General features: G+C 48.6%; 100 protein-coding genes, 3 tRNA genes and 3 pseudogenes (2 of these 106 cut by a window edge). 66 read left to right on the plus strand and 40 right to left on the minus strand.

The genetic code is table 11. From position 1 onward, the window contains the following. Positions 1 to 1,330, plus strand: the 3' portion of a protein-coding gene (locus BTA35_RS10785; protein WP_160055174.1) for a PAS domain-containing hybrid sensor histidine kinase/response regulator. Its footprint begins 2,459 nt before the window's first position; only the last 1,330 of its 3,789 coding nucleotides appear in the window; its start codon lies off the left edge, out of view; its stop codon occupies positions 1,328 to 1,330. Positions 1,331 to 1,357: 27 nt separating this feature from the next. Here the strand turns inward: BTA35_RS10785 and BTA35_RS10790 are convergent, their stop codons facing one another. Then, positions 1,358 to 1,603 carry a hypothetical protein gene (locus tag BTA35_RS10790; protein WP_078319835.1) on the minus strand — a complete coding sequence of 82 codons (246 nt, stop codon included), beginning with the start codon at positions 1,601 to 1,603 and terminating at the stop codon, positions 1,358 to 1,360. Positions 1,604 to 1,871: 268 nt separating this feature from the next. Between BTA35_RS10790 and BTA35_RS10795 the strand changes: the two genes are divergently transcribed. The 3 genes from BTA35_RS10795 (at position 1,872) to BTA35_RS10805 (ending at position 3,970) form a co-directional block, all read left to right on the plus strand. Beyond that, complete coding sequence (locus BTA35_RS10795; RefSeq protein WP_078319836.1) at positions 1,872 to 2,144, plus strand: PAS domain-containing protein; 273 nt, start codon at positions 1,872 to 1,874, stop codon at positions 2,142 to 2,144. Between the two features lie 256 nt (positions 2,145 to 2,400). Continuing rightward, entirely contained in the window at positions 2,401 to 3,438 is a 1,038-nt protein-coding gene (locus BTA35_RS10800; protein WP_139363651.1) for a methyl-accepting chemotaxis protein, read from the plus strand. A gap of 178 nt (positions 3,439 to 3,616) precedes the next feature. Beyond that, the gene (locus BTA35_RS10805) at positions 3,617 to 3,970 is read left to right on the plus strand and encodes a hypothetical protein (protein ID WP_078319838.1); all 354 of its coding nucleotides are present in this window, start codon (positions 3,617 to 3,619) and stop codon (positions 3,968 to 3,970) included. Positions 3,971 to 4,111: 141 nt separating this feature from the next. On the opposite strand, the gene BTA35_RS18845 is transcribed toward BTA35_RS10805, so the two are convergent. Continuing rightward, the gene (locus tag BTA35_RS18845; protein ID WP_202931241.1) at positions 4,112 to 4,225 is read right to left on the minus strand and encodes an SEC-C metal-binding domain-containing protein; all 114 of its coding nucleotides are present in this window, start codon (positions 4,223 to 4,225) and stop codon (positions 4,112 to 4,114) included. Beyond that, the gene (locus BTA35_RS10810) at positions 4,189 to 4,608 is read right to left on the minus strand and encodes a YchJ family protein (protein WP_202931242.1); all 420 of its coding nucleotides are present in this window, start codon (positions 4,606 to 4,608) and stop codon (positions 4,189 to 4,191) included. Before BTA35_RS10810 ends, BTA35_RS18845 begins: the two co-directional genes overlap by 37 nt. Positions 4,609 to 4,682: 74 nt before the next feature. Between BTA35_RS10810 and msrA the strand changes: the two genes are divergently transcribed. The 8 genes from msrA (at position 4,683) to BTA35_RS10850 (ending at position 10,569) form a co-directional block, all read left to right on the plus strand. Continuing rightward, the gene (gene msrA / locus BTA35_RS10815; protein ID WP_078319839.1) at positions 4,683 to 5,339 is read left to right on the plus strand and encodes a peptide-methionine (S)-S-oxide reductase MsrA; all 657 of its coding nucleotides are present in this window, start codon (positions 4,683 to 4,685) and stop codon (positions 5,337 to 5,339) included. A gap of 90 nt (positions 5,340 to 5,429) precedes the next feature. Next, complete coding sequence (locus BTA35_RS10820; RefSeq protein WP_078319840.1) at positions 5,430 to 6,983, plus strand: sigma-54-dependent transcriptional regulator; 1,554 nt, start codon at positions 5,430 to 5,432, stop codon at positions 6,981 to 6,983. A gap of 161 nt (positions 6,984 to 7,144) precedes the next feature. After that, positions 7,145 to 7,789, plus strand: a complete 645-nt coding sequence (gene uvrY / locus BTA35_RS10825; RefSeq protein WP_078319841.1) for a UvrY/SirA/GacA family response regulator transcription factor — start codon at positions 7,145 to 7,147, stop codon at positions 7,787 to 7,789. A gap of 4 nt (positions 7,790 to 7,793) precedes the next feature. Further along, positions 7,794 to 9,617, plus strand: coding sequence for an excinuclease ABC subunit UvrC (uvrC, locus tag BTA35_RS10830; protein WP_078319842.1), 1,824 nt, complete (start codon positions 7,794 to 7,796; stop codon positions 9,615 to 9,617). Positions 9,618 to 9,625: 8 nt separating this feature from the next. Beyond that, entirely contained in the window at positions 9,626 to 10,174 is a 549-nt protein-coding gene (gene pgsA / locus BTA35_RS10835) for a CDP-diacylglycerol--glycerol-3-phosphate 3-phosphatidyltransferase (RefSeq protein ID WP_078319843.1), read from the plus strand. Positions 10,175 to 10,287: 113 nt separating this feature from the next. Further along, positions 10,288 to 10,363 (plus strand) — tRNA-Gly (locus BTA35_RS10840). Positions 10,364 to 10,376: 13 nt separating this feature from the next. After that, positions 10,377 to 10,450 (plus strand) — tRNA-Cys (locus BTA35_RS10845). A gap of 32 nt (positions 10,451 to 10,482) precedes the next feature. Continuing rightward, a tRNA-Leu gene (locus tag BTA35_RS10850) sits at positions 10,483 to 10,569 on the plus strand. A 392-nt stretch (positions 10,570 to 10,961) separates the two neighbouring features. Here BTA35_RS10850 and BTA35_RS10855 read toward each other — a convergent pair. From BTA35_RS10855 to BTA35_RS10890, 8 genes are all read right to left on the minus strand, one after another. Continuing rightward, positions 10,962 to 12,086, minus strand: coding sequence for a beta-ketoacyl-ACP synthase III (locus BTA35_RS10855; RefSeq protein WP_078319844.1), 1,125 nt, complete (start codon positions 12,084 to 12,086; stop codon positions 10,962 to 10,964). 277 nt (positions 12,087 to 12,363) lie between these two features. Further along, on the minus strand, positions 12,364 to 12,756 hold the full coding sequence (locus BTA35_RS10860; RefSeq protein ID WP_078319845.1) for a Na+/H+ antiporter subunit G: 393 nt from the start codon (positions 12,754 to 12,756) through the stop codon (positions 12,364 to 12,366). 71 nt (positions 12,757 to 12,827) lie between these two features. Beyond that, positions 12,828 to 13,097 carry a K+/H+ antiporter subunit F gene (locus BTA35_RS10865; protein WP_078319846.1) on the minus strand — a complete coding sequence of 90 codons (270 nt, stop codon included), beginning with the start codon at positions 13,095 to 13,097 and terminating at the stop codon, positions 12,828 to 12,830. Further along, complete coding sequence (locus tag BTA35_RS10870; RefSeq protein ID WP_078319847.1) at positions 13,091 to 13,594, minus strand: Na+/H+ antiporter subunit E; 504 nt, start codon at positions 13,592 to 13,594, stop codon at positions 13,091 to 13,093. The genes BTA35_RS10865 and BTA35_RS10870 overlap by 7 nt, the downstream gene beginning before the upstream one ends. Beyond that, the gene (locus BTA35_RS10875; RefSeq protein WP_078319848.1) at positions 13,594 to 15,120 is read right to left on the minus strand and encodes a monovalent cation/H+ antiporter subunit D; all 1,527 of its coding nucleotides are present in this window, start codon (positions 15,118 to 15,120) and stop codon (positions 13,594 to 13,596) included. Before BTA35_RS10875 ends, BTA35_RS10870 begins: the two co-directional genes overlap by 1 nt. After that, positions 15,120 to 15,485, minus strand: a complete 366-nt coding sequence (locus BTA35_RS10880; RefSeq protein ID WP_078319849.1) for a Na+/H+ antiporter subunit C — start codon at positions 15,483 to 15,485, stop codon at positions 15,120 to 15,122. Before BTA35_RS10880 ends, BTA35_RS10875 begins: the two co-directional genes overlap by 1 nt. 2 nt (positions 15,486 to 15,487) lie before the next feature. Further along, a complete protein-coding gene (locus tag BTA35_RS10885) occupies positions 15,488 to 18,286 on the minus strand; it encodes a monovalent cation/H+ antiporter subunit A (protein WP_078320001.1) in 2,799 nt (932 codons plus the stop codon). Positions 18,287 to 18,543: 257 nt separating this feature from the next. Continuing rightward, positions 18,544 to 20,454 (minus strand): PhoX family protein, encoded by a 1,911-nt coding sequence (locus tag BTA35_RS10890; RefSeq protein WP_078319850.1) that lies wholly within the window; start codon positions 20,452 to 20,454, stop codon positions 18,544 to 18,546. 303 nt (positions 20,455 to 20,757) lie between these two features. Between BTA35_RS10890 and BTA35_RS10895 the strand changes: the two genes are divergently transcribed. The 15 genes and pseudogenes from BTA35_RS10895 to BTA35_RS10960 all read left to right on the plus strand — a co-directional run bounded on the left by BTA35_RS10895 (position 20,758) and on the right by BTA35_RS10960 (position 41,396). Continuing rightward, positions 20,758 to 21,240 carry a hypothetical protein gene (locus BTA35_RS10895; RefSeq protein WP_078319851.1) on the plus strand — a complete coding sequence of 161 codons (483 nt, stop codon included), beginning with the start codon at positions 20,758 to 20,760 and terminating at the stop codon, positions 21,238 to 21,240. Next, positions 21,216 to 24,704 carry a PAS domain S-box protein gene (locus tag BTA35_RS10900; RefSeq protein ID WP_078319852.1) on the plus strand — a complete coding sequence of 1,163 codons (3,489 nt, stop codon included), beginning with the start codon at positions 21,216 to 21,218 and terminating at the stop codon, positions 24,702 to 24,704. Before BTA35_RS10895 ends, BTA35_RS10900 begins: the two co-directional genes overlap by 25 nt. Before the next feature lie 113 nt (positions 24,705 to 24,817). Continuing rightward, positions 24,818 to 28,477 carry an EAL domain-containing protein gene (locus BTA35_RS10905; RefSeq protein WP_078319853.1) on the plus strand — a complete coding sequence of 1,220 codons (3,660 nt, stop codon included), beginning with the start codon at positions 24,818 to 24,820 and terminating at the stop codon, positions 28,475 to 28,477. 235 nt (positions 28,478 to 28,712) lie between these two features. Continuing rightward, entirely contained in the window at positions 28,713 to 29,789 is a 1,077-nt protein-coding gene (locus BTA35_RS10910) for a methyl-accepting chemotaxis protein (RefSeq protein ID WP_078319854.1), read from the plus strand. A 27-nt stretch (positions 29,790 to 29,816) separates the two neighbouring features. Next, positions 29,817 to 30,182 (plus strand): response regulator, encoded by a 366-nt coding sequence (locus BTA35_RS10915; protein ID WP_078319855.1) that lies wholly within the window; start codon positions 29,817 to 29,819, stop codon positions 30,180 to 30,182. 33 nt (positions 30,183 to 30,215) lie between these two features. Beyond that, a complete protein-coding gene (locus BTA35_RS10920) occupies positions 30,216 to 32,588 on the plus strand; it encodes a chemotaxis protein CheA (RefSeq protein ID WP_078319856.1) in 2,373 nt (790 codons plus the stop codon). A gap of 10 nt (positions 32,589 to 32,598) precedes the next feature. Beyond that, positions 32,599 to 33,111, plus strand: coding sequence for a chemotaxis protein CheW (locus BTA35_RS10925; protein WP_078319857.1), 513 nt, complete (start codon positions 32,599 to 32,601; stop codon positions 33,109 to 33,111). 264 nt (positions 33,112 to 33,375) lie between these two features. Beyond that, positions 33,376 to 34,959: pseudogene (locus BTA35_RS18935) on the plus strand (PAS domain-containing protein); the annotation flags it as partial. 63 nt (positions 34,960 to 35,022) lie between these two features. Then, positions 35,023 to 35,736 (plus strand): annotated as a pseudogene (locus tag BTA35_RS18940) (methyl-accepting chemotaxis protein); the annotation flags it as partial. 231 nt (positions 35,737 to 35,967) lie between these two features. After that, positions 35,968 to 36,801 (plus strand): CheR family methyltransferase, encoded by an 834-nt coding sequence (locus BTA35_RS10935; protein WP_078319859.1) that lies wholly within the window; start codon positions 35,968 to 35,970, stop codon positions 36,799 to 36,801. 20 nt (positions 36,802 to 36,821) lie between these two features. Further along, positions 36,822 to 37,430 carry a chemoreceptor glutamine deamidase CheD gene (gene cheD / locus BTA35_RS10940; RefSeq protein ID WP_078320002.1) on the plus strand — a complete coding sequence of 203 codons (609 nt, stop codon included), beginning with the start codon at positions 36,822 to 36,824 and terminating at the stop codon, positions 37,428 to 37,430. A gap of 25 nt (positions 37,431 to 37,455) precedes the next feature. Then, complete coding sequence (locus BTA35_RS10945; RefSeq protein ID WP_078319860.1) at positions 37,456 to 38,496, plus strand: protein-glutamate methylesterase/protein-glutamine glutaminase; 1,041 nt, start codon at positions 37,456 to 37,458, stop codon at positions 38,494 to 38,496. Positions 38,497 to 38,539: 43 nt separating this feature from the next. Then, positions 38,540 to 38,842: an STAS domain-containing protein gene (locus BTA35_RS10950; protein WP_078319861.1), complete on the plus strand. Its 303-nt coding sequence runs from the start codon at positions 38,540 to 38,542 to the stop codon at positions 38,840 to 38,842. 14 nt (positions 38,843 to 38,856) lie between these two features. Continuing rightward, positions 38,857 to 40,572, plus strand: a complete 1,716-nt coding sequence (locus BTA35_RS10955) for an ATP-binding SpoIIE family protein phosphatase (protein ID WP_078319862.1) — start codon at positions 38,857 to 38,859, stop codon at positions 40,570 to 40,572. Positions 40,573 to 40,616: 44 nt separating this feature from the next. Then, positions 40,617 to 41,396: a TIM barrel protein gene (locus BTA35_RS10960; RefSeq protein WP_160055171.1), complete on the plus strand. Its 780-nt coding sequence runs from the start codon at positions 40,617 to 40,619 to the stop codon at positions 41,394 to 41,396. Between the two features lie 29 nt (positions 41,397 to 41,425). On the opposite strand, the gene BTA35_RS10965 is transcribed toward BTA35_RS10960, so the two are convergent. Beyond that, a complete protein-coding gene (locus BTA35_RS10965; RefSeq protein ID WP_078319864.1) occupies positions 41,426 to 41,875 on the minus strand; it encodes a cyclic nucleotide-binding domain-containing protein in 450 nt (149 codons plus the stop codon). 254 nt (positions 41,876 to 42,129) lie between these two features. Between BTA35_RS10965 and BTA35_RS10970 the strand changes: the two genes are divergently transcribed. Together BTA35_RS10970 and BTA35_RS10975 are read left to right on the plus strand one after the other, a co-directional pair. After that, on the plus strand, positions 42,130 to 43,329 hold the full coding sequence (locus tag BTA35_RS10970; RefSeq protein WP_078319865.1) for an HD-GYP domain-containing protein: 1,200 nt from the start codon (positions 42,130 to 42,132) through the stop codon (positions 43,327 to 43,329). A gap of 48 nt (positions 43,330 to 43,377) precedes the next feature. After that, positions 43,378 to 43,821: a c-type cytochrome gene (locus tag BTA35_RS10975; RefSeq protein WP_078319866.1), complete on the plus strand. Its 444-nt coding sequence runs from the start codon at positions 43,378 to 43,380 to the stop codon at positions 43,819 to 43,821. A 124-nt stretch (positions 43,822 to 43,945) separates the two neighbouring features. Here the strand turns inward: BTA35_RS10975 and hisC are convergent, their stop codons facing one another. Further along, positions 43,946 to 45,007 carry a histidinol-phosphate transaminase gene (hisC, locus tag BTA35_RS10980; RefSeq protein ID WP_078319867.1) on the minus strand — a complete coding sequence of 354 codons (1,062 nt, stop codon included), beginning with the start codon at positions 45,005 to 45,007 and terminating at the stop codon, positions 43,946 to 43,948. 455 nt (positions 45,008 to 45,462) lie between these two features. Between hisC and BTA35_RS10985 the strand changes: the two genes are divergently transcribed. From BTA35_RS10985 to BTA35_RS11005, 6 genes are all read left to right on the plus strand, one after another. Then, positions 45,463 to 46,104: a DUF6198 family protein gene (locus BTA35_RS10985; RefSeq protein ID WP_078320003.1), complete on the plus strand. Its 642-nt coding sequence runs from the start codon at positions 45,463 to 45,465 to the stop codon at positions 46,102 to 46,104. A 300-nt stretch (positions 46,105 to 46,404) separates the two neighbouring features. Further along, positions 46,405 to 47,760: a multicopper oxidase family protein gene (locus BTA35_RS10990; protein WP_078319868.1), complete on the plus strand. Its 1,356-nt coding sequence runs from the start codon at positions 46,405 to 46,407 to the stop codon at positions 47,758 to 47,760. Between the two features lie 32 nt (positions 47,761 to 47,792). Beyond that, the gene (locus BTA35_RS17910) at positions 47,793 to 47,963 is read left to right on the plus strand and encodes a hypothetical protein (protein ID WP_160055168.1); all 171 of its coding nucleotides are present in this window, start codon (positions 47,793 to 47,795) and stop codon (positions 47,961 to 47,963) included. A gap of 258 nt (positions 47,964 to 48,221) precedes the next feature. After that, the gene (locus tag BTA35_RS10995; RefSeq protein WP_160055165.1) at positions 48,222 to 49,370 is read left to right on the plus strand and encodes a cache domain-containing protein; all 1,149 of its coding nucleotides are present in this window, start codon (positions 48,222 to 48,224) and stop codon (positions 49,368 to 49,370) included. Then, positions 49,336 to 50,547, plus strand: a complete 1,212-nt coding sequence (locus BTA35_RS11000) for a GGDEF domain-containing protein (protein ID WP_078319870.1) — start codon at positions 49,336 to 49,338, stop codon at positions 50,545 to 50,547. Before BTA35_RS10995 ends, BTA35_RS11000 begins: the two co-directional genes overlap by 35 nt. A gap of 207 nt (positions 50,548 to 50,754) precedes the next feature. Continuing rightward, complete coding sequence (locus BTA35_RS11005; protein ID WP_160055162.1) at positions 50,755 to 51,759, plus strand: YbaY family lipoprotein; 1,005 nt, start codon at positions 50,755 to 50,757, stop codon at positions 51,757 to 51,759. A gap of 57 nt (positions 51,760 to 51,816) precedes the next feature. On the opposite strand, the gene BTA35_RS11010 is transcribed toward BTA35_RS11005, so the two are convergent. Both BTA35_RS11010 and BTA35_RS11015 read right to left on the minus strand, forming a co-directional pair. Then, the gene (locus tag BTA35_RS11010; protein WP_078319872.1) at positions 51,817 to 53,127 is read right to left on the minus strand and encodes a cyclic di-GMP phosphodiesterase; all 1,311 of its coding nucleotides are present in this window, start codon (positions 53,125 to 53,127) and stop codon (positions 51,817 to 51,819) included. Between the two features lie 249 nt (positions 53,128 to 53,376). Then, the gene (locus BTA35_RS11015; RefSeq protein ID WP_078319873.1) at positions 53,377 to 54,117 is read right to left on the minus strand and encodes a sporulation protein; all 741 of its coding nucleotides are present in this window, start codon (positions 54,115 to 54,117) and stop codon (positions 53,377 to 53,379) included. 310 nt (positions 54,118 to 54,427) lie between these two features. On the opposite strand from BTA35_RS11015, the gene BTA35_RS11020 reads away from it, so the two are divergent. Beyond that, complete coding sequence (locus tag BTA35_RS11020) at positions 54,428 to 55,636, plus strand: SPM autocatalytic domain-containing protein (RefSeq protein WP_078319874.1); 1,209 nt, start codon at positions 54,428 to 54,430, stop codon at positions 55,634 to 55,636. A gap of 89 nt (positions 55,637 to 55,725) precedes the next feature. On the opposite strand, the gene BTA35_RS11025 is transcribed toward BTA35_RS11020, so the two are convergent. The 3 genes from BTA35_RS11025 to BTA35_RS11035 form a co-directional block, all read right to left on the minus strand. Beyond that, complete coding sequence (locus BTA35_RS11025) at positions 55,726 to 56,844, minus strand: phosphoribosylaminoimidazolesuccinocarboxamide synthase (protein WP_078319875.1); 1,119 nt, start codon at positions 56,842 to 56,844, stop codon at positions 55,726 to 55,728. A 145-nt stretch (positions 56,845 to 56,989) separates the two neighbouring features. Next, the gene (locus BTA35_RS11030) at positions 56,990 to 57,406 is read right to left on the minus strand and encodes a DUF2185 domain-containing protein (RefSeq protein ID WP_078319876.1); all 417 of its coding nucleotides are present in this window, start codon (positions 57,404 to 57,406) and stop codon (positions 56,990 to 56,992) included. A 219-nt stretch (positions 57,407 to 57,625) separates the two neighbouring features. Then, on the minus strand, positions 57,626 to 58,918 hold the full coding sequence (locus BTA35_RS11035) for a DUF945 family protein (protein WP_078319877.1): 1,293 nt from the start codon (positions 58,916 to 58,918) through the stop codon (positions 57,626 to 57,628). Positions 58,919 to 59,138: 220 nt separating this feature from the next. On the opposite strand from BTA35_RS11035, the gene BTA35_RS11040 reads away from it, so the two are divergent. From BTA35_RS11040 to BTA35_RS11050, 3 genes are all read left to right on the plus strand, one after another. Continuing rightward, entirely contained in the window at positions 59,139 to 61,520 is a 2,382-nt protein-coding gene (locus tag BTA35_RS11040; protein ID WP_078319878.1) for a DUF748 domain-containing protein, read from the plus strand. 124 nt (positions 61,521 to 61,644) lie between these two features. Beyond that, a complete protein-coding gene (locus tag BTA35_RS11045) occupies positions 61,645 to 62,334 on the plus strand; it encodes a hypothetical protein (RefSeq protein ID WP_139363652.1) in 690 nt (229 codons plus the stop codon). Between the two features lie 171 nt (positions 62,335 to 62,505). Continuing rightward, on the plus strand, positions 62,506 to 64,143 hold the full coding sequence (locus BTA35_RS11050; RefSeq protein ID WP_078319880.1) for a methyl-accepting chemotaxis protein: 1,638 nt from the start codon (positions 62,506 to 62,508) through the stop codon (positions 64,141 to 64,143). Between the two features lie 78 nt (positions 64,144 to 64,221). On the opposite strand, the gene BTA35_RS11055 is transcribed toward BTA35_RS11050, so the two are convergent. Then, the gene (locus BTA35_RS11055; RefSeq protein ID WP_078319881.1) at positions 64,222 to 65,769 is read right to left on the minus strand and encodes an aminotransferase-like domain-containing protein; all 1,548 of its coding nucleotides are present in this window, start codon (positions 65,767 to 65,769) and stop codon (positions 64,222 to 64,224) included. A gap of 465 nt (positions 65,770 to 66,234) precedes the next feature. On the opposite strand from BTA35_RS11055, the gene BTA35_RS11060 reads away from it, so the two are divergent. The 4 genes and pseudogenes from BTA35_RS11060 (at position 66,235) to BTA35_RS11075 (ending at position 73,209) form a co-directional block, all read left to right on the plus strand. Next, the gene (locus BTA35_RS11060) at positions 66,235 to 69,804 is read left to right on the plus strand and encodes a 2-oxoacid:acceptor oxidoreductase family protein (RefSeq protein ID WP_078319882.1); all 3,570 of its coding nucleotides are present in this window, start codon (positions 66,235 to 66,237) and stop codon (positions 69,802 to 69,804) included. A gap of 512 nt (positions 69,805 to 70,316) precedes the next feature. Continuing rightward, positions 70,317 to 71,315 carry a DUF262 domain-containing protein gene (locus BTA35_RS11065; RefSeq protein ID WP_078319883.1) on the plus strand — a complete coding sequence of 333 codons (999 nt, stop codon included), beginning with the start codon at positions 70,317 to 70,319 and terminating at the stop codon, positions 71,313 to 71,315. 30 nt (positions 71,316 to 71,345) lie between these two features. Next, positions 71,346 to 71,942, plus strand: coding sequence for a HEPN domain-containing protein (locus BTA35_RS11070; protein ID WP_078319884.1), 597 nt, complete (start codon positions 71,346 to 71,348; stop codon positions 71,940 to 71,942). A gap of 186 nt (positions 71,943 to 72,128) precedes the next feature. Then, positions 72,129 to 73,209 (plus strand): annotated as a pseudogene (locus BTA35_RS11075) (IS256 family transposase). Here the strand turns inward: BTA35_RS11075 and BTA35_RS11080 are convergent. After that, positions 73,194 to 73,460 carry a type II toxin-antitoxin system RelE/ParE family toxin gene (locus BTA35_RS11080; RefSeq protein WP_078319885.1) on the minus strand — a complete coding sequence of 89 codons (267 nt, stop codon included), beginning with the start codon at positions 73,458 to 73,460 and terminating at the stop codon, positions 73,194 to 73,196. The pseudogene BTA35_RS11075 and the gene BTA35_RS11080 overlap by 16 nt on opposite strands. Next, entirely contained in the window at positions 73,457 to 73,699 is a 243-nt protein-coding gene (locus BTA35_RS11085) for a type II toxin-antitoxin system ParD family antitoxin (protein ID WP_078319886.1), read from the minus strand. The genes BTA35_RS11080 and BTA35_RS11085 overlap by 4 nt, the downstream gene beginning before the upstream one ends. Positions 73,700 to 73,904: 205 nt before the next feature. On the opposite strand from BTA35_RS11085, the gene BTA35_RS11090 reads away from it, so the two are divergent. The 7 genes from BTA35_RS11090 to BTA35_RS11120 all read left to right on the plus strand — a co-directional run bounded on the left by BTA35_RS11090 (position 73,905) and on the right by BTA35_RS11120 (position 80,042). Continuing rightward, entirely contained in the window at positions 73,905 to 74,150 is a 246-nt protein-coding gene (locus BTA35_RS11090; protein WP_078319887.1) for a DUF2164 domain-containing protein, read from the plus strand. A 158-nt stretch (positions 74,151 to 74,308) separates the two neighbouring features. Next, positions 74,309 to 74,509, plus strand: a complete 201-nt coding sequence (locus BTA35_RS11095) for a tautomerase family protein (protein ID WP_078319888.1) — start codon at positions 74,309 to 74,311, stop codon at positions 74,507 to 74,509. 285 nt (positions 74,510 to 74,794) lie between these two features. Next, the gene (locus BTA35_RS11100; protein ID WP_078319889.1) at positions 74,795 to 75,271 is read left to right on the plus strand and encodes a DM13 domain-containing protein; all 477 of its coding nucleotides are present in this window, start codon (positions 74,795 to 74,797) and stop codon (positions 75,269 to 75,271) included. Between the two features lie 110 nt (positions 75,272 to 75,381). After that, positions 75,382 to 76,476 (plus strand): sensor domain-containing diguanylate cyclase, encoded by a 1,095-nt coding sequence (locus tag BTA35_RS11105; RefSeq protein ID WP_078319890.1) that lies wholly within the window; start codon positions 75,382 to 75,384, stop codon positions 76,474 to 76,476. 444 nt (positions 76,477 to 76,920) lie between these two features. Beyond that, positions 76,921 to 77,316, plus strand: coding sequence for a GFA family protein (locus tag BTA35_RS11110; RefSeq protein ID WP_238377577.1), 396 nt, complete (start codon positions 76,921 to 76,923; stop codon positions 77,314 to 77,316). Positions 77,317 to 77,427: 111 nt separating this feature from the next. After that, on the plus strand, positions 77,428 to 77,880 hold the full coding sequence (locus tag BTA35_RS11115; protein WP_078319892.1) for a DUF302 domain-containing protein: 453 nt from the start codon (positions 77,428 to 77,430) through the stop codon (positions 77,878 to 77,880). 518 nt (positions 77,881 to 78,398) lie between these two features. Beyond that, complete coding sequence (locus tag BTA35_RS11120) at positions 78,399 to 80,042, plus strand: methyl-accepting chemotaxis protein (RefSeq protein WP_078319893.1); 1,644 nt, start codon at positions 78,399 to 78,401, stop codon at positions 80,040 to 80,042. Between the two features lie 62 nt (positions 80,043 to 80,104). Here BTA35_RS11120 and BTA35_RS11125 read toward each other — a convergent pair whose 3' ends face one another. Continuing rightward, positions 80,105 to 81,721 (minus strand): L-serine ammonia-lyase, iron-sulfur-dependent, subunit alpha, encoded by a 1,617-nt coding sequence (locus BTA35_RS11125; RefSeq protein WP_078319894.1) that lies wholly within the window; start codon positions 81,719 to 81,721, stop codon positions 80,105 to 80,107. A gap of 216 nt (positions 81,722 to 81,937) precedes the next feature. Continuing rightward, positions 81,938 to 82,972 carry a dihydroorotase gene (gene pyrC / locus BTA35_RS11130; RefSeq protein WP_078319895.1) on the minus strand — a complete coding sequence of 345 codons (1,035 nt, stop codon included), beginning with the start codon at positions 82,970 to 82,972 and terminating at the stop codon, positions 81,938 to 81,940. Between the two features lie 182 nt (positions 82,973 to 83,154). Between pyrC and BTA35_RS11135 the strand changes: the two genes are divergently transcribed. Then, on the plus strand, positions 83,155 to 83,577 hold the full coding sequence (locus BTA35_RS11135) for a YccF domain-containing protein (RefSeq protein ID WP_078319896.1): 423 nt from the start codon (positions 83,155 to 83,157) through the stop codon (positions 83,575 to 83,577). A 29-nt stretch (positions 83,578 to 83,606) separates the two neighbouring features. On the opposite strand, the gene BTA35_RS11140 is transcribed toward BTA35_RS11135, so the two are convergent. Next, positions 83,607 to 83,888: an HlyU family transcriptional regulator gene (locus BTA35_RS11140; protein ID WP_078319897.1), complete on the minus strand. Its 282-nt coding sequence runs from the start codon at positions 83,886 to 83,888 to the stop codon at positions 83,607 to 83,609. A 194-nt stretch (positions 83,889 to 84,082) separates the two neighbouring features. Here BTA35_RS11140 and BTA35_RS11145 point away from each other — a divergent pair, with 194 nt between their 5' ends. After that, a complete protein-coding gene (locus tag BTA35_RS11145; protein WP_078319898.1) occupies positions 84,083 to 84,742 on the plus strand; it encodes a DUF2959 domain-containing protein in 660 nt (219 codons plus the stop codon). Positions 84,743 to 84,904: 162 nt separating this feature from the next. On the opposite strand, the gene BTA35_RS11150 is transcribed toward BTA35_RS11145, so the two are convergent. Continuing rightward, complete coding sequence (locus BTA35_RS11150) at positions 84,905 to 86,302, minus strand: DEAD/DEAH box helicase (RefSeq protein ID WP_078319899.1); 1,398 nt, start codon at positions 86,300 to 86,302, stop codon at positions 84,905 to 84,907. Between the two features lie 322 nt (positions 86,303 to 86,624). On the opposite strand from BTA35_RS11150, the gene BTA35_RS11155 reads away from it, so the two are divergent. After that, positions 86,625 to 87,668: a ribonuclease Z gene (locus tag BTA35_RS11155; protein WP_078319900.1), complete on the plus strand. Its 1,044-nt coding sequence runs from the start codon at positions 86,625 to 86,627 to the stop codon at positions 87,666 to 87,668. After that, complete coding sequence (locus BTA35_RS11160; protein ID WP_078319901.1) at positions 87,665 to 88,096, plus strand: YqaA family protein; 432 nt, start codon at positions 87,665 to 87,667, stop codon at positions 88,094 to 88,096. The genes BTA35_RS11155 and BTA35_RS11160 overlap by 4 nt, the downstream gene beginning before the upstream one ends. A gap of 181 nt (positions 88,097 to 88,277) precedes the next feature. Here BTA35_RS11160 and BTA35_RS11165 read toward each other — a convergent pair whose 3' ends face one another. Further along, positions 88,278 to 88,463 (minus strand): hypothetical protein, encoded by a 186-nt coding sequence (locus BTA35_RS11165; protein ID WP_078319902.1) that lies wholly within the window; start codon positions 88,461 to 88,463, stop codon positions 88,278 to 88,280. A 216-nt stretch (positions 88,464 to 88,679) separates the two neighbouring features. Between BTA35_RS11165 and gcvA the strand changes: the two genes are divergently transcribed. Next, on the plus strand, positions 88,680 to 89,579 hold the full coding sequence (gene gcvA, locus BTA35_RS11170) for a transcriptional regulator GcvA (protein ID WP_078319903.1): 900 nt from the start codon (positions 88,680 to 88,682) through the stop codon (positions 89,577 to 89,579). Positions 89,580 to 89,708: 129 nt separating this feature from the next. Here gcvA and BTA35_RS11175 read toward each other — a convergent pair whose 3' ends face one another. The 6 genes from BTA35_RS11175 to BTA35_RS11195 form a co-directional block, all read right to left on the minus strand. Then, the gene (locus BTA35_RS11175; RefSeq protein WP_078319904.1) at positions 89,709 to 89,930 is read right to left on the minus strand and encodes a hypothetical protein; all 222 of its coding nucleotides are present in this window, start codon (positions 89,928 to 89,930) and stop codon (positions 89,709 to 89,711) included. Positions 89,931 to 90,051: 121 nt separating this feature from the next. Beyond that, positions 90,052 to 91,683 carry a methyl-accepting chemotaxis protein gene (locus BTA35_RS11180; protein ID WP_078319905.1) on the minus strand — a complete coding sequence of 544 codons (1,632 nt, stop codon included), beginning with the start codon at positions 91,681 to 91,683 and terminating at the stop codon, positions 90,052 to 90,054. 252 nt (positions 91,684 to 91,935) lie between these two features. Then, complete coding sequence (locus BTA35_RS11185; protein WP_160055159.1) at positions 91,936 to 93,789, minus strand: ABC transporter substrate-binding protein; 1,854 nt, start codon at positions 93,787 to 93,789, stop codon at positions 91,936 to 91,938. Further along, positions 93,743 to 93,985: an ABC transporter substrate-binding protein gene (locus BTA35_RS17915; RefSeq protein ID WP_160055156.1), complete on the minus strand. Its 243-nt coding sequence runs from the start codon at positions 93,983 to 93,985 to the stop codon at positions 93,743 to 93,745. The genes BTA35_RS11185 and BTA35_RS17915 overlap by 47 nt, the downstream gene beginning before the upstream one ends. Positions 93,986 to 94,081: 96 nt before the next feature. Next, a complete protein-coding gene (locus BTA35_RS11190; protein WP_078319907.1) occupies positions 94,082 to 95,311 on the minus strand; it encodes a mechanosensitive ion channel family protein in 1,230 nt (409 codons plus the stop codon). Between the two features lie 92 nt (positions 95,312 to 95,403). Further along, entirely contained in the window at positions 95,404 to 96,138 is a 735-nt protein-coding gene (locus tag BTA35_RS11195; RefSeq protein ID WP_139363655.1) for an EAL domain-containing protein, read from the minus strand. 203 nt (positions 96,139 to 96,341) lie between these two features. On the opposite strand from BTA35_RS11195, the gene BTA35_RS11200 reads away from it, so the two are divergent. Both BTA35_RS11200 and BTA35_RS11205 read left to right on the plus strand, forming a co-directional pair. Beyond that, positions 96,342 to 97,223: a carboxylate/amino acid/amine transporter gene (locus tag BTA35_RS11200; RefSeq protein ID WP_078319909.1), complete on the plus strand. Its 882-nt coding sequence runs from the start codon at positions 96,342 to 96,344 to the stop codon at positions 97,221 to 97,223. A gap of 247 nt (positions 97,224 to 97,470) precedes the next feature. After that, the gene (locus tag BTA35_RS11205; protein ID WP_078319910.1) at positions 97,471 to 98,883 is read left to right on the plus strand and encodes a PepSY-associated TM helix domain-containing protein; all 1,413 of its coding nucleotides are present in this window, start codon (positions 97,471 to 97,473) and stop codon (positions 98,881 to 98,883) included. A 78-nt stretch (positions 98,884 to 98,961) separates the two neighbouring features. Here the strand turns inward: BTA35_RS11205 and nadE are convergent, their stop codons facing one another. Both nadE and BTA35_RS11215 read right to left on the minus strand, forming a co-directional pair. Next, the gene (nadE, locus tag BTA35_RS11210) at positions 98,962 to 99,792 is read right to left on the minus strand and encodes an NAD(+) synthase (protein ID WP_078319911.1); all 831 of its coding nucleotides are present in this window, start codon (positions 99,790 to 99,792) and stop codon (positions 98,962 to 98,964) included. A gap of 189 nt (positions 99,793 to 99,981) precedes the next feature. Then, a complete protein-coding gene (locus BTA35_RS11215) occupies positions 99,982 to 100,563 on the minus strand; it encodes a DUF4202 domain-containing protein (RefSeq protein WP_078319912.1) in 582 nt (193 codons plus the stop codon). 199 nt (positions 100,564 to 100,762) lie between these two features. Between BTA35_RS11215 and BTA35_RS11220 the strand changes: the two genes are divergently transcribed. Together BTA35_RS11220 and rnk are read left to right on the plus strand one after the other, a co-directional pair. Next, positions 100,763 to 101,704, plus strand: a complete 942-nt coding sequence (locus BTA35_RS11220; protein ID WP_078319913.1) for a DMT family transporter — start codon at positions 100,763 to 100,765, stop codon at positions 101,702 to 101,704. A gap of 289 nt (positions 101,705 to 101,993) precedes the next feature. Further along, a complete protein-coding gene (gene rnk / locus BTA35_RS11225; protein ID WP_202931244.1) occupies positions 101,994 to 102,404 on the plus strand; it encodes a nucleoside diphosphate kinase regulator in 411 nt (136 codons plus the stop codon). A gap of 123 nt (positions 102,405 to 102,527) precedes the next feature. Here the strand turns inward: rnk and BTA35_RS11230 are convergent, their stop codons facing one another. Next, positions 102,528 to 103,709, minus strand: coding sequence for an amino acid permease (locus BTA35_RS11230; protein ID WP_160055153.1), 1,182 nt, complete (start codon positions 103,707 to 103,709; stop codon positions 102,528 to 102,530). Between the two features lie 355 nt (positions 103,710 to 104,064). Continuing rightward, positions 104,065 to 105,069, minus strand: coding sequence for an NADP-dependent oxidoreductase (locus BTA35_RS11235; RefSeq protein WP_078319916.1), 1,005 nt, complete (start codon positions 105,067 to 105,069; stop codon positions 104,065 to 104,067). Between the two features lie 240 nt (positions 105,070 to 105,309). Here BTA35_RS11235 and BTA35_RS11240 point away from each other — a divergent pair, with 240 nt between their 5' ends. After that, entirely contained in the window at positions 105,310 to 106,218 is a 909-nt protein-coding gene (locus tag BTA35_RS11240; protein WP_078319917.1) for a LysR family transcriptional regulator, read from the plus strand. A gap of 92 nt (positions 106,219 to 106,310) precedes the next feature. Here BTA35_RS11240 and BTA35_RS11245 read toward each other — a convergent pair whose 3' ends face one another. Beyond that, the gene (locus BTA35_RS11245; RefSeq protein ID WP_078319918.1) at positions 106,311 to 106,730 is read right to left on the minus strand and encodes an acyl-CoA thioesterase; all 420 of its coding nucleotides are present in this window, start codon (positions 106,728 to 106,730) and stop codon (positions 106,311 to 106,313) included. A 231-nt stretch (positions 106,731 to 106,961) separates the two neighbouring features. Between BTA35_RS11245 and BTA35_RS11250 the strand changes: the two genes are divergently transcribed. Further along, entirely contained in the window at positions 106,962 to 107,648 is a 687-nt protein-coding gene (locus tag BTA35_RS11250) for a phosphatase PAP2 family protein (RefSeq protein WP_078319919.1), read from the plus strand. A 28-nt stretch (positions 107,649 to 107,676) separates the two neighbouring features. Here the strand turns inward: BTA35_RS11250 and BTA35_RS11255 are convergent, their stop codons facing one another. Further along, on the minus strand, positions 107,677 to 108,159 hold the full coding sequence (locus tag BTA35_RS11255) for a free L-methionine (R)-S-oxide reductase MsrC (protein WP_078319920.1): 483 nt from the start codon (positions 108,157 to 108,159) through the stop codon (positions 107,677 to 107,679). A gap of 188 nt (positions 108,160 to 108,347) precedes the next feature. Here BTA35_RS11255 and BTA35_RS11260 point away from each other — a divergent pair, with 188 nt between their 5' ends. Further along, entirely contained in the window at positions 108,348 to 109,046 is a 699-nt protein-coding gene (locus BTA35_RS11260) for a DUF3047 domain-containing protein (RefSeq protein ID WP_078319921.1), read from the plus strand. On the opposite strand, the gene BTA35_RS11265 is transcribed toward BTA35_RS11260, so the two are convergent. Continuing rightward, entirely contained in the window at positions 109,040 to 109,195 is a 156-nt protein-coding gene (locus BTA35_RS11265) for a DUF2256 domain-containing protein (RefSeq protein WP_078319922.1), read from the minus strand. The genes BTA35_RS11260 and BTA35_RS11265 overlap by 7 nt on opposite strands. Positions 109,196 to 109,219: 24 nt before the next feature. After that, positions 109,220 to 110,767 (minus strand): cryptochrome/photolyase family protein, encoded by a 1,548-nt coding sequence (locus tag BTA35_RS11270; protein ID WP_238377569.1) that lies wholly within the window; start codon positions 110,765 to 110,767, stop codon positions 109,220 to 109,222. A gap of 118 nt (positions 110,768 to 110,885) precedes the next feature. On the opposite strand from BTA35_RS11270, the gene BTA35_RS11275 reads away from it, so the two are divergent. The 4 genes from BTA35_RS11275 to BTA35_RS11290 all read left to right on the plus strand — a co-directional run. Beyond that, positions 110,886 to 111,980, plus strand: a complete 1,095-nt coding sequence (locus BTA35_RS11275) for a site-2 protease family protein (RefSeq protein ID WP_238377570.1) — start codon at positions 110,886 to 110,888, stop codon at positions 111,978 to 111,980. Positions 111,981 to 112,091: 111 nt separating this feature from the next. After that, on the plus strand, positions 112,092 to 113,099 hold the full coding sequence (locus BTA35_RS11280) for a Fic family protein (RefSeq protein WP_078319924.1): 1,008 nt from the start codon (positions 112,092 to 112,094) through the stop codon (positions 113,097 to 113,099). 18 nt (positions 113,100 to 113,117) lie between these two features. Next, entirely contained in the window at positions 113,118 to 113,327 is a 210-nt protein-coding gene (locus tag BTA35_RS11285) for a DUF3565 domain-containing protein (protein WP_078319925.1), read from the plus strand. Positions 113,328 to 113,386: 59 nt separating this feature from the next. Further along, a protein-coding gene (locus BTA35_RS11290) for a RecQ family ATP-dependent DNA helicase (protein WP_078319926.1) crosses the window boundary here: on the plus strand, positions 113,387 to 115,343 show its 5' portion. It continues 38 nt past the right edge of the window; 1,957 of the gene's 1,995 nt are visible here — the first part of the coding sequence; its start codon is at positions 113,387 to 113,389; its stop codon lies off the right edge, out of view.

Consider the following 115,343-nt stretch of genomic DNA (forward strand, 5'->3'; position numbering starts at 1 on the left):
TAGTCTGGTGCTTGATGACTACCGTCACTGGATGTCAGAACTTCGCTTATTCGACCCCTGGCTCGCCACGGTAGCGGCGCTGCTATCTGCTTATGAATCTGAAACTGAGCGTCAATGGGCCGAGAGAAATGTCCAGCTTGAAAAAGAGCGGGCGGAACATGCCAGCCAGGCTAAAACCCAATTTCTCTCACGTATGAGCCATGAGTTCAGAACGCCGCTAAATGCTATTTTGGGTTTTGGGCACCTGCTTCAACTGGAAGAGGGATTGGATGATGAGCATCTTGAGCATCTTGCTCAGATTGTCAATTCCGGGCAAGCGATGCTTGACCTGGTTGATGATGTACTGGATCTGGCGCAACTGGAGCGCCAGGAGTTTTCGGTTGATATAACCCGGGTTTGTCTCAATCAGGTTGCGACGGATTGTGTGTCTGATGTGATTGATGAAATTGAGCGGGCGGACCTTAGGTTTGAAGCAGACCTGCCCGGGCAGGATTATTTTGTTCGGGCGGATGAGCGTCGGCTGCGCCAGGTGATTACTTCGCTCTTAAAAAATGCGATCTGTTATACGGACTCCGGCGGTCTTATCAGACTCAGCCATCAATGCTGTGGTCAGTATTGTGAACTCTCCATTCAGGATACCGGCAAAGGCATTTCTCAGGATTTTATTGATAAAATCTTTATGCCGTTTGAAGCTGCAGAGGGATACATTAATGCTCAGGGAATGGGGAACGGTTTAGCGCTGGCGCGATACGCCCTGGAGGCTATGGGGGGGACGATCCGTGTGGATTCTGAGGTTGGGGTTGGCAGTATCTTCACATTGAGAGTGCCCTGTGACGCCTCTGAAGATCATTGTGCTCAAGTGGATCAACAGGATAATCCTCCCAGGCTACTCACTGATGCCTCTGTAACTGGCCGTTTTTTACCAGCTTCTGAACCTGAAACTTGCACCCCGGGAAAAGCATTCAGAGTGCTCTATGTCGAAGATGATGAAGCGAATCGCAAGGTCCTTGAGCGCCTGATTCTGCATTTTGACCCGGATATTGAATTTGTCGGTCAGGAGACGGCAGAGGAAGGGGTCGCTGCATTTTTACAGGAACGTCCAGATCTGGTGTTTGTCGATATGAATCTTGGGCCGGTTTCTGGGGTGAAAGTACTGAATATGATCCGTAGCCACTCCGAAGGCTCAGAGCTACCGGTGATTGCGGTTAGTGGCGACGTCGCCTCTGAAACAATTGAGAACGCTTTGGATCAGGGCTTTGATGACTATCTTTGCAAACCTATCTCAATAGAAACATTGAGTTCTGTCATCATACGTTATCGGAGTGGCTGATAATCGCCTTTAAATGTTTCACCGTTGCTAGTGTTTATTCATATCGTCAAATTCAGCCAGAATACGTGTCTGGCGGTATGTTTGCATCTCTGACTCAAGCTTTCTGACCTTATCCTGTAATGCCAGAAAGCCGGCCTGAACCCGTGCAACATCTTCAAGCAGATAAGGCATCTGATCTGAAAGCCATTCCGCATCTTCGGGGTTTCGGTCTTGCTGCCAGCGCTCAAGGGTTGCTCTCAGCTCTGGCGATGTCTTCGATTGGTAGCGACTCATATGCGTCCTGATTCGGTTTTCGATGTAAAAGACAAGCATAACCTTTATTCAGGGGGCTCGCTAACGGGCTCTATACTTGCCTGCTTTGTGGAATTGACATTTATAGGCTGGCAGGTTTTTATTGACCAATGCAACAGGATGTTGCTTCTGACGGCCATTTTTGACCGGAGTCAGTGTTATGGGCTAGGTAGCGCGTAGAATACGCCGCCTCCACAAGTAGGTTAGATCCAGCCCTTAAAAACATAATAAAAACACATGGAGGTGATACTTGAAGCAGAATCTGCCGGTTACAGGACAGGAAACCAAGCTCGTCGATGGCGTGCCCTTGGTCTCAACGACAAATATTAAAGGTCAGATTACATATGTCAATGATGCATTTATTGAGGTATCCGGCTTCAGTGAGGATGAACTGTTAGGGCAGCCTCATAATATCGTTCGTCACCCGGATATGCCTCCTGCAGTTTTTGAGCAAATGTGGCAAACCATTCGCCAGGCAAAACCCTGGATGGGGGGTTGTAAAGAATCGCTGCAAGAATGGTGATCATTATTATGTCAATGCGTTTGTATCGGCTATTATCCGGGATGGAGATATTGTCGGTTTTCAGTCTGTCCGTCTTAAACCCAAACAAACTCAGATCGATAGAGCGGAGCGTATTTATACACGCCTCAATGCCGGTAAATCCCGAGTCAGATTTATTGATATTCCCCTACTGGCCTCATTGCCGGTACTCCTGGTTTTAACCTGTTTACTCCCTTTTATCCTACAGCTGACTTTTGACTTAACAGGCTTTTCTCTGATGGCATTCGCTACATTGGGCGGAAGTTGTCTTGCTTTTCTCAGTTGGAGGATTCTTGCACCACTCAGGTTCGCTCGTCAGCGCCTGGCTGGTAATGATTACAGCCCGCTTCTGGCACAGATGTATTCAGATAGTTCCTCTGAGGCTGGTTTTTTGCGTTTGATGGCTAAATTACGTATTGCCAATGAATCCGCCATTCGTACCAGGATTCTCTATTCGGCCGCAACATTGGATACACTGGGGCAAGGGACACAGGAGATTTCAGATATGGCGGCTTACGCTGTGCAGCAGCAAAACGATGAGGTACGTCATATTTCCAGCGTTGTTGCTGAGTTGTCTGAAGCTATTACAACGGTAGCGACCCGCTCTGCAGATACTTCTGATGCAACCGATCGTGCTCTGGGGCAGGCAGAAGAGGGGCAGGAAGTTGTTCAGAAAACCCTGACCTCTATTCACCGCTTGGCAGATCAGGTTCAGCTGGCGGCTTCCCAGGTTGGTCATCTTTACAGCGCCAGTGAAGAGATCTCCCGCGCTGTTTCTCTGATCAATGATATTGCAGCTCAGACAAGTCTTTTGGCTCTGAATGCTGCCATTGAAGCTGCCCGGGCGGATGAGTATGGTCGGGGTTTTGCCGTTGTTGCTGATGAGGTCCGCTCTTTGGCCTCCCGTACTCAGCATTCTACATCCGAAATACAGGGGATGCTGACCCGGCTGATGGATGACACTCGTCAGGTTCACCTGGTTATGCATGAAAGCTGCCAGCAGGCTCGTCAGAGTGTTGATCAGGCTGAAGCAGCCAGTGGCACTCTATTGAACATTACAGATACGATGCAGCGGATCAGTCAGAAGGGGCAGAGTATCGCCAGTGCCGCACGTCAGCAAAGTGTTGCTGCAGGAGAGATCAATAAGAGCCTGCAGGAAGTGGCAGCCAGTGCTGAAGAAACTCAGGTTGCCGCGGAGAAAACACGTGAAGCTTCAGGTAAGCTGAGTCAGCATGTTGCTACGATTATGGAAAGCATTGCGAGTGGATCATCCTGATTTTAGCTGCTGCTATTCCTTTGTTTGTTTGCGTTGTTACCCAATAGGATAGCGGTAACTCTTAGCGGGTCTGTTACTATTTTATTGCGTGCTACTTTATCTGCCCGTGTAGCTTTATATGCTGATACTGCCTGAGATGGCAGCGACAATAATAAAAACGTTTTAAGGAGCAGGAGATATGTGGATAGTGATTCTGGTCACTGTGCTGATCGGGGCATTGGGAGAGGCTTGTTTAGGCCGGTCTTCAAGACAGCATTGGAAAGAGCACCTGAGGGATCAGAGTAAAGTTTTTCTGAAGGCTTCAACCTGGCTTACCATGGTTAGCATTATCGGGTTAATTGTTGTGCAGTTTTATTATCAGGGAATTCTGCTGGGTTTGAGTAGCTTTCTTCAGCTGGTTGCCGGGGCTTTTTTGATGCAGAAGGCACTGGCAAGGACCGCAATAAGTGTTGGCTTACGGTTGAACCTTGCTCTGATTGCAGGCCCTGTATGTCTGACGTTACTGATGCTGGTGATCGACGTGTATCAGTAACGCTGGCGCAGATAGGATCGTTTAGTTGAGGCTGCCCTGACGCAGCCTCTCCCTGCCAGACTACAACGCTTGATTCTCTTGTGGGAGCATGGAGTTAATGCGGGAGCAAAGAGTTAGTAAGAAGCTTTGGGGCTTCTGCTTTTAACTCAGGCAGCACTTCTTATATTTTTTACCGCTGCCGCATGGGCACGGATCGTTACGGCCGGTATTTTTTTCTGTCACGGGTGTAAAGTCTTTACCATGGACAAAAACCATTGTCCCTCTTCACGAATAAACTTCGAGTCTTCGGAGTGGTTGATAATACCCTCTTTTTCACGGTACCGGGCAGTGAAGCGTACCCTGCCTTCATCTCCTGATGTTTCCGTCCCATGAACCTTCAGGCCCAGCCATTCTGAGTTCTCTGCCCAGGCCTTCAGGCCTTCAAAATCATACTGAGGGCGAATATCTTTCTGGGTTGTCTGCTTAATGTAAGCTAGGTCAGCCTGTACATAAGCAGAATAACGAGAGCGCATTAACTGCTCAGGTGTATCCGGCAGTTCCTTTCCGGTGATAAACTTTTCGCAACAGTTTCCAAAATCCTGCCCGGACTGGCAATAGCAAGGCTGATCGGATGTGGTACCGTTTTTCGTCATGTTCATAGCATTTGCCTTATTGGGGATTATATTAATCAATACGTTATAGATTTCTGCCCTATAATACCGGAGTCGATTTTATGTTGAGTAGTGAAAAATACCAGATTCGTTTGAATAGTCTTAAAGAGCAGTTGATTGATGCCTCGCAAGCCATACCCGGCCGGGATGGTTACCCTTTTGACATTGATCTGCCCCATGAGGTACTGGCTGGCTCCCTGGCTGAACTTGAGCACTATCCCCATAAGATTACCCTCGGTTTGGGTTGTTTTTGGGGCGCTGAACGGCTTTTTTGGCAGCAGCCGGGGGTACTGCTGACGGCAGCAGGTTATGCTGGTGGCTATACCCCTTTTCCACGTTATGAAGAGGTATGCAGTGGTTTGACCGGCCACTCAGAAGTTGTTGCTATTGCGTACGATCCTGAGCAACTGAGTCTTGAGCAACTGTTGCAACTCTTTTGGGAAAATCATGACCCGACCCAAGGGATGCGTCAGGGAAATGATCAGGGGACTCAATACAGGTCTGCTATCTACTGTCAGAATGAACAGGATTACCATCAGGCTTTTCAGAGTATGCAGCAATTTCAGAGTCAGCTGACTCAGGCAGGCCATGGTGATATTACGACAGATCTGCGCCTGGAAACCGTGTTCTATTTTGCAGAGCCCTATCACCAGCAGTATCTGGATAAGAACCCTGGCGGCTATTGCGGATTGAAAGGTACAGGGGTTACCTGTATCTGAAATTAAGTAAAATACTGATTCAGCGTGTTTTCCGGCGTGAGACTGTATAGAATGATTTACACAATTGTTGCCAGTATAAGGGTATGAAGTATGCGCTTAGAGATCGTCTGTCAGAACCGTGTTGGCATTATGCGGGATATCCTCGAGGTGTTTGTCGAATTTCGCATCAACGTTGTTCGTGCAGAGGCTGGGGATGATAAAGGCAGTGCGATCTATCTTTATATGCCCAGCATGCTCAATATGCAGCTGCAAAGTGTTCGGACACGTCTGGAAAAAATCGCTGGAGTGCAGAAAATTCGTCGCATCAGTCTGATACCGAGTGAGCGACGACATTACGAACTGGATATATTACTGCAGTCTCTGGATTTACCGGTTTTGTCTGTTGATATCGATGGCCGTGTTGTGGCTGCAAATGCTGCCTCGGGGCGTATTCTGAGCCTGAGAGTGGATGAGGTTTCCGGTATTTCACTGAGTAAGCGTGTCAAGAATCTGGATCTTGATACCTTATTACCGAAGCTGGAGTCGCGCCTTAACGGTGTCCGGGTTGAGATAAAAGGGCATGCTTATCTGGCGGATATCAACCCTATTTATATGGAAGAGCAGCTATCTGGTCGGGAGCCTGCAGGTGCCGTTATAACCCTTCATCCAGTTGAGTCTTTAGGGGCTCAGATTTACTCGTTGCAGAAGCATGAAGAGTTCGGTTTTGAGGCATTGCAAATTGAAGCCCCTAAGATGCAGGCGATGATTCGTGAAGCTAAGCGTATGGCACCCTTGGACGCACCTTTATTGATTCAGGGTGAAACGGGTACCGGAAAGGAGATGTTGGCCCGAGCGTGTCATATGAGCAGCCCCCGTGGTCGCTCGCCTTTTATGGTGCTGAACTGTGCAAGTTTGCCGGATAACCTGGCAGAAACAGAGCTGTTTGGCTACGGCCCTAATGCTTTTGAGGGTGCCCGTAAAGAGGGGAAGCTTGGTTTGTTGGACTTGGCTTCCGGTGGCAGTATTTTTCTTGATGAAGTCGGTGAAATGAGCCCGCATCTTCAGGTTAAACTGCTGCGCTTCCTTCAGGATGGCAGTTTCAGACGCATCGGTAGTGAGGATGAGATTCAGGTTGATGTACGCGTGATCTGTTCTTCCCAGAAAGATCTGGCTGAGCTTTGTGATCAGAACCTGTTCCGGGAAGATCTGTTTCATCGACTGAATGTCCTGACACTGCTTATTCCACCGTTACGAAGCTGTAAAGAAGGAATTGTTACATTGGCCAGGCACTTTATTGACCGTGCCTGTACTCAGATTGGTACCGCTTTACGTGAGCTTAGTCCTGATGCGGAAACTGTACTCAGCCAGTATCATTGGCCGGGTAATGTGCGTCAGTTGGAGAATGTTCTTTATCAGGCTGTTTCAATCTGTGAAGACACGATTATTCAGATTGACCATATCAAACTTCCAAGCCTGCATAGCTCTGATGCCCAGCCTTTGGACCTTAGTGGCCACTGGGGCGATATAACAGCCCGTGTCGAGCAGCAAATTTTGGCCAGCCTTTATCCTGACTACCCCAGTAGTCGTTTGTTAGCAAAACGACTGGGTGTTTCGCATACCACAATAGCCAATAAACTGAGGCACTACAGAATTGGTCTGTCATGATGGTCTTTATGCTGAATGCTCTAAAACTCCAGGGATCTTCTGAAATTTAATTAATTATTTTCAACGTATACCCGATGAAAATATTGTTCGGCCAATGTTTGCCGTTATTATGTTAATTATCTTAACGTACTGATTTTTTTATTGTTGTTGCTGAGGTGGGCATGGTTAAACTGCTGATTGTTGATGATCACCATCTTGTTCGTGCGGCGGTTTCCAAAATGCTGGCTGATGAAGAGTGGATTGAAATAGCCGGAGAGGCGGGTAGCGGCGAAGATGCCGTGACAATGGCCCGGGACTTACTGCCGGATGTGGTTCTTATGGACATTAAAATGCAGGGTATCGGAGGGCTGGAAGCCACCCGAAAGATTGTACGAATGCTCCCGGACTGCAAAGTTATTGCTCTGTCAGCCCTGGTTGAAGAAACATTTGCAACCCGTGCACTGGAGGTTGGTGCTTCCGGGTATCTTTCAAAGGGAGCTGATCCCGTTGAAATGGTCAATGCGATACGCCAGGTGCACCATGGTCAGCGATACCTTAGTTCTGAGATTGCTCAGAAGGTTGCTTTGGGGAGAATGACGCCAGGCAATGAGAATCCATTCGATAATTTGTCTGACCGTGAGTTACAGATCGCCTTAATGGTGGTTAACTGTCAGAAAGTTTGTGACATTTCAGATAAACTTTTTTTGAGTCCTAAAACAGTTAACACATACCGTTATCGTATTTTTGACAAATTACAGGTCTCCAGTGATGTAGAGCTGACGCATCTTGCTATCCGCCATAAGATGATTGATACGGAATCTCTTTGATAAAATGCCTGAGTTTGATGCGAAAGCGTTTCTTAAAACTTTGTCCAGCCATCCCGGCGTTTATCGCATGTATGACAGTGCCGACGCACTGCTATATGTTGGTAAAGCTAAAAACCTGAAGAACAGAGTCAGCAGCTATTTCCGCTCAACAGGTTTGAGCTTAAAAACTAAAGCCTTGGTTGAACAGATTGCCCGGATCGAGTTCACCATCACCAGTAGCGAGATTGAAGCCCTGCTACTGGAGCAAACCCAGATTAAGCGTCACCGGCCGCCATTTAATATCCTTATGCGGGACGATAAGTCCTATCCCTATATCTTCCTGAGTGCCGGTGATTATCCTCAAATAGAGTACAGCCGTGGCAAAAAACGTAAGTCTGGCCAGTACTTCGGACCCTATCCAAATGCGAATGCCGTTAAAGAAACCCTGAATCTTCTTCAGAAAGTTTTTCGGTTGCGCCAGTGCGATGACAATTTTTTTAGTCACCGGAGCCGGCCATGCCTTCAGCATCAGATTGAACGTTGTAGTGCGCCCTGCGTGGATCTGGTTAGCAAGCAGGTTTACCAGGATGATGTTGAGCGGGCGGTGTTATTTCTGAAAGGGCGCAGCGTAGAGCTTTTGGCTGAGCTTCAGGAAAAAATGGATCAGGCGGCGGAGAAACTTGATTTTGAGTTGGCGGCTCGCTTTCGGGATCAGCTTATCCAGCTCAGAAAGGTTCAGGAACAGCAGTATGTTTATGGTGAACAGGGCGATGCTGATCTTTTTGCTCTGGTTTCCCGCCCCGGGGGCTTTGCCATTTCAGTACTGTTTGTTCGTGCCGGGCGTGTACTGGGCTCCCGGCATTATTTCCCATCCGATCTTTTATCCGACAATGAGGCCGATACACTTCAGAATTTTATTAATCAATTTTATCTGGGAAGTGGCACCCGTGAGGTTCCTGCCGAAGTTATTACCAATTTGACACTAGTAGAGCCTGATACCCTTGCGGAAGCTCTGAAAGAGCTTTATGGCAAGAAAGTAGCGTTGAATTCACAGGTTCGGTCACATCGCTCACGCTGGTTGCAGATGGCGGTTACTAATGCTGAGCAGTCCCTGATCAGCCACCTGGCCCGTAAGGGGACAATGGACAGCCGGTTTAAGGCGCTTCGGGAAGCCCTGGGACTGGAAGAGCGTCCTGAACGATTGGAGTGTTTTGATATTAGCCATAGCTCAGGAGAGGCAACGGTTGCCTCCTGTGTTGTATTAGGCCCGGATGGCCCCATAAAAAGCGAATATCGAAAATTCAACATAGAAGGGATTACAGCAGGTGACGATTATGCTGCCATGAGGCAGGCGCTTATTCGACGTTATAAGCGTCTGGCATCAGGAGAGGGAAAAAAGCCTGATATTTTGGTGCTTGATGGTGGTAAAGGCCAGTTAAAACAGGCACGGGCGGTATTTAACGAACTCGCCATAACGGATGTTATTTTGTTGGCGGTCTCAAAGGGTACGACTCGTAAGCAGGGGTTTGAGACACTTTACCTTGAAACCAATGATCAGATTATCGATCTGGACTCAGACTCCAAAGCACTGCATGTGATTGAACAGGTAAGGGATGAGGCGCACCGGTTCGCCATTGTGAGTCATCGACAAAGACGCGATAATACCCGGCGAACGTCTCGATTTGAGTCGATTCCAGGGATTGGACCGAAAAGGCGACAAGCAATTTTACGACATTTTGGCGGTCAGAAAGAAGCGCTGGATGCGAGTATTCAGGAGCTTGCTAAGGTTCCTGGCATTAGCGCAGCGTTGGCCGAGCAGATCTATTTTCACTTACACCCCGAACAGTAGTAGGCCCGATGAAGTTACCCAATATTTTAACTGCATTACGCATCGCTTTTATCCCTTTAATTGTTGCGGTGTTCTATCTGCCTCTGGAGAATAATCTCTATATGGCTGCCGGTATTTTTGCATTGGCGGCCTGGACTGACTGGCTGGATGGTTTTTTGGCAAGGCGTCTCAATCAATCTACACCATTCGGGGCCTTTCTTGATCCTGTCGCCGATAAGCTTATGGTTTCAGTCTCTTTAGGACTTTTGATCGATGCGCACACCAGTATCTGGATGACAATACCAGCGCTAATTATCATCGGTCGCGAAATTGTGATCTCGGCACTGAGAGAGTGGATGGCAGAGCTGGGGAAGCGTGCCAGCATTGCTGTTTCCATGATAGGGAAAGCCAAGACGTCTCTTCAGATGCTGTCGATTTTTGTTTTGTTAAGCCAGCCTCCAGGTAGCGATATTGCGATGGTTGGCATGATTTTATTGTACGGTGCTGTTGTGCTCACCATTTGGTCGATGATGCAGTACCTTAAAGCTGCATGGCCTGATTTGAAATCCGGGATGTAATGGTTTGCTGTTCTGTATCGACTTATATTTCGGATAATTGTAATAAAAACAAAAAGTTGTGAAAAAAATGGTTGACGCTTGGAAAAGACAGTATATAATACGTCCCAAGTTCAGCGGGAATAGCTCAGTTGGTAGAGCACAACCTTGCCAAGGTTGGGGTCGCGAGTTCGAATCTCGTTTCCCGCTCCACTTTTTTTGAGATGGCCGAGTGGCAGAGTGGTCATGCAGCGGACTGCAACTCCGTGTACGCCGGTTCGATTCCGACCTCGGCCTCCATCTCAAGCTGTTGAATTTTACAGCGCCAGTTAGCCCGGATGGCGAAATTGGTAGACGCAAGGGACTTAAAATCCCTCGGTGGTAACACCGTGCCGGTTCGATTCCGGCTCCGGGCACCATCAGACTGTATCAGGCCATCCATAACAGTCTCATTTCAAAGAAAACACCTTAAAATACCTCATAAAATCAGCGCATTAGCGCTTTTTTTGTCTCTTTACGTCCCATCCTATCTCTCTCTCTATTTCAAACGTTTAGACATACGTATTAGCTTTTAAACATATATATTAACTGAGCCGATTCAGGTAACAGGCTTATAGCGTTGCTATAGAGTCATATTTCTGCTGTGACCCCGTTTGGTGTAGGTATGATATGGGCAGAAGTCATGATGCAGCAGCCAGTAGAGCGAATATCAGAGGCGACAGTGTATTTTTAATGCCGCGCCTCCAATAAATTCGACAGGATTGAGGGAAAAGAGACCAGAGTCTCTTTTGTAGCTGAGCTCTGAATATTATCAGATTTTCTCAATGACCAAGCTGCCAATAGAGTAGCCGGCACCAAAGGAGCAGATCACGCCCTTATCGCCTTTTACCAGGTCTTTATGGCTTTTGTTAAATGCGATCAGCGAGCCTGCTGATGCTGTGTTGGCGTATTCATCAAGCACAATAGGGGCTTCATCTGCGGATGGTTCCCTGCCTAATAATTTTTTACCAATTAGGGTGTTCATATTAATATTGGCCTGATGTAGCCACCAGCGACGAATATCATTGTTAGTGTTGCCTGTTGCCGTCACGTGGTCGGTGATATGTTGAGCTGCCATTGGGCAAACTTCTTTAAAAACTTTTCGACCGTTCTGGTGGAATAACTTATCAGCAGAGTAAGGGTCTGTATCAGTAACCCTTGATAGATAACCGAAATTCGAGCGGATATTGTTGGAGTAGCTGGTTTGTGCTTTAACGCCTAATATGCGGTAAGCGTGCTCGGAGTTGCAGCTGCTTTCCTGTTCCAGGATGGTAGCGGTTGCCACATCTCCAAAGATAAAGTGGCTGTCACGATCCATGTAATTAACCTGGGGAGATGTGAGTTCCGGGTTAATCACCAAAACAGCTCTGGCAGTTCCGGCGGCAACCATCTCATAGGCCCGGTGTAAGGCAAAGGTGGCGGCGGAACAGGCGACCAGCATATCAAAGCCAAACCCTTCAATACCCAGAGCATGCTGAACCTCGATCGCAATAGCGGGATAAGAGCGCTGAGTGTAGGCGCAGGATACGATAACGGCATCGATCTGATCCGGCGTTTTATTCGCTTCTTGCAGTGCTATTTTTGCGGCGTTAATGGCCATTTCGGCCTGATGAGAAAGCGTATCATCTTCCCGTTCTTCCAATACCGGGCGCATTCGCTCAGGATCAAGAATACCTTCTTTGACAAAAGCATAACGGGATTTTATACCTGATGCCTTTTCAATAAACTCAGCACTGGAAAAAGGTTTTGCCACCCGTTCACCGGCGTTGATTTCGGTAGCATATCGTTCGTTATGCAGTGCAGCGTATGCGTTGTAGCTTGCCACCAGTTCTTCGTTGCTGATACTGTTTTCAGGGTTCCAAAGACCCGCACCGCTGATCACAACGTTATTTTGCATGTTGGTTCTCACCTTAATCTGCCAGCTCAGCAGCTTATATTGACTATTAAGTATGGCTGCTGTTATTTGATGGGAGTTGCCCGATTCTGAATGGCAAGTGCTAGTATTCTGCCGTCATTGATCCGGTGCAAGATATCTTGTTTCAAACGTATGTATTAATTTATTTTGCCTTAAACGGACGGATAGGTCTATGTTTGCGTTTGAAACAGGTAAAAAAATAGCCCCGCAATATTTCTTGCGGAGCTATCCGTTGCACAGAGTTCAGGTTTTAAACTGCTTAGGGCAGCTTGCCATCCTTGACGCTATGATGGTCACTCGGCGGTGCCTGCCGGCTGGCAGGGTCAACCAGCTCTTGTCCTTTAGTCCGTTTCCAGGGTGTCAGGTCGTGGTGCATAGCCGTTTTAGCGATCATGTTAGCCGAAACCGGTGCTGTGATGAGTAGAAATAGTGTAATCAGCCACTCATGGACAGAGATGGAGCCTTGAGTGATGCTGGATACAACGGATGATGCCAGCAGAAGGCCTGCCATTCCGAGAGTTGTTGCCTTTGTCGGCCCATGCAGTCGTGTGTACAGATCGGGAAGCCGCACCAGTCCTATGGAGCCGATCAGTAGAAAAACTCCACCAATTATCAGGACCAGAGCGATCAGCCCTTCAAGCCAGGTTGCCATATTTTCACCTATTGTGCCGTTTCAGGGCGCACTAAAGAGCGCCCGTTGTTGCTTGTAATATTGTGTGATGTTTATTCAATCAGGTCACCGCGGAGCAGGTACTTACACAGTGCAGAGGTACTGACAAAGCCCAGCATGGCGATCAGAAGTGCAGCCTCAAAGTAGAGCCCCGTTCCCATATGAATGCCATACAGAATGATCAGCGCGATGCTGTTGATATACATGGTATCCAGAGCCAGTATTCGGTCCTGCAGGCTCGGGCCCTGAACCAGTCGCCACAGATTAAGGAACAGGGCGATACAGATCAGGATAGCGACGATAATAACGGCCCACGTTAGCATCCCAAAATCTCCTTCAGTGGTATCTCGTAACGTTGTTTTACCTGTGCAATCAGTTCATCGGCATTATCCAGATGCAGGGCGTGCACGTAGAGCCATTTTCGGTCTTCAGATATTTCAGCACTTACGGTGCCGGGGGTCAGGGAGATCGTGCTGGCAAGCAACGTAACGCCAAGATCTGAGGTGATATCCAAAGGTATAGCGGCGAAGCCCGGTTGCAGTTTCTTTAAAGGACCAAGAACCATGAGCGCAACTTCAATATTGGCAGTAATAATATCTTTCATCACCATAAAGAAGTAACGGACGGTTAGCCAGGGCCGCTTTATCGTCGGGTGCCCGTGTTTCAGGATAGAAACCAGTTTGGGGATTGACCAACCAAAAAAAAGTGCCAGCAGGATATGGCCAAAAGCCATTGTATTGTTCAGTAGTAGCCAGACTACGAATAAAAGCAGGCTATGAAAAGGCATGGGCAGAAAGCGGGACTCTTTGACCGTAAACATCAGTGGTTGCCTCCTGAAAGAGCTGTACTATTTGGTAATAAAGCATTGACTGATTGTGTCAGGTCGTGCAGTTGATGGGCTGCATCGGCAGTGAATTCGGTCACCGGACCACCAAAGATGACCAATAGAGGCGATGCGGCCAAAAGTAGGGTGATACCAGCAATTTCAAGCGGGTGAACTTGTTCCTCGCTGGAGGACGTCGATGTCACGCGCCAGAATAAGGTCGTTCCGGCGCGGGAGATTGCAACCAGAACCATAAGGCTGCTGATCAGAATCAGTGGCCAGATCCAAATGATTTCTGCCGTAGATTCAGCGGCGCGCATAATCAGAACCTTTCCAACAAAGCCTGAAAGTGGGGGCAAGCCGATAATCGCCAGTGCCGCGATAACAAAGGCAAAGCCGAGTAGCCTTGGTTGTGCCATAGCCCGTGACTTTACAAAGCGATCCTCAGCCTTACCACGCTGGCGTGAAATAAGGTCGGCAATCAGAAAAAGGGCACCGGTGACCAGTGTGCTGTGCACCAGGTAATAGAGGGCTGCAGACGTTGCATGTTCCGTTTGCAGTGCTGCGGCAATCAGCAGGGTTCCCGCCGAAATAATCACAAGATTTGCCGTCATCACCCGCAGGGTTGGGCTGGCAAAAACGCCCAGTGTGCCGATCGCAAGGGTGCCCATTGCCATTGGCCACAGCCAGGGTAGGGCAATATTAGCCAGCAAATTTGCCTCTTCACCAAACACGACGGTATGGACGCGGAATATGCTATAGATTCCAACCTTGGTCATAATGGCAAAAAGAGTTGCAACAGGCGCAGATGCCGATGCATAGGTGCGTGGAAGCCAGAAATGCAGTGGCAGCAAGGCAGCTTTCAGACCAAAGACCAGAAGTAACAGCAAGCCCCCTGCTTTGGCTAAAATTGCTTCGGATTCATCCAGCATCCGTACCTGAATCGCCATGTCGGCTATATTCAAAGTACCTAACGTGCCGTATAGAATGCCCAGGCCAAAAAGGAACAGGCTGGAGCCTATCAGGTTGAGGATCACATAATGAACCGCCGCCTGAGTTTTCTGTTTACCACCACCGTGAACCAGTAGGGCATATGAGGCAATCAGTAATACTTCAAAGAAGACAAACAGATTAAAAATATCACCTGTCAGAAAGGCGCCATTGATTCCCATTACCTGAAACATAAACAGTGAGTGGAAATACTGACCACTCTTGTCATGTCCTGCACATGAATAGAGCAGGGCTCCGGCACAGAGTAATGTTGTTAATAGTACCAGCATACTGGATAGGCGGTCGGCCACCAGAACAATACCAAAAGGCGGTTGCCAGTCACCCAGTACGTACATTTGAGTGCCTTCGCTGGCGGCCGTTACTAGCAGCATGGCTGCAAAGATAACCTGGAGCGCTACGGAGACTAAGGCAAGACTTCGCTGACGGTTCAGGATATCCCTAAACGGCGGCAGCAGTAACATGGCACCGGTAAAAAGTGGGATCAGGATCGGTAAAATAGCCAGATGCTGCATCATTGACCCCCTGAACGGCGGGCAAGACGTGGCTTCGGTGCCTCGGGCAGGCGACCATCAACATGGTCATTACCAAGGTCAGCCCGTGCCCGCATGGCAAGAATCACAACAAAAGCGGTCATAGCAAAGCCAATAACAATAGCGGTCAGAACCAGTGCCTGGGGTAGCGGATCACTATGTTGCGCTGATTGCCCAAGGACGGCTGCTGAGTTTAATTTCAGGCGTCCGCTGGCAAACAGAAACAGATTGACGCCATAGGAAAGTAATGTCAGACCCACAACCACCGGGAATGTGCGCCCTCGTAGAGCTAAGAAAATACCGCAGGCTGTCAGCAGGCCTACGCAGAAAGCATATAGTCCTTCCATTATCAGTCGTGCTCCTTCAATACAGGCCGTTCACTGGTTGTTAGTTTGCCGAGGTTAGCCAGGATTAGCATGGTGGCCCCGACAACGGTCAGGAATACTCCAAGGTCGAAGAGCATAGCGCTGGCCAGCTCGAACTCGCCAACCAAAGGCAGATGGAAATGATCAAACCAGGAGGTCAGGAACGGGCGACCAAATGCCCAGCTACCAAGCCCTGTCAGGGCTGCAATGGTAATGCCGCTGCCTATCATCAGCTGATAGTCAAGTTTCATGCGGGCCTTAATCCAGTCCACACCGTGGGCGATATATTGCTGAATAATGGCAACAGAGGTAATCAGACCTGCAATAAAACCACCGCCCGGCATATTGTGCCCCCGGAGGAAAATATAGGCAGATACCAGTAATGCAAGTGGCAGCAAACTCTGGGACACGACGGAGAGCATTAGAGGATGACTGTCCTGAGACCATGGACGGCCATCGCCATCGCTGGCAGGCATATAGAGGCGCATACGGGCGATCAACTTGAAAATACCCAGTGCAGCAATGCCCAGTACCGTAATTTCACCCAGTGTGTCAAAGCCCCGGAAGTCTACAAGTATCACGTTTACAACGTTAGTACCGCCGCCCCCGGTCTTGCTGTTTTCCAAAAAGAAAGTGGAAATGCTATCCAGTGGCCGGGTCATTAAGGCGTAACTGATAGTACCGATTACTCCGCCTATGATCGCGGCTATCCCTAAGTCCCGTGCAACCCGTTTAGGTGAAGATTCTTTTGGGGTCGTTTGCGGTAGGAAAAAGAGTGCGAGCATCAGCAAAATAACAGTGACAACCTCTACTGCCAGCTGAGTCAGGGCCAGATCTGGTGCTGAGAACTTGGCAAACATCAGTGATACGATCAGGCCGACCACCGAAAGGGCTACCAAGGCAACCATACGCTGGCGATTCCAGATAACCGTTGCCAAAGCCCCTATCGCCAGCAGTACTGCCCCTGTAATCGAGATTGCATCCACCGGAATTTGAGGTCTGTGACCTGCGGTGGCATTCAGATCCAGAAGAGGTTCTGCCATCATCACCATCGCCAGACTGAGCATCATATAGCTGTAGCGTTGCAGAGAGCCATTTTCGGCGAGCTCCATAACACGGGATATTTGCCTGTGGATCAATTGAATGACGGCCTCAAAAACCAGCTTGGGGTCGTTTTCCGGGAACTGAGCCTGGAACTGGAACAGCTCTTTCCGGTTGATATACACCACTGCGCCACCGGCCAGTGCCACAACGCTCATTAACAGAGGGAAGTTGAAACCATGCCAGATTGACAGGCTATACTCAGGCACCTGCCCCTGTAGTGTTGCCGCCGATGCGGCATAGAGTAAGTCGCCAATCATATAGGTGGGCATAATACCGACCAACAGACACAGGGCCACCAGAATTTCCACAGGAACTCTCATGTAGCGAGGGGGTTCATGAGGTGTTTTGGGTAGATTAACAGGTTCGCCATTGAAGAATACATCATGGATAAAACGCAGGGAGTATGCCACAGAAAAGACGGTTCCCAGTGTCGCAAATACCGGCACCATCCATGAAAGAGAGCCCAGAGAATCCTGGTGAAGGGTTTCTGCAAAGAACATCTCTTTTGACAGGAAACCGTTCAGTAGCGGAACGCCTGCCATTGCTGCGGCTGCAACCATCGCCAGAGTTGCCGTATAAGGCATATATTTCCACAGACCATTCAGCTGCCTCATATCCCGGGAACCGGACTCATGGTCGATAATCCCGGCAGCCATAAAGAGCGACGCCTTGAAGGTAGCGTGGTTGATAATATGAAACAGAGCTGCAACAGCAGCCATGTCTGTGCCCATACCCAGCAACAGAGTGATTAAGCCTAAATGACTGACCGTGGAATAGGCCAGAAGACCTTTGAGATCATGTTTGAACAGAGCAACATAGGCGCCCAGAAGCAGGGTTGCCAGGCCGGTCATACTCACAATCAGGAACCAGAGCTCAGTACCGGATAACACCGGGTACATTCGGGCCATCAGGAATATGCCTGCTTTTACCATGGTGGCTGAGTGCAGATAAGCACTGACAGGTGTTGGTGCCGCCATGGCATGGGGGGGCCAGAAATGGAAAGGGAACTGGGCTGACTTAGTGAATGCTCCCAGAAGAACCAGTATCAGAATAACAGGGTAAACCGTATGTTCACGAATCAGGTCGCCACTGGCCAGTACATCATGCAGGCTGTAGCTGCCGACAACATTGCCGATCAGCAATACACCTGCCAGCAGCGCTAAACCACCCGCACCCGTGATGGTCAGGGCTATTCGTGCGCCTTTTCGGGCCTCTGTCTTGTGTCCCCAGAAGCTGATCAGCAGAAAAGAACTGATACTGGTAAGTTCCCAGAACATCCAGAGCTGAATCAGATTGTCGGACATCACTACGCCAAGCATAGCGAACATAAATAGAATCAGATAAGCATAAAACTTACCCATGGAATCATTTTCGGAAAGATAGTAGCGTGCATAAAGCACAACCAGCAAACCGATACCCAAAATCAGTAAGGTAAAAAGTAATGCAAGTCCGTCCAGTCGGAACGCAAGTTCTAGTCCTAACTGAGGTATCCAGCCAAAACTTTGGCGGACGGTTTCACCATCAAACACCTGAGGTGCAAGTTGTAAAACCAGAACCAAAGCAAGGGCGGGAAATCCCGCAGTAAGGAAAGCACACGCACTGCGGCTGAACCTCGATGCAAATAGGGGTACCAGGGTTCCCAATAAGGGTAGCAGTGGTATCCAGATCAGGTCATTCAACAAGGGTAGCTCCTGTTTTGTCCATCTTGCTTTTCAATCAGAATCTGATTGATCGATCGTTATTTTTACCGGTTTTGGGGTGATTCTGACCGTAATATATTGATTACGTTCATGATTATTATTAGGTATGTTTTTTTTATTTTAACTGATTTTTTTCTGGCTGCACGGTAAAGCGAGGCAGAAACATAAAAGAAGGATACTAAAAAGGGCAGCCAAAAGCTGCCCTTAATAGGTATTGAATTCAGTGAAGTTTTGACTTAAGTGCCAATAATTCCGCCATCTTCCCGTTGAATCATAATCACAGAAGATCTCGGTGTGCTTTGACCGCCACCAGGGAAGTGAGATGGTTGCAAGTCTTCACCAGGGTGCTGAACACCAATAAAGACGGTGCAATAGTCCGGTGTAAAGGCTAATCCGGTTATTTCACAGGCCACTGGGCCGGTCAGAAAGCGCCGTATCTCACCGCTGGCCGGATCCGCGCATAGCATTTGATTATTCCCCATGCCAGCAAAGTCACCGCTGTTGGAGTATTTACCATCGGTCTGAATCCAAAGGCGACCTGCGGCATCAAAACCGAGCCCGTCAGGGCTGTTAAACATATTGTCACTGTTAATGTTGGCGGATCCACCATAAGCGGAGTCACCATGAACCTCAGGGTTCCCCGCCATAACAAACAGGTCCCACTTAAAACCTGCAGCAGTATGATCATTGTTATCCGGTTGCCAGCGAATAATCTGACCGTAATGATTTTTGGCCCGAGGATTCGGGCCTCCTACTGGCTGACCTTCTTTGCCTCGGTTTTTATTGTTGGTCAGTGTACAAAAAACTTGCTGGCCGGATGGGTGAACGGCAACCCATTCAGGGCGATCCATTGTTGTTGCACCAACCTGAGTTGCTGCTCTTCGTGCAAAGATAAGCACTTCTGCCTGATCGGCAAACCCGTTTTCAGGCGTCAGGCCATTCTGGCCAAAAGTCAGTGCAACCCACTCGCCTTTTCCGGCGACCTTTCCTGGTTCAGCCTCAAATTTGGCTACATAGAGTGTACCTTCCTCCAGTAGGTCGCGGTTGGCGGCCTGATTGTCCGGGTTGTAGCGGTTTTTCGAAACGAACTTATACAGGTGTTCGCCGCGTTGGTCGTCTCCCAGATAAACCACAACATAGCCGTCTGCGCTGATGGTCAGTGCGGCATTTTCGTGTTTAAAACGCCCCAGTGCAGTTCTCTTTTTGGGCGTGCTGTCGGGGTTTTTAGGATCTATTTCAACAATCCAGCCATGACGATGCGGCTCTTGTGGGTTTAGTGATAAATCAAAACGGCTGTCATGCTTGTACCACTGGTAGCCTGCATCTTTGGCTCCGATACCATAGCGCTTGGCATCAGCACCCAGGTCCACAGCAGAGTCACTGCCAAAATAACCATTGAAGTTTTCTTCACAGGTGAGGTATGTACCCCAAGGCGTCTGGCCATTCGCACAGTTATTGAAAGTACCCAGTACTTTTGTGCCAGAAGGGTCTGCAGATGTTGCTAATAAAGGGTTTCCGGCTGCAGGGCCGGTTAGTGTCATCGGTGTATTAGCGTGGATTCGACGGTTGAAGCGGCTGTCTCTGACAGGTTGCCAGCTGCCGTTAACTTTATGAATCTCAAAGACGGATACACCGTGTGCAGCCTGGGCTTTACGGACATCATTGCGGCTGACTCGCTTACCCTGATGCGGGAAGAGGTATTCGTAATTGGTATATTCGTTATTGATCGCCATGATGGCGCGATCTTCGCTCAGTGGGAAAAAGCTCATACCATCATTATTGTCGCCGAACTGGTGTTCCTGATCATAGGCGTTATTTTTTCCACCATCGATGAACTCATTGGCGTTTGAAAACAGAGGGTCACCCCAGGATATGAGTCGCTTCCAGCGATAACCCTCGGGAACTGTGATGGTGTCAGCGGTAGAGGCTGGAACCGGCTTAAAACCAATTTCAGGGCTCATCGGTTTACTGTTAGCCGAACCGTTCATGCTTAGCGGCGTGCAGCCAGCGGCGAGTGTACTCAGGCCTAAAAGTGCTGCTCCCCCCATAAACTGACGACGACTCAACCCTTCTTCAATAATTTGAGTTAGCTCCGGCGTCTGTGTTACCGGATTGTTCAGGTCATCCTGTTGTTCAAAGTTGCTCATATCTCAGGTCCATGTATAGGTTCAGGTTTTATTTCTGATGTGCACTCAGATGTTGATATGGGGCATTAAGGTAAGGTTTGAATGTAACAATCCTGTGACAGGCAGATGACTTTATTGGTGATGCCTGATGGTGTTGAAGCTGAGGAAGGGGGCTGGTTTTTATCCGTACCCTGATTAAGCGTTTTGTACGGTTTATTAATCTCGTGTTCTCACCGTTCTGGCCTATATTAACTCTAGGTGCCCTGTTTTTATCGGTTTATAAGATTGATATCGCCCTAAGTACTGATACTGGGAATAAAAATATTGCTGAAGTTTGCTATCAACATTCTATGGTCGAAATTTGTTGTGCCTGCGGTAGTGTGCCTGCTGCTTGGTATGACCGCTTTCAGCAGCTTTAACCATCTTCAGTCTCTTTATTTTGAACGTCTAGAGCAGACTATGAGAAGTCAGCTGGGCACGCTCCATCAGAGCTTATCTGCCTGGGGGCGTTCCAAGAGAGGCTATGTCTATTCATGGGCAAAACAGCCAGAGCTGCAACGCCATATAAAAGTGTTAACAGGGGATGCCTGCGCGCCGTTAAAAAAATTAAGTAGCCTTGCTCTTGAGGACTATCTGAGACCTGTGATCTCTGATCCGGAAATCAAACACTTCTATCTGATTGGGCCGGGCAACCGGATTATTGCCAGCGATAACCCGGATCAGCTGGGCCTGACAGCACCTCTGGTGGCATTCCCTTATCTGCTGAGGCAGGCCTGGGGGGCATGTCGGTTATTACCCATCCATTAAGGCTCGCTGAGCAAGGGGTTGGTGCCATCTATGTTGCGGCTGCTGTCAGAAATGCTACCAGCTCGCCGATGGCGGTATTAGTCTTCGAAATTGATCCCGTGGTCAGCTTTTATCAGATTTTCAGAAAATCAGCGTTCTCAGGGACAGGTGAAGCATATGCTTTTGATCGTGATGGTTTGCTGCTGACTCCGGGCCGTAACTTTGCCGCTGAAAGACTGCGGCCAACGGACCGTGGGCAGGCAACTTTATTGGGAGAGAATAATAACTCTCTTCCCGGTTATGAAACGACACCCCTTGCAGACAGAGTCGGCCTGGTGAGTGATGAGGTTTACATTCGCAATGCTATTGTCGGTTACGATGGCCAGTTAAAAGTCGGAGCCTGGATTTGGGATAAGCAGTTTCAGATGGGGCTGGCACTGGAGCAGACCTCTGTTGAGGGACTTGAGTTATTGCGCAGAATGCAATGGATCTTTTTGACCTTTGTCGGGTTAGTGATTCTGATTATTCTCAGCTTCTTTTTTATTCTCGCCTATTGGTCAGCGGCACGTACCCGGGATGAGGATGAAGCCCGGGAGGCATTGGTCAGTGAGCTGGTATCCCTGCATGAGCGTAATACTCTTGATATTGCTGACCGTGAAGCGACGCACAGGGCGATCATTGATACAGCCTGGGATGCGATTTTTACCGTGGATAATCGCGGTGTGATTTTATCCGCAAACCCTGCGACTGCACGTATATTTGGCTGTCGTCAGGACAAACTGACAGGGCATCTTATAGAGGACTGGGTTTGGTTGGACGGCAGGGAGCGTCTGCGTGCTGACTATATGGCTAAAGCCTGTGGTCAGGCTATTGAAGCAACAGGTGTGCATTATGATCGTCGAACATTTCCGGTGACCGTTTCAATTGCTGAAACTGAAACCAGTCAGAGTTCTTTTTTTACCGTTATTGTGCGTGATGTCAGTGTACAGAAAATGTCTGAGCGCTCCCTTTCTGAGGCGCGTCAGCGGCTGGAAATGAGTCAGTCTTTTGCGTATATCGGGACGTGGGAGTGGGATGTTCACTCTGATAAAGTCATGGCTACTGAGATGGCCCTGAAGCTTAATGGCCTTGAGGTCAGTCGTTGCGCTGTGGGGTTAGGTGTTTTTTTTAGCCGTATTAACGGGAGTGATCGTCCACTGCTTCACCGCACGCTTTACGATTCCGTCAGGGCTCAGGAGCCATTTTCAATTGAGTGCCGGGTGGATTATGACGATGAAAGCAGTGAATGGTTGCTGATTCAGGGAACACCGCTGCAGGAACAAGGCGCTGTGAACCGCCTGATTGGTCATGTCCAGAGAATTACCGAGCGCAAAGAAAATGAAAAGGCACTTCTGGCGGCCAGAAATATGCTTCGACTCGTGTTGGACACGATTCCAATTGGTGTTTATTGGAAGAAAGCAGATTTGACGATTGCCGGTGTCAACAAGAAGTTCTGCCAGGATCTGGAACTTCAGGAAAAAGATATTATCGGTAAAACCGACGAAGAGGTTTATTGCAATCGGAGCCAGGCTGCACTAATTGAACGATTGGATCGTACGGTGGTTGAGACAGGGGTGCCGATGGTTCGCCGTAGTGGTCGTTACCAAATGAATAACGGCAAGCTCTGCTATGTGGAGATCAGTCGTTTACCCATTCAGGATCAGGAGCATAATACACTGGGGATGCTGGGTGTTTACACGGATGTTACTGAGCGGCTGGAGACTCAGAAAAGTCTGCAGCGGCATCATAAACTTCTGGCCTCTATTTACAGTTCACAGTTGCGTTATTTTGCGGGAGATAATTGCTGGGCAGTTTTTTCTCATCTTCTGAGGGAGGTGTTGGAACTGGCGGAAAGTGAGTATGGTTTTATTGGTCAGGTTTTGTATAAACCGGACGGTCAGCCTTATCTCAGAACCTATGCTATTACCCGACTCACTCAGGATGAGATAACTAAAGAGTGGCAACAGAAGCACCATGGTGATGGGGTAGAGTTTCATAACCTGGGTACATTATTGGGTCGTGGTTTAAGAACCGCAAAGCTTGAGATCAGTAATACCCCGTTATCAGAGGCCTGGGTTAAGGACATCACCGGTGGTGACGTCGGTGTCAGGAATTTTATGGCTATTCCTCTGCTGAAAGGCAATGATCTGGTGGGTATGATAGGTTTTGCGAATCACTCAAAAGGATATGATCAGGAGCTGATTCGCTTCCTGCAACCAATACTGACAACGTGTGCGAACCTGATCGCTGCCATTGACAGTGATATGAAAATTATTGCGACTCAACAGCAGCTGCTCAGGGCAAAAGAATCTGCCGAAAAAGCCAATCGTGCTAAAACTGACTTCCTTTCCAGGGTTAGCCATGAGCTTAGAACGCCAATGAATGCCATTTTGGGCTTTACCGGACTATTAACTGAGTCTGCCGAAACAGAAGAGCAGCATAGTTTTCTCCGGGAGATTGATATCGCAGGCCATCACCTGATGAGTCTGATTAATGAGGTGCTTGATCTGGGGCGTATTGAGTCAGGGCGTATTGAGCTTCAGTCAGATTACATATCGCTGGATAGCCTGTTGGAGGAGTGTTGCTCTGTAACTGGGCAGCTGGCTCAGCAAAAAGGTATTCAGCTCAGAATGCATCCTGATAGCGGACGCTTTTTGCAGGTTGTGGCGGATGTTGGCCGATTGCGTCAGATTCTGCTGAACCTGCTTTCGAATGCTATTAAATATAATAAGCCAGAAGGTAGTGTGACTCTCAACGTGCAGCTGTCCAAACCGGGACAGGTTGATATCCATGTTCAGGACACAGGGATTGGTCTTTCTGAACATGAGATGCGCCATCTGTTTGAATCCTTTAACCGACTGCATGCGGAAAAAACCGATATTGAAGGAACCGGAATGGGATTGGTGATTACCCGTCAGTTGGCGGAGTTGATGCGTGGTTCATTAACCGTATCAAGCACCAAAGGTGAAGGGAGCCGCTTTACATTGAGTCTGCCGGGAAACTCTTCGATCCAAGAGAATGAAGGTGAAAGTGCACAAGCCCTTCTGCTGCCAGCCAGAGTTTTAATTTTAGGGGAGGAAAACCCTGCTGACAGCTATTTTCCGGGGTTGGAGGCGGCGTTAATAAGTGCGGACCCGGTATTTGTAAACTCTGGAGGCGCTTTTCTTGAATTAGCGCTGCAGCATGATTTCCAGCTAATGATCTGTGACTCACAGGTGAGCGATTTCTCGTTGGAGGAGTTACTACATTACCTGTCCGATAGTGATGTACTATCCAAAACACCGGTATTGATTATCTTTCCGGCCAATTTCAGCTTCTCATTTGAGGCGCTGGCACTACCTGAACATCATCTGTCGCACCTTTACAGCTATACAAAAGGTGAGCTTCTGGCTGAAAAGGTTCAGGATTTGTTTAATTTTACCGACAGAAGTCAAAAATCTTACTAACAAGACCTGTTTGCGGGTTTAAAAGTATCACTTACTTTTTGATTTTGTTAGGATTTTGGCTCGGACATGATGGTCAGCTTCATTTTAGGCTCGAATAATAAGGCTTCAAATTTGTGAACAGTCGCGCTTATCTGCTTAACTGGTTTGTCGCTGCCCTGGCCATCCTAGCGGTCGTGGGGAGCGCCTGGTATGTTGAAGTTTCATATTTGGAGCAAATACGTCAGAAGCGTGTGCTTGAATCTCAGGCACGAGTTTCAGAAACCAGTGCTGGTATTGAGAGTATTATCCGTTCCAATCTTGCCAGTATGCAGGGGCTTGCCGCCTACCTGTCGATAAACCCTGACATTAGTCAGCGCGATTTTTCCGAAACAGCAAATCTTTTTCTCAGCAATAACCCCATGGTAAATACGGTCTATCGTATATCCAGTGACTATCAGTATACCCACCGTTATCCTGATGCCGCTGATACTGATTTTACGGATCGCTTTATTGCCTCTGAAACCCGGGGTTTTGAGGTTGCTCGTCAGGCGGTGGAAACCGGAGAGATCTTTATCTCAGGGCCGGTTACGGAGGCTGATGGAGTCGAGCATCTCCATATATGGCTGCCACTCCAGAGTTCCGGTCGTCAGTACCGGACGGCGCTGTTACTCTTTCCCTTATCCCTTGAGCAAATCTATAAAGCCTCTGGTTTTTATCAGTTAGGCCGTGAAATGAAAATTTCTGTCCGGGAGGTACGTCACAGCAAGCCTCAGGCCGCTTTTTATGGCCCGGCGGCACTTTTTAATGCGGCGGATATTACCGATAACATAAGCTTACCGGGCACACAGTGGCAGATCGCAGCCAGTATTCAGCCTGAGTCTTTTGTCGAACGGTCATCTCGGCTTTGGATTCAGCTCGCTGCCGGGCTGATGATCAGTATTATTGTCCTGATTCTCTGGTTACGCCTTAAAGAGCTGCGTGCTGTGGGGCTTATTGAGAACCAACAGTTAATGCTGGACCAGGCCCAGCGTGTTGGCCGGATTGGTAACTGGTCATGGAATATCACCAAAGGTGATGTTTTCTGGTCGGATGAAGCATACCGCTTGTTCGGCCTGGAGAAGGGAGATCGTGCTCTTGAAAATGATGGCTATCTGCAGTTTGTTCACATAGAGGACCGACCTGCCGTTGAGGCTGCGATTCAGGATGCAATGGGTCGGGGTGGGCGCTATCAAGCCGATTTTCGGTTGATGCGAGCGGATTTTGATCAGCGCTGGGTACACTCTGAAGGTTTTGTTGAACTTAGTACCGACCGTAAACCGGTTCGTGTTTTTGGCACCTTTCAGGATGTGACCTCCAGCCGGAGAATTGAGCGTGAGCTGAAACAACGGGAAACTCAGCTATCGGCCATCACAGATGCCGCTCAAAGTCTGATTATGATATCCCGGGCCTCCGATGGTATGGTGCTATTTTGTAACCCTTCCTCAAAAAGAATGTTAGGTATAGAACCCTCTGAGCTGGTTGGCCAGTCAATTGTGACATTTTATCCTTCCCCCTCCGACCGGGAACTTCTGCTAAGTCGTGTGGAGCGTGATCATAAACTGAGCAATTACACTCTTAAATTGCGGCGGGCTGACAATGGCAGGATCAGTACGTTCCTGATCGGTCTGCAGAAAATTATGTTCAATGGAAGTGAGTGCTTTGTCGTTGACATGGTTGATATCTCCTCCATGCTCGAAGCTCAGGCTGCCCTGGCAAATAGTGAGGAAAAATTCAGACTCTTTGCAGAGAACGTACCGGGTATTTTTTGGTTGTGTCACCCTGACGGTCATGAGGTCGAATTTCTTAGCCCAGGCTATGAGAGGGTTATCGGAATGAAGGCTGACTTGGTGCTGTCTGGTGTTGAACCTCTTTTTGGCAGTGTGGTGCCGGAAGACAAACCTATGGTGGAGGGTATCTTCTCGGTATCCAGGCAGCCCTTGCAGCTTGAGTTTCGCATTCAGCACCCGACCGGTAACGTACGCTGGATCCGCAGTCTTTCTTTTGCGACTTATGATAATGAAGGCCGGGTTAAAAATATTGCAGGCTTTGGTGAGGATATAACGGAAACTTACCTCAGTAATCAGAGGCTTAAACTGGCAGCTTCAGTTTTTGAGAGCACAGCAGAAGCGATTGTGGTGACCGATGCGAATAATCGTATCGTGTCTGTCAATGATGCTTTTAGCCGGATTACAGGCTATAGCTCTGATGAGGTGTTGGGGGAAAACCCGGCGATTCTTAGCTCTGGTAAGCAACCGGATAACTTCTATCAGACGATGTGGGAAAGCCTGCAGTCAACAGGAGGCTGGCAGGGAGAGGTCTGGAATCGTAAGAAAAACGGTGAGCTTTATGTTGAATGGCTATCAATAACAGCCCTGAAAAATCAATATCATGAAGTTGAGAACTATGTAGCGGTTTTCTCTGATATTACTGACCGTAAAGAAAAAGAAGAGCTGATCCGGTATCAGGCTAACTATGATGCACTGACAGGCCTGCCTAACCGGGTTCTCTTTCATGACCGCTTAATGCAATCGATAACCTCCGCACGTCGGTATCCGAAGGATCGGGGGGCGTTAATGTTTATCGATTTAGATCATTTCAAAGAAGTGAATGATACGCTGGGCCATGAAGCCGGTGATAGTTTGCTGAAGAAAGTTTCGGAACGCCTGCGCCAATATACCCGCGAGTCTGATACTGTAGCCCGCCTTGGTGGTGATGAGTTTACGGTCATGCTGCCATCTATCGATAGCGTGGAAGATGTAGGTAAGGTTGCAGGGAAAATTATTGAGGCCCTGTCGAGAACATTTGACCTTGATGGTAAGTCTGCCCATATTTCGGCAAGTGTTGGTATTACTATTTTCCCGGACGATGGGGATGAACTGACACGGGTGCTCCAGAATGCAGATCAGGCGATGTATGCTGCCAAATCAGCAGGCCGTCACACTTATCGTTTCTTTACACCCCAGATGCAGCAGGAAACCGATCGTCGTCAGTCTCTGCAGCATGATCTTCGTTCTGCTCTGGATCACCATGAATTTGAGTTGCACTATCAGCCTGTAGTGAACCGGGACAGGCAGGTTGTTAAGGTCGAGGCATTGGTGCGCTGGAACCACCCTGCCCAGGGCTGTGTGCCTCCGGACCAGTTTATATCACTTGCAGAAGAGAGTGGCTTGATTATCCCGCTGGGTGGCTGGGTTTTCGCTCAGGCAGTCTCAGAGATCTCAAGCCTGCGCAAACGCTTCCCGGAACTGGGGGTTGCGATTAACTTGTCGTCCAAGCAAATTGCCACAGATGAGCACCATGTTGAGCATTTTATTGATATTTTGCAGCAATACGACCTGCCGGCGAAGTGGGTAACGCTGGAGATCACCGAGTCACTTTTTCTTGATCCTGCTGGTGATTCCGTAGAAAAGTTAAATAAATTGCGGGCGCAGGGGTTTGAAATTGCAATTGATGATTTTGGCACAGGGTATTCCTCTTTAAGCTATTTGAAGCAGCTGCCCCTGACGACCATTAAGATCGATAAAAGCTTTGTGTCAGATCTTGATAAAGATAGTGGTGACAAAGTTCTTGTGGATGCAATTCTTTCTATAGCCCAGAGCATGCGCTTAAGTGTGATCGCTGAGGGTGTGGAAACAGAAGCTCAATCCCGTTATCTGGTGGACGGTGGCGCTCAGATGCAGCAGGGCTGGCTGCATGGTAAACCGATGAATTACCATGCCCTCAGTCAGTGGCTTGACGCTAATATCAGGCAGTAGTTCTTTTGTTATATAATGACATCGTGTATCCGGTGATTCCCTTTTGTATTTTTTATGATGGTTAATACACCGTACGTTATAAGGTGTGCTTTGTTCTCATTACAGGAGTATTGAATGCGTTCTCGTGAACCATCTCCGCCTGCCATATCTGTTTCTGTCAACTCGCTCATTGTGGGGGCAGTTGTGTCTGTGTGTGTCTGGGGGGGCTGGATGTTTTTTTACGGTTAACCCCCATGTGGCTTTTTTAATCGCGCTTGCTTCTGGCTTTTGTCTTATATGGCTGATGAACCGTTACCATAAAGCTGAAGACTATGATCTGCCCTCTGATCTCTCAGATCAGACGGCGGACACCTTTAATGCTCTTTCCTCAGGCCTGTCTTCTGAATTTAAAGAGTCCAGGGAGGAGATACAGCAGGTAAAAAATCTGTTGGACACCGCTATTGGTCAGCTTATTGATAATTTTACACAGGTCCATCAGAAAACCCAGGAACAGCAAGCGCTGACCCATCGAATTACGCAGCATATGGCTGCCGGAGAAAACGTGGATTCTATTTTTTCCGGGTTTATTCATGACACAACAGAGACCTTTGAAGTGTTTATGGATAATGCTGTTCAGGCAAGCAAATTTGCCATGGGCCTTGTTGAAATTATGGATGATATGGCCAGCAATATTGGCGGGATTGTTAAACTTCTTGATGAGATTGACGATATTGCTGATCAGACTAATCTTTTAGCACTCAATGCCGCTATTGAAGCTGCCCGGGCTGGAGATGCAGGGCGAGGGTTTGCAGTGGTGGCAGATGAAGTACGTTCGCTGTCTAAAAAAACAACCCATTTCAGTGATCAGATTCGAGGTCTGATGACGGATCTGCACAGCTCTTTTTCTAATGCGGACACCTCTATCCAGAAAATCTCTTCTGTGGATATGGGGTTTGCCAGTGAGTCAAAACGGCGTATTGAGCAGGTTTTGAGCCAGCTTGAACAAATCAATCATGAATCGTCGGAGGCTCTGGCATTACAAAGCGAGTTGGCTGTTGAGGTAGAAGCGAATATTAACCTGGCAACGACAGGTCTTCAGTTTCAGGATATGACCAGTCAGCTTCTCGACCATACCGATACGAGGCTGGATGCGATCCATGAATTAATGAATGATCTGTCGCATCTGACACAGAAAAATAGTGCTTACTCATCGGAAGAAGTTTTACGACATATTCGCGAGAAACTTCAGGCAACTCGCTCTAAGATTGATAGTATGAAACATAACCCTGTTTCCCATGGCAGTATGGACTCGGGTGATATTGAACTCTTTTAATAAAATAATCAGGTGTTGGAGAAACTTATGGCCAAGAAAATTCTGACGGTGGACGATGCAGCCTCAATTCGTCAGATGGTGGCTTTCACGCTCAAGGGTGCCGGGTATGACGTGGTGGAAGCGATTGATGGACAAGATGGACTGAACAAAGCCAAGTCAGGTCAGTTTGATCTGGTGCTGACGGATCAGAATATGCCCAAGATGGATGGCCTGACCCTTATTAAATCGCTCAGAGCACTGCCGCAGTACAGTCGGACTCCGATATTGATGCTGACAACTGAGTCTGGTGATGACATGAAGGCAAAAGGCCGTGCAGCCCGAGCTACAGGCTGGCTGGTAAAACCTTTCGATCCGGCTAAATTACTGGAAGTTGTCAAAAAAGTGCTGGGTTGAGCAATCCAAAGCAACAGAAACGGATAATGTATAATGTCGTTTGATTTGAGCCAGTTCAATCAGTTGTTTTTTGAAGAAACTGCTGAGCATCTCGCTACAATGGAGAGCCTGATGTTGAATATGGATGTTCAGTCGCCGGATATGGATGATCTGAATGCTGTATTCCGTGCCGCCCACTCTATTAAAGGTAATAGCGGCACGTTTGGCTTTAATGATATGACGGCAGTAACGCATGAACTTGAAACGTTACTGGATCTGGTGCGCAAAGGTGAGACTGAATTAACGGACGAGATGGTCGATGTCACCCTTCAGGCGGGTGATGTTCTGGCGGGTATGCTTCAATCTCACCAGAAGGGTGAGGAACCTGATCAGGAACCGGCCCAGTCCGTTATCAAAGAGTTAAATCAGCAACTTGCTATCGCTAAAGGTGGCGAGGTGCAGCCTGTAGCACCTGATCCGAATACTTTCGCTGATCACCTTCCTGCTCAGCCCAGCGAGTCGTTATTAACCCAGTCTTTCATTGTTCGCTTTCCCGCGCCTGATCAGGAGTTGGATCTGCTTTTTGATTCCCTTAAAGAACTGGGTGAGTTGACGGTTATTGATGCTCCCTCTGAACACTCGGGTGATTGGCTGTTTTCACTGCAGACCGATGCGAAAAAAGAGGATCTTAAAGACCTGATTACCTTTATGGTTGCCGAAGACTCTTTATCTATTGAAGAAGAAATATCTTCAGATGATGGCAGCTTTGGCTTCTTTGGGCCTGTTGGGGAGGAGGATAGCAGCGAAGATGAGTTGGGTTATGGCTTTTTTGATGATCTTGATGCTATTCCTGATGAAACCCGTACAGGGCCTGTGAGTGGGGCAGATACTGAGGGTGACCCGGGGTATGGCTTTTTTGAGGAAGACGATCCGGGTTATGGTTTCTTCGAAGATGAACCGCTCACCGCGCCTTCCGTCTCGGCTGAAGCTTCCGCTTTGGTTGAGCCTCAGGCTCCGGAGATCGCCGCTGATAACAAAGATGACCCAGAGCCCCATGAGAACCAGGACGCAGAGTTTGATGGTTATGGTTTCTTTGAGCCCCTTAATAGTGTTGCTACAGGCAAAGACACAGAGCCTTCGCCTCAGCTTTTGCCCACAAAGGTTTCTGCTACGCCTGAGCCTCAGGCCAAGATTAAGTCGTCAAAAGTTGCATCGGTTAAGAACAATGGCGCGGAATCTTCGGTTCGGGTCAGTGTTGAGAAGGTCGACCAGCTGATCAACCAGGTTGGTGAATTGGTGATTACTCAGGCTATGTTGGCTCAGATGGCATCTGAGGTTGATCCTATCCTGCATGAGAAGATGGCCAATGGCCTTGCTCAGCTGGAAAGAAATACCCGGGATCTTCAGGATTCTGTTATGTCGATCCGTATGATGCCGATCAGTATCGTTTTCAGTCGCTTTCCCCGTGTTGTTCGTGATTTGGCTGGTAAGCTTAATAAGAAGGTTAAGCTGGAAATGGTGGGCGAGCATACCGAGCTTGATCGTAGCATGATCGAAAAACTTGCCGACCCATTAACCCATCTGATCAGAAATAGTCTGGATCATGGTATTGAGTCGCCGGAAGAGCGTGCTGCTGCAGGCAAAGACCAGACTGGCACTATTTTACTTCGTGCCTCCCATCAGGGGGGGAATATTGTTGTTGAGGTTCAGGATGACGGTGCAGGTTTAAACCGCGAGCGTATTCTTTCTAAAGCTCAGGAGAAAGGTATTGCAACATCAGAGAGTATGCCTGATTCCGATGTATGGTCGCTAATTTTTGCTCCCGGGTTTTCAACCGCGTCAGAAGTCACTGATGTATCAGGGCGTGGTGTTGGAATGGATGTGGTTAAAAGGAATATTACCTCTTTGGGGGGGCGACTCGAAATTGAGTCAATGGAGGGTATCGGCAGCCGAATCAGTATTCGTTTGCCTTTGACACTAGCTATTCTCGATGGTCTTCAGGTTGCCTTAGGTGATGAAATCTATATTGTGCCTTTGACCAGTATTATCGGATCAATGCAGCCTGACCCCAGTGATATCAAAACCATATCAGGTGAAGGTGCAGTGATCTGTATCCGGGATGAATACCTGCCGATTATACGGCTGAGTGATCTGTTGAATATGCCTGCTGCATTTGACGAGTATGAGCAGGGAATTATGGTCATCTTAGAGTCAAACGGTGGGCAGGTTGGCTTGTTTGTTGATGATCTTGTTGGTCAGTCCCAGGTGGTTATTAAGAGCCTGGAAGCGAACTACCGCAAGGTTGAGGGCGTATCTGGGGCAACAATTTTGGGAACAGGGCGTGTCGCCCTGATTCTCGATGTCGAAGAGTTAATCAGCATGCATAAAACACGTACCAGGGCAATGCCTGGCAGTGTGCTGGTCTAAGGGGTTGAGCATGGCAGAACAGATAGCCGAAAATCAGGATCATAGTGAGTACGGACGTTTGCTTGGACAGGAATATTTGACCTTTTCCCTTGGTGAAGAGTATTACGCGGTTGATATTCTGAAAGTTCAGGAAATTCGTGGTTATGGTGCGGTAACAAAAATTGCGAACGCTCCTTCTTTTATAAAAGGTGTTATTAATCTTCGGGGTGTCATTGTTCCTATTATTGATCTGCGCATTAAGTTTAATTTGGGTAAAGCCCACTATGATGAATTCACTATTGTTATTGTTTTAAACCTGACTGACAGGGTTGTTGGTATGGTGGTCGATGGTGTGTCTGATGTTGTGAGTCTTGCTGGTGATGATATTAAGAATCCACCGGACTTCTCTGCTAACTTTGATTCGGAATATATCCTGGGCCTCGCCACCGTTGATGAGCAGATGCTGATCATCACAGATATTGAGAAATTAATGTCCAGTGAGGAGATGGCTTTGGTTGATAAAACCAAAGCTATTGCCGAATAAAGATTACTTAACGCTAGTTAGATATAAGATGCAGGTTCAGTTGGAGAGCGGGCAATGAGTACAAAAACATCAATCCGGTCAAAGCTACTTAGTGTTGCTTTTGCCGCGGGCGCTCTGATCGTAGCAGGAGGGTTGGTAGCCTTTCTGGGCGAAGGAAAAAATGCACTCTATTGGGCGCTTTGCCTCCACGGAGGGGCTTTGCTGGTTCTCTTTGCTGGTGCTCGCTCTGTATTAACTCAGCTGGAGCAACCACTGCATCAGTTGATGGCTATTAGTCGGCATTTTTCTGACGGTAAACCCGCTCATCCGGGGCCTATCGTCGATAATGAGATTGGTGCTGCTGTCCGTGCGCTCTTAGAAACCCAGGCTGAGGTTGAGTCGAAGCGTCAGAAAGAGTTGCGCCAGTTTGAGCAGATAGCTCGTATCAAGCGTGGCCTTGATGTCGTCAATACCAATGTCATGATCGCGGATGCTGATCTGAATATTATTTATGTGAACGCCTCGATCCAGCGGATGCTGCGTGATCGTGAGTCAGACCTGCAGAAGTCATTACCTCACTTCGATGCCGGGACTTTAGTCGGCAAAAACATTGATATTTTTCATCGTAACCCTGGATATCAACGTAAGCTTCTGGGTGGATTGGGAGGAGCCCACAAGGCGCGCATCCATGTTGGAGATACGACCTTCAGCCTGCTGGTTCATCCGATCTCCAATAATGGCGAGCGCAATGGCTATATTGTTGAGTGGCAGGATCTGACCGACTCTCTTGCGCAGGAGCAAAAAGAGCAGGCACTACAGGAGCAGCAAGCTGAGTTGATGAGTGAGAATCAGCGTATTCGCCGCGGTTTGGATGTGGTGAATACAAATGTCATGATATCTGACGCTGATCTTAATATTGTTTATATGAATGAGTCGATTCTTGAAATGCTTGCCCGGAATGAGGCTGAAATCCAGAAGGATCTGCCTCACTTTGATGCACGCAATTTGCTGGGTCAGAATATTGATCTGTTCCATAAAAATCCTGATATGCAGCGCCGTATGTTAGGTGGCCTTACTGATACGCACAGTGCGATGCTGAATATAGGTGATAGTACCTTCAATCTCCAGGTGACTCCCATTGGGAAACCGGATCAGCGGCAGGGCTTTGTTGTTGAGTGGCGTGATATGACCGATATTCTGCGCCGTGAAGCTGAGACAGAGGAGAGCAATCGCAAGCAGCGTGAGTTGGCTGATATCAATAGTCGTATTCGTAATGCACTGGATAATGTGTCCAGTAACGTGATGATGGCGGATACCGATCTGAACATTATCTATATCAATGATGCGCTACGTGACATGTTCCGTGGATCTGAGGCGCTGATTCAGCAGGAGCTACCTGAGTTCTCGGTTGATAATCTGTTAGGTAAGAATATTGACGTTTTCCATAAAGACCCTGCGCATCAGCGGCATATGTTGGCTGCATTGCAAGATACGCACTATGCCAAGATCTCTATTGCAGGTCGTCACCTGGCATTTATTGCCAACCCGATTTTCAACGAAGAAGGCGAGCGCTTAGGAACGGTTGTTGAATGGTCTGATACGACGAATGAGACTCTGGCACAGGCAGAAATTGCTGATATTGTAGAGGGTGCATCCCGCGGCGACTTTAATCGCCGTATCAATACCCAGGGTAAGGAAGGCTTCTTCCTTGAGCTTGCGGATGGAATGAACAACCTTATGGAGACAACGTCTGACGGTCTTTCTGAGATTGCGCGGGTTCTGAGTGCCATGTCCAGAGGTGACCTGACAGAACGTATCGAGAAAGACTTCGATGGCATGTTTGGTCAGCTAAAAGATGATGCCAATGCCACGGTGGATCAATTAGCGGGCATCGTCACCCAGATTAAAGAAGCATCTGATGCCATTAATACTGCTGCCAGTGAGATCTCTGCGGGCAATAATGATCTGTCTCAGCGGACGGAAGAGCAGGCATCGAGCCTCGAAGAAACGGCGGCATCAATGGAAGAGCTGACCTCAACCGTTCAGCAAAATGCTGAGAATGCTTCCCAGGCGAATAATCTGGCACAGGGGGCCAGCCGAATCGCTCAGAAAGGCGGTGATGTTGTCAATCAGGTTGTTACTACGATGCGAACCATCAGTGATAACTCCAGACAGGTTGAAGAGATCATCAGCGTTATTGACAGTATTGCCTTTCAGACAAATATTCTTGCGCTTAATGCTGCGGTGGAAGCTGCCCGAGCCGGTGAGCAGGGGCGTGGTTTTGCGGTTGTGGCGACAGAAGTCCGTAATCTGGCGAAACGCAGTGCCGGGGCCGCAAAAGAGATTAAAGAACTTATCGTGACTTCAGTTGATACGGTAGAAGAGGGGTCTCAGTTAGTTGATGATGCCGGGGCAACCATGAAAGATATCGTGGATGCGATCGGCCAGGTAACAAGCATTATGACGGAGATCTCAGCTGCATCTGCTGAACAGAGGTCTGGCATTGAACAGGTTAATACCGCAATCACACAGATTGATGATGTTACGCAACAGAACGCAGCTCTGGTTGAAGAAGCTGCCGCAGCGGCTGAGTCTACCGAAGAGCAGGCACGCTCCCTGGTTGGTTCGGTTAGTTTGTTTAAACTTGATGCTGATGCTGGCAACCAGAGCATAATGACCCAGCCCTCATCAGATGCTCCCTTCAGTACCGAACTGAAGACTCCTGCGGTGGTGGCTCCTCGGGTTAAAAGTTCTGATGGGCTAATGTCACAGTCCTCAAAGTCTGACGCCGATGGCGATTGGGAAGAGTTCTGATAGAGGCGCTTGCCGTAAGAATCATAGGCTGCCGGATGGCAGCCTATTTTTTAGGATTGGAAGATGCAAACATCCCGTTCTGACCGCGAATTTCACTTTACAGACAGTAACTTTGCGACGATTAAGGCGCTTATATACGATCGGGCTGGCATTAATCTGGCCGAGACAAAAAAGGATATGGTTTATAGTCGGCTATCCCGGCGCCTGAGAGTTAACGGCTTAAACAGCTTTCAGCAGTATCTTGATCTGTTGGCCGATCCGGCCAGTGATGAGCAGCAGGAGTTTGTGAATTCGCTGACGACGAACCTGGCCTCTTTTTTCAGGGAGGCGCACCATTTTGATGCCCTGAAGGCGTATTTCTCAGAGCACCCGGATAAGAAAAAATTCCGGATCTGGTGTTGTGCCGCTTCGACCGGTGAAGAGCCATACTCAATTGCAATGGCTGCTATTGAATACTTTGGTTGTTATAACCCTCCCGTAGAGATTCTGGCATCCGACCTGGATACTAAAGTACTCGAAAAAGCGCGACAAGGCGTCTACGCTTTTGAAAGGGTTGAAAGTCTTTCTGATCAACGGCTTAAAGCATTCTTTTTTCGTGGTAAGGGTAATAATTCAGGCTTGGTTAAAGTAAAATCTGAATTACAGGATCTTGTTTTTTTCCTCAATCTGAACTTACTTAATAATAACTGGCCGTTTGATGATCCGTTCGACATTATTTTTTGCCGTAATGTCATGATCTACTTTGATAAGCCGACGCAATATAAAGTACTGAAAAAATTTGTTCCATATCTGAAGGAGGATGGTCTGCTATTTGCGGGACACTCAGAGAGCTTCCCCCACGCATCTGACCTGTTCAGGTTACGAAAGCACACTGTCTATGTTAAGGCTACAAAATAAGCTAAATGGTAGGTAAGGCCATGGATATTTTGCATGAAGCTTCGCAGCCGAAGATCTACTTCGACAGGAAGTTTAACTGTCAGGTAGCGAAGATATTACCTGGTGAGTTTTACGTCGCTTCCACTGATATGGCGATCAGTACGGTACTGGGCTCCTGCATATCGGCTTGCATTCGGGATACCAAATTAAATATTGGGGGGATGAATCATTTTATGCTGCCGGGTAACTCAGATGTTTTTAATCCTCTTAGTGCTTCCGCCCGTTATGGCAGCTATGCAATGGAGATGCTGATTAATGAGATTCTTAAACGAGGAGCTAAACGAGAAAACCTGGAAGCGAAAATATTTGGTGGGGGTAATGTCGTTGCATCCATGACAAACAGTAATGTCGGGAAACGTAATGCACAGTTCGTTATTGATTACCTGAGCTTTGAATCCATACCGATTACCGCTAAAGATCTGCTCGACACTTGCCCACGTAAAGTCGTGTTCTTCCCTGAAACAGGCCGAGTCCTTATGAAACGTCTTCGTAGTGGCGGTGCTGATAGGGAAGTGCTCGAGATTGAGAGCCAGTACAGTCAGTCTCTTGGTCAGACACCTGTATCGAATGATATTGAACTCTTCGATTAACAATGGTGATTAAAGGATATGCGTTGTGATTGAGGTTGTTATTGTCGATGATTCAGCACTGATCCGTAATCTTCTGAAAGAGATCATCAGTGAGCAGGATGATATGACGGTTACTGGTCTGGCTCGAGACCCCTATGAAGCCAGAGAAGTGATCCGGCAGGTAAACCCTGACGTTATTACCCTGGATGTAGAAATGCCCAGAATGGATGGGCTGGATTTCCTTGAAAAGCTAATGCGCCTGCGGCCGACCCCTGTTGTTATGATCTCAACAATGACGACAGTGGGCTCAGATACAACGATTCGTGCGTTGGAACTGGGTGCCTTAGATTTTATCCCTAAGCCCAAGGTTGGAGTATCCGGTGAGTTGAAACAGTACAGCGACATAATCTGTGACAAGATACGTATTGCGGCCCAGGCTGGCCCGCATCTGAATAATATCCGTAAGAACAAAAATAATCAGCTGACCACTGATAAGCCGATTCTTTTCTCTCCGAACGCACTGAGTAAAATTATAGCTATTGGGGCATCAACAGGTGGTACAGAGGCGATTAAAAATCTCTTAATGCCATTGCCTGTTCATTCGCCTGCTATTGTTATAACTCAGCATATGCCCCCAGGCTTTACTCATACATTTGCTGAACGCATGAACAGCCTAACCCGTCTCAATGTTAAGGAAGCTGAGGATGGGGATATACTTGCCCCCGGTCATGTTTTTATCGCCCCTGGTGACCGCCACCTTAAAGTTGAAGAGGAAGGTGAACATTTTATTGTTAAGCTTGACTCGGGGCCAGCGGTTAACCGTCACAAGCCTTCTGTGGATGTCCTGTTTGATTCCCTGGTTCGTTATGGTCGCAATGTAGCCGCTGTGATACTGACAGGTATGGGAGCCGATGGAGCGCAGGGGCTTAAGCGTTTGCGGGATGCCGGTGCCAGAACTTTTGGGCAGGATGAAGCAAGTTGTGTGGTCTATGGCATGCCGAAAGCAGCAGAAAGGCTCGGTGCTGTCGAATTTGTTTACCCTTTGGAATTAATACCTGTACAGCTTGCCCGAACCATGAATAAATAACTGACTGACATATTTTGAACTGACAACCGTTTTGGGAGCCACCATGAATATCCAAACAACAACTAATGATTCTCAAAGTACCATGCGTCTTAGTGGTCGCTTTGATTTTAACTCGCACAAAGTCTTTCGTGAGACGTACCAGCAACTTCTTGACGCTAAAGCAGAGCTTATTGCGCTTGAGATGAGCCAGGTCGACTATCTGGATAGCTCTGCACTTGGGATGCTGCTGCAGTTCAAAGAGAAAGCCGATATGCAAAGTACCAGAATCACCCTGCAGAACTGTTCTCAGTTGGCAAAGGATGTTCTTGCTATTGCCAATTTCGATAAGTTATTTGAAATCTCCTGAGTGGTATTCTGACTATGCGTATTCTTGCGGTAGATGACACCCGGGCAAACTTAGTATTGCTTCAGGCGATGCTGAAACGGTCCGGTCATGAGGTTGTAACGGCTGAAAATGGTGAGGACGCACTTGAGGTTTTTTCGGAACAACAGCCTGATCTTGTTCTGATGGATGTCATGATGCCGGGTATGGATGGCTTCGAAACAGCTCAAAAACTTCAGGATATGTCAGCGCCACGCTGGGTACCCATCATATTTATTTCCGCTGCCGCCACAGAAGAATATTATATTAAAGGTCACCAGTCTGGCGGGGCTGATTATCTGTTTAAACCGATTAACCAGGTGATCCTGAATACTAAAATTGAATCGATTAAGCGTATTGTGGATATGCAGAATACGCTTCATAGTCAAAATACTGCACTGCAGGAATATGTTGAAAAAGATGAGGCTGAGCGCCGCATATCCCGACATATTATGGAGCATATGGCAGAGAGTAAGGGGCTTGAAGATCCTCTTATCAGCTCCATGATTACTCCGGCTGAGCAGTTTAGCGGTGATGTACTGTGTGCCGCACGCTCGCCAAGCAATCGTCTTTACCTGTTACTTGGTGATGCTGTTGGTCATGGCCTTGCGGCTGCAATTAATACGCTGCCTATCTCAGGCACGTTCTATTCCATGGTTTATAAAGGTTTTGAGCTTAAGACCATTGCAAAGGAGTTGAATCGCCGTATTAAAGAGGCGATGCCAACAGGCTGTTTTGTTGCTTGCGGTATCGTTATGATCGATCCCGGAGAGTCTTATGCTGAGGTCTGGAATGCCGGCTTGCCCACTTTTTATTGCGTTGACTCACATGGGCATGTATCCGATACCTTTGAATCCACACAGCTACCTTTAGGTGTTCTGACCGCTGATCAGTATGAAGTCACGAGTGAGATTATTCCCTACCGACCCGGGCATCAGATTGTGTTGTTTTCTGACGGCCTTATTGAGGCTGAAAGTGGTGATGGTGATTTCTTTGGCATTGAGAGGCTACTTGGCTGCCTGCATAACCCTGAGAACCGGTTGGATGATATCCGTTGCGCCTTGCAGGATTTCTTAGGTGACCAGCACCCACATGATGATGTCACATTGGCTCTGGTTGATATGCCTGCGCAGGATGTCAGTGGGTTTGATATTTTTAATGATCAGCAGCAGACAGAAATTTTAACTTCGGTTCCACCGGCAGATAGTGTCGATTGGCGGGTGAGTTTTCATCTTGGCGTGTCAGAAGTTAAAGCACTGGATCTTACCCCTATGATTCTTGGTGCTCTTGGCCAATTTAAAGGTCTGGAAAAGCACAATCAAAAGCTGTTTCTGATTATGGCCGAGCTGCTCAATAATGCATTGGATCATGGCTTGCTTAAGCTGGATTCCAGTCTTAAGTCTGGTCCTGATGCTTTTGAAAAATACCTTGCCGAGCGGCAGCAGCGGCTTGAAGAGCTTGGCTCAGGTTGTATTGACATTACGGCCAGTAAACTGCGTCTGCATGACGAGTCCTTCCTGCGGATTACCATTGAGGATACGGGGAATGGCTTTAATTACGAACATTTTAATCAGCCGCTTCCTTCCGAACAGCCGGTGATGCATGGCCGGGGCATCAAGCTCGTTAAGCAGCTTTGTCGTGTGGTCGTTTATGAAGATCGTGGTAACAAAGTTACTGTCGATTATGACCTGGGCACACCGGACAGGTTTTCCTGATTTATCCGCGTTTGTTAAATACTGCCTCGATATCAGAGTACATGATGAGCAATCCCCTTATTGCCAATATATCGCTGCTTTTTTCCGATAGCCCTATGCCAGAGCGCTTTCAGCGCGCGGCAGATAAAGGCTTTACTCAGGTGGAAATTCAATTTCCCTATGAATGGCCTGCAGAGCAGCTGAAATATTGGGCCGACACTGCAGGTGTCGGCATTTATCTGATTAATATTCCCGCCGGGGATTTATTAAATGGCGGGCTAGGTCTCAGCTGTCATCATGCACTGCAGGCTGATTTTATGCAGGGCTGCGCCCAAGCTATTGAGTACGGCAATGTGTTGGGCGTGAAGCGCATTAACGTTTTGGCTGGCTGCCTAAGTCATACGGATGATTATGATGCATGCATCGCAATGTATATTGAAAATATCCGTTATGCGGCAGAGTTGATGTTGCATGAAGGCATACAGGTTACTTTTGAAGCAATCAATCATATTGATATGCCGGGGTATCTGGTCAGCCGTTTTGACCAGATGAAGGCTGTTTATGATGCCGTTGCCCATCCCAATGCGTTGATGCAGTACGATATCTATCATATGGCGATGATGGGGGAGCCTGTTTCTGATCATATCCGTGACTACGCATCTGAAATAGGCCATATACAGTTTGCTGATGCGCCTGGTCGGGGTGCGCCAGGCACAGGTGCACTCCCGCTTGGCGAGATATTGCAGCTAATTGATAAAAGCGCTTATGCCGGCGCCGTTGCAGCAGAGTATCAGGTTTCAGGTGACGACAACCTGGATTACGGGTGGCTAAGGTTGCCGGAGTAAGCTACACAGCCGATTCGGAGTTGCAAGAGCTATTTTTGACTCTCATTCTTAGCTGAAAGAAGATTCACCAGTTTAGCTATGATTTTATCTTTGATCTTTTCCCGGGTCATCGGAGGCAGGGAGTTCATCACTTTTTTATCAAAACGGAATAAAATGCAGGTCTCGTCAGCAACCACATTGCTTGTTCTGGGTGTGTTGGTCAGAAATGAAACCTCGCCAAAAAAGTCACCTGGCTCCAGTGCTGCCAGTACTTTCTGATTCTCTTCAAGCTCTACATGGGCTTTCCCGTGCAGAAGAATATAGAATGCAGAATCCCGCTCACCCTGAACAATAATGTTTTCCCCTTCATCTGCAGCAACAAATCGACTTCGGGTGTCAACAATCATGTTTTTCTCACCTGGGTTAAAGGCGCTGAAAAAATCAATTTTATTCAGAATATTCAGTATCTTAACCCGATTAAGCAGACGTATACCTTTCATCTTGATAACCTTAGAATCTTTTGATAGTTATTTAACCTTATCATTTTTAGGTCGTAGTTTAACGTTATCTTAGAAGGGGACACAAACCCTGCAGGAGCATAAATAGCATTAGGGATAATACAATTCTGCCTTGTGTCACTTTTCATTGGTGTATTGTTACACGGATTCAAGCTAACATAATGAGATATAATGATTTTTGTCTCAGGAGGAGCGTTGTACATGCAAAGGATATTTCTTAAAAAAGGTTAAACACTATGGCATTGAACGATAAAGGCGATCTGATAAAAGTTTCGGCAGCAGACCTTATGATTGGGGATACATTGCCATGGACTGTTTATGATGCTACCGGACGATTACTGATGGAGTCGGGTCACGTCATTTCAACCCAATCGCGGCTTAATTCAATTATTTCGTCTGGTTATCGTTTGGATGAGTTACCGACAGAGGCTGAAGAGCTTGTCTCTGAACCTGTTACCCCTGATCTCCCGTCACCCACTGTCTATGCTAAAGATACAAACCCTTTCAATGAACTTGAGGAGATGTGCCTTGAGCTGGAACAGGCTTTTGGCGGTATTATCGGTGACGGCAGCTTTAAAGAGGGGCGACTGGAGCGTCGTCTGTATGAGTCTTCATCCCAGATTCAAGGACTGATTAAGCTTAATGGTGATGCTCTTCTTGGGTCAATTCACCTATCTAACAAATTTAACTATTCCATTAAGCACCCGCTTCATGTTGCGATTATCTCTTCAATTATTGCAGATGCACTTGAGCTGCCTCAGGATGTTCAGCTTGCAATGATTGGAGCTGCTATTACGGCTAATGTTGCCATGAGTTCCTATCAGGATAGCCTGCAGGAGCATAAAGGCCCCCTTACCGCTGAGCAGGAAGCCCGTGTTAAAGAGCACCCCAGAGAAAGTTATAATCTGCTGAAAACAGCAGGAATTACTAATCCGCTTTGGCTCGATATTGTCCTTCAGCATCATGAAAAAATTGATGGCAGTGGCTACCCGGAAGGTCTTCGGGGTGATCAGATCTGCCTTGAGGCGAAAATAGTTGGTTTGGCAGATATTTATTCTGCGATGATTTCCGGTCGGGCATATCGCCCGGCACTGACACCTCAGAGAAGCCTTAAGCAGCTATTCATGCAGCGTGGCAGTTTCTTTGATGAATCCCTGACAAATATTTTCCTTTCTGAATTGGGTGTACATCCTCCCGGATCAACTGTTGAGCTGGCAAATGGTGAGATGGGGGTTGTCATCAAACGAAAAGCGGCAGAGAGCAGTAAGCCGGTTGTTTCGTCTATCCGGGATCGTTTTGGTACACGCTTCATGCACCCGGTTATGCGCGATACCGGTGATAAGCGCTATAGCATAAAAAGTGACGTAAAAGCCGAGCAGCTTGGGAATATTAATCCTTCAATCTTGTGGGGATTAAAGCTGATGCGTGTCAGTTAACCGATCTGTACTCTTCTGGGTGATAAGTGTTTTTAGGGGTAGTTGGTTATGAACAGGTTGTTTGTGTTAATTCTCAGCCTTTTTCTGGTGGGGAGTGTCAGTGCTGCAGACTATGCAGACCCGAGTGTTGCCACACAGGCACGACAGGATCAGTTTGAAGATATCAAAGCAAGTTTTAAACAGCTTCGTTTTATTCTGATTCAGGACGAGTTCGATGCTGTTTCTGCCCGTGCTGAGGCGGATAAGCTGGCTGCTCTAAGTCAGCCGTTACTGGAGATGTTTCGTGTCAGGTCTGATCACGGGAATACAAAAGCACTGGGACGGATTTGGGATAGCTGGCCTCGCTTTGAAGCTCAGATGCTGAAGTTTGTTGAATTAACGGAAAAGACGGCTGAGAGCCTCGAGTACGCTAATCAAGAGGATGCCCGTATGTATATTGATCAGGCTGCGAAGAGTTGTAAAAGCTGTCACCGTTTCTTTAAAAAGCGTTGAGCTCTGTTTTTCCAGGGTGTTTTTTCCACTTACTCCACCTTGGGCTCTCTTATTTCTCCCTTGTCGACAGCAGCTGATGGCCTAATGAGCCAGGCTGCTGTCTTATCTTTAGTGATAACCCGCTCTAAATATGAGCATACCCTTCCAGAGCTGTGATCAGGGTTTGCATCTCTTCACGGGTTCCTATGCTGATACGTAAGTAATTTTCAATGCCCGGCTTAGTAAAATGGCGTACCAGAATATTTTCATGGCGCAGGTACGTCATCAGATCGTCCCCGGCAGCCGTTCTGTGGCGGGCAAAAACAAAATTAGTACTCGATGGCAACACTTCGAAACCGAGAGATTTCAGCTGCTCCGTGGTCCAGTTTCTGTCGCTTATAATCTGTTGTACGGTTTGGGCAAAGTAGCTTGTATCTTCAATTGCCGCAGTAGCAGATGCCAGTGCCAACATATCCAGTGGATAAGAGTTGAAGGAGTTTTTGACCCGCTCCAGGCCTGCTATTAAGTCCGGATGACCCAAGGCAAAGCCTATACGCATGCCTGCAAGGCTACGCGATTTTGAAAGAGTTTGTACCACCAGAAGATTGGAGTATTTACCTATCAATGAACAGGCGCTTTCTGCGCCGAAATCCACATAAGCCTCGTCAACAAGAACCAGAGTATTTGTATTTCTTTGCAGTAACTCTTCAATCTCACCTAGGCTTACCGCAATGCCGGTAGGGGCATTGGGATTGGCAAAGATAATGCCGCCATTATCCTGATGGTACTGGCTAAGGTCGATACAGAAATCATCTGTCAGTGGAATGTGCTCAGCCTCAATGTTGTAAAGATTGCAGTAAACATCATAGAAGCTGTATGTCATTGCCGGCATTAACAGAGGTTTTTTCTGACGGAAAAATGCCATAAACGCATGTGCCAGAACTTCATCAGAACCATTCCCGACAAAGACATGATCCATAGGAAGTTCAAAGTAATGACTTAGAGCTTCTTTAAGGACTGAGCCATCAGGGTCCGGATAGAGGCGGAGCTTTTCCATCGGGAAATGGTCAAGAGCCTCAATTACTTTAGGCGATGGCGGATATGGGTTTTCATTGGTATTCAGTTTGATGATATTGCTGGTTTTAGGCTGCTCACCCGGGACATAGGGTTGAAGGGAGTTTAACGCGTCACTCCAGAATTTACTCATGTGTTAACTCTTCTGTTTTCTGTAAGGGTATTTTGCAGGACATTGCGAAATGCGTGATTGGCTGTCAATTTAATAAACTGTAAAACAAAGCTGAACAAGTCTGACGCATCGCAATAAAGACCCGCATAAGACTAGCATTGCCTATGATAATTCTCACCTGTAATGGCTGCTTTTTTCGGGCATCCAGCATCCTTGTGATGACTCTGTAAATAAAATGTTACATGCCCAGGTTGAGACTTTACACCTGACAGGTGTTGGAAAGTCCCTTTTTTTAGGACTGACAGGTATAATCTTTAGCCTATAACATCTCAGTTTTTCTTTTGTCCACGTCAAAACCCATTTCTCCAACAACAATAAATGTCAGGGTGACGATGGCTTCTGCGTTGGGTTGTCCGCCGGCATGTATTGCCTTTGTGCGGATTCCGCTCGTGATGCATCTTGTTTTGGAGAATCTAATGAAAGTTTATGCTACTCAGTGGTTGGCTATTGTTGAGGCCTGCTTGCTGGTTGCCCTTGGTGTGCAGCTGATCAATGCATCTGACCTTTTGGTTGGCGGTACAGCTGGTTTAACATTAATTGCGCTTCAATTTTTACCTGATATGACCTTTGGCCAGGTTTTCTTCCTGGTTAATCTGCCTTTTTATCTGATCGCTCTTCGCTATTTGGGCCTTGGTTTTACAATGCGGACATTTGGAGCCGTCTCTTTATTATCTGTTTTTTCAGATCTTATCTCGCAGCATGTCAGTCTTGAGTTAGCCCATCCTTTGATTGCGTCTGTTTTGGGTGGTCTTCTGATTGGCTTAGGGCTTACTTTCCTGATCCGGGCGCAGGCTTCATTGGGTGGAATTACGATTCTTGCTGTATTTCTTGAGCGTCGTTTATCCATTAATGCAGCACGAACTACATTGGCAACAGATATGAGTATTCTGATGTTTGGTTTTGTCTTTTTTGACACCTTAACCGTTGTGTATTCTATTGCTGCCTTCATCGCTGTCGGCTCTGTAATGGGGCGTTATCGCAAACCTGCTTTTATTCCACCTGAACAGGCCGCATCCAAGGTCAAATTACCGCTGCAGCAGAGGACTGCTAAAGCTTAACTTTTCCGACTCTATTTTGATGGGGTTCCAAAAACGGCAGATGATTTTGCCGTTTTTTTTATGCGGTATTTAATGTGGTGACTCTGATTTGAGCTCTGTAGAATTTAGTACTGATAGGATGTGATGGCGTTATAATGTGTAGGCATTTGGGTAAATCAGTCAGAAAATCGTATTAAACCAGCAGTATTTTCCAGAGAAAAAGGGCCGCCATTGAACAGCCATAAGTATGTTATAGCAACCACTCAACAAAACCAGGCTGAAGTGTCAGCTAGCTCGTTAAGTCGCAGGGGGTTTCTGCGAATGAGTACTTTTGGGTTGGCAGCAGTGGCGATGCCGCGCTGGAGTCTGGCTCGGGTTGATTCCGGTATTACGTATCACTACCGGTTAACAGCTGAGGTTGCTGAGACTGAGTTGGTTCCGGGCTTCCGGAGCAGCGTTCTGGCATTTAATGGTGATATTCCTGCGCCGGTTATCCGGGCAAAGCAAGGGCAGCCGGTTCGTATAGAATTTACCAATAAACTGGATGAGCCGACGACAATTCATTGGCATGGTCTTCGTATTCCGATTGCAATGGACGGCGTGCCTTTTCTGAGCCAGAAACCGGTTATGCCGGGTGAAACCTTTGTTTATGAGTTTACGCCGCCGGATGCGGGGACGTTCTGGTATCACCCGCATATGAATAGCGTCGAGCAACTAGGCAAGGGTCTTGTTGGTGCCTTGATTGTTGAAGAGGCGATAAAGCCAGACTTTGATATTGATGAAGTCCTGATTCTTAAACACTGGCATCTGGATAAACAGGGCCAATGGAAAGCTCTCACCCGGCCCCGTTATGCGGCCCGAATGGGAACCCCCGGGGAATGGGGTACTGCTAATGGCATCAATAACCCGACACTGAGTTATCGGGCAGGAAGTCGGGTTCGGCTGCGGTTAGCCAATGTCGATAATACTATGACGTATAATCTGCGCCTGAAAGGGGTATCAGCCGAGGTTATCGCCATTGATGGTAATCCGGTATCAGCCCCTTTTGTTTTTGAGCAGCATAAAATCGGCCCTGGTATGCGCCTGGATCTGGCATTTATAATGCCTGCAGCCACTTCAGGCGACGATAGCGTTGTACTGGAGTATTTGCTGGGCAGGTTTGGTTTTCCTCTGGCAAACTTCACGGTATCCTCTGAGTCGCCATTAAACATCAGGCCGATCCCTCGCTTGATGATGAACCCGATTCCTGTACCTGATTTGCAGGCCGCAGAGACAGTTGCCTTTGCTTTTGAGTGGGAAGGAGCAATCAGCCCTGTTGATGAAGATGGTAAAACCCACGATACATTCTGGTTGATTAATCGTAGGCCCTGGCAGGGTATGGGGCCGGGTAATATTCCTGAGCCGGTGGCAGATCTGAAACTAGGCAAAAGCTATATTTTTGATCTGAAAAATAATACCCAATATCATCACCCTATTCATCTTCATGGTCATACTTTCCTGGTTTTCGAAATGGATGGTAAGGCTGTGACACCTTTTTATACGGATACGGTATTACTCGGTAAAAATGGTCGGGCTAAGGCGGCATTTGTTGCCGATAACCCCGGGAGCTGGATGTATCATTGCCATGTTATTGAGCATATGAAAACAGGTCTGATGGGCTATGTTAGGGTGAGTTAACCTTTTATTCTTTATTCGCAGGTAAATCGATAATGGATCGTGTTGCCCTTGGGCGTATTTTTATGAATGGCGGAGGCCTTTTGTTGGTTTCGACGGCTGTGGTTAATTGGGCTGAGATTATCGGTGTCAACAATGGTTATCTGGCCATTGGAGGAACGGTGGCCATGGTAATCGGTTATGGTTTGGGAAGAAATCAGCTATAGTTCCACTGTAAATACTACTGATGTTAGCATCGCCAGGTACGATTGCTATCAGCTCCGGTATGGCATGTAGCGGGTAACTCCTGCTTTGCGTTTACCATTAGTGCCCTCAAGTTCTCCCGGGCATCGCTATAATCGAATATTGGAATGTATAGGATGCCTGTCCCAGTCTCTCAGCCCATCGCACCTGCTCTTCGTTCTGTTCTGAGTCAATACAGAATACTTATATTTTCTTCTATTTTATTAGCGTTGGTTACTATAATGGGTGTTCATTATAGTATTAAGGTGACTGAAGAGACTTTCTATCTTTCCTTGGAGCGGGACTCTGAAGTTCTGGAAAAAAGTTTTAATGGCTTGTTAGAACGTACGTATAAAAACATGGAAATGATTGCGACGTTCATCAGTAGTCATCATGACGTTCAGCAGTTGTTCTACAAAGGGATGTTGGCCGTTCAGGCTGAGGGTGGTGGTGCCGGTGCTGAGTCTGCAGCGTTTTATCGTCATGCCCTTTATGATGCTGTTGCTCCTGGCTGGAAAAAAATTCAACAGCGATTTGATGCTCGTCAGCTTCACTTTCATCTGGCCCCCGGTTCTCTGAGTTTTTTACGTGTTCACCGACCGGAGAAATATGGCGACCGGATGGATGATATCCGACATACCGTTGTAGACGTGAATGCTTCGCTGGAACCTGCTCTTGGTTTTGAAACTGGTCGTGTTTACTCCGGTTTGCGTGGCGTTGTACCTGTTTTTTCAGAGGATAGTGAAACTCAGCAGCAGGTGCATGTGGGCGCTCTGGAGGTAGGGACCTCTTTCAATACCGTGCTGAAAATATTTGATGAAACGCAGAATGTTGGCGCTGGTATTTTATTGCGTCGCGATCATATTGCCGCGACGATGTGGCCCGAATATATCGGGGAGCGTTTTGGTGACGTAATTCACTCCTGTGACTGTTACCTGGAAGCGGAGTCACGGAAAGGTGAGCTGCGCAGAATGATGGATCTGCAGGCAGAGGATAACGAGAACCATCACAGCGTGAGGTTGTATCCTCTTGGTGAGCGCTATTATGGCTTCTCACTGATCCCTCTGTTTGATTATAAAAAGAGCCTATCGGACAAAGACCCTCAGAATCGCATTGGGTATGTTGCCTTCTGGTTTGACCAGACAGAAAAGTATCAACACCTGCAAAGTACCCGGGAGCGTTATCTGGTGCTGGGCGTTGTCGGCTTTCTGTTTGTTTTGTCCATGATGATTTTGCTGGTTCGTTTTTACATACGTCACCTCCGCATGCAGGTTGAACAGAAAACATTGGCACTGCAGGAGAGTATAGACCAGCTGAACCGGGCGCAGAAAATCGCCCACCTGGGGGCATTGGCAGTTGCAGGTCGAAGCAAATCAGCTGGTATTTTCTGATGAGGTTTACCGAATTGTGGGGCTGCCTCAGGGGACAGATATAAGCCTTGAGCAGTTTCTCTCCTGTGTTTATGAGGAGGACCGGGAAGAGGTCAGGCAAACGTTCCTAAGCGCGAAAAAAGGGATCTCCGGCGACCTGACCCATAGAGTTAAAAGCGAGAATGATCGTCTAATCTATGTCCGTAACCATATGGAAGTGCTTTTCAACGACGCCGGTGCTGTGGATCGCATCCTGGGTACTATTCAGGATATTTCACACCAGATTGAGCTACAAAAAGCGATAGAAGCTAAAGAGCAGCTGTATCGGCAGATTTTTGAGCGCAGCCGTGCAGTTAAATTGCTTCTGAACCCTGAGCAAGGGCAAATTATTGATGCCAATGAAGCCGCTCAAAGGTACTACGGGTACAGCCATAAGCAGCTAACCAGTATGGGAATTGAGCAGATCAATACTTTGCCACTGGAGGAGTTGAGAGCTGAGTTTTATCGGACACTGACTGAAAACTGTGATTATGGTAACTACAAACATCGCTTGGCGAATGGTGAAATACGTGATGTTGAAGTATATACCAGTGATGTGGAGTTTGATGGTAAGCACTATTACCATTCGATCATCTTTGATGTCACCGAGCGCAATCAGGTTTTGGCTCAGCTTGAAAAAGCGGCCATGCACGACAGTCTCACGGGGCTGTTTAACCGTAGAAGTGTGGATTATCGTGCTGAACCGGAGATCGCTCATTATCTGAGGACAGGTGAGCCATTCTCCGTCATCATGATGGATATTGATCACTTTAAACATTTTAATGATATCTATGGTCATGATGTCGGAGACCTTGTGCTCCGGCATGTTGCTCAGCTGTTTGAGTCTGAAGTGCGGGCAACGGACCTTGTGGGGCGCTTTGGCGGTGAAGAGTTTATTGTTCTGGCGCCGCAAACGGATAAAGAAAATGCTATCCTGCTTGCCGAGCGTATTGTGAGTTCCGTTCGGGCGTTTGAAATGGAATATGGCGATGAGCGCCTTAAAATAACACTTTCTGCAGGCGTAGCTACTCTGGATGAGAGTCTCTGCCTTAATCAGACCTTTGATCTGAAAGATTGCTTTGCTCAGTTGGTGAAGCATGCTGATGAACAGCTTTATAATGCCAAGTCCAAGGGGCGTGACCAGGTTTGTAGTTTCTGAATATCGTATTAATACCTGATGTCAGTGTGGCATGTGAGCCAGCCTCTGGCAGTCTGTTTTTTTGTAAGAGTCTATCTGTAAAAATTGGAGTGAGGTGTGGTTTTAAATGGATTGCCTGCGAGGCTGAGATGGCTGGGTTTATGGCTTGTTTTTCTTCTGGTCAGTGGGTGCAGTGTTGCGCCACCAAACCCACCTGAAACGGGGCCGGTGACACCTGAACAACCTTTGCCGGAAGACCGTTCCTCTGAGAGTGCACCGAATACAGAGCAGGAGTCTGCGCAGGAGGTGCTTCCGGCGGGTGTTATTTCCGGTCAGGTATCCTACCGGGAGAGAATTGCGCTTTTACCCGGTGCGTTTGTCCGCGTTGTACTGATCCGGGAAGCTGTGAAGGCAGAGCCTCCGGTTGAGATTGCTGAACAGATTTTTCACCCTTTAGGGCAGGTGCCGTTTACCTATCACCTGAAATTTAAACCGGAAGATATCCGTAGCGGTTTCCGTTACGTGGTCAAAGGCCAGATTTTCTCCGGAGACGAGCGCCTTTTATTTGCCAGTAAGTCCCCTGTTGTTATAGAGCCTTTAGGGCCTGATCGGGAGATCGATCTGCTGCTGATGCGTGTTCCGGTAACCCAGCAGTCCCATATGAAGCCTATGACCGCTGCAGTGAGCCGGGTTTTTCAGTGTGGGGATTTTGCCTTTGGCACCCGGACGGGAATCGGTGAAATTGCCCTGTATCTTCCTGATGGAGTTCTGGTGCTTTCACAGGTTCGCTCAGCTTCAGGAGCTCGTTATGAGGAGGGTGATACTCTGTTCTGGATGAAGGGTGATCGGGCAATGTTGTCCTATAAGGGCACATTGCACAGCCAGTGTGTGCATAACGCTGATCGTGATGCCCGAGATCCCCATGAGAGACGCCCGGTGGATTTTCGGGCAGTGGGTCAAGAGCCACCCTGGTTGCTAGAAGTCGTTTCTCAGCACAATCTTAACCTGATTACAGAATACGGACAGAAGCGAGTACAGCTGCCGGAACCAAAAGTCATCTACAGGCCGGACAGTGTTACTTACCGGGCTATGAACGGTGCTGACAGGGTATCTGCGACAGTACGCAGCGGCGCTTGTCAGGATTCCATGGCGGACAAAATATGGCCGCAACGTGTGAGTGTCTGGTGGAATGGCCGGCACTATCAAGGCTGCGGAGAGTTTCTGCAGCCCTAGCTGTTACCGGTGGGAGCGAACCCTTTTCACCGGTACAGGCTAGGTTGACGCCCCGTGTCAGGCGGCCCGGTTAAGACCCAGCTCTATGGCCAGCATTTGTAGTGATAAGTCCGGTATCTCTTCCGGTTCTACAGTGCGCGTGATATTTACTTTCCTTAAAGCATCATCCGCAAGGTCCAGCTCCTGGTGCTTAGGCAGTGGTTTCCCTTCATGGTCAAACAAACAGCGAATTTTCGGTCTTGACCGGGCTGACCGGGTAATATCGGTCACCATACCGATCTGTTGCCGGTTGAGTTCTACCAGAGTACCTATAGGGTAGATGCCAACAGACTGAATAAATCGTTCAACCAGCTTACCATCAAAGTTATGATTACGCAGACGGTACAGATTGCGCAGAGCCTGTGTTGGCGTTCCCTTATTACTGAAGTGCCGGTTACGGGTCATCGCTTCAAAGGTTGTGATAATCGCAAGAATCCGGGCTTCAAGCGGGATTTTTCGACCGGATATGCCCGCAGGGTATCCCGTTCCGTCAAAACGTTCGTGGTGGTAAGCGACGATGCTGTTTAAGGGCCGCAATGCCGGTGACTGATGTAAAATGTCACAGCTGTGATCGACATGTTTTTGGATGCTGATGCGTTGCCCGATACTCAAAACCTCTTTTTGCTTCAGTAGCTCTTCAGGAACCCTGATCATACCGATATCGTGCAATAGAGCGCTCATGCAGAGTCTGTGAAGGTGAGCCTTTGACATACCAAGGCTTCGACCAAAGCTGAGGCTAAGAACTGCCACATCGAGGGATTTACGCTCCAAAGAACTGTCTTTTTCTTCCAATTGGCTTAGCAGCGTGAGTGTGCTTGGGCGGGCCAATGTAGAAACCAGAAGCTTTTTAGAAGACGCCTCAAGCGCACTGGCATCCAGACTCAGCCCACTTCGGGCCCGTTCAAAGTTAGTACTTAAAATATCCAGACAGCTATGAAAACTATCGATCACAAACTGCCTGGAAACTTTGCTACTGAGGTCTGCTTTTGCCTGGGGCTTGGATGGTTTTACCTGGAGCCCGGATGGAGGACTCCCGGTTTCCGTTTGTTTGTGGGGGACTGAGTCTGATGTCTCTGTGTCCGCAGCCTGTTTCTGCTCAGATAATACCGGCTTGGGATGTTTCTGAGACTCAGTGGCAAGCGGTTTCTCTTCTTCGGGTGCGTCTGTTTCAATCGCTACAATATTGCAGTGCTGAAGCAATAGCGCCAAGTCTTCGCTGGTGCTTAAAACAAAGGGTTGTGTCCACTTAGGGCTTTTATCCCAGCCAATGTCCAGTGCCATGATTTTCATGCCGGGAGTTAACTGTTGAACAGGGATATTTTGTCGCATTTAATAATCCTGAAAGCAGAAAGCGTTGGCGGGTTGATCCATCTTTCAGGCCATTGCTCTAAAAAGTAAAAGCACCCTGTGTTTCAGGCACTGTTTTGCATTGTATTCTGACCTATCTTAGAGGATTGGCCAATCAGGTAAAAGTGATAAAAAAAACAATGTTTGAATTGGTAAGATTGCTGCTTAGTAATGCATGCCGGATGTACAGGGAGCCGAATTAATATTCGGCTTCTGGTGTTTTTCTGTTGACTAACCCAGTAGATTTTTAATCAGTTGAGTTACTTCATCCTGTGAGACATCGTTGGCAAATGAGAAAGAGTGGTAAGTATCGCCACCAAAATTGCGATCCAGCTCAAAGAGAACATGAGTTTGACCTGCGGTGCTGACAAAAGAAATTTCGACCTCTTTCAGGCCAAACAGCGCGAATTTATTAGGGCGGTATTCCAATTCCTGATAGCAGCCCAGGGAGGACTGGAAGTTCTGACCGCGAATAACGCCTTCTTCCACATCGGCTTTCATCAGACTGTAACCGCAGGCATCCATCGCCTGAAGGACTTTATTTTGCGTCGAGGTCGCAATGACGTCAACGGGGTCCTTATCGCTGGCATCCAGTGCCATATCGATATTCAGACCTGTGGCCAGCCAGACCTTACTCTGATTATACCGGGCACCATTGTTTGAGATGGGGGTTTCGTAGGGTAGCTGTGCCTGGAAAGGGATCTCCCGGGTTTCTCCCGGTCCGATGGAGAAGCGATCGGCAACATGCCAATGGGCCAGCGTTTTATTGACGACCATCTCGGTGTCATCCCGCTCAACTTTGACACGGGTTACCAGAGCCAGGTCCAGCCCGGATATCTCCTGTTCTGTTTCCCCACCTTTAACCACGATGGTTGCCTTGAAGTTTTCACCAGGGCAAAGCCGTTCTGTATGCAGCAGAGTGTCAACTTTGGCTCCACCGATGCCGATACTGGCAAGAATTTTCTTAAACATTGGAGATCCTTTTTCTGAAAATAGTATGGCGTATATGTTTTTTACGGTTATTAACTCAAGAGATGGGATGCAGATAGAGCTTTTTCAATACCCGTCTGATGTCAAATTTTAAGTCGGATCTTGCAGGACACCAGAGAGGCATCGGACTACCTTTATAGATTCAAGGATGATTTTATGATTTCTGGATGAGAATATTTCATTTACCTAAAGTTCATATCTGCCGATAGGAAACTCAATGTACCCCCGATTTATATATCAACCTGTTTGTAAATAAGTAGCTTCCGGTGATCAGCCGGACTTGAGGTGTTTTATGAAGATTCAACAAGGACAGTTTAATCTGCGCTCCAGTCATGAGGCTATTCAGCGACTGACAAAGGAAGAGTCTCTGCAGATTGTGAAACGCACTGACGGTAAAGATCAGGTGCTGACTTACCAGAATAAAACAGATGCCACCCAGGTTTCGCTGAGCTACTACGGGTCAGCTAACACCGCTTCTCAGGGCGCTGCCGGAGATGATACCTATGACCGTTTTCCGGTGCCGGGCCGTCAGGCTGATGCTCAGGAGCAGGCACCCTCTGATTCTGTGGGGACGAATGCACCCAGTGTATCAACTGATCCGCTTGATAATGGGTTGGCAATGGATGCTGAAGCGATAGCCGATCTGCGCATGTTGGCCTTTGTTCAGCTAATGGAGCAGATGTTTGGCCTGAGAATCTCGCTGGATGACTCCCATTTGTCAGAAGAAGATCTGAAGGATATACAGAAGCTGCGTGGGCTCGGGGAGCAGATGGATGCGATGAAGCCTGCTAACCAGCGCGCAGCGTCCGGCCAGAATACTGTACCAAGCAACGGGCAACAGATAACCTACAGTGCGACAACCTTTTATCATGAGGAAGAACATACGCACATGGAGGCAAAGGGCAAGGTGATTACAGAGGATGGCCGTGAACTTGAACTGTCCCTTGATCTCAATATGAGCCGTAGCTTTCAGTCTGAAAGTTTTGTTCAGTTTTCAGAAGGTAATCTGAAAGACCCGTTGGTCATTAACTTTGACCGACCCAGTGTCGGACTGAGTGACAAGCTGCACTTCCAGTTTGATCTGGATGCAGATGGCGAAGACGAAACACTGCCAGAGCTGTTAGCGGGTTCCGGCTATCTGGCACTGGATCTTAACGGCGATGGTGTTATCAACTCCGGTAATGAGTTATTTGGTGCTCAAAGTGGTGATGGTTTTGAAGAGCTGGCGCAATACGATGATGATGGCAACGGTTTTATTGATGAGAATGATGCCGTCTTCAGTCAGCTGAAAATATGGGTGCCAAAAGGTGAGGGTGAGAGTGAGCTATACGCATTACTGGACAAGGATGTTGGCGCCATCTATCTGAAGTCGGAGCAAACCCCTTTTGCTCTGAAAACTGAAACTGGCAACAGAACTCAGGGTTATGTCAGAGAATCAGGTGTATTCCTGAAGGAGTCTGGAGGTATCGCCTCCGTTCAGCAGATTGATCTGAAGGTTTAGCCAGACCTGGTAGAGAGAAAAACACCGCTGACGGCAGCAGAGCCTCAGCGGTGTTTTTGTTGATACAGCTATACCTGATTGGCCGGTGATCAGTCGATCAGCCCGTATTGATCCCGCAGAATGCTGATAATTTCGCCCTTAGGGTTGTCGGAAAGCCGCAGTTTCTCTCCGGTAACTTTCTCAGCGATATCGATGTAAGTTCGGGATACATCCATCAGTGCTTCCAGTGGCAGGGCATTGTCACGGGCTAATGCTTCACGCTCATTCATGCGATCTTTGTTCAGCAGAATATCCGGCTCCGGGAAGTGGTTCAGCAACATCTGGCGGAAACCCTCTTTGGATTTTTCGATCACCTGGCCTTCACGATAAGCCGGGCCATCCCAGATACGGGATGAGTCCGGTGTACCCACTTCATCCATGTAGATCAGTTTGTCGTTACCTTCGGCATCTGTAACGTAGCCAAACTCAAACTTAGTATCTACGAAGACCTGATCCAGCGCTTCCAGTGCGGCGCTGATTACGGAAAAACCCTCTTTCAGGAGTTTTTCATACTGAGCAATATCGTCCTGGCTCCTGAAGTTAAAGGCAGCAAAATTATCCAGGATATTATCGCGGGTAATATTCACATCATCTGCCTCAGGAACCCCCGGAATTCCCTTCAGGATACCCTTGGTCGATGGGGTGATCAGCAGCTCCGGCAGCTTTTGGTCCTTCTGTAAGCCTTCCGGCAGCTCTATACCGCAGAAGTTACGCTCACCCTTGCTGTATGCCCGCCACATGGAACCTGTGATGTATTGGCGGCAGATCGCTTCGATCATAACGGGTCTGGCTTTTTGTACGATCCAGACAAAAGGGTGCGGGATATCCAGAATATGACTGTCTGCCAGACCGTTTTCACGGAATAGTTTGAACCAGTGGTTTGAAATGGCATTCAGTGCAGCCCCTTTGCCGGGAACGCCTTGCAAGCCTCCTTCGCCGTGCCAGATACAGTCGAATGCTGAGATGCGATCACTGATGACCATAATCGCCAGGGGGGCGTCAGACTGGACGTTATAGCCTTTCTCCTGAATCAGACGACGGCTGTCCTCTTCCGTCAGCCAGTATACAGAACGGACTTTGCCGCTATGAACCGGCTGGTGGGTACGGATTGGCAGGTCGTTGTTGACGGCTAATACTTGATTGGCAATGGAAGGGTTTGCAGGGCTCATGGCATCAGTTCCTGTAAGAAACGGTCAAAATTAAGAAGCCTCTCAGCATAGTGGGTATCTGGAGATACCGACCCGGCTGAAAGGCTTTAAATCAGATCTGTAGCAAGGGGTTTTAATCCGAGGCGAATCGACATAGAAACCAGGGTTACAGGTTTTTAAACGCATCCGGATCATTGGTGATATCAACATCAACACTGGGGGATGGGATGATGTAGTCATACACACGCTCCCAGCCATCTTCAGCCGACCCCGGCGGGCGCTCCCAAACTGTTCCGGCGTTATAGTCCACCAGGTCTGTGATGGTTGGGTCTGCTTTACACATGGCTTCAACCGGCGCTGTCATCATATTATTCAGCTCATCTGCAAGGTATTCTTCAGATTCATACCCACTGTACATCCGCCACCCCGTGTCATTGAGGTGGTCAGGGACGGTTTTGTACATAAAGCGAATGGGCATACGTTCTTCGATAACCATGCGGGAAACCAGGCACAAAAAACCGTTTTTGGTTTGATTGGTTTCCAGTTCAGGGGTTTTAGGGTCGTCGATATCAGGCGTACGCATAGGCTGCTCGCTTTATTCCGGTGAAAAGGTTGCGGTGTATAGGGTGTTGTATCCAAATAAGGCGGCTATTCTAATACAGACGGAAGCAGAACGGAATTTCCGGCGGCCCAGAAATCAAAATGCCGCAGGTCAGAAGAACCCACGGCATTCAGGTAAAGTCAGGTGATTTGAGTTGTCCGGCGAAAAGGAGATCGTTACCGGTGACCCACCGCCAGCGACTCAGCGCATCAGTACATCATTGATCGTTAGCTGACCGTTTTCCATCCGTGCGTGAATCAGCATATCCTCTTCATCTTCCTGATAGGCTCCCATCTGATTCAATTGCATCGCCATCATAGAAAAGACCGGCATAGAGTTGAACAGGGATTTGTTTACCGATGCGTTGCTTTCCAGTTTCACATATTGCGCCAGAATTGGAGGAAAGCTCAGAGCCTTGATCAGCTCCTGCTGACTGGTGTCCAGGCTGAGGTTCATATCACCATTGATACGCCCTTCAGTGGTTACCACATTAACATCGTGCAAACTAAACGTTGCAGCGTTTACCACATCGGCGAAAATAGGCAGAATCTCCTGGGCATCCTGTGGCGTCATCTGCTCGCTGTCCATCTCCTGGGCAACTTTCATCAGAGCTTCAGTCTGCTTTACCGTCGGGCCGCTCAGCGTGTAGGAGAAACCACTGGGCTCAAAATCGTACAGCGTTTGACCGAACTGGGCGATGTGCAGTTTATCCAGCGACCAGTTGCCGGAGTAATGTATGGTCTCATCCGCAGCTTGTTGTTTCTGGATATTCAGCTTGTCATTCAGGTTTAAAGAGGCTGACTGAATCTCGATCCGGTCATTGCTCAAGCCCAGATGGCTGACATTGATATCATTACTATAGGACCAGATAAATTCGGTTTGCTGCTGGCCGGAGCCTTTAATGCTGGTTTCACCCACGGTCAGCTGGTTTCCTTCAGCATTCAGTTCAAGGCCATTCCAGATACCGTTAAGGTCGTAGGTCGCGTCACCGGCATCATAGTTCAGGCGAATAATTCCGGGCTTCATTTTGATGACGCCGTTGTCCGGTGTCAGAGTGAAGCCTTCAATGTAAGTGTTCAGGACGGACTTATCAGCCGAGATCTCGCCATCAAAGTGCAGAGGTACTTTGTCGTCAAAGTCTTTCAGGCTTTCTTTCATCTCCTCGGTGACAACGACCTCGGAAATAAACTCCGCCCCTGTGAACCCATGACTGATCTGGTGGCTGATATCAATGTAGGGTGCAGTGCCATCTGCCTGAATAACCGATGGCTCGTTAAGCAGGATACGGGTTATCAGTGAGCTGTCGTAGGCATTTTTCCGGTAATCGATAACCTGAATCTCAAGGCCGGAGGAGCCCTGTTGCGCATTGGCTGAGGCTACAGCGAGCGTAATCTGTTGCTGTACCGTGTCCCCGACTTTCACTGGGATATAAGCCGCAGTGGCCGCGCCAACGGCTCCAGCACCGATCAAAATCCCTGCTGTAATTTTGTTCATTCAAGATAATCCTGTTTCTTTTAGGTAGGGCTAATTTTTACTGATAAAGTAGTCAAGGATGGCTTTTAATTGGCAACAATTTTTGTTGTCATACCACGCTTTCCGGTCAGTGCTAGTATTACGATGCTGATCAGTAAAGACAAGCTGGCGCAATGGTCTAACATTTCAAAGTGTTTACCTGATTTTTTCAACTGCTATTTCCAACGAGTTTTGTGAGTAAATGAAATTTCTGCTCTCTGGGTTACGCACCCTGATTATCGCTGTAACTGTTTTTATTCTATTCATTCTGATCGCCCTGAGTCAGGGTTGGCACACCCGGCTGGTCAACCATTTTGCTGAACCGTATAAGATTCAGGTGGGCCATACCCAGATAGACTGGTTCCCACTTTCTCTGATTGTTGAGAAGTTGTCTGTGGGTGAGGGTGCGTCGGCTTTTACCCTGGACTCATTGGATATCCAGACCCGATATAGCGTACTGGCGGGAGAGCCTCTGCAGCTGTTTGTTAAGCTGGAGGGCGGTCAGGTAGGCTATCGGCAGTTACCGGCAGAAACGGAAGCGGGCTGGCAGGTTGCAGGTTTGAGCATCGGCCAATGGCAGCAGGTGTTTACTTCTGAGGCGCAGGGCCCGGAGAATAACAGCGAAGATCTGGCCGGTAATGATCCTGCTGAGGCCTCTGCATCTGAGTTTGTGGTGCATCTTAATAGCCTTGAAATCAGTGACCTGAACGTTAACAGCGAAAAAAACGGCCTGCCTGATCTGCAGCTGAAGCGTCTTCTTTTCAACCCTTTCTATACAGATCAACCGGAGACACTGTCATCTCTACAGATGGAGCTGGCAACTGCCGGGGGCGAAATCAACTTAACCGGCACATTATCGCCGTTATCTGCAGAGCCTTCCGCAGACCTTATGCTGAAGATAGTGGATTTTGCACCGGATCAGCAGTGGCTGGCGCAGATACCTGAAGCATTACAGGTTGCTCTTGATACAGAACTTGATATTTCTGTTCGTCAGCTTGTATCGGAAATGCCAAATGAGGCCGGTGCAACAGAGAAGACCGCCTTATCATCTCTCAAAGCACAGGTGACAGGTGATCTTCAGCTGAATAATCTGATTTGGCAGGCAGCCAACAAGGCTTCCCCTCAAGCTGCTGAAACACAACCTGAGCCGGAAGCGGAAGATGTACCCTCTGATAAATACGCACTGAAGCACTTTGCTCTGAATGGGCTTGATATTCAGGTGGATATTGCCGATCTGCAGCATGCTGACCCTAAGGCTGTTGTAGGGGTAGAGCAGGTGATGCTTGAAACGCTTTCGGTGAACCAGCCGGGGTTGGATTTTCTGCTGCAAAGCATCGACCTGAAGATGCTCAGTATCCATGCTGATACCGAGTCAGCAGAGATTCAGACCGGTGTTCTTGAACTGGCCAACGGCGACCTTAAATTTGAACTGGCGGAGGCAAAAGAGTCCACCACACAAGCCTCTTCTGCAAAAGTGCCGCCTGAAGCTGGTCAACCCTCTCACTCTGATGATTCAGGTGTTATCGCTGAGGCTCAGCCCGATCAGGCTCCGACAGCCTATGAGGTGCGCTACACAGGGAAAGCGATTCAGCTCTTAAACCAGAAAGTTGACTTTCGTGACCTGAATCTTACGGATGCACCCCTGACCCAGCTTGAACTCACCTCGTTACAGCTGGATCAGCCCCGATACCCCGCAAAAAAACCGTTTCCCTGGGCTGCGGAGCTATGGCTGAATGGCCAGAGTCACTGGCTGATGAATGGCGACCTGCAAACGGCACCGCTTAAAGTAAACCTGAATATTGATCAGTCCGGCCTGAACCTCCCGGATATCAGTCCTTACAGTGAATACTACGCTGAGATCGTATTTGATGAAGGGGTCATGGATAATAAAATTCAGTTTGAGATCACCCCTGATAGCCTGAAAGGTGAACTGGGCTTTGGTTTTAATAAGCTGGATATGGAGATGAAAGGCGGTCTGGCTAATCTCAACTTACCGGTAAAAACAGCATTTTCAATGCTGGAGGATGCCAGTGACCGGATCGAGCTGGAGCTGAAGCTGGATAAAAAAGGTGAAGAGCTGAACGTGGGAGCTTCTGCCATTGTTAAAGAACTGCTTCTGGCCGCCAGCCAGAAAGGAACCTTTGCCTATCTTAAGTATACGCTACAGCCCTACGGCGCACTGCTGACACTAAAAGACGTTGGCACCAGTCTGATGAAAAGTGGTGATATTCCTCTTGAGCCTGTCGTTCTGGAGCTGCTGCAGGCTGAACTGACGGCTAATCAGAAAGGCTATGCACTGAAAATAAGTCAGATTCTGCAGGATAAAAAGGATCTGAGGCTGAATTATTGCTACTTTGCCTCAGAAGAAGAGCGCATGGCTTTGCTTGAGCAACAGGGAGATAGCGTCCTGGCGGCATCCGCATTTAAAAGTTTGAATCAGAATCGGTTAACGGAATGGCGTAAGCTGTTTGCGGCTCAGGGATTGTCAGGTCGTATGAGCCAGTGCTCACCGGAGCAGCAGAAGGCCCGACAGCTTGAAGAGTCATTCAGCCAAAGCCAATTTACGATCTTGTTAACGCCCTGATCCGTTGAAACTCTGACGGGCATAAGTTGAAACTCTGACCGGAATAAAAAGAGATCAAAAAACGCGTTGCTGATTTTTGCTACCTGATATAAAAAAGATGACGAGAATGATTAAGGAGATACTGATGAAACTGCGGGTAGGAAAACGGTTACCCCTGGCTTTGATATTTGCAATTCTTGCAGGTTGTGCCAGCGATAATATTCAGGAGATCGAAGCGGGCTATGATGAGGATGGCGGTGCCGGGCCTGTGGCTATGTCCTATATTGATGATGTGGCTACCGATATCCGGGGGCAGCAGGGCTTATTGGCAATTGCACGCTCTGATGCTGAGCTTATTCATACTCATGCCTCCCTTGCCATGCAGCGTGCCCAGGATTCTGACTGGGTCAAAATGCATGCGATACATATCCGCCATACTCTGGCACCGGCAAGTGCAGAGAGTGGAGCCGTTAGCAGTTACGGCCTGCTGAAAGCGGTTAACCATGTTAAGGATCGGGTAGAGCTTGCCATGGAGCAGAATGATGCCTCCGATGCGATTGAGTTTCATGGGGAGCAGATTACCCTGAGCGCCGATTCAGTGCTGGAGCGCGGCCAACAGTTGCTGGCACTGGCTGATCAGATTATTCATGCGCCCCGTTACAGCGACCTGTCCGGTGAGGCACCCAAACTGGTTTTACTTGCGGAACAGATCCTGTCAGGTGAAGACCTGAACGGTGATGGTGAGATCAGCTGGGAGGATAATGAGCCTGGACTTGATCAGGCAATGAAGTATCTGGATTATCTGAAGGAGAAAGAGCGTGCTTATGGTCAGTGATGGCACCAGAGAACGTGTTTGCTGACCAATGTCGTGACATATCAACCATTAATATTGATCAAGGATGATCGGGTAGTTTATTACTTTAGTGTGTATTAATGTATCTGTGTAGTAATATTGAGTAACTCCTGTTTTTTCTGTACAGAGTCCTTCCCGGTTTGAGAATTTCTTATGTTTCTAAATACCTTACGTAATAAAGCGCTATTTTTTACTATTATCTCTATTACTTTCCTGATAGCTCAGGTGGTTATGCTACGTAGCGAAGCCCGTCACGTTATTGCACAGGTTGAACACTTAGAGCAGAAACGTATTCCTCAGTTGAATAAAGCACATGATATGCAGGTGGCGGTCATTCAGGTGCAGCAGTGGCTAACGGATATCAGTGCGACACGGGCTCAGGATGGGCTGAATGATGGCTTTGAGGTTGCGGAGGAGAATGCACAGATTTTCCGTCAGCGTCTGAATGAGATGCTGCAACTTGATGAAGAACACGTGACATCCTACCGGGAGTTGCTGCCGGTTTTTGAAGCTTATTATGCTACAGGTAAGAGGGTGGCTCAGGGGTATATTGACGGTGGCCCCTCCCAGGGTAACCTGTTAATGGCTGAGTTTGATGAGGCTGCCAGTGCTATTTATGGACGTATCGGCGAACTGATGACCCGTCAGGATGAGGCTACCCAGGCCGCGCTGACGGTAGCGGTGCAGAAAGCAAAACAATCCCAATACACCAGTATGTTGTTTTCACTGCTTCTGGCGTTGCTGATTCTTGTCCTTCTGGGTGGCCTGCGTTCATTTGTGCTTAAGCCGATTAACGCCATGTACCGGCTGGTGGAGGATTTGGGCAACGGAGAGGGTGACCTCTCGCAGCGGCTGCCGGAAAGCCGCAAAGATGAGATCGGTGATCTGGCTCGCTCCTTTAACCATTTTCTGGCTAAAACCGATCAGGCAGTGGCTAATGTGATGAGAACCGTGGTTCGTCTTATCCCTATGGCGAATGAACTCTCCCAGACCAGTGAAGAGGCGAAAGGGCGTACTCTGAAACAGAGCGAGCAGAGTCAGAAGGTTCATAGAGGTATGCTGGCGACCCAGGAGGCTTCGCAATCGGTATCCTGTGCGGTAGAGCGTATCGCTGCTGCCAGTGATCAGGGTTATAATCGGGTTGCTAACGGACTGACAGTGGTGCAGGAGTCCACGGCTCATATGGAGCAGCTGGTGGAACAGGTCTCTGGTGCAGAGGAAACTATCAAGCGGTTGCAGGAGAGCAGTGATCGCATTGAAGGGGTGATCGATGTGATCGGCACCATTGCAGAGCAGACCAACTTGTTGGCTCTGAATGCTGCGATTGAAGCGGCACGTGCCGGTGAGGCGGGGCGGGGTTTTGCAGTGGTGGCTGATGAGGTGCGTTCCCTGGCGGGTAAAACCCATGACTCCACGCTGGAGGTCCAAACAATGGTGGAAGCGATCCGTAATGGAACCGCCAGTGTGGTCAGCGTGATGCGTCAGAGTGTGGAGGCTGCCAAAGACAGTAAAGCATTGGTGGAGGCAAGTAGTACCCGACTGGAGGAGATCAACGAGTCGATTGTCCATATCCGTCACTGCTCGGAAGAGATTCTCTCTGCAGTACAGACCCAGAATACAAACTTTACTGAGGTCAGCGATAATATCGGTGTGATGAATGAACGCTTCAAGGAGGCCCTAGCAAGTGGGCAGCAAACCTTCAGCCTGGCTGATGATCTGAATACGATGAGTAATCAGCTGCAGGAGGTGATGGGTAGCTTTAAAGTAACCGATAACGTCAAAGCCCATTAAGGGTACTCGTAGATCATTGATGGTGCCAGCCCTTGAGGCCGGAACCAACGGAAGTCCGGGAGGGGAAGAGTGTTTTTATCACGCTTCCTCTCCGGGTTCACCCTCGGTTGCCAGCAGCTCCTGAGCTAACTCCCCAAGACAACGCACGGCATTATCCACTTGTTCATCCCAGATAATGGCGCAGTTAACCCGCAGAAAGTTCTGATAATGATCCCGGGCGGAAAACAGCTTGCCCGGCATAATGCCGATACCTTGCTCCAGTGCCCTGTGGTGTAACTGAAAGGTATCAACTTTTCCGGGCAGCCCTACCCAGAGAATATAACCTCCCATGGGGCGGGTCAGTGTGGTGCCTTCCGGGAACCAACGGCTCACCGCTTCACCCATCAATTGTACCTGCCGGGCATAGGCCGCCTGAATACGGCGCAGATGCCGGTCATAACCCCCGTTAGCCATAAACTCCGCTACTGCCATCTGACTCAGTGTTGACGTGCCGACACTGCTGAACGACTTCAGAAACTCAATATGCTGCTGGTAGCGTCCACCGGACACCCAACCCACCCGCAAGCCGGAGGCGATGGATTTTGAAACCGATGAGCAGTACAGCACCAGTCCGTCTTCATCATAGGCTTTAATGGCCGGTGTCCGGTTGCCGGAGTAATCCAGGTCACCAAACAGATCATCTTCTATCACCGGAATGCTCAAAGGCTTTAGTAATGTCAGTAACTTACGGCGGTGCTCAACCGGCATAGTAAAGCCCAGAGGATTATTATAGGTGGGTACAAGGGCGACGGCCTTAACCGGCCACTGCTGCAGCGCCAGTTGCAGCGCTTCCAGGCTGATCCCTTTTTGTGGGTGTGTTGGAATTTCCAGCGCTTTCATACCCAGGGATTCAATGGTTTGCAGCAAACCGACAAATGCCGGGCTTTCGATGGCAATAACATCACCGGGTTGAGCTACGGCGCGCAGGCAGAGGGTCAGAGCCTCCTGACAACCGTTGGTGATCACAATCTCATTTGCCGCCACATGGCAACCGGATTCTGCCATGCGCTTGGCAATCTGGTTGCGTAACTCCTCGAGCCCTGGCGGGAAAACTGACACCACCACCTCATCCATGCGTTTACGTACCAGACTACCCATAATACGTTGCAACTGTTTTACCGGCAGAAAGTCGGGGCTGGGAATCGCTGTGCCCAGATTGATCAACTCCGGCTGCTGGCAGCGGCGCAGTACCTCACTGGCGGATTGTTTGATACTCACCGCCGTGGGCAGGCTCAGATCGGTATGCTGATCCGGCGTTGGTAGTTCGCAGGACTGGCCAGCTTCCGAGCCAAAAGGTGACAGCATACGGCTGATGCCGGACTTCTCCGAAAGTGTACCGCCATAGGTGGGTGTTACGGGCTGGCGCACATAAAAACCGGACTGGGGCCGGGATTCAATCAGGTGTTGTAGCTCCAGCTGCTCGTAGGCGCTTTGTATGGTTGCGATGCTTACGGAGCGCTGCTGGCTAAGCTTACGGATTGAGGGCAGTTTATCACCCGGTTGGAAAATGCCTTCAGTTATCTGGCGAGCCAGTTCATCGGCGATTTGCTGATACAGGGTCTGGTTGTGCGAAGCGGGTTGTGTCATAAGCAGGGCGCAGTCTTCTTTTTTATTGTTTTCCCCGGAAGGGGTAGCTTTACACTGGTCAGATATTTGGACGTCTCTGAACAGGTGTTATGGGTTGCAGAATTATTGCTACTGGGTAACAGCGTTAAAGTGTTACTGATATTTAACCTTATCCTAACGTATTTGTAACACTTTGGATCATTACAGTTTACGTCAGAATGATCGGTACAGTTGGTTTTTTTTGCAACTGTACTGCTTAAATGAGCAGAAACTAGCTCTGCAAGCTCCCGCTGTAATTGACCAGAATAGTCTTATCAAAATTATAAAGGCAGACATACTGCATCAGTCACCGTGATTGTGGGTTTCAAAACACCCCAGACTGAGATCTGCATTTTGACCCTTTCGACTGTGTTATCCGGCTCAGGTCTTTCAATGGCTCAGGTCATAGAAGGGTAGCCCAGTCCAGAACAATGATAAGGCAAGGTCATGACGTATAAAATTCTGAACGGTAACGAACTGATTATTCAGGGCGGTATTGAGGCGGGCTTCTCGCTTTATACCGGTTATCCGGGCTCTCCATTAGCGGACTACTTTAATATTCTGCACGCCCGTAAAAACGAGCTGAAAGAGAAAGGTATCCGTGTCGCGCTGGGTAATACCGAAGCCAATGCTGCTGCTATGGCCGGTGGTGCCAAACAGGCTGGTCGTAATGTGATGGTGGGCATGAAGTCCATGGGACTGCATGTGGCCTCTGATGCCCTTTCTGTCGGTAACTTTGCTAACCCCGGTCAGCCTTATATTGATCCTGAAACCGGCGAATCGATTCACTCCGGTGTTGTCGTGGTTGTGGGTGATGACCCCTGGTCGATGTCCACCGCAACCGCTGCAGATTCCCGTTATCTGTTTAAGCATCTGCATATGCCCTTCCTTGAGCCATCCAGCCCTCAGGAGCTGAAAGACTGGATCGCCCACGCCCTGACCCTATCTCAGCGCTCTTCTCTGTATGCCGGTGTACTGGTCACTACCTTTATTGCAGAAGGCGGTGGTCGTGTGGAGATGGGAGAAGAGTCTGAAGTCCCTAACGCGCTGACCGATTTTGATCCGAGCACCTTTGATCTGGCTGCCAGTGTTATGGTGCCGCCTAACTCCCTGGGTGCTGACCAGCGTCTGATTCGTGAGCGTTTCCCGAGGGCGAAAAAAGTGCTGAAGGATCTGGCACTGGATCGTCAGTACGGTAACAGCGACAGCAAAATCGGCTTTATCTCTTCCGGTGTTGTCTTTGAAACCCTGCGCCAGATTATGCAGGAAGAACACTATCTGGATGATTTTTCACTGTACAAAGTGGCCTGCTCCTATCCGCTGGTGGATGACCTGCTGGTGCCCTGGTTGCAGAAGTTGGACACTCTGGTGGTGGTTGAAGAGAAGCGTGGCTTCCTGGAGAACGAACTGATCCATCTGTGCCAGGAACACGGCGTAAAGGTTCATATCTACGGTAAAGAGTTTGCTGATCGCGTTGTCGGTGGTGAGCTTGGTAGTGAAAAAGTGATTGAAGGCTTCCCGGCGGACGGAGGCATCTCCTACGAGATCTTGCATAGCAAACTGGACGAACTGATGGGTATTCTGGGGCTGCGTCCGTGTCAGCAGAAACAGCCAGAGCTTATCAAGCTGGATCAGGCGCTGCCGATGCGTCTGCCAACCTTCTGTCCGGGCTGTCCGCACCGTGAAACCCTGAGTCTGCTGAAAGAGCTGCGCAAGGTTTTCAAAGAGGAAGATGGTATCAACCTGATCTCCCACGGTGATGTAGGCTGTTACTCCCTGTCGTTCCTGGAACCGTTCAAGGAGATGCATGACATCTCCGCCATGGGGCAGGGTGGTGCCTTCGGTGCTGGTATGGATCTGTTCTCCACCAATCCGTCCGTGGTTCTGATGGGCGACTCAACCTTCTTCCACTCTGGATTGAGCGCCATCTCTAACTCGGTACAGCTGGGTCATAATATCACCTATATCGTGCTGGATAATGACTTCACCGCCATGACCGGTCACCAGATGTCACCCAGCACCGGTGAGTCTGTGGAAGGGCGCAAGCGCCCGGAACAGGATATGCTGAATCTGGTACGGGGTATGGGCGTTGATGAAGCGATTGAGGTCAACCCGTCTGACCGTTACTTCTACCGCAATATGCTGAAGCAGCTGGTGAAGAAACAGGGCACCAAAGTAATTGTTTCTGACAAAGAGTGCGGTCTGACCTTTGCCGCACGTAAGAAACGTGAAGACCGTAAAATCTTTGGCGCTGGCGAAACCAAGCCGGTTCAGACCTTCTTCCAGATCAACACGTCTGCCTGTGAAGATTGCCGTGCCTGCGTTGAGATGACCGGTTGTCCGGGGCTGTCTCAGACCGAAGATGCCTACGGGCCGAAAATGTTTATTGACCCTCAGATCTGCGTATCGGACGGTTACTGCTCCAAAATTCTGGCTTGCCCGAGTTTTGAGCAGGTGAATGTGATCAACTATCACCCGACACGCTACGCCCAGGAAAGTGGTGCGAATCAGCCCATAACACGGGCTGCCACAGACGCACTGCCGGAACCGGATCGTAGTAAAGCCTTCGAAGATATTCTGGAAGGTCAGGACTGGCGTGTCGTGATTACCGGTGTCGGCGGTTCCGGTGTCACCACCATCTCCCGTGTACTGGCAGAAGCTGCTGAAGAGATGAACGGTCTTGATGGACTCGACTTTAAGTTTATGGACCAGAAAGGTCTGGCTCAGCGTAATGGTCGCGTAACCGGTCACCTGAGCATCTTTAACCGCGAGAAATCCGCCAGCGCCATCACCCCTTTAGGCACAGCGGATCTGGTACTGTCACCGGATCTGTTGGATGGTAGCGCCGCACTGAACTTCCTGGCGCCCTATGGACTAGCGCTACTGGATGAAGAGTTCCAGATTCCCCTGTCAATTCTACTGGATTACGGCGAAGAACAGGATGTGTTAAAAGCCGAAAAACTGCGGGAAGTGATCGACAATAAGCTGAAAGAGCGGGCTTTATTCAGCCCCATGAAAGCGGTAGCGCACCGTCAGCTGGGTAAAAGCGTTTACGCATCTGCGGTACTGCTCGGCGTGGCGTACCAGAAAGGTATGTTGCCGTTCACGGAAGAGAATATGCGTGGTGCCTTCCGTCGTGGTGTACCTAAAGCGGAATTTGACAACAACTGGAAAGCCTTTGAACTGGGCCGCCGTGTTGTTGAAATGGGTGTTGAAGCCTTCCGTAATGAATTTCTGCCGCACAGTGGTGACACTGATGGCCAGATGGTTAGCGCCTTCCGTAACAGCGTGGCCGACAGCGCCGGTCTGTTTGAGAACAAAGACCAACTGATCACACTGTACGATAACGGCCTGACACGTTTACAGGGTCTCTTCCCGGAGATCGAGGGTGATCATCTGGCAAACTACATCCATGATGTTGTGGTCTATGATCGTGCCGCCTCTCTGGATGCTTTTATTGCTGACGCTGAAAAAGTGGCAACGCTTTATTCCGATGTGGCCCTGCAGCGTATCGCCCTGCGTGCTCTGTGTAAGACTTACTGGATCAAAGATGAAGTCTTTACCGCACACCTTATGGTGTCACCGGTTAAGAAATCCCGTGACGAAACTGCCTACAGACACCTGGGCACCGGTTTTGAGATTAAGCACCTGAACCGCCCTGAGTTTGATCTGTTCAATCGTCGCATCGCGTTTGAGTTTTCACCGAAAAACTGGATGCTGAAAACCTTCCGTCATCAGCGATGGTTGCGCAAGGCCCAGGCTAAAGTTCATGCCCGCGAGCATGAGATTGCACACCGTGTCCGTCGTGAACTGCTGGAGGTTATTCCCGGAATGACTGGCGACCAGCGCAAAGCACTGGTACGACTGGATAACATCAAAGGATATCGCCAGGTGCGGTATGAGAAGGCAGAGAAGGTGTTCTCTGATCTGTCCTCGTCCAGCAAAGGTCAGGGTGGTAAGAAAGCCCCGGCTGTTGATGGACAACAGATTCCAGCCGTGCAGATCCACCAGCCATAAGCTGGCGGGTCTAACCGGTGGCTTTACCTTTGGGGCGTGCCACCGGTGGAGTCTGCCTTCCCTGAGCTAGTCGAAGGGAAGGAATCGTTCGTTGTTAGGAACGGCAGTTCTCCTGTTCTGCCGGATACGGGGTTTAGCACACACCGTATCAGCTCAGCTCTCTTGCTGAACTCTGCATATTTACCCCGCCATATGGCGGGGTTTTTTTATGGCTGTTAGTTGAGGTTTGTCAGGTTTATCAGCTGTTTGGGGAGTGTGATCACTTTGGTGTCTCTGTTAGACTCGGTTGAATTAGTAATGTACGGATAAAAGCAGCTTACAGAGCTGCCTTTTAAATGAGATAGACGCAGGCGCGTTGCAGGGAAGCGGTCAGATCAGAAAACTGAATTATTCCTTTCTAATCAAAATACTTCCTCAGTGCTTGTCGGTATATTGGCAATCGGAAAAGCGTATCTGTCTATGATTGTAATGTTATGCGGAAGTGGAAAGTTAACAAAATATAGGAATACATAATGAGTAATGAGCTTGAAGAAAAAACGTTGAATCTATACCCAATTGATTATCCTTTCGAAACGCTGGTCTCAAGAATTACAGCAGAGACTCCAAAGACAGTTTTGAATCCAGATTTTCAGAGGAAATACAAATGGGATAAGGATGGTTGGGGAAGAGCTTCAAAGTTTATTGAATCATGTCTAATGCGTATCCCACTACCCTCATGCTATTTCGCGGAGGATGATGATAGAAGACAGTTAGTAATTGATGGTGTACAACGATTAACGACTATAGCTAGATTTTTTAACGATGAATTTGCTTTAGAGGGAATGACAACGTTTAAAAATCTAGAAGGTAAGAAGTTTTCTGAGCTTGGCGATTTACAAGCTGAGCTTGAATCAACAACAATTCGTTGCATTGTTCTTCGTAAAGAAAACCCGAAAAAACTCATTAGGGAAATTTTTGCTAGGCTCAATCAGGGGGCTGTTGAACTCAGCGCACAAGAAATAAGGCATGCCATTTACCCTGGGGCACTTGACGATCTATTGGTTGAGTTGGCTGAAATAGATGAAATTAAGAATTTTGGCATTGTAGATGGCGGTAACAGGGTAAGAAATGATCGAGAACCTGAAGAACAGGTACTTAGGTTTTTTGCATTTTTAGAGGATCTTCAACTTGCGGAGTTTAATGATGTCCTGAGTGACTTCCTCGATAGTTACATGGAGCATAATTTTGAAGCGACTGATAAAGAAATTGATCAACTGCGCAACCAATTTAATAGCGCTTTGAAAAACTGTAAAGATGTTTTTGGTGAAGATTTATTCTTGGATGCAACGAGGGATCGCCCCAAGCAAGGAATGATTCATTACGATTTGCTCATGCTTACTGTTGGGCTGCTGGATCCAAAGTTGGTTCTAACTAATAAAGAAAAGATTAAAAGTGCTTATGATCAACTGTGCAAAAGTGATGATTTTAGACGTACACTATCTGGCGGTTTGCAGAAAAAACGTCCATTTTAAGACGAAGAAACTTATGGAGACCTTTGTTAGATGGCGCAATCAACTAGTTCTTGTCCTTTAACGCAGTACACAGAGTTATTTGAATCATTGAAAAATGTGATTGATATCTCTGAACAAAGAGTGCTCGCTAATGATCCTGATGTTCTTTTTATAGAGAACGTCAACTTTTTTGTTAAATCGTACCTCATAAGTGTTTGCAGTTACTTGGAAGCATTCCTGCAAGATGTTGCGTTTATGCATAGCCAGGTAATTTCAAATCGTATTCATTCTGCGCGGATTCCACATAACTTTTTACATTGGAGGCTTGCTACAGGAATAAAAGATAAACATCTAAATTACAATGAAATATCGTTGCCAGTCACCAAGAAAGATATTGCGAATGAAATTTCGGCAAATCCATATAAAACATTGAAGTTATTTCAGTTGCTAGGAGTAGACTTATCTAAAAAGGAAAGCTTTGAAAACAACAAAGACCTGATAAATACAATTGTTACTAAGCGAAATAACATTGTCCACCATAATGATACAGCTGCGGATGTTTCTTTTGGAGACCTAAAGGCTTATATCAATGTGATTGTCCCTTACATGGCTGCGATAAATGAAGCCGCTGATGAGACAATCGCCTAACAATGTATTTCTGAGGACAAGTTGCAGAATGCGGTGTTAAGTTCTTACATGCAAGCTAACATCCATACTCTTATGAAGAATACGGATAACCCTGATCTGCTGGTTGCCCGTCTGCTGGTAAAAAAGGTAGTGTTCAAAATTCTGTGTCACCCCTATAGTTAACCCTCTAACTGGGAGTGACACATCATGTCCGATAAATACGAAATCGACATTCAGGCCTTCGCTAAGGCCCTCCAGTCCGGTCAGGATCTCAATGGCAAAGACGGCCTGCTAACACCTCTGATCAAACAGATCACCGAAGCAGCATTAGGCGCTGAACTGGATGAGCATCTGGGGCAGGATTCACAACCTAACCGTAAAAACGGGGCCTCCCGAAAAACCATTAAAACGGCTTCCGGCTCTTTTGAGTTGGAAACACCTCGTGACCGCAATGGCTCGTTCGAACCACAAACGGTTAAAAAGTACCAAACCCGACTGACCGATGAGATGGAGCGCAATATCATCTCTCTGTTCGCCTTGGGTAACAGCTACCAGAGCATCCGGGACTACCTGTTAGAGATGTACGGTACTGAGGTCTCAAACGGCACGATTAACGCCATCACTGACCGTTTAGTGCCTGAACATCGAAGGCAAAAAGGAACTACTGGGGCTGTATCTCTCGGAAAGCGAAGGTGCTCGCTACTGGCTTAACGTGTTAACGGATCTGCAGAACCGGGGCGTAAAAGACATCCTGATCGCATCTGTCGATGGCTTGAAAGGCTTCCCGGAAGCGATAGAAACGGTTTACCCGAAAACCGAGGTGCAACTCTGCATCATCCATCAGATCCGCAACAGTGTGAAGTATGTGGCCAGTAAGAATCAGAAAGCCTTTATGTCGGATCTGAAGTGTGTTTACCGCGCCACAACCCAGAATGCTGCTGAGCAAGCTTTAGACGATCTGGAAGCGAAATGGGGCGCTCAGTACCCGCTCGTGATCAAGTCCTGGCGGAGCAAATGGGAGAATCTCTCGGTTTACTTCAAGTATCCGGAACAGGGGCGTAAAGCGATTTACACGACCAATGCGGTTGAAGCGGTGCATCGTCAGTTCCGGAAACTGACCAAGACTAAAGGCGGCTTCGCCAATGAAAACGTGTTGCTCAAGCTGCTGTACGCAGGTATGTTGAAGGCATCAGAGCGCTGGACGCATCCGGTGCAAAACTGGAACCTGACGTTGTCGCAGCTGAGCATCCACTTCGAAGGTCGGATCGACGGTTACGTGGATCTGTAAGTAATGGGTGACACAGAACTATGAACACCCTCGTAAAAAATCACATGACTTCCCTGCGGGAATTTCCGATATCCCGCTCGGATCTCATCACAGGTTCTACCAATATCCAGGTTTTCCGCTAACAGCCAGAACGAATCATCAAACTGCTTCAGGTAGGCATTCCGTTGCTCTTTGCCCCAGCGGCGCTGGGTCAACAGGGCGATTTCCCGTAAGTCCGTTTTCGCTGTGACCGTCAGCGTGAAGAGTTTCATCGAAGCTCTTCGCTATCCAGCTCTTTGATAAAGCTATCTAGGTCATAATCCGCATCGCCGCTTTGTTCACCCTGTTGCAGCAGCTGTCGCAGGGTTTCCATCTTAGCTTCCTGGTTTTCCAGCAGGCGCAGGGCAGAGCGGATTACTTCGCTGGCGGAACCATACCGACCACTCTGAACCTGTTCAGAGATAAACCCCTCGAAGTGATCCCCCAAGGTAATACTGGTGTTCTTAGCCATGTTGTTTGCTCCGAAATACCTATATATACCCAATTATGGTATCAGTACCAGCTAAGAGCAATGCGCGATCATGGCTTCATCCTGAACTAACCTTTATCATTTCATCGGCCAGTGAAAACTGGCAGGCGGAGCAGCGAATCAATCTTTCCGAGCTGCAACCACTGAAATTCCTGTCTGCTTAAGCAGGCAAAACCTAAGCAAACTTATGACCGATATAAAACTCTCCAAAGACGATACCGCCCGTATCGTCGCTAAGATCAAAGATTACTTTGCCGATGAACTGGATCAGGATATTGGCGGTTTTGAAGCCGAGTTCCTGATCGATTTCTTCGCGAAGGAGATCGGGCCGCACTTTTACAATCAGGGGCTGGCTGATGCCCGGACCCTGTTTCATGAAAAAACCGAAGAACTGACTTATCAGATTCAGGAGCTGGAAAAGCCGACAAGCTAATGTCGGTTTTTTTATGAAAGCAGAGGCATCCATAATTTACGGATACCTTTTCCGGCTAGCCGCTGAGGCTATTTTTAGGTAAGTCAGAAAGCGGATTTAACGTGTTACTATGACTGAGTAACATTGTGGGTGCCCTAAATTTTCGATGCGAGGTTCAAATGCCATACGTAAATGTTCAAATTACAAAAGGTGTCACCAGAGAAGAAAAAGCAGAGATTGTTAAAGATATTACGGCTTCCCTGCAGCGTGTGCTGGGAAAACCTCCTGAGTATACTCATATTGTCATTCAGGAAATAGAAGAAGAGAACTGGGGATATGCTGGCTTACTTACTGATGAATGGAAAAAAAGTCAGTCGTAATCTGAGGCGTATAAATGTATTAATTTGTTCGCACGGTGGCTGGGGTATCATCGCTTCGTGGCGATCCAGCCTTACTATTTTACTCGGTTATTGTATTTATCAAAGCAGATAGCAATAGCAACCTAGTATGTGACTTAGAGATTACCAAACCTTGGGCAGACCGAAATAAACAGACATTAGCTGGCCTGTTTAGCCCTGGAAGTGAACATCTGAAAGCGAGCTGTTGAGAAATATAAAGAGGGATTTCTACGGCTTTTCTAAGCACGATTTGATGATAGAAAAAACATGAATATTCGAAAAACAATATATTTAATCGCTTCGCACACACTGATGGCTGTTGCTGGGTTCGCAATTGGAATTTACTCGCTTCCTATTCTTACTGCACCACCTTCGCCAAGTGAAATGGAAATAGAGGCAAAGTCCTCACAAGCTAGATATGAGACTGAGTTCATAAGAGATTTAAAAGACAGCGATGCGCTTCATTGGGGAGAGGGTGAGGTTTTACTTAGCGATAAGTATATCACTTTACGTGGCGAGCTTGCTCCTGGCCCTGATTATAAGCTCTACTTATCCCCTCAGTTTGTGGAAACGGAAGCAGAATTTGAGCGCTTGAAAAACTCTATGACACTCGTTGGCGATGTTAAAACATTCAACAATTTTGCAGTACACGTGGCGCCTAGTATTGATCTTTCGGAGTTTAATACTGTCGTAGTTTGGTGTGAAACGTTTGGTGAATTTATTACATCAGCCAAATATCAGTAAAAAAGAAAAACCGGAACAGCCAGGGGCTGGTCAGGGTATTGGCGGTTTTGAAGTCGAGCTCTTGGCTTGGCTTTTAAATGGCAAACTATTAACAGCCACAGAGCAATTTTATGAACAGAAACACCGAAGCGGCTGCCGCTTTAGTCGAAACCGGGTACTGGGCCAGCCAATATTTTCTCTGGAGTGTCATCCTGATTATGGTGGTTCTGTTTCTGTCGGGAGCCTGGTGTTTTTTCTACCACCGCCGCGCCATGGCGGCTCAGCGTCTGTTAGTGCAGAATCTACGTGAGAGCGCAGATACTTTTCGTTACCTTGTCGAGACGGCACATGAAGGTATTGCCGTAGTGCAAAATAAACGGCTGGTTTATCTGAATCCGCGCATGTGTGAAATGAGTGGATATAATGAAACTGAGCTCAAGGCTTTGCCGTCTTTTATCCCCTTGATTCATCCATCGTCACGGGATGAGATGATGGCGAATTATCAGCGCCGTGTGGCTGGAGAAACAGCTCCGCAGCGGTATGAAAGTCTTTTGTTACGCAAGGATGGCTCCAGTTACCCGATTGAGCTTAGCGGTGTTGCCATTGTTTGGGGCGGGCAGCCGGCAACACTTAATATGCTTACGGATATCTCCGATCGTAAAGCGGCAGAAAAAAAGATTCTGCATCTGGCCCATCATGATAGCCTCACCGGTCTTGTTAATCGCACGGTGCTGCACGAGCGTATACAGCAAACCATCGGTTTGGCAAACCGCAGTCATACGCCATTCGCTGTATTATTTGTTGACCTGAATGCTTTTAAGCAGGTGAATGATACCTACGGACATGAGGTGGGTGACGTGTTACTGCAGCAAGTCACCCTGCGTATTAAACAACAGCTAAAGGATACAGACACTCTGGCGCGTGTTGGTGGGGATGAATTTGTCGTTCTGTTGACTGAAATAACCGATAATCGGGATGTAACCCAGGTTATGTCCCGTATTAAAGAGGGGATGGCTGAGGCGTTTCAGATTAAACGTCATCAGCTGCACTGCCAGGTGAGTCAGGGCGCTGCGTTATATCCTGAAGATGGCGCATCGGTACAGGCACTATTAAGTCAGGCAGACAAAAATATGTATGCTGACAAATGCCGCTACTATGCGGATCTCAATGCTAACGACTCAGATCATCACCCTAACGATGCCCGTCATAGCCCCAACCCGCAATAAATCCCCATGTTTCCTTCCCTCTGATAACGAACAACTTTGGCCTCTCTGGACACAGACATACCTTACGTTAGGCGCGTCCTAAAGGGTGTGAGTGATAAGAAGCAAACGGGCAAAATATAGCGGCTGCAAAACTCCTAACACTCTTACTCAGACTGTTTAGCACGCTGCCAGGTGCTGATATTTTCTTACGGAGCTGAAAATAACAGAAAACCGAATCAGAAAACTGCGGTCATAGAGGGTGAGCAACCGGGAGAGGCCCACGGATAATGCATTGTTGGTTGCAATGAGAATTATTGAATATAGAGTCGTAAGATAAAAGATCCCACGGAAGGCAGCATATGTACTAAAAAAACTGATAATAACCTCAGATTAATAGCTTATATCGTTAATTAAGGGTGTTATTTTAAAATATTGACTCAACTTGGATTGACTATGAATCAGATGATGTCAGGTAGTTGTTGCTGTGGCGACGTTGAATTTACACTTAAAGATGATTTCAGAAATTTTTTCTTTTGCCATTGTGAACAGTGCCGAAAACTGACGGGCACGGCGCACGCATCAAATCTGTTTACGGCACCGGATAATATTACCTGGATTAAAGGGGAGAATAAGATAAGGCGCTACGATCACCCTGAGCGTTCTTTTTCCAAAGCCTTTTGCGAGAACTGTGCCTCTGGCCTGCCGTATATATCGCAAAGCGGTAAGTCTTTAATTGTTCCGGCGGGCAGTTTAAATGGAGAGCCATCCATAAAACCTGATGCTCAGATATTTTGCTCTGAGCAGCCTGAATGGTATAAAAATGGTCTTCAGGTTACTAAAGCTCCTCATTTTCCAGGTTAGAGCATAGTTATAAACCAGATCAGAGTCGTCTGCCAAAGTGCGGCGATTCTTTGATTTTTTTGATAACGATTTTTATATGCATTTCAGTAAAATAGTACAGGAGGTATCGTCATGAAAAAAATAATATCACTTGGAGCTGTTCTTTTATCGGCATCATTTTCAGTGTCTGCATCTGAAGGTTTAGTGAAATATGAAAGCCGCTTCTCTGTTAAAGAAACGGCAGACCGCTTTGAAGAGATTGCAAAAAGTAAAGGGCTGACCTTATTTGCCCGGATCGATCACCGCAAAAATGCCCGCGGCGTGAATTTAGAGCTCCGGCCCACTGAGGTCATTATGTTTGGTAACCCCAAGGTGGGAACCCCTCTGATGCAGTGTGCTCAGAATGTGGCCATTGATCTGCCACAAAAAGTTATGGTTAGCGAAGATGCTAATAACAAAGTCTGGCTCAGTTACAATAGCCCGAATTATTTGATGAAGCGTCACGACATAAAAGGGTGTGATGAGGTCATTAATAAAATTTCACGTGTGCTAAGTACCTTGTCAAAGGCTGCTGTCGCCCAGTAGTTATCACCTGCCACGTAATGCAGTCAGCCATTCATGCCTTATGAGACTCTGGCTGTTTTGCGTGGGTACGTTGTTTTAGGCCGATTGTTGGTGGTTGCCCGCTAAGCTATGAATAGATGCCATAAAAGTGAAATAAATGTATGACCTGGATCAGGTGTCCGCTACTTTGACCTATATTTTTGATTAACTCTGTTAAAGTCTTGGGTGGTTAATTGCAAGGGAGTGTAATTTATTGTCAATTCATTCAGGTGTATCTACCAATAAACCCACTCTTTTTTGCCGTGCCCTAAGTGTTGATACCTATCCTTTAGCCTTGTCGGGTAAGGGGTCTGACCATTGCTGCAGTACAATATTAGTTTGTATAAACATCCCTATAGGTTGGTAGAGCTGCTTTGTAGCTTCTTTAATTCCACTTGATTGTTTTCTTTTGTTAGTGAACTATTCGCTTCTTCGGAATATGTTTATAATTAAAAAATATTAATAATAAAATTCAAGTATCTAACAACAGGTGGCTCGTAGTGGAATCTTTATTTCGGCAATTCAGAATTCAATACCGTATCTGGTTTATGCAAATTCTCCCCTTCTTAGCGATGGCGATTCTCTTGCTGTTTATGATGTTGCAGGAAAGGGACAGCTTCAGAGAGCAGAAAAAAGGTGAACTGCATAATATTATCCATACGGTGATAGAGGTACTGGAGGGTCTGGACAACGAGGTCCAGAACGGCGTTTTAACCCTTGAGCAGGCCCAAAGCCAGGCGCTGAATATCATCAAAAATATGCGCTATGGTGCAAATGATAAAGATTATTTCTGGGTTATGGATATGAAGGGTGTCTATCTGATGCACCCGGCTGTGCCTTCTTTGACCGGTAAGAATGGATCGTTACTGAAAGACAAGCAGGGCAAACGTATCTTTGATGATCTTCCCGGCGATCTGGAGCGTGATGGTCTTACCTATGCTGAGTTCTTCTGGCCAAAAGCAGGGGGCGATGTACCGTTAGAGAAAATGGGGATGATTCTTGCCTATAAGAACTGGAATTGGTCGGTAGGTTCTGGTTTTTATATTGACGATATTGAAACCATTTTCTGGAAAAAGGTCACCACTAACCTGAGCATCACCGCCGCTATTATTGTCGTTATGCTGACGATTGCCTGGATGTTGATAAAAAGTATTACCCGGCCTCTGGGGGAAACTTTATCCGCCCTAAAAGATATCAATGAAGGCGATGGCGATCTGACCAAGCGGCTGGCGGTTGCGGGGAATGATGAAATTACCCTTTTGACCCGTTACTTCAACGGATTCGTTGAAAGAGTACACGGTGTTATTGGTCAGGTTAATGTTGCATCGTCTTCGGTTTCAGGCTCGGCAGAAGGTTTATCAGGCATAACCACAGGCGTACACAGGAATACTGAGCAGCAGTCCAAGGAGATTGACCAGGTGGCAACGGCCGTTCATGAGATGTCGACGACGGTACATGAAGTCGCAAAGAGCGCCGGTCAGGCTGCTGAAGGTGCTAATCGTGCTGATCAGGAGGCCCGCTGTGGTAAAGAACAGGTTGAAAAGACCATTACGGCCATCAACCAACTCAGCGAGCAGGTATCTGGCTCTGCTCAGGTGATCCAGCGCCTGCATGCGGATAGTGAGAATATTGGCTCTGTGCTGGAAGTGATTCGTGGTGTTGCGGAACAGACCAACTTGTTGGCTCTGAATGCGGCCATTGAGGCTGCTCGGGCCGGTGAGCAAGGCCGGGGTTTTGCTGTGGTTGCTGATGAGGTGCGCACGCTAGCTCAGCGAACTCAGGAGAGCACCGATGAAATTGAAGGGATGATCGAGAAGCTACAAAGTGCTGCGCAGGATGCTGTTCTCTCTATGGATGCCAGTATGAAGTCCACAGAAGAGACCATCGCAATTGCAGAACAGGCCGGCGTATCACTTGACTCTATTCTGCAGGCCGTTGAGTTCATAAAAGATATGAATGATATGATCGCCAGTGCAGCCGAAGAGCAGTCCCTGGTTGCAGAAGAGATCAACAAGAATGTGGTTAATATTGTTGATCTGTCGCAAACCTCTGCTGAATCTGTTCAGCAGATAAACCAGTCCAGCGATGAACTGGCAAGTCAGGCGGATAAACTCCACGGAATGGTGGGGCAGTTCCGTATCTGAGCCATCTTCAGACGGGTTCTGTCGATGCCGGAGCAGAAGCTCTGCCCATAGGGCAGAGTTTCTTAGCAGCTTTTAAAGCGAAGAACTTCTGTCACTCCTTCGGAGCCGGATAGCTGCTTTTCAATCTTTTGGGCTGTAGGTGTTTGTGACAGTCCTCCCAGGGCGGTGCAACACAGCTCATGGGGAATAGCTTTACCTACCTTAGCCATGGCAATAATAACCTCATCAATAGGCACTACCTGATCAAAGCCCGCCAAAGCCATATTGGCACAGGATAGTGCGTTACTGGCTGCCATCACATTCTTACCTAAACAAGGGGCTTCAACCCGGTTGGCAATAGGATCGCATGTCATTCCGAATGAATTTTGTAATGCCATTGATGCAGCGGTTAAGCACTGCTCTGTATCGCCGTTGTGCAGCGCTACTAATGCCGCTGCAGCCATACTGGAGCCAGACCCGCATTCGGCCATGCACCCTGCTTCTTCTGCTGCAAATGTCGCATCTTTTGTGATCAGTACGCCGATCAGGCCCGCCACAAACAGGGCTTCACAAACCTGTTCGTCGCTGCTATCCATAACTTTAGCGGCACCAAGTACCGCCCCAGCCATTGCGCCACATGAGCCTGCAGTCGGCGCTGCGACAATGGTGTGCATAGCGCTTTTGGCTTCCATGATCGCACTGACGTGCATGACGGCCTCATTCAGAATACTGCTGGGCAGAAGTTCATTGGACAGATGTTTTGCCCTGAAAGCAGGTGACTGAGAGGGTAGGATGCGATCCGCAAACTGAGTTCCCTGAAGCCCGGTATTGACGGCGCTGCGCATCACCTGGTGGATCCCGCTCATTTTAGCCATTAACTGCTGGTGGTTAAGGCCGCTGCGCGCTGATTCATACTCCAGTGCAATGAGGGGTAAGGGCTTTGCATTGTGGCTCTGGATATAGTCGAGTAGCTGCCGGGCATCCATAAATGGTAGGGTCATATCCGGGTTACTGAGAACCGGCATGACAGGGTTCAGAAGACGGTAGTCCTGAGTTTGGCACTGCTGACAGATTCGCTGAATCAGGGTATCGCCGAACTCCTGTGCAGACTCAATAATGATGATGGGTTTAATGCCCTGGCTCAGTTCCGCCTGCAGGTGTTTGTTCTCTGCTTCTAGTTGGCTGTTAAGGCTGTTGGTAAGTGTTTCCAGCGCCAGAGGGTCTGTGAACTGCGGATATACCACAAGCACATAGCTATCGCCCATAAAATGTACCGGGGCCTGGTCAATGGCGATCACTTCGATCATGCCACCACCCGTGGATAGTGCGGTGAACTCATGGCTGATGTTGTTGTTACTCAGACTTAATTTATAAGTATTAGGGTGTGTTGCCCCTATGCTGCGATACTGGATCTCCGTGGTGATACCTGCCTGCTCCAGGTGAGATTCATAGTTCACCAGCTGCTCTTCATCGGCATCCCAGCCAAGGAAACCACCGAATAAGCCCATATCGGAACCCTGGGATTTGTGAGTGGTGACCAGGGAACCATTGGGGTCATATTCGATCAGGGCCTGTTTTATGTCTCCCTGCATCAGATCCCTCGCCAGACGACCAATGCGAAGTGCTCCTGCACAGTGAGAGCTTGAAGGGCCGCGCATGACAGGGCCAAGAACATCATTGAAAATACTGGGTGCACTCATAGCTGGGGCTCTCACTATTATGAATCATATTTTTGTATATTGGATACAATATCTCAATATTCTGGGGTTGAATAGAGGGAGAGAGGACGTGACGCTGAAATCAGGCGGTGAAACGTGAGAAAGAAAAGATGGGTATAAAAAAAATCCCTGACGACTATAAATTGTGATCAGGGACTTCAAATTGTGATCAGGGACTTCTGAGGCCGCAGCGGTTTATTATGCTTTTAACTTCCAGTGAACCGACTCACCGGCAAAAAACGGCACGATAGGTTTGCCACTGGGTAGTTCAATTTCTCCGGGAATTGTCCAGTCTTCACGTACCAGGGTAATGGTGCCCTCGTTTCGCGGCAGTCCATAGAAGTCCGGGCCGTGATGACTGGCAAAGCCTTCAAGCTTGTCCAGTGCTCCCAAATCCTCAAAAACGTGGGCGTATAATTCAATAGCGCTCCAGGCGCTGTAGCAACCGGCACAACCACAGGCGTTTTCTTTCGCTTCTTTAGCATGTGGTGCAGAGTCAGTACCCAGGAAAAATTTAGGTGAACCGGTTTTCACGGCGGCACGCAGAGCCTGCTGATGGGTATTGCGCTTCAGAACCGGCAGGCAGAAGTTATGCGGACGTACACCACCGACCAGAAGGTCGTTGCGGTTCAGCAGCAGGTGCTGGGGGGTAATGGTGGCGGCGATATTGTCACCGGCTTCCTGTACAAACTGAGCGGCATCCCCTGTGGTAATGTGTTCAAATACCACCTTAAGATTCGGGAAGTTGTTAACGATATGCACCATTTTCTGATCGATAAACTCTTTTTCGCGATCAAAGATATCAATATGATGGTCCGTCACCTCACCGTGTACCAGCAGTAGCATGCCCTGTTGCTGCATGACGTCAAAGATTGGATACATCGCCTCCAGCTGCTTAACCGCAGCAGAGGAGTTTGTAGTTGCTCCCGCCGGATAAAGCTTGGCGGCAACAATACCGGCTGCTTTCGCATCCATAATATCCTGGGCTGATGTGCTGTTGGTGAGGAACAGTGTCATCAAGGGTTCAAATTTACTACCGGCAGGCCGGGCATCCAGAATACGCTGACGATAAGCCATTGCCATTTCGGCGGTTGTCACCGGTGGTACCAGATTGGGCATCACAATAGCGCGTTTAAAGCAGCGGGCGGTAGCTGGGACCGTTTCCGGTAGCATATCAGCATCACGCAGGTGCAGGTGCCAGTCGTCCGGGGTTTGAATCGTCAGAGTTGTCATAGGTGTCTGTCAGCTCGATCTTTAGAGGATGAATAAGGTTTGCCTTATGATAAAACATATGCCTTATGATTGATATTTTCCGGCGGCTGAACCTCCCTGGAAATCATGGTTTCAGAATTCAACATGCTTAGGCTCAGGGCTTTTGGTCGAAGTTATTTCATTAAACGAAGAGGGTAGGCTTCATGCGTCTGATCGGCAATATTATCTGGTTTGTTATGGGGGGCTTTATTATGGGGCTGGCCTGGTGGGCCTATGGTGTGCTGGCTTTTATCACACTGGTGGGGATTCCCTGGGGGCGCTCCTGCTTTGTGCTGGGGCAGTTCTCTTTTTGGCCGTTTGGCAAGCAGACGGTCAGCCGGCGGCAACTGACCGGTCATGGGGATATCGGGACTGGGACTTTTGGTCTGATGGGTAATATTATCTGGATTCTATTTGCCGGTATCTGGCTGGCACTTGGGCACCTGATGTCTGCTGTGGCCTGTGCTATCACTATTATCGGAATCCCTTTTGCAATTCAGCACTTAAAACTGGCGGTGGTATCTTTTGCACCGGTTGGTCAGACCGTTGTGAGCAATCAGGTAGCCGAAGCAGCTTTTCGGCGCTGATTGGAGATGAGTCAGTCTGTCAGGGATGATTAGTGGAATATCCGGTCACCTTGCTGGTCAATCATCTGTTTGGCTTTGCGGATCATCTCTTTGGCGCATTCATCGGCGGAGGGTAAAGTATCCGCGCGGATAAATATGTGCACTTGTTCGCCTTTCGTGATTGTACCGTTGATGCGGAAACCCTGCTCCTCTTTGATCGAGGCGGGTGTGATCAGATAATCACCGTAGCTTTCAGAAGCTTGGTTCTGAGGCGCTTTAGGGGCCTTTTCACCGGTGGCAAATAGTGATTTAAATGAAGAGATCAGACTCATAACGGGCCTTTTAAAATAGTTTATTTATATAGTGTAGCTAAGCTGAACAAGAGATAATTCTACAGTCTGTAGTGTACCTCAGATTCTGCTTATGGGTGAACTAACAGCTTGAATGCATGGAGGTTTGTCTTAACAAACACTGATTCAGCTGACAAAATGCCCCTATACCACTTTTAAAGAACGAGATTCATTCGATGAAAATAACGTCTGTTGTCTGCCGGTTGCTCTGTCTGATGGGTACTGTTTCCCTGCTATCTGCCTGCCAAAGTACTTATTACTCTGCCATGGAGCAGGTGGGTGTCCATAAACGCGATATTTTGGTTGATCGGGTGGATAATGCGAAAGAATCTCAGGAGGAGGCTCAGGAGCAGTTTAAATCTGCCCTGGATCAGTATCGGGCTGTTGTCAGTTTTAATGGTGGCGAGATTGAAACGCTGTATGAGCGCCTCAATGCTGAATATGAAGATAGTGAAGCGGCAGCTGAAGAGGTCCGTGAGCGAATCGAGAAAGTTGAGCACGTCGCTGAGGCTTTGTTTGATGAGTGGGAAGAGGAGCTGAATCTTTATACCAGCAGTCGCCTGCGCCGTCAGAGTGAACGCCAATTGAATGAAACACAGAGCCGCTACAAAAGCCTGATTCGTGCGATGAAACGTGCTGAAGGACGTATGCAGCCTGTTCTGTCTGCGCTTCAGGACAATGTACTGTTTCTGAAGCATAACCTTAATGCCCGGGCCATTGGGGCATTAAAAGATGAATTGGCAGGTATTCGCCAGGATGTTGATGTGATGATTCGGGAGATGAGTGTCGCGATTCAGGAATCAGACCAGTTTATTGCGGATATGAAGCAGGAGTGATCAGATCATTTCTGTTATCCGCCTCCATGGCTTTCGGGTAACACCGGGTCAGTGGGGCAAGTAGGACTCAGAAAATAAAACGGGCTGCTTTTCAGGTAGCCCGTTTTTGTTTTCTGGCGGCTGGCAGAAATATTATAGCTTCTGACAGGCACGGTCTCTTGCTTACTTTCGGAACTTTGCCCATGGATCAGCCGCTTTGCTGTTACCCGACGTCCTGTTGCCGTCATCACGGCTACGGCGCTGGGGAGCCTGTCCTCGCTTACTGTCGCCGTTTTTTTTCGGACCTGGTTTGCGGTAACTGCCGGTCGGCGCGGGTTTGCCATCCTCTGGAGCTTTACGCTTAAAGCTTGGACGCTCTGCTTCATCCGCTCCTGCAACAACTTTGCCGCTTTTGGGGACAAAGTTCAGCTTGGTTACCGGAACTTCTTTACGGGGCTCAAAGCCTGCTTCGACACGGCGCTCTAAAAGATGGTTCAGACGGCTTTCAATAGCGATCAGATGTTTAAAGTCATCTTTGGACACGAAGGAGATCGCCTCACCGGAGGCTCCGGCACGACCCGTGCGGCCAATTCGGTGTACATAGTCCTGGGATTCCTGCGGCAGGTCGTAATTCACCACACGGCTTAACTGGTCGATATCGATGCCGCGGGCAGTGACATCTGTGGTCACCAGGTATTTTAACTCACCGGACTTAAACGCCTCCAGCACCCGTGTTCGCTCTTTCTGACTCCGGCCACTGTGAATGGTGTCGGAAGCTATGCCACGCTTTTCTAGCTGGCTGGCTAATTTGGCGGCGCCATGCTTGGTGCGGATAAAGATCAGTGCCTGATCCCAGTTGTTCTCTGTAATCAGGTGGCTTAACAACGCGGATTTGGTGTCTTTGTCAACGGTAATAATCCACTGCTCAATTTTTGGCTCAGCATCTGCGGTATCCGCAATTTTGATCTCTAGCGGGTGCTGCAGTGCGGTTCGGGCCAGTTGGCGAACCGCCTCCGGTAAGGTGGCGGAGAACAGCAGGTTCTGACGTTGTTCCGGCAGGCGCTCAATGACTTTGTTGATATCCGCGATAAAGCCCATGTCCAGCATCCGGTCCGCTTCATCAAGCACAAAATACTCCAGCTCATCCAGCTGTAGCGCACGCTGATACAACATATCGATCAGTCGGCCTGGTGTGGCCACCAGAATATCAACGCCCTCGATCAGTGCCTGCTTTTGGTCCGCAATTTTACTGCCACCAAACATCGCCATTGAACGGATATCAAGATGTTTGGCATAGCTTTGAACGCTGTTTTCAACCTGTACTGCAAGCTCCCGGGTTGGCACGAGAATCAATGCCTGAACCCGCTTGGCTCGTACGGTCTTGTCCGGGTCGATCTGTTGCAGGATGGGTAGAACGAAAGCGGCGGTTTTACCGGTGCCGGTTTGAGCTGCGGCGATGAGATCCCGGCCAGCCAGAATTTCAGGGATAGCCCGCTGCTGTATCGGAGTTGGTGTGGTGTAGCCCTGTTCAGTAAGCGCTTTTACAAGAGAGGCGTTAAGCTTGAGTGTAGCAAATGACATGGTGTTTCCCGGCATGGTGGCACTGAAAAATAATAAGGCACGGGACACGGGCCGGAGTGTGCTCGCCGTCACCGGTGTTTCGTACGCAAAAAGAGGTGCGCCACTATAGCAGACAGGCGGATGTTTTTGGAGTCATGAAAGGCCCAATCAAAAGGAATTAAGCGTGCCCGGGTTGCCTGTTATGAATCTCTGGGCGGCGGGCGGGCAGAAAATCGGCCTCTCAGATAAAAAAGCGATAAAACGTTTTTTTTATCGGATGGCTGGGCTACTCTGCGGCGCTTAGTATTTGTATTCTTGATTCAGGATCAGGTAGATATTACGCGTGCAGATTACCTTTTTAGGCACTTCATCCGGTGTGCCATCCCGTCAACGAAATGTCAGTGCCACGGCGATACAGCCGGAAAAAAGTCGCCATTGGGCGCTGGTTGATTGTGGCGAAGCAACGCAGCACCAATTGCTGCATACGCCTTTGTCACCTCAGAAACTGTCGATAGTGCTGATCACTCACAGGCATGGCGACCACTGTTATGGCCTGCCGGGCTTGCTGGCCTCCTGTCAGCTGAATGGCCGAACGGAGCCTCTGACCCTTGTTGCCCCTGAGGCGGTCTGGCGGTATCTGCAGGCTGTGATTGAACTCACCGACCTGCATATTACCTATCCTCTGCAGTTTGTTGCCGTTAATTCGGCACTTAGCCTGAATATTGCCGGGTTCAGAATAACGGCTCATCCTCTGAGTCATAGGGTGCCCAGTTGGGCTTATCGGTTTGAAGAAACAGGGATACCCAAAAAACTGAATCTGGCGCGCCTGAAGGAGGACGGTATTCCCTCGGGGCATCATTACGCCTGTCTTCAGGCGGGGGAAGATGTTGAGTTGCCTGATGGTCGGGTGCTAAACAGTGCTGAATATACTTTTGATTCCTGGTCTGCACGGACTGTGGTTATTGCCGGAGATAATGATACACCGGAGCTGTTGTCAGAGGCTTGCAGAGGCGCTGATCTTCTCGTGCATGAATCGACATATACCCAGGAAGTACTGGAACACGTAGGGCCGGAACCGCAGCATTCATCGGCAGAGCGTGTGGCCCGTTTTGCCGCCAGTGCCGGACTCAGGAATCTGATGCTGACCCATTTCAGCCCCCGCTACCTGAAAAAAGCACGAAAAAAACGTGACCGGAGTATCGAAGAGATCCGGCACGAAGCGAGGTTGCATTATTCAGGGCGTCTGTTTTTGGCGGAGGACTTTGAGGCGTATGTTCTGGATCGAAACGGTCGCTGTCACTATGTTCAGAACCTGAAGCGCGATCATCATCGCCAGCCCGGTAAACAGAGTAGCACCAGAGGTGCGCCCGTGAAAAAAGAGGAATGACGTTGGAGGTTCTGTTTCTTTTTTTCTCGGCCTTTATGGCTGCCACAATCTTTCCGTTTTACTCTGAAGCATGGCTATTTATCTTACTGCAGCAGGGATATGATCCTGTTCCTCTGGTGATTGTCGCTTCGCTTGGTAATACGCTGGGGGCGGTGGTGAACTGGTATCTTGGGCGCTATTTGCTGAAATACCAGCACAAGCGCTGGTTTTATTTTAAACCGGAACAGATAGGGCGTATGCAGATCAGGTTCCAGCGTTATGGTATCTGGAGTTTGCTGATGGCCTGGTTGCCTGTTGTGGGAGATGTTCTGACATTGATTGCAGGAATAATGCGTGTGCACTTGCTGCCGTTTTTAGCGCTGGTGGCTACAGGTAAAACACTGCGATATCTGGCAGTGGTTTATTTTGCCGGCTGGTTTGCGCAGTAGTTGTAATAAGATGATGCTCCATCTTATGGGACGGCTTAAGAAAACCGTAGATGGGAGCGAAGTTTTTATGAAAGCAACGTTTTCCGGTGTGGCCCCCGTTAGGGGAAAAGCTTATGATTTTCCGCCTTGCTTTTGCAGTGTAAGATACTGAAGCACTGCCACTTCAGTCGTCACCACTTAGTTAGTGGGCGTGACGGCCAAAATGCAGGCTGATTTTAGGCAGTTTTACACTCAGTTTGGATGCGATAGATACTTTCAGATTAGTGAAAAATTCTGAAATGTATGCATCACGCTCTTCTTTAGCTTTAGCAACGTAGAATTCAATATCGATGTTGCCGTATGCGTCTTTTTTGATGTCGTTGTTCATAATAGTCGTCCTGTAAGTCATATATATTGGGGGCTTCAGCAATACCGTAGAGTTTCTGGGTCCTGATGGTTATCCCGATCACTTTCGGTGTTTAACTAAAGTACGTGTATCTTAAGACTTTGGTATAAACTCCACAAACGACCTTTTTTAACCTAAATGATGAGAAAAACTAATCAATTGGCTATGTTTCTGTCTGCTGGAAAATAGAGGTGCCTTATCAGACGTTTACCCCCTATGAATGCGCTGCGGGTTTTTGAAGCTGCAGCCCGTAATGAAAGTTTTGCCAAAGCGGCAGAGGAGTTGTTTATTACTGCTTCCGCCGTTAGCCATCAGATCAAAAGTCTTGAGCATTATCTCGGCCTTAGCCTGTTTCTTCGCAATAAACGCAAGGTAGAGCTGACCGAAGCAGGGGCTCAGTACTTACGCTCTGTGCGGGGGGCTCTGGATGAGATAGAAGCGGCCACCTACCGACTGACATCTAATCCGGAGCGGGATGTGGTGACCATCAGTGTTGCACCGAACTTTCTGATACGCTGGTTAATGCCCCGTATGAACCGCTTTCAGGCGCTGTTCCCCGATGTGGAGCTGCAGATTAGTGCTTCATCGGGTTTGATCGATTTTAATAAGCAAAATACGGATATGGCTGTTTATTATGGTTATGGTGACTGGCCTGATATTGAAGTACATTTTTTGCGTAATGTACTGCTGGTGCCGGTGTGTAGCCCTTCATTGCTGGAGGGGCGGCATGCCTTGAACAAACCTGCAGATCTGCGTCATCACACATTGATTCATGTGAGTAAGCGGGTGCATGAATGGCCGGAGTGGTTGCAGTTAGCCGGCGTTGATTATCGTGGCTTCAGCCACGGTTTGCAGCTTTCCAGTAGTCAGCTGGCAACAGGGGCTGCCCAGGAAGGATTGGGTGTGGCTCTGGCGGACAGTACGTTGACTTCCCGTGAAATCAAAGAGGGTAAGTTGATCCGGCCTTTTGATATTAAGCTGGACACTCATAAATCTTTTTACCTGGTTTACCAGAAGCAGCGGCCTCTCTCCTACGGTATGAAGGTATTTAAAGACTGGATGATTGAAGAGATGCAGGATGGTCTCACAAGGGTGTGAGCTTTACTATTTACCGGGCAGGGGAGTCGGGCTTAGAAAATGACGGCTCTTTGCTGCTGTACCCCCGTCAAGGAGGTATGGCCAGAGCCGCCACTCGTATGTTTCAGCAAGCAGTTTGCGTTGAGCTACTTAAACGCTGAACACGTAATATTCCGCATCCGGGTTCAGTGTCCCTTCACCCAGAATATCTTCCAAGGGGGTGGCACGACTTTTTTGTTTGTACAGCTCATAGGTAATGACCTGAACGGCAAGATCACCGTTGTCATCAACGATCAAAACGCTTTCATCTTTAATCGACTTCTGAATCTTTTTTTTCTGGCTGTTAGAAACAGCAATTTCCTGAATGCTCATAGCACTCCTGATTTAATTCTGATGGTTTAATGGGCGGCCTGATGCTAATCGGGCCCCGCCAGCTGGCAGGGCACTCTAACGTAAAATATCAGGATAGCAAAGCAGGATCTGTTTTCTGCCGCTAGCTAAGTTTAAAGCGTCCCGCTAATTGGCTAAGGTGATCGCTTTCCTGACTGAGAGCATCGCAGGCTGTCTGGGTTTCCAGTGCGCCATCGGCTATACGATCTGAAGCCATATGGATAGCGCTGACACTTTCGCTCAGATCCCGGGCAACAGCTGTTTGTTCCTCTGTCGCAGTGGCGATCTGGGTGCTCATTCCGGCAATCTGTTCTGAGGCGCTCAGAATATGACCGAAGGAGTTACCCGCATCACGGATGCGCTCAAGCCCGGTCTGCATCTGCTGTTCGCTGTTCCCCATCATTTCTGCAGCCTGACCGGCATGCTTTTGCAGTGATTCGATAATGTCGCTGATTTCACTCAGCGAGGCCTGGGTTTTCTGGGCGAGCTGGCGTACCTCATCGGCGACGACGGCAAAACCTCTGCCTGCTTCACCGGCCCGGGCGGCTTCGATGGCAGCATTTAGCGCCAGAAGGTTTGTCTGTTCGGTAATGTTACCGATGACCTCTGAGATAACACTAATACTGTGGCTGTCTTCCTGGAGTCTTAAGACGACTTCGGCGGTTTGGCTCAAAGCACCTGCTAAAGCTTCACTCTGATCCACGGATTTTTGAATATTACTCTGACTTTCCTGAGCTTCATTTTTCGCCTGGTTGCTCTGCTCAGATGCATCAAGGGTACGTTGAACAACTTCACTGAAGCCTGCCTGCATCTGCTCGGTGGCTGCTGCAATCTGAGAAATTTCACTGCGCTGGGTGTCCAGGCTGCCGGTTGTCTCGCTTACTTTATTACGCAGCGAGCTACTGGTGTCCTCCAGTGTTTTAACACTTTCGTTGATCTCTTTGGCCAGGGTGCTGAGGCCAGCCTGCATTCTGTCAAAGTAGTGTGCGGCACTACCTAACTCATCTTTAGCGAAGTCTTGCAGGTTAAGGCGTTTACTCAGGTCGCCCTGTTCAACGGCTTGCATCTGGTTAACCAGCCGCTCCAGTGGGCGGGTGACCTTGCGCGAAATCATAATGCTCATCATCACTAAGAAAGCGGTGATAACAGCCACCACAACGGATGTTAACCGGATCAGTCCGGAGATGCGTTCCGCTTCAGCTTCTTTGATGGTGATGGCTTCCTGTTCCAGATCCTCCTGCAGTCGGCTTAGCAGGGATACGATCTGATTAAAAGGAGCCAGCATAGGTCCCAGCATCTCTTTACGGGCCATAATGATGCGACCACTGTTGATCAGGTTGATGTAGTTTTCCTGCATTTTACGGTAGTCGTCAATTCGCTGCTGATACTCCCGTATATCTGCTTTAATTTTGCCTGTATCAGCCAGTTGCTCCATGGTATTCATTGCGGCAGCGACTTTTTCATCATTGAAGCGAATAGTTTCCAGTATTTTTTTGTGCTCAGAGGCATCATTTGTTAGGCCGTAATCCAGCGCAAACCGACGGTAAGTAACCGTGTAGTAACGCAGGTCAGATACAGTGGTAAGCAGGCTGACATTACGGTCAACAACCATGACAAACTGATTCTGAATACCATTAATGGAAACCAATAAATGAATACTCAGAGCAATAATGGCCGTAATGGCAGCTCCGAAGACAAACTGGAGCGCCCGGGGTATCGAAATATTTTTAAACATATCAAGCTTCCAATTAAGCCTGAATCTCCCAAGGGATATTCAGTTTTATGTGGGGACGACGGGATTTGAGATTATATGGAATTCATCATCAGATGGGGATACTTCTGATGTAAATCAAGAAAATAATAGATGTTAAAACCAATAATAGCAGGTTTTGAAGCCCAGAATAGCAGGCGTGTGCCAGCTGATGTGCTGCAGGTTATATTCCAAAGGTATCAGCTGACAGCCTGAACCCTCAGGTTCCCTCAGGTTTTAAGGACTGGTCAGGGTTTGGTTATTTCGGGTAATCAGCACATTGCAGCCTTTTAATTTGCCCGTTTCTATCCGCTCTTCTGCCACATGCAGCAGCTGTTTGCTGCTTAGGTCTGTTGAAGAAAATTCCTGTGTTTCCACAATGCCTATGGTCACTGTAGCAAAAAAGTTATGGCTGCTGGTGTCGAATCTGTAGTGAGCGATATGCTTTCGCATACGGTCACAGGCGGACTGAGTCTCTTCTGCCGTCGTACCAGGAAGGAGAACAGCAAAACTCGTATCGGTATAGCGGGCAATCAGGTCCATCGGCCTAGCTTGTTGCTGGATAATATCGGAAAGGGTTTCAATAACATAATCTGCAGTATAACTACCGTATTCGTTTCTGATCATATCCATACGATCAATATCAACTAAGGCAACAGAGAAGTAACCTTCGCCAAATTTTACCCGCTGCATAAAGGCTTCTAACCGGCCCATAAAGTAACGCAGATTCAATAACCCTGTCATTGCATCTGTAATGGTGAGTTGCTCAACCTGTTGTCGGGCCCTGTGCAGCTCCGTATTGTCCAGAAGTATGCCATGACTGGTTTTAATACTCCCGTCAGGCATAAGGTCCAGTACTTCACCCCGACAGGTGAGCCAGCACGTCTGTCCTTCATCATCAAGCCGTTCTCGTTCCAGCTCAAAGCGGCCCCTCCTTTTACGAATATCTTCGCTGAACCAGGAGAAAAAGTGACGCACAGAAATCAGAGATTCATTTACCTGAATTTCCTGCAGGGTGAAGAGCCCTGCCTCATGTTGACCGCCGAGGGCCGCTGCAGCCTTCTCATTGAGGTAAAGTACATTTTTGCTGCGATTCCAGTGCCAGTAACCAAAGTCGCCGCTCCAGAATATCATGTCGATCTTTTTCTCCAGTTCCTCTTTTTCTTTGGTGAGCAGCTGGTTTTGTGTCGCCTGGTATTGCAGTCGGCGGTTAAACGTTAGCAGTGAAAGCCCCATTAGGAAGACACAAATGGTGACGACGCCAAGAATCTGAAGATTAAGGCGTTGGAAATAAGGTTTAGGCGTTTCTGGTGACCAGAGAAAACCTTCCAGACTGTAGTCCGGCTGAAGCAGGCCCAGTGAGACGAATGTGTTGGCCATATGATGCCAGCGACCAATATTCATATGGCCCAGTTCCACCAGATTTGGCAGAACCAGTTTTTCCATTTCCCTGTGCTCATACTCAAGATGCTTGCGACTATGGGAAAAAGGGAAGTCGCTGTATTTTTCCAGGATAATATCGATCACTTCACCAGGTCGATCAAAAGCATATCGCCAACCTTTGAATGCCGCCCGGTGAAAGGCTTCTACCAGCTGAGGGTTATCTTCGGCCAGTTTTTCCCGGGTAAAAAGCGTGTCACCATAGAAATCAATGCCGTAAGAACGAGGCAGAATCAGACGGTAGGGGATTTGCTGCTCTTTCAGATAAAAAGGTTGATTGGTAACAAAAACAGAAACTGCGCTGACATCACCGTTGATTAACCTATGCAGAGAAAAGCTTGAAGGGATCTGTTCATATTGACGTGGTGTTATCCCTTCGGCCTGCAGCATGGCATAGGTTTCAGCACCGCTGGAAAGATCTCCCATCTCCAGGCGCTGTCCAATAAAATCCTGGGGGGTATAAATACCGTTATCGGTAAGCGTGGCCATGGCGGATGCTGAATGCTGGAAAATAACGCCCATTGCTATAACAGGCTGCCCTTTGGCGCGAGCCAGAAGCAGCTCTGAGGCAGCCACACCAAAATCCGCATTACCATTAAGCACTTCATTCAGGGGGGGTACGGTTTTGCTTGCCTGGCCGAATTTCCACATCAAGCCCTTCCTGGGCAAAAAAACCATTTTCCTGTGCAGCATAGAACCCGGCAAACTCAAACTGATGGGTCCAGGGAAGCTGTAAAATCACTTTCTGAACAGTTTGTGCTTCTGATGGCGGACTTATCATAAGGTTCGACAGGAGCACCAGGGCGAGAAACAGAGCAAAAATCAATGGTCGTGAAACGCTGCGCATAGGTGGCATCCTCAAACTTTCCCTGTGGCCCGGAGCTTGCCGCTAATCAAAACTCTATTCTATACGAAATGTGGCGGTAATATCGTTAGTTCAGATCTATCTGGAGCCTGAATCAACGGATGATCCGGGGGTTGGTGCCTGACGCTCGCTTAATGAATGGCTGACGGCACCGGAGCCACCGGCTAGGGCTGATGGATCAAATGCTGGGTCTTCGGGATTATTTTGCGATAAATAGATGGTTGATGTCGGAAAAGCGCACTCCGCACCTTTTTGCAGAATGATATCCATGACTTTAAGCAGTACATCTTCTTTGATCTGGTGGTATGTGACCCAGTCTGTTGTCTTGGTAAAACAGTAAATAAAGAAATCAAGAGAGGAGCTGGCAAACTGATTAAAATTTACAATCAGCGTCTGATTCGTATCAATCTCGGGGTGAGATCTCAGCATGTAGCGAACCTCTTCAGTGATCTCCCGCATTTTATCCGCGTCGTCATAGCGGATGCCCAGTGTTTCATAGATCCGGCGATTGTGCATCCGGGACGGGTTTTCCACTGCAATGGAAGAAAAACTCGCATTGGGTACATACAACGGACGTTTATCAAAGGTTCGTATCACGGTTTGACGCCAACCAATACGCTCTACCACGCCTTCTATATTGCGGTCCGGAGAACGAATCCAGTCACCCTCGGTAAAGGGACGGTCAAGGTAGATTGTCAGTCCACCAAAGAAGTTTGCCAGCATATCCTTTGCCGCAAAACCTACAGCCATACCTCCGATACCGCCAAAGGCCAGTACACCGGATACGCTAAAGCCCAGCGTTTGTAAGGCAACTAAACCGGATGTAATAAAAACAGTCAGTCGCAGCAGTTTGGTCACTGCTTCCAGTGTTGTTTTGTCGAAGGACTTGCCCTGAGCCTGTTTTGACTGAATCAGGTTGTATTCCGCCCGCTTGATCAGGCGGGTTAACGTCATGGCTATCAGGGCGATAATAAGTACATCCCGAATGGCCGGAACCGCCTGAAACAGGGTCGTTCCGGTTTCTTCTCCAATGATCCGACAGCTAAAGCTTATGCCAAGCACCCAGAGAATAAGTGTTAGCGGGCGCTGAACCGAATAGATGAGAGCCTCGTCCCATGGTGTCTTCGTGCGGTTGGCAACATCGTGTAATCTTCTGAGAATCCGGGCCTGGATAATATTAATAATTCCGGTTGCCAGTAACACGACAAAAACCTGAATGACCCAGGTTTCCGCATTGAGCGCCTGGCTGGCCTGGCTGATTAACTCGGCATCAAGGAAATCTTGCTTTGGATCTGCATTCTGACTCATGTGTTACCCTGAAATAAAGTTCGTATCGACAGCAAAGTGTTCTCAGGTGCTAATGAGAACACAGGCGGGTAAGCGGGGTAAAGGCTGAGATTTCAGGGCATTTCCTGCCGGAATAATGAGCGGTAATAAAAGCCCTGCACATAATCGACGCCGAGTTGTTGTGCGAACATAAGGTCTTCTTCGTTTTCGACACCTTCCAGAACCAGTTTTTTACCTGAAGCTCTGGCAAAGCTGCAAAGCGTGTTGAGCAGGTGCCCGTAATGGGGTTTTTTCTGATTTTTGATCCAGGAACGATCCAGCTTCAGATAATCAACACTCAGCAGAACGTCAAAGGACAGCATGCTGTTGGGCGCTCCGATATCATCCAGTGCGATCTGCAGACCTTGCTCACGATAGGCTCGGCCCATATCGCTGCTATAAACCGCATCACTGGCATCGGTGTTTTCAATAATTTCTACGACTAAATGGTTTTTCCCCTTCAGCAGTTCAAGCAGGGGGTTGCGCTCATCATTGCCAAAGAAGGCGAATGCGTGCGGGTCGATATTCAGAAATAACTTATCTCCCTGGGGTGCCGAGGTAAGCTGGAGCCACTTCATCTGATATTCAACATTGAACAGGCTGAGCTCATCGGCATGGAGGGCTTCAAAGACCAGGTCGGGTCTTAATAACTTACCATCCTGATTTATAAAGCGAGCTAACCCTTCCCAAGCCATAATCTCGCCACTTTTGGGTTCGACAATAGGTTGGTATTCCACACCAAAGCGACGATTCTGAATTACGTCGTAAAGGGTGAAGTTGTCAATGTCGGAAAAAACTTCCTTAAACATTAGCCGGTTACCTTGCTTATGATAATTTTTATCAATTATCTGCACCCCTTGTGGGCTTGTCAATTAGTGAGAATGTTTCTCATAAATATTTTTGTAAACTTGATTTGTTTTTGTTGGTTGACAGTGAGGAGTTGGGTAGAATGCGCAGCAGTGCTCAAAAGGGCTGATATATTACTCATATAACAATACAGAAGGATAAAGCGGTGCGTTATCTTGTCTTTGTAACCTTGCTCTGGGCTGTTTCATTCAGCCTGATCGGCGTCTATCTGGCAGGACAGGTGGACAGTTATTTTGCGGTACTGACCCGAATTGTTTTGGCAGGACTCATCTTTCTGCCCTTTACTCGCTGGAAAGGGCTGCCGGGGTCTCTTAAAGGGGGCACTATCCTTGTGGGGGCTCTGCAGTTTGGTGTGACCTATGTTTGCCTCTATCAGGCGTTTCTCTATCTGACGGTACCTGAGGTGTTACTGTTTACCATTTTCACACCTCTCTATGTCACCCTGATCGACGATCTTCTGAATAAACGCTTTACTCTGGCGCCTTTGGTTGCCACATCCATTGCGGTGGTAGGGGCGGGTGTTATCCGTTATCAGAATCTGAGTGATGATTTTATTACCGGCTTTCTACTGCTGCAGGTGGCGAACCTTGCTTTTGCTGCCGGGCAGGTGGGCTATGCTAATCTGATTAAAGCGCAACCGGTGACTCTGCCAGCATGGCGTTTTTTCGGTTACTTTTTTCTGGGTGCTTTACTGGTGGTTCTGCCCGCTTTTCTTCTGCTGGGTAATCCGGATAAGCTGCCTTCGACATCGTTGCAGTGGGGGGTTCTGGTCTGGTTGGGATTGGTGGCTTCGGGGCTGGGCTTCTATTTGTGGAATAAAGGTGCCTGCTTAGTGGATGCTGGTACGCTGGGGATTATGAATAACGCTCTGGTGCCTGCGGGTCTGGTGGTGAACCTTCTGATCTGGAGTCGGGATGTGGATCTGACACGTTTGTTACTCGGTGGTGCCATTATTGGGCTATCACTCTGGGTTAATGCCCGGTGGAACAAGTGGTTTCATTTGGATGATAAGACCGTGCAGGCATAGCCTGGGGAGTGCCCTGACGTAGGGTCAGGGCTCTCCGGGTTAAGCTGTTACTGAAAATGGCCTTTAGACGAGGTCATTTTTTTGCTTTTATATTAGATGTTTTCATATTTTGTCCTTTTAAATTAGTGGGTTACCTGCGTCTATTTGCCTCGCCACTATGATGGAAAATGCGACATTTGACCGCGCATGGCCAACATTGCTCTCTGATACATTTCCTGCACTTGTCTAACTGACCGTGGAAAACCAGATGAATACCTCGTTTAAAGTTCCGGAAGTGGATCATAAAGCCGGAGTGGCCCAGTCAAAGTCCGGCTATAACCGGCTATGGCGCTGGCATCTGCTGGCAGGACTGTATGTTGTACCTTTTATGCTGATGTTGAGTGTGACCGGTATCATTATGATGACCTATAAGCCGCTGATTGAGCCGCTAATCTACCCAGAGTTTATCTCGGTTGTCCCGACGGATGGGCAATCGAGCATAAGCTGGCAGCAACAGGTAGATCTGGTAAAGAGCGCTTATCCTGAAGGGGTTGTGCGCCAGTTGTTATTGCCACAGGATGAACAGGACCCGGTACGCATCCTTGTGAAGGAAGCCGGTGTTAATCTTCAGGTTTTTGTTGACCCTTATCGGGGAGAAATTATAGGGGCGCTTAATAACGATGCGACCCTTTATGCGCTCGCCGATGAGATCCATGGGACACTTTTACTGGGTGCATTTGGTGATGGTCTGATTGAGCTGGCGGCAGCGTTAACTCTGATATTACTGGTAACCGGCCTGCTGCTTTGGTGGGCACGACGTAAACGCCAACCCGGATATCTGCTGCGGCCTGAGACCGGGTTGAAGGGGCGTTTATCCTGGCGTGAATGGCATACCTTTTCCGGCTTCTATCTGTCGGTTGTGCTGATGCTGTTTGTACTTTCCGGGCTCTCCTGGACTGGCATTTGGGGGGCTAAAATGGTTCAGGCCTGGAGTAGTTTCCCGGCTGGAGTGTTTTCAGGTATTCCGTTGTCGGATCAGACCCATGCTTCTCTTAACCCTGGAGTTACTGAGCAGGTGCCCTGGAATCTTGAGCAGACACCTTTGCCTGCTTCCGGTTCTCTGTCTGGTCAGCCGGGTATTCCTGCTGATACGCCGGTCAATGCTGACAGTGTAATCCGCTATGCTCAGGATAACGGTATGACACGCTTTCGTCTGAATTTGCCCACCGCTCCGGACGGAGTCTACACCGCAATGGCAGCAGCTATGAATGGAGATATTACAGATCCTTTCGCTGACCGGACGCTTCATATTGATCGCTATACCGGCAAGGTGCTGGCTGATGTCGGGTACGATGACTATAACCTGTTGGCTAAGGCGATGGCGGTCGGTATTCCGCTGCATATGGGGCTGTGGGGAAGGACCAACCTGGTGATCAATATTGTGCTTTGTCTTGGGGTTATCTTTGTCTGTATTGCGGGTATTGTTATGTGGTGGCAACGTAAGCCAGCCAATCGCTCTTTTCATTTGGGGGCACCTTCATCCCGTAGCAAAAAGCGTGGCGCTTTGGTTCTGATTCCTGTGCTTTGCGGGCTTTTTGTACCCTTGCTGGGGCTTACACTGCTAATGTTCTGGCTGGCGACGCGCACTTTCACAAGAGTCATCGACAGAGGCCGTGTCTAGAAGAAGGTGAGGGCATTTCGAATGCTTCTGACCGCCGGCATCTGCACAGAGCTATGCCGGCGATCAGGCTACTGCAGATCAGTCGTAAATGGTAGGAATGGGCTGGCGTTTATGTTGTGTTGATCTGTAGATACGGATCAGGTGATCTTTCACCTCCGGTGCCACAGGTTTACCCTCAAGAAAATCGTCGATCTGCTCATAGCTTAACGCCAGAGCATCTTCGTCTGCCTTTTGTGGGGCAAGCTCTTCCAGATCAGCGGTTGGTACTTTCTTAACCAGTAGCTCAGGTGCACCTAAGGTTGCGGCGATCTGACGTACCTGGCGTTTGCTAAGACCAAAGAGAGGTGCCAGATCACAGGCCCCGTCACCATATTTGGTGTAGAAGCCGGTGATATTTTCGGCTGAATGATCCGTTCCGATAACCAGGCCGCCGGTAAGGCCTGCGATCTCATACTGAGCCACCATACGGGCGCGGGCTTTGACATTACCTTTGACAAAATCCAGCTTAGCGGGGTCTTTCGGGATAAGGCCTGTGTCTTTAAGGGCCTCCAGGGTACTGCTATGAATGCCCTCAACACCGCTCTGGATATTGACACTAACGGATTGGCTTGGCTTGATAAAAGAAAGCGCTAACTGAGCCTCATCTTCATCTTTCTGTGTACCGAAAGGCAGGCGAACAGCTATAAACTGATAGTCTGACTGCGGGGCCGCCTGGTTGAGTTCATCCACTGCCAGCTGAGCCAGGCGACCACAGGTGGTGGAGTCCACGCCGCCGCTGATACCGAGTACCAGTGTTTTACAGCCAGCGCCTGTCAGGCTGTTTTTAATAAAATCTGTCCGGCGACGGATTTCAAATTCCGGATCAATTTCGGGCAGTACCCGCATCTCTTTACGGATAATATCTTCCATTCATGACACCACTTTGTTGTGCGAGTTTCTTGCTCTGTGTATTTGCGCACCGGTTTAGCGCCTGGCCTTTGGCCATTTGTCTGCTTTTGGTGCAAAACCTGCGCCATTTCTGACGCCAATGATATAAATTATACGATGTTTATTTAAGAATAACCTGTGCCTAAGCGCCACGGCAGCACCTTTTCAGGCTTAAGCCAGAGCTTTTTGGATAAGCGCCAGATGTTCGGGCTGATAGCTGATTTTCAGCGCTGCCTGGTGTCCTTTTTCTGACATTTTGCTCCAGGTTTTCTGGATAATCGTAATCAGCTTCGGTTCACTGTGCTTCTCAGCAAAGGGAGCAAGGTAGTGCTCCAGAAAAACCAGGCAGATCACATCTTCCAATGTTTGAACTTCCGTATCCTGTTTTAGCCCCTTTTTTTGCAGCAGGGCTTTGACTCGTTCGGCATCCTGTTCGCTGTAACCTGCCTGAAGCATGAGTTCAGCGGTTTTTTCGCCGTGGAATTTTCCCAGATCTGTACGCCAGTGTTTATAGCCGACGCGGCCTTCAGGGTAATCGGAGCGAGGAATACTCCAGCGCTGGATATGCTGGCCACGGGCTGCTATCTGTAGAAGCTCAGAGGCATCAGGTTCAAACTGAGTCAGGCGCTCGCTCATGCGCTGGCCATAGAGCCACTCTTTGGCGACCTGTTTCCCCTGGTCTATATCCTGATTGGGGTCCTGATGATTACACTGGTCGATCTTTTGCAGAACAGTCTCTAGTTTTGCATTCATTATGTTTTCCTTAATGGCTGTATAGCGGCTGTCCAAGAAGCTGGTCACTATTGTCTGTTGTATGTGGGTTTGCGTCCATCAGAATCCTGCGCCGTTGCGGGCAGCGGCTTTTAACCGTCGGATTTTTCTGGATTTTCGTGACAAGCCTTGTCTTTAACGTATAGTCGTATTTTAAAATAATCTGCTAAAGGTGTATTCAATGATCAGGCCAGTTTTACTGACACTGCTTTCTCTTATGGCTCTGGCAGCAAATTCTGTGCTCTGTCGGTTGGCTTTGGCTCCTGAGCAAACACCTTTGGCAGAGAGCCTGATTGATGGCGCTACCGAGCGTGTGCTGGCTTCCGGTGCGATCGATCCGGTAAGCTTTACCTTGCTGCGACTTGTTGCCGGTGTCGGGATGCTTTGGCTGGTCATTTTTCTGCTCAGCTGGAAAAAGTCAGAGCCGCAGAAGCCTGTCGCCGGTGGCAGCTACCGGGCAGGCTTTATGCTGTTTATTTATGCCCTTGCGTTCTCGGTTGCATATCTGGATCTCGATACCGGAGCAGGAGCACTGGTTCTGTTTGGTGCTGTGCAATTGACGATGATTCTTGCGGGGTGGCTGCAAGGCCAACGGTTACACTTTATTGAATGGGCGGGAGTGCTGCTGGCCTTTTCCGGGTTTGTTTATCTGGTTTTACCGGGTTTTAGTACGCCAAGTTTTTCCGGATTTATCCTGATGACATTGGCGGGTATCGCCTGGGGGGGTTATACCCTGAAAGGCAGAGGATCGAGAACCCCGGCTCTGGATACAGCCCGTAACTTTCTCTTTACCTGGCCCTGGTTATTGTTATTGATTCTCTGGCTTCTGATTGAAGGAGGGGAGTGGACATCCCGGGGCGTTATTTTGGCACTGATATCCGGTGCAATTACCTCGGGTTTGGGCTATGTTATCTGGTATGCAACTTTGCCGTTTTATACGGGGACGCAAGCGGCGGTTTTACAGCTCTCAGTACCTGTTATTGCCGCTGTAGGTGGCGTCGTATTTGTCTCTGAACCTGTTACTATGACGCTGATTATCGCTTCGTTAATGATTTTAGGTGGGATCTTTCTGGTCATCACCGGTCGTTGGTATCTGCAGCGTACGGCCTCAAAGGCGGGATAAAGCAAGCAGAGAGCAGATCTGTGCAGAACAACCCTGAATTAGCAGAACAACCCTGAATATGTAGAGCGGTTTTCGGGTCACTTTATTTGGTCTCTGCGGTATAATATATTTTAAATCAAACACCTGATGCCTTTGGCGTCAGGTGTTTTTTATTGGCTTGGTTTTTTACTTATGACTCTCCTGTTACCTGCTCCGTAGTGCTTAGTTATTACAGCGGGGAGTGGTAGCAATTAACTGAATAGGTGTAATTGTCTTGTGGGCTTTCCCATAGACGTTAAGGATGAACACAATGGAAAATATACAGCCTGAGATTATTATCTCTGAATCTGATGCCGAGAAGTTAGATGAGCTACTGGCGGTCGTTTCTCAAAAAGAGTTTCCGGGAAGCGTTAATCTGGAGCAGGAACTGGATCGGGCATCTATCGTGCCTTCCTCTCAGATACCGGAGAATGTTGTGACCATGAACTCCAGGGTGCGCTTTAAGGATATTCATTCGGCAAAGAGCTTTATTCTGACTCTGGTGTATCCGAAAGATGCAGGCCAGCAGGAAACGGTTTCTGTTCTGGCTCCAATCGGTTCGGCATTACTGGGGCTGTCCGTTGGCCAGCAGATCAGCTGGCCAAAACCGGCTGGCGGGATGATGCTGGTTGAGATTGAAGAGATTCTCTATCAGCCTGAGAGAGACGGCGCACTTGCCTGATCGTTGAAACGATACAGGCTCCGGATATCTTTATCAGACGGAGCTGCTAAACAAAAACGGCGCTATCATCAGATACCGCCGTTTTTTTATACTTACTGGTCAGGATCACCTGTAAACCGATGATCAGTAGAACTGAGCGCCTACAAGCAGAGCGCCAAAGGCGAGTGTTGTAATCAGTGTTATTTGGCCACCGGGGGTAACATAAGCGACTTCACCCTGTTGGCGACTGCGCCATACCATTGCCACCGGAATGAAAATCGCCAGTACCGTCAGAGCCAGACCGGCATAACTCAGCGCTTTGAGAAACTGCCCCGGAGCGCTGGAAGCCATAATCAGGGCTGGAACCAGAGTCAGAACAATTGCCGGAATCTTGCCGTCAATAACAGGCTTTTTATCACACATTTCCCGAATAAAGCCAAACAGAGATAAGGCCACGCCCAGGAATGAGGTCAGTAAGGCCATCGCAGCAAAAAGTTTCAGTACCGATCCCAGGCTGGCACCACTTTTATCCAGTGCCGAAACCAGCTGTTCTACACCGCTCAGACCCGCCAGTTGCTCTGGGTTGACCGCGTTCATACAAGCCCAGAACCATGCGATATAGCACACCAGAGGGATAAGACTGCCCACAATGACAACCTTGCTGAAGTGTTTTCCCTCGCCATCCTCGGTGTAGCTCACCAGCGGGGGAATCACCACCATAAAACCAAAGGAAGTGAACAGAACAGGCAATGCCGACATGATTTGAGCCTGAGTCCCTGGGGCTGATGCGGAAGCCAGATGGGTTTCGTGGGATATATCCGGTGCCATGGAGGCCAGAGAGTAAAGTGCGATAACCATAGCGACCAGCATAATGGCGAAGAACAGGCGATTCAGGCGATCAACAGCTCCGGTACCCAGAACAATCGTGATACCCGCCAGCAGGGTAAACAGAGTACGGCTGAAAGCCAGAGTGACATCCAATCCCATATACTTCAGAGCAACCTGAAGCAGTTCGCTGGCACCAAGAATATAGGCCATCAGCAGGAAGACTAACAAAAAAATCATACTGGAGTTTGTGATTAGCTGACCGAGAGGCCCTAACCATTTCCCGGACATGGCATGCATGTTTTCACCAGGGTGATAATTAACATTTACTTCCAGTAAAAGAAGGGCAGCAAGTGTTGTAAAAGCCCAAACAAAAAACAGTAAACCTAAGCCGAGACCAAACCCCAGCGGAGCCAGAACCATAGGAATAGCGAGCATGCCTGCCCCCAGCGCTGTTCCCGCCACCAGCAGCGTACTTCCTAAAAACCGAGTGGATACCACGATGTTCTCCCAATGTTGTCTTTATTATGAAGTGATGAAGAGCGGGTGATACTACCCAAAAGCATTTTATCAGGCTAGTGCTTTGTTGTAGGTCAATTTTACAGATGATTGTTCTGGTTAATTGATTTTTGTAGGTTTTTTATCATGCTTTATAGCTGAGGGTTGTAGCGGGATCCGACATGTTGAATGCTGAAACCCTTACAACATAAGGGTTTCAGCTGATCAATTGATAGGTAAATCAGGTGTGGTTTACGGATGCTTTAAGCGATACTCAACTGCCATTTTGAATGCTGTTTTCGTATCGTAAATAAAAGTTTACAGAATGGATTTATATTGATAAGTACCCTTGCAGTGCTTAGAGTTCGACAATGAGTTTGCCCTGATTCCCACCGGTAAACAGCAGATTCAGGCCACCAACAGCAGAGGTCAGACCTTTTAAGGTGTGACTACGGTACTGTATCTGGCCTTTCTGGACATAAGGCACCAGCAGTTCCAGTAATTGGGGGACTTCATGGAAGTGATCCGGCATAGTGAAACCCTGAATCGTCAGGCGCTTGCGGATAATATTCATCCAGTTCGGCCCCGGAGCCGGAGTTGCTGCGGTGTAATCAGCAATCATGCCGCAAACCACGATACGACCGTGGGCATTCATGCGCTGATAGATATGCTGCTGAATGGGCCCGCCGGTGTTTTCAAAGAAAAGATCGATACCTTCAGGTGTTAATTCTGCCAACTGTTGCGCGAGATTGTCGGTTTTGTAGTTGATTGCAGCATCAAAGCCCAGGGTGTTAACAATCCAGTCCGCCTTGTCTTCGCTGCCAACAACACCGATTACCCGTAAACCTTCTGCTTTTGCCAGCTGACCCACAATGGAGCCGACGGAACCTGCTGCTCCGGTAACGACCAGGGTCTCTCCTGACTTTGGCTGTCCAATGCGTAACAGACCCTGTGTCGCCGTCAGTCCGGGGAGGGCTAATACCGACAAAACCATCTCCGCCGAAAGGTTGGGGTCAACTTTGTTGATGCCCTGACCGTTACTGAGAGCATATTCCTGCCAGCCAAACATGCCAGTGACCTTATCTCCCACAGCAAAATCCGGATGCTGAGATTCAATAACTTCTGCATAACCGCTGGAGCGCATTACATCGCCCAGCTCAACCGGAGGAATATAGCTTTCGCGGTCATCTGACATCCAGCCCAACATAGCTGGGTCCAGTGACATGTGGCTTTGTTTCACCAGAATCTGACCGTCGCCAGCCTGGGGGATGGTGCTATGCTCAACCTGAAAGAGTTCAGCTGTTGGCGCACCCTGTGGACGGGCTATCAGTTTGATCTGTGTATTTTGTGTTGCTTGAGACATGTGTTATTCACTCTGGTTATTTCTTTATTGGATGACGGCAATCTGGCTACCGTTTTAAGTAATGACACTATTATATTCACTGAAAAAGTGAGATATAGGCGGTAAAATAGGAATCATCTTTGTTATTAAGACAATAGTAGAGCCTGGGAATCAGGCGAATGCCGGTTAAGCGCCTGTAAATGCTGGCCACAGGTTGTAAATGAGCACTGTATTCGCCGTGAAGGCTTAAAAGGAGAGGTCTTGGATCAACTGAAAGCGATGCGTTATTTCGTGAAAGTAGCAGAGGCCGGAAGTTTTACTAAAGCGGCGCAACATTTTGATGTTCCTGCTTCCTCGTTATCGCGCAGGGTTGCCGACCTTGAAAATCATCTGGGGGCGGTTCTGCTGAAGCGTTCGACCCGGGTGGTACGGTTAACGGAGATTGGCCGGCTTTATCTGCAACAGGTGCGGGATATTCTCTCCCGACTGGAAGCCACGGATGAGTTAGTGGGCAGCTACCAGAGTAAACCCATGGGGCATCTTAAAATCAGTGCGACTGTGGGTTTTGGTGAAACGCTGTTGTTACCGCTGATGGATGAGTTTTCGGACCGTTACCCTGAGATTGTACTGGATATTGAGTTGAGTGATGCGTTATCGACCCTGGGGCGTGATGATGTGGATATCGCCATTCGGGGTGGGTATGTACCGGATGAGCGGGTTGTTGCGGTGAAACTCCGGGATAACCGTTTTATTCTGGCGGGCTCACCTGCTTATCTTGAGCGGGAGGGAATGCCTGCGCATGCGCAGGATCTTAAAGAGCATAAAGGCCTGTTTTATCGGGCACCCATTGGCATCCTGCCCTGGATCAGCATGATCAACGATGAATGGCAGGATGTTTCACCCCATAAAGTTGCGGTCAGTAATGCTGGCCGCTGGCTGGTTGACAAGGCAAGTAAGGGTGACGGGCTGTTGATGCTGCCCCGTTGGGCATTGCAAAGTGCTCTGGATCGTGGCGCACTGCTGGAAATACCGCTTAACCCCGCCGTAGCCGTGACCCGAAGTGAGAAGTTAGGTATCTATCTCTTGTATGCCCAAAACCGTTATCAGGTGCCTAAGGTTAAAGCAGCGGTGGATTTTCTTGTGACGCGACTGTTTGACCACCCTGATTGAGAGCTGCGTCAGGTATCACTGACAAGGCTGCGATCCTCAAGGAGGCAGCCTTTTTGTCTGATTTTGCCTGAAGCGACACTAAGCACCAGGCATTAAAGCGTGAACTCCTCTACTGCGTAGTCTGGTAGCTGGTTTTTCTCCGGGACGGGTGTCGAGTTGCCATCATCGTCCAGAGCAACAAACTTAAAGATCGCCTCGGTGACTTTCTCCCGCAAGCCGATCTGACCACGACGCACCCAGGCCTCAACGTGAATTTTCATCGAAGTTTTGCCCACTTCGGCAACATCGGTATAAACCCCCAGAATATCGCCTACTTTAACCGGACGGATAAAACTCATTCCCTCTACCGCAACGGTAACAACACGCTGCTGAGCACGCTGACTGGCACAGATACCGGCTGCAATATCCATCTGAGCCAAAACCCAACCACCAAAAATATCACCGGAGGGGTTGGTATCCGCCGGCATCGCCATGGTACGGGTCGTTAAGCGACCTTTAGTTTCTTGTGTCATAAACGTTCCCTAACCTAAATCACTGCGTTATTACGCATCATATCTGTAATGATCCGATTGTAACCTAGGAAAATATGAAAAACCGGATGGCTGTAGTGTTTATTACTGAAAAAGTCCGGGTAAGGCAGTGCCAGTTGCAAGCATCTTGACTTAAGGTTTCTTTAAGCTTTACGGGTGATACTGCTTCGCAATAACGCAAACCTTGGAACTCATAACGTGGGGCGAACTATTATGATACGGAAACGACTGAGTTGGATTTCAGTGAGCTTTGTTGCTCTGATCGTTTTATTTGTTGCTTGGCCGGAACTTGACCTGATAATAAGTGATGTTTTTTTTGATGAGACCTCCCGTAGTTTTCCTGCCAACCGTGAAAGCTGGGTCAGATTTGTCTATGTTGCTTTCAAAGATATGCCGCTGTTTCTTGTGCCTGCCCTGATAATAGCAACTGCGGTTTCCTGGCTGCGTTTTGCGCCGGTAAGATTACGCGCCAGACGCCATAAGCTGCTTTTTTTAATGCTCTTCCTTCTGATTGGCCCCGGTCTGTTAGTTCATGCTGGTTTTAAAAATAATTGGGACAGAGCAAGGCCCCGGGATATTGTAGTGTTTGGGGGCGAGCAGCACTTTACGCCGGCCTGGGTCATCAGTGATCAATGCGAGAAAAATTGTTCATTTACCAGTGGCCATGCAGCAATGGGGTTTGCCTTTATTGCGCTGGCCTGGGTCTGGGAGTGGCAACTCGGGCTACTTTTGGGGGTGGTATTAGGTTTGTTTGTGGGAGAAGTACGGGTAATGCAAGGCGGGCATTTTTTGAGTGATGTTATCTTCTCCGGCTATATCTGTTATTTCACAGCCTGGCTGCTGGCGAGAATCATTTTGCCGGTGGATCAGAACCGGCAGCTTTCAACGCAAAGCCACTGACTCTGGTCAGTGACTTATCTGTGTCGGTTTAAAGCATCAGGCTGATCACGGCGGTCAGTTTTTCCAGCCAGTGTTGGTCGGTCTCATCAAAACTATTCAGCTGATCACTGTCGATATCCAGTACCCAGGCCACGCCGCCGCGATGAAAAATCGGCAGAACAATCTCTGATTTAGACTCACTGGCACAGGCAATATGACCGGGAAACTCATCCACATTAGGGACAATCAGTGTTTTTCGCTGCTCAAGAACAGCCCCGCAGACACCTTTGCCTTTAGGGATGCGTGTACAGGCAACAGGGCCTTGGAAAGGGCCTAATACCAGCATATCCGGGGTCTTTGCCCGATAAAAACCAACCCAGAAAAATCCCATCGCCTGCTTGAGCGCCGCACTGATATTCGCAAGATTTGCGATGACATCGTCTTCGGCACTGACCAGAGCTTCAATTTGTGGTAACAGGCTTTGGTACTTTTGGGCTTTATTTCCTTCGATTATGGAGATCTGTTCTGACATATACGGTTGAATCCTTACTTGCGGTGGTATCTTAAGCCCTTAATTACGTGCTGCCTGGCAAAGAAATTCAGATGTCTAGCCTAAGGTCTTAAGATTAAAGTCGTAGAAAAAACTGAATACAGAATAGTGTTTGCTGCGTATATCGACAAGTAGGTATCTGAGAATCAAAGGTTGAATGAGGCTGTTATATGCGACTGATAAGTCACTGTTTTGTAAACCGGGCACCCGGTTTTTCCGGTGTTTTCCCAAGGGTGTTCACTTTTATTGTAAGTCTGCTGATGGCAGCTATGGTGGCTGAACGTGCTCAGGCTGAGTCTTCATTACGCTTTACACCGGATCAGATTATAGGCTGGCAGGCAAAAGAGTTTGAAGGTCACACCGCATATCAGCTGAAACAGGTATCGGAAAATAACGTTGTACAGGCCCTGAGTCAGGGGACGGCTTCGGGTTTGTTTTATGAAACAGAGATTGATCTGAATAAAACGCCCTATCTGAGCTGGCGCTGGAAGGTCACTCAGTTGCCGGAGCTGGGAGATGAAAAGATCAAGTCCGGCGATGACTTTGCCGCCCGGGTTTATATTGTCGTCAATGACGGCTGGACATTTCTCAGTACCAAAGCGATCAGTTATGTCTGGTCTGCGAAATCCCCGGAGGGTGATGAGTGGGCGAACCCTTTTACCGGAAGTAGTGCGATGATGGTTTCAGTCAGGCAGCAGGAAGCCGGTGAGGACTGGTACACTGAAAAACGCAACCTGAAAGCAGACCTGAAACGTCTGTTTGGTAAAGATATTGAAACCGTTAAAGCTGTGGCGATTATGACGGATACCGACAACTCTCAAAGCTCAGCAGAAGCCTGGTACGGTGATCTGGTGTTTTCTGCTCAATGATCTGACCTTGCTGTTTTGGCTGACCGGCAATACCGGGAGCAGTAGCGTACCTGCTCCCAATCTTTTGCCCATTTCTTGCGCCACTTAAAGTTGCGATTACAAGTCAGGCAGGTCTTCTCCGGCAGAAAATTTTTCCTATGGCCTTTCATCTACACCTCCTGAAAAAAGCCGGTTCAGACGGCCTCGCCCTTGTCCAGCTTGCCGAGAAAGCTGTCGGCCTGCATACGGATCGCTCCGATCTGGTTCTCGCTCATTCGCTCCAGATTTTTGTAAACCAGTGCCATGCGGGGGTTGCCTTTTAATGCCTGACGGTTACGGTCGAGAAAACGCCAGTACAGATAGTTAAACGGACAGGCGTTACTACCGGTCTTCTCCTTCACTTTATAATGGCAATGTTTGCAATAATCCGACATGCGATTGATATAGGCTCCGCCCGCAGCATAGGGCTTACTGGCCAGATAACCCGCGTCGGCAAACAGAATCATGCCGGAAACATTGGGCAGCTCGACCCATTCAATCGCATCGGCGTATACCAGTAGATACCAGTCGTTCACTTCTTTGGGGGACAGGCCGGAGAGCAGGGCAAAATTACCCAGTACCATTAAACGCTGGATATGATGGGCGTAGGCGTGTTCTTTGGTTTGCTGCACGCACTGGCTGATACAGTTCATGCGGGTTTTCCCACTCCAGTAAAACTCTGGCAGGGCGCGATCTGCCTGCAGAAAGTTCTCATGCTTGTAATTGGGCATCTTCAGCCAGTAAAGGCCGCGCACAAATTCCCGCCAGCCCAGAATCTGTCGGATAAAGCCTTCAACGGCACTCAACGGTGCTTTGCCCTCCTGCCAGGCTTTTTCAGCAGCCCGAATCGCCTCCATCGGGCTTAACAATCCAATATTCAGGTAGAGGCCGATGTGACTGTGAAACAGCCAGGGCTGATCCTGCTTCATGGCATCCTGGTAGTCGCCAAACAAGGACAGACGCTGCTCAATAAAGTGACTCAGTACCTGCAGTGCCTGCGTCCGGGTGACCGCATAATGGAAGTCTGCCAGTGCTCCAAAGTTTGAAGGAAATCGCTCGCCAACCATTTTGATGACCTGGCGGGTAATGGCATCGGGTTTGAAGCCCAGTGGCATGGGTGGTGCCAGATTCGCAGGCAGTGCTTTCCTGTTGTCCTTATCATAATTCCATTGGCCACCGACCGGTGCCCCATCTTGCATCAGAATATTGAGGTTTTTGCGTATTTGACGATAGAAAAGCTCCATACGCAGCTGTTTGCGCCCTTTTGCCCAGTCCGAAAACTGCTTTTGGGTGGTCAGAAAGCGGTGATCCGGGCGTATCTCCAGAGGTATTTTCAGTACAGCTTTAAGTTGTTTTAACTGTTGAAGTACGCGGTATTCTCCGGGATGTGTCACCACAATCTTTTTAAAAGAGGGCATACCGGCAGAGGGTGTGTTGAGTACTCTTTCTATGGCATCTGAAAAGCTGTCTAACGCCTCATCTAGATTGAAGTAATGGACGTTGACACCCTTTCTTTGCAATTGCTGAGCAAAGTGGCGCATGGCTGACAGGAAAAATACGAGTTTCTTTTTGTGGTGCGGAACATAAGTCGTTTCTTCAACCAGTTCACACATCAGCACACAGTCGTCAGTAGGGTTGAGATCCTGCAGGCTGGTGATGTTTTCGCTGAGTTGGTCACCGAGTATCAGTCTTAGTGTTGCCACGGCATACCTCCTGGGCTGTTTCGACGTGTTATTTCTACGCAATCGATGCCTGTATGGTTCTTTGGCTGGGCTTTCAGGCATAATAGCAACAATTTTAAGCGTTTGATTTTTAACGGGGATGATCTTGGAACTACTCAATATTGATTGCCTGGGACAGCCGTTGCGGCTGGAGGCCTCTATGGCGGGTTGGCAGGTGCTTTACTGGGGCGGCCAGCCTGTTGCAGGTAAAAATGCCGACGGTAACGCAGAAGGGGATTTTAACCTGAGTTTTCAGCTGACGGATGGCCGTACTGGTGAAACAATTCCCTGTGAGCTTCGTTTTTCACTGGGTTGGCAGCCGTTTCATTTTGATTATCAACTGAAAATTGCCGATGAGCTTCTGACCGATGGTGAGCGCACGGTAAAAGATATTGAGCGCCAGCAGCCGGTGGTTGAGCCTAAAGTACCCCGCCAGTTCAGCATGGTAGGGCTGTTATCTCTGGGCATGAAGCTGCTGAAAAGCGCTAAGGTGATTAAGGTTGTGTTGGCGGGTGCCAGTCTGGCGGCCTATTCCTGGCTGTTTTCCCTGGAGTTTGCCCTGAGCCTGATCGCCTGTCTTGTGGTGCATGAATACGGCCATATCCGGGCGATGCAGCACTTTGGTATGAAAACCAAAGGGATCTATCTGATTCCGTTTATGGGTGGTCTGGCCCTGGGGGATGCCAAAATCAATACCCGCTGGCAGGATGTGGTGATCTCGCTGATGGGGCCATTCTTTGGCCTGGGTATGTCGCTGCTGGCACTGATCGCCTATTGGGTCACCGGCAATATTTTCTTTGCCGGTATCGCCGCCTTTAACAGCTTGCTGAACCTGTTTAACCTGCTGCCGATTCTGCCACTGGACGGCGGCCATGTGCTGAAAAGTATCAGTTTCTCCATGAACTCCATTGCCGGGTTGCTGCTGTGTGGTGCCGGAGCGGGTCTGGGGGTTCTGATCAGTTACAGCTTTGGCCTGGCCCTGCTGGGTTTCCTGCTGCTGATTGGCACCGGTGAGATCTTTTTTGAATGGAAGCAGCGTCACCAAAGCCATCTGCTGCCGCTGGATCGTTACGGTCAGATCGTCTCTGCCATCTGGTATGTGGTGACCGTGGCGGGCTTCTGCGCGGTGATGATCTATTTGGCGGGTACCGGGGATGATCTGCTGGCGCTGCCGCTCAAAATTCTGAATTCATAGACTGTTACGGTTCCAGCTAGGGCAGTGTCGCTACTTTCTCTTCCGACAGGAAGTGACGCTGTCTGATCCATTACGTAAACTGTTTATATGACCCCGTTTTGAGTAAAACAGATGGCCTACGAACCACCTTTTTCGATCTCAGCAACCACCCTCAATCTGATCGCTTCAATCAGTGAGCAGTTAGGGCGTCTGTCTGCTTTGACTGAACAGGCACAGGCATTGCGATTACGCCGTGCAAATCAGATCCGCACAATTCAGGGTTCATTGGCCATTGAAGGTAACACTCTTACGGTTGAACAGATAACAGCAGTGTTAGAAGGTAAGCCGGTTATAGCGCCTCAGAAAGAAGTGCAGGAAGTTAAGAATGCATTGGCAGTCTATGAGCGGTTTGAGCATTGGCTACCTGGTCGGGAAGCGGACATGCTGGAAGCCCATCGTATTCTGATGATGGGGTTGGTCGATGGCGAGGGGAACTACCGAAGCGGCGGTGTTGGCGTGATGAGTGGCTCAGAGGTGGTGCATATGGCACCTCCGGCTAATCAGGTGCCAAGATTGATGTCAGATCTGTTTGATTGGCTTGGCCGTACGGAACATCATCCACTGATCGCCAGTGCTGTATTTCACTACGAGTTTGAATTTATTCACCCCTTTGCAGATGGTAACGGGCGTATGGGGCGCTTGTGGCAAAGTCTGATTCTGGCTCGCTGGAATCCGCTGTTTGCTAACCTGCCAATTGAGAGCCTCGTGCATCAGCATCAGGCTGAATACTATCAGGCGATTGGCCGAAGTACTCAGCTGACGGACGGCGCTCCTTTTATTGAGTTTATGCTGCAGGTGATCGATGAAACCCTGAAAGAGCAGCTGAACCCGCAAGTTACCCCGCAAGTTACCCCGCAAGTTACCCCGCAAGTTGTACTTAATATTCTGTCGCGTTACTCAGGGCTTGATAATTACTGCCTGAAGCCACGTTCTCGGCAGGAACTGCAGGATTTCTGCGGTTTAAAAGACAGGGAGAACTTCCGGAAAAGTGTGCTTAAACCCTTGTTAGATGCGGGTTGGCTGTATTTGGAGATTCCTGATAAGCCAAGAAGCTCCAAGCAACGGTATTATTGCCTGTAGTCGAGCAGGAGGATCGTTATGCAGCAACCCATCACCGGCTACCATACCGACGACGAAGGCCATTGGGTGGCTCAGCTGGCCTGCGGCCATAATCAACATGTACGCCACAATCCGCCCTGGCAGGAACGTCCCTGGGTGATAACACCGGAAGGGCGCAAAGATATGTTAGGCTCACGACTTGAGTGTAAAAAATGTGATCAGGGCGCGCCTATGGATGAGCGCCCCTGAATCTTCTTGATTTTCCAGCCCTACGGGCTCTCCATTCATATTAATAACAGGGAGTGTTTATGTCTGAACATCTTCAAACGGCATCCATTCAGGAGCTGGACAGCAAACTCCAGCAAACCTTTGGTTTTCCCGCTTTTCGCGGTGGTCAGCAGCAGACCGTTGAGCAGCTGTTAGCGGGGCACTCTTCGCTGGCGATCTTTCCCACCGGTTCCGGTAAATCCCTCTGTTATCAGTTTACGGCGCTGCAGCTGCCCCATCTGACCCTGGTGGTGTCGCCGCTGCTGGCGTTGATGAAGGATCAGCTGGAATTTCTGCACAGCAAAGGCATTGCTGCGGCCAGTATTGATTCCACCCTGACTAATGAAGAGCATCAGCAGGTGGTGCAGGATGCCCGTTCCGGTCGGCTGAAAATTCTGATGGTGTCGGTGGAGCGTTTTAAGAATGAGCGCTTCCGGCAGTTTATCGAATCCGTGCCCATCTCTATGCTGGTGGTGGATGAAGCACACTGTATCTCCGAGTGGGGGCACAATTTCCGGCCCGATTATCTGAAACTGCCGGAGTACCGCAATCAGCTGAATATTCCTTTGGTGCTGCTGTTGACCGCCACCGCCACCCGTCGGGTGAAAAAGGATATGGCGCTCAAATTCGGTATCGCACCGGAACATGTGGTGCAGACCGGCTTCTACCGCCCGAATCTGGATCTTAGTGTGCTGCCGTTGCAATCCGGCCAGCAGCCGAAAGCGGCGCTGAAGCAGGTGATCGACCAGCAGCAGGGCGATGGCATCGTCTACGTCACCCTGCAACACACCGCCGAGGATGTGGCTACTTATCTAAGCCAGCAGGGCATCAACGCCACCGCCTATCATGCCGGACTGCCCAATGAGCAGCGGGAACAGATTCAGGCCGACTTTATGGCGGGTAAGATTCGGGTTGTGGTGGCCACCATCGCCTTTGGTATGGGCATCGACAAGTCCGATATCCGCTTTGTGGTGCACTATGATCTGCCGAAATCGATCGAGAACTACAGTCAGGAGATCGGCCGTGCCGGTCGGGACGGTCAGCCGTCAAACTGCATCACCCTGGCCAGCCTTGATGGCGTACCCGTGCTGGAAAACTTTGTTTATGGCGATACCCCATTGCGCTCCGATATTCAGCGCCTGATTCAGGCGATCGAGGAGGAGAGCTTTGTCGCCGGCAGCTCGGCCTCCCACTGGGAGGTGCAGCTTTATAGCCTTGCCAATCAGACCAATATTCGCCAGCTGCCGTTGAAAACCCTGCTGGTACAGCTGGAACTGATGGGCATCTTAGAGCCGTTACGCAGCTATTTTGCCGAGTACAAATACAAGTTTATTGCCGATAGAGATACGATTCTGGCGAAGTTCTCCGGCGAACGTGTATCTTTTCTGCAGGCGGTGTTTGAACATACGGCATTTAAAAAGACCTGGGGTGTGCCGGACTTTGATCGTCTTTATCAGGCCTATGGTGCAGGTGCCGAGCGCCACAGAGCCATTGCCGCTTTGGACTATCTCCACGAGCAGGGCTTGATTGAGCTGTCCGCTTCTAAGATGACCGAGGTGTTTAGGGTGGATATGACCCGCCTGAAAAACGATGACCCCGCCGCCAAGCTCCACGCCTACGTGACGGAGAAAGAGCAGAAGGAGATTGAACGGATCGGTGCACTGATCCGCTTCTTCCAGCTGGATCGCTGCCTGACCCACAACCTGTCCCGCTATTTTGATGAGAACTCCAGCCCCAACGCCTGCGGTCACTGTTCTGTTTGTCGCGGGCAGGTGGCTCAGCTGAGCTATGTTCAGGAGCCACACTTTCCGGATCAGGGGCAACTTAAAGCCCATGTTGCCGCCTTCCTGCAGAAGTTAGAGGCAGACAGCCCGTTGGAACTGACCGATGAGGAAAAACACACCTTAAGTGCCCGCTTCTTAGCAGGTTTAACTCAGCCTGTGTTTACCAAAATCAAAGCCCGGCAGATTAACGGTTTTGGCAGCTGTGAGCTGCTCC

This window comes from Oceanospirillum linum (genome assembly GCF_001995095.2).
GTDB lineage: Bacteria > Pseudomonadota > Gammaproteobacteria > Pseudomonadales > Halomonadaceae > Oceanospirillum > Oceanospirillum linum.

What these genes read in the sequence shown, in the direction of transcription:
- BTA35_RS11025 (WP_078319875.1), bottom strand. Translation starts at nt 56,844, where the DNA reads ATGAGCCCTGCAAACCCTTCCATTGCCAATCAAGTATTAGCCGTCAAC.
- BTA35_RS10855 (WP_078319844.1), bottom strand. Translation starts at nt 12,086, where the DNA reads ATGCAAAATAACGTTGTGATCAGCGGTGCGGGTCTTTGGAACCCTGAA.
- BTA35_RS11050 (WP_078319880.1), top strand. Translation starts at nt 62,506, where the DNA reads ATGTTTCTAAATACCTTACGTAATAAAGCGCTATTTTTTACTATTATC.
- BTA35_RS11140 (WP_078319897.1), bottom strand. Translation starts at nt 83,888, where the DNA reads ATGAGTCTGATCTCTTCATTTAAATCACTATTTGCCACCGGTGAAAAG.
- BTA35_RS10865 (WP_078319846.1), bottom strand. Translation starts at nt 13,097, where the DNA reads ATGCTAACGTGGGCCGTTATTATCGTCGCTATCCTGATCTGTATCGCC.
- BTA35_RS10975 (WP_078319866.1), top strand. Translation starts at nt 43,378, where the DNA reads ATGAACAGGTTGTTTGTGTTAATTCTCAGCCTTTTTCTGGTGGGGAGT.
- BTA35_RS17910 (WP_160055168.1), top strand. Translation starts at nt 47,793, where the DNA reads ATGGATCGTGTTGCCCTTGGGCGTATTTTTATGAATGGCGGAGGCCTT.
- BTA35_RS10805 (WP_078319838.1), top strand. Translation starts at nt 3,617, where the DNA reads ATGTGGATAGTGATTCTGGTCACTGTGCTGATCGGGGCATTGGGAGAG.
- BTA35_RS11205 (WP_078319910.1), top strand. Translation starts at nt 97,471, where the DNA reads ATGAATACCTCGTTTAAAGTTCCGGAAGTGGATCATAAAGCCGGAGTG.
- BTA35_RS10870 (WP_078319847.1), bottom strand. Translation starts at nt 13,594, where the DNA reads ATGTTTACGGTCAAAGAGTCCCGCTTTCTGCCCATGCCTTTTCATAGC.
- BTA35_RS10915 (WP_078319855.1), top strand. Translation starts at nt 29,817, where the DNA reads ATGGCCAAGAAAATTCTGACGGTGGACGATGCAGCCTCAATTCGTCAG.
- nadE (WP_078319911.1), bottom strand. Translation starts at nt 99,792, where the DNA reads ATGGAAGATATTATCCGTAAAGAGATGCGGGTACTGCCCGAAATTGAT.
- BTA35_RS10955 (WP_078319862.1), top strand. Translation starts at nt 38,857, where the DNA reads ATGCGTATTCTTGCGGTAGATGACACCCGGGCAAACTTAGTATTGCTT.
- BTA35_RS11195 (WP_139363655.1), bottom strand. Translation starts at nt 96,138, where the DNA reads ATGTTTAAGGAAGTTTTTTCCGACATTGACAACTTCACCCTTTACGAC.
- BTA35_RS11035 (WP_078319877.1), bottom strand. Translation starts at nt 58,918, where the DNA reads ATGAACAAAATTACAGCAGGGATTTTGATCGGTGCTGGAGCCGTTGGC.
- BTA35_RS11150 (WP_078319899.1), bottom strand. Translation starts at nt 86,302, where the DNA reads ATGTCATTTGCTACACTCAAGCTTAACGCCTCTCTTGTAAAAGCGCTT.
- BTA35_RS17915 (WP_160055156.1), bottom strand. Translation starts at nt 93,985, where the DNA reads ATGCGCAGCGTTTCACGACCATTGATTTTTGCTCTGTTTCTCGCCCTG.
- BTA35_RS11275 (WP_238377570.1), top strand. Translation starts at nt 110,886, where the DNA reads ATGATCTTGGAACTACTCAATATTGATTGCCTGGGACAGCCGTTGCGG.
- BTA35_RS11085 (WP_078319886.1), bottom strand. Translation starts at nt 73,699, where the DNA reads ATGGCTAAGAACACCAGTATTACCTTGGGGGATCACTTCGAGGGGTTT.
- BTA35_RS11055 (WP_078319881.1), bottom strand. Translation starts at nt 65,769, where the DNA reads ATGACACAACCCGCTTCGCACAACCAGACCCTGTATCAGCAAATCGCC.
- BTA35_RS10890 (WP_078319850.1), bottom strand. Translation starts at nt 20,454, where the DNA reads ATGAGCAACTTTGAACAACAGGATGACCTGAACAATCCGGTAACACAG.
- BTA35_RS10960 (WP_160055171.1), top strand. Translation starts at nt 40,617, where the DNA reads ATGAGCAATCCCCTTATTGCCAATATATCGCTGCTTTTTTCCGATAGC.
- hisC (WP_078319867.1), bottom strand. Translation starts at nt 45,007, where the DNA reads ATGAGTAAATTCTGGAGTGACGCGTTAAACTCCCTTCAACCCTATGTC.
- BTA35_RS11220 (WP_078319913.1), top strand. Translation starts at nt 100,763, where the DNA reads ATGATCAGGCCAGTTTTACTGACACTGCTTTCTCTTATGGCTCTGGCA.
- BTA35_RS11255 (WP_078319920.1), bottom strand. Translation starts at nt 108,159, where the DNA reads ATGTCAGAACAGATCTCCATAATCGAAGGAAATAAAGCCCAAAAGTAC.
- BTA35_RS11235 (WP_078319916.1), bottom strand. Translation starts at nt 105,069, where the DNA reads ATGTCTCAAGCAACACAAAATACACAGATCAAACTGATAGCCCGTCCA.
- BTA35_RS10880 (WP_078319849.1), bottom strand. Translation starts at nt 15,485, where the DNA reads ATGGAAGGACTATATGCTTTCTGCGTAGGCCTGCTGACAGCCTGCGGT.
- BTA35_RS11045 (WP_139363652.1), top strand. Translation starts at nt 61,645, where the DNA reads ATGAAACTGCGGGTAGGAAAACGGTTACCCCTGGCTTTGATATTTGCA.
- BTA35_RS11265 (WP_078319922.1), bottom strand. Translation starts at nt 109,195, where the DNA reads ATGAAAGGCCATAGGAAAAATTTTCTGCCGGAGAAGACCTGCCTGACT.
- BTA35_RS10990 (WP_078319868.1), top strand. Translation starts at nt 46,405, where the DNA reads ATGAGTACTTTTGGGTTGGCAGCAGTGGCGATGCCGCGCTGGAGTCTG.
- BTA35_RS10860 (WP_078319845.1), bottom strand. Translation starts at nt 12,756, where the DNA reads ATGGCAACCTGGCTTGAAGGGCTGATCGCTCTGGTCCTGATAATTGGT.
- BTA35_RS11020 (WP_078319874.1), top strand. Translation starts at nt 54,428, where the DNA reads ATGAAGATTCAACAAGGACAGTTTAATCTGCGCTCCAGTCATGAGGCT.
- BTA35_RS11080 (WP_078319885.1), bottom strand. Translation starts at nt 73,460, where the DNA reads ATGAAACTCTTCACGCTGACGGTCACAGCGAAAACGGACTTACGGGAA.
- BTA35_RS11105 (WP_078319890.1), top strand. Translation starts at nt 75,382, where the DNA reads ATGAACAGAAACACCGAAGCGGCTGCCGCTTTAGTCGAAACCGGGTAC.
- rnk (WP_202931244.1), top strand. Translation starts at nt 101,994, where the DNA reads ATGGAAAATATACAGCCTGAGATTATTATCTCTGAATCTGATGCCGAG.
- BTA35_RS11260 (WP_078319921.1), top strand. Translation starts at nt 108,348, where the DNA reads ATGCGACTGATAAGTCACTGTTTTGTAAACCGGGCACCCGGTTTTTCC.
- BTA35_RS10925 (WP_078319857.1), top strand. Translation starts at nt 32,599, where the DNA reads ATGGCAGAACAGATAGCCGAAAATCAGGATCATAGTGAGTACGGACGT.
- BTA35_RS11185 (WP_160055159.1), bottom strand. Translation starts at nt 93,789, where the DNA reads ATGTGGAAATTCGGCCAGGCAAGCAAAACCGTACCCCCCCTGAATGAA.
- BTA35_RS10900 (WP_078319852.1), top strand. Translation starts at nt 21,216, where the DNA reads ATGTCGGTTATTACCCATCCATTAAGGCTCGCTGAGCAAGGGGTTGGT.
- BTA35_RS10995 (WP_160055165.1), top strand. Translation starts at nt 48,222, where the DNA reads ATGGGTGTTCATTATAGTATTAAGGTGACTGAAGAGACTTTCTATCTT.
- BTA35_RS10790 (WP_078319835.1), bottom strand. Translation starts at nt 1,603, where the DNA reads ATGAGTCGCTACCAATCGAAGACATCGCCAGAGCTGAGAGCAACCCTT.
- BTA35_RS11175 (WP_078319904.1), bottom strand. Translation starts at nt 89,930, where the DNA reads ATGAGCATTCAGGAAATTGCTGTTTCTAACAGCCAGAAAAAAAAGATT.
- BTA35_RS11100 (WP_078319889.1), top strand. Translation starts at nt 74,795, where the DNA reads ATGAATATTCGAAAAACAATATATTTAATCGCTTCGCACACACTGATG.
- BTA35_RS11115 (WP_078319892.1), top strand. Translation starts at nt 77,428, where the DNA reads ATGAAAAAAATAATATCACTTGGAGCTGTTCTTTTATCGGCATCATTT.
- BTA35_RS11145 (WP_078319898.1), top strand. Translation starts at nt 84,083, where the DNA reads ATGAAAATAACGTCTGTTGTCTGCCGGTTGCTCTGTCTGATGGGTACT.
- BTA35_RS18845 (WP_202931241.1), bottom strand. Translation starts at nt 4,225, where the DNA reads ATGGTTTTTGTCCATGGTAAAGACTTTACACCCGTGACAGAAAAAAAT.
- BTA35_RS10950 (WP_078319861.1), top strand. Translation starts at nt 38,540, where the DNA reads ATGAATATCCAAACAACAACTAATGATTCTCAAAGTACCATGCGTCTT.
- BTA35_RS10800 (WP_139363651.1), top strand. Translation starts at nt 2,401, where the DNA reads ATGGCATTCGCTACATTGGGCGGAAGTTGTCTTGCTTTTCTCAGTTGG.
- BTA35_RS11095 (WP_078319888.1), top strand. Translation starts at nt 74,309, where the DNA reads ATGCCATACGTAAATGTTCAAATTACAAAAGGTGTCACCAGAGAAGAA.
- BTA35_RS10985 (WP_078320003.1), top strand. Translation starts at nt 45,463, where the DNA reads ATGAAAGTTTATGCTACTCAGTGGTTGGCTATTGTTGAGGCCTGCTTG.
- BTA35_RS11160 (WP_078319901.1), top strand. Translation starts at nt 87,665, where the DNA reads ATGACGTTGGAGGTTCTGTTTCTTTTTTTCTCGGCCTTTATGGCTGCC.
- BTA35_RS11070 (WP_078319884.1), top strand. Translation starts at nt 71,346, where the DNA reads ATGGCGCAATCAACTAGTTCTTGTCCTTTAACGCAGTACACAGAGTTA.
- BTA35_RS11040 (WP_078319878.1), top strand. Translation starts at nt 59,139, where the DNA reads ATGAAATTTCTGCTCTCTGGGTTACGCACCCTGATTATCGCTGTAACT.
- pgsA (WP_078319843.1), top strand. Translation starts at nt 9,626, where the DNA reads ATGAAGTTACCCAATATTTTAACTGCATTACGCATCGCTTTTATCCCT.
- BTA35_RS11110 (WP_238377577.1), top strand. Translation starts at nt 76,921, where the DNA reads ATGTCAGGTAGTTGTTGCTGTGGCGACGTTGAATTTACACTTAAAGAT.
- msrA (WP_078319839.1), top strand. Translation starts at nt 4,683, where the DNA reads ATGTTGAGTAGTGAAAAATACCAGATTCGTTTGAATAGTCTTAAAGAG.
- BTA35_RS10965 (WP_078319864.1), bottom strand. Translation starts at nt 41,875, where the DNA reads ATGAAAGGTATACGTCTGCTTAATCGGGTTAAGATACTGAATATTCTG.
- BTA35_RS10920 (WP_078319856.1), top strand. Translation starts at nt 30,216, where the DNA reads ATGTCGTTTGATTTGAGCCAGTTCAATCAGTTGTTTTTTGAAGAAACT.
- uvrC (WP_078319842.1), top strand. Translation starts at nt 7,794, where the DNA reads ATGCCTGAGTTTGATGCGAAAGCGTTTCTTAAAACTTTGTCCAGCCAT.
- BTA35_RS10810 (WP_202931242.1), bottom strand. Translation starts at nt 4,608, where the DNA reads ATGAACATGACGAAAAACGGTACCACATCCGATCAGCCTTGCTATTGC.
- BTA35_RS10820 (WP_078319840.1), top strand. Translation starts at nt 5,430, where the DNA reads ATGCGCTTAGAGATCGTCTGTCAGAACCGTGTTGGCATTATGCGGGAT.
- BTA35_RS11280 (WP_078319924.1), top strand. Translation starts at nt 112,092, where the DNA reads ATGGCCTACGAACCACCTTTTTCGATCTCAGCAACCACCCTCAATCTG.
- BTA35_RS11030 (WP_078319876.1), bottom strand. Translation starts at nt 57,406, where the DNA reads ATGCGTACGCCTGATATCGACGACCCTAAAACCCCTGAACTGGAAACC.
- BTA35_RS11250 (WP_078319919.1), top strand. Translation starts at nt 106,962, where the DNA reads ATGATACGGAAACGACTGAGTTGGATTTCAGTGAGCTTTGTTGCTCTG.
- uvrY (WP_078319841.1), top strand. Translation starts at nt 7,145, where the DNA reads ATGGTTAAACTGCTGATTGTTGATGATCACCATCTTGTTCGTGCGGCG.
- BTA35_RS11190 (WP_078319907.1), bottom strand. Translation starts at nt 95,311, where the DNA reads ATGAGTCAGAATGCAGATCCAAAGCAAGATTTCCTTGATGCCGAGTTA.
- BTA35_RS11285 (WP_078319925.1), top strand. Translation starts at nt 113,118, where the DNA reads ATGCAGCAACCCATCACCGGCTACCATACCGACGACGAAGGCCATTGG.
- BTA35_RS11245 (WP_078319918.1), bottom strand. Translation starts at nt 106,730, where the DNA reads ATGACACAAGAAACTAAAGGTCGCTTAACGACCCGTACCATGGCGATG.
- BTA35_RS11180 (WP_078319905.1), bottom strand. Translation starts at nt 91,683, where the DNA reads ATGTTTAAAAATATTTCGATACCCCGGGCGCTCCAGTTTGTCTTCGGA.
- BTA35_RS11215 (WP_078319912.1), bottom strand. Translation starts at nt 100,563, where the DNA reads ATGAATGCAAAACTAGAGACTGTTCTGCAAAAGATCGACCAGTGTAAT.
- BTA35_RS11090 (WP_078319887.1), top strand. Translation starts at nt 73,905, where the DNA reads ATGACCGATATAAAACTCTCCAAAGACGATACCGCCCGTATCGTCGCT.
- BTA35_RS10935 (WP_078319859.1), top strand. Translation starts at nt 35,968, where the DNA reads ATGCAAACATCCCGTTCTGACCGCGAATTTCACTTTACAGACAGTAAC.
- cheD (WP_078320002.1), top strand. Translation starts at nt 36,822, where the DNA reads ATGGATATTTTGCATGAAGCTTCGCAGCCGAAGATCTACTTCGACAGG.
- BTA35_RS11125 (WP_078319894.1), bottom strand. Translation starts at nt 81,721, where the DNA reads ATGAGTGCACCCAGTATTTTCAATGATGTTCTTGGCCCTGTCATGCGC.
- BTA35_RS11135 (WP_078319896.1), top strand. Translation starts at nt 83,155, where the DNA reads ATGCGTCTGATCGGCAATATTATCTGGTTTGTTATGGGGGGCTTTATT.
- BTA35_RS11060 (WP_078319882.1), top strand. Translation starts at nt 66,235, where the DNA reads ATGACGTATAAAATTCTGAACGGTAACGAACTGATTATTCAGGGCGGT.
- BTA35_RS11065 (WP_078319883.1), top strand. Translation starts at nt 70,317, where the DNA reads ATGAGTAATGAGCTTGAAGAAAAAACGTTGAATCTATACCCAATTGAT.
- BTA35_RS11165 (WP_078319902.1), bottom strand. Translation starts at nt 88,463, where the DNA reads ATGAACAACGACATCAAAAAAGACGCATACGGCAACATCGATATTGAA.
- BTA35_RS10875 (WP_078319848.1), bottom strand. Translation starts at nt 15,120, where the DNA reads ATGCAGCATCTGGCTATTTTACCGATCCTGATCCCACTTTTTACCGGT.
- BTA35_RS10970 (WP_078319865.1), top strand. Translation starts at nt 42,130, where the DNA reads ATGGCATTGAACGATAAAGGCGATCTGATAAAAGTTTCGGCAGCAGAC.
- pyrC (WP_078319895.1), bottom strand. Translation starts at nt 82,972, where the DNA reads ATGACAACTCTGACGATTCAAACCCCGGACGACTGGCACCTGCACCTG.
- BTA35_RS11015 (WP_078319873.1), bottom strand. Translation starts at nt 54,117, where the DNA reads ATGTTTAAGAAAATTCTTGCCAGTATCGGCATCGGTGGAGCCAAAGTT.
- BTA35_RS11010 (WP_078319872.1), bottom strand. Translation starts at nt 53,127, where the DNA reads ATGCGACAAAATATCCCTGTTCAACAGTTAACTCCCGGCATGAAAATC.